At 65.3% G+C, this 115,343-nt stretch carries 99 protein-coding genes and 2 pseudogenes (2 of these 101 only partly in view); 64 read left to right on the top strand and 37 right to left on the bottom strand.

Annotation, left to right across the window (positions count from 1 at the left end; translation table 11 throughout):
* On the bottom strand, window positions 1–106 hold the beginning of the coding sequence (locus LXE91_RS38810) for a nuclear transport factor 2 family protein (protein ID WP_039343165.1). It extends 266 nt beyond the left edge of the window; 106 of the gene's 372 nt are visible here — the first part of the coding sequence; it begins with the start codon at window positions 104–106; its stop codon lies off the left edge, out of view.
* Window positions 107–198: 92 nt separating this feature from the next.
* A complete protein-coding gene (locus tag LXE91_RS38805) occupies window positions 199–798 on the bottom strand; it encodes a hypothetical protein (RefSeq protein ID WP_039343168.1) in 600 nt (199 codons plus the stop codon).
* Window positions 799–830: 32 nt separating this feature from the next.
* Between LXE91_RS38805 and LXE91_RS38800 the strand changes: the two genes are divergently transcribed.
* A complete protein-coding gene (locus LXE91_RS38800; protein WP_039343171.1) occupies window positions 831–1,097 on the top strand; it encodes a hypothetical protein in 267 nt (88 codons plus the stop codon).
* Between the two features lie 48 nt (window positions 1,098–1,145).
* Here LXE91_RS38800 and LXE91_RS38795 read toward each other — a convergent pair whose 3' ends face one another.
* Window positions 1,146–2,165, bottom strand: a complete 1,020-nt coding sequence (locus tag LXE91_RS38795; RefSeq protein ID WP_039343173.1) for an AraC family transcriptional regulator — start codon at window positions 2,163–2,165, stop codon at window positions 1,146–1,148.
* A 145-nt stretch (window positions 2,166–2,310) separates the two neighbouring features.
* Between LXE91_RS38795 and LXE91_RS38790 the strand changes: the two genes are divergently transcribed.
* From LXE91_RS38790 to LXE91_RS38780, 3 genes are read left to right on the top strand one after another with little or no spacing between them, the layout of a single operon-like run.
* Window positions 2,311–3,978, top strand: coding sequence for an acyl-CoA synthetase (locus LXE91_RS38790; protein ID WP_039343176.1), 1,668 nt, complete (start codon window positions 2,311–2,313; stop codon window positions 3,976–3,978).
* A gap of 22 nt (window positions 3,979–4,000) precedes the next feature.
* Entirely contained in the window at window positions 4,001–4,768 is a 768-nt protein-coding gene (locus LXE91_RS38785; protein ID WP_039343179.1) for a 3-hydroxyacyl-CoA dehydrogenase, read from the top strand.
* An 18-nt stretch (window positions 4,769–4,786) separates the two neighbouring features.
* Window positions 4,787–5,977: an acetyl-CoA C-acetyltransferase gene (locus LXE91_RS38780; protein WP_039343181.1), complete on the top strand. Its 1,191-nt coding sequence runs from the start codon at window positions 4,787–4,789 to the stop codon at window positions 5,975–5,977.
* A gap of 123 nt (window positions 5,978–6,100) precedes the next feature.
* On the opposite strand, the gene LXE91_RS38775 is transcribed toward LXE91_RS38780, so the two are convergent.
* Complete coding sequence (locus tag LXE91_RS38775; protein WP_039343184.1) at window positions 6,101–6,754, bottom strand: response regulator transcription factor; 654 nt, start codon at window positions 6,752–6,754, stop codon at window positions 6,101–6,103.
* A 380-nt stretch (window positions 6,755–7,134) separates the two neighbouring features.
* On the opposite strand from LXE91_RS38775, the gene LXE91_RS38770 reads away from it, so the two are divergent.
* From LXE91_RS38770 to LXE91_RS38730, 9 genes are all read left to right on the top strand, one after another.
* Window positions 7,135–7,764 carry a DUF1120 domain-containing protein gene (locus LXE91_RS38770; protein WP_157644912.1) on the top strand — a complete coding sequence of 210 codons (630 nt, stop codon included), beginning with the start codon at window positions 7,135–7,137 and terminating at the stop codon, window positions 7,762–7,764.
* A 31-nt stretch (window positions 7,765–7,795) separates the two neighbouring features.
* Entirely contained in the window at window positions 7,796–8,485 is a 690-nt protein-coding gene (locus LXE91_RS38765) for a DUF1120 domain-containing protein (protein ID WP_046543622.1), read from the top strand.
* 211 nt (window positions 8,486–8,696) lie between these two features.
* Window positions 8,697–9,323: a DUF1120 domain-containing protein gene (locus LXE91_RS38760; protein WP_039343189.1), complete on the top strand. Its 627-nt coding sequence runs from the start codon at window positions 8,697–8,699 to the stop codon at window positions 9,321–9,323.
* 200 nt (window positions 9,324–9,523) lie between these two features.
* The gene (locus LXE91_RS38755; protein WP_076841503.1) at window positions 9,524–10,129 is read left to right on the top strand and encodes a DUF1120 domain-containing protein; all 606 of its coding nucleotides are present in this window, start codon (window positions 9,524–9,526) and stop codon (window positions 10,127–10,129) included.
* A gap of 182 nt (window positions 10,130–10,311) precedes the next feature.
* A complete protein-coding gene (locus tag LXE91_RS38750) occupies window positions 10,312–10,890 on the top strand; it encodes a DUF1120 domain-containing protein (protein ID WP_158077521.1) in 579 nt (192 codons plus the stop codon).
* A gap of 152 nt (window positions 10,891–11,042) precedes the next feature.
* Window positions 11,043–11,711: a DUF1120 domain-containing protein gene (locus LXE91_RS38745; RefSeq protein ID WP_039343196.1), complete on the top strand. Its 669-nt coding sequence runs from the start codon at window positions 11,043–11,045 to the stop codon at window positions 11,709–11,711.
* Window positions 11,712–12,041: 330 nt separating this feature from the next.
* Window positions 12,042–12,755 carry a fimbria/pilus chaperone family protein gene (locus LXE91_RS38740; protein ID WP_046197035.1) on the top strand — a complete coding sequence of 238 codons (714 nt, stop codon included), beginning with the start codon at window positions 12,042–12,044 and terminating at the stop codon, window positions 12,753–12,755.
* The gene (locus LXE91_RS38735) at window positions 12,755–15,322 is read left to right on the top strand and encodes a fimbria/pilus outer membrane usher protein (RefSeq protein WP_052760078.1); all 2,568 of its coding nucleotides are present in this window, start codon (window positions 12,755–12,757) and stop codon (window positions 15,320–15,322) included. The genes LXE91_RS38740 and LXE91_RS38735 overlap by 1 nt, the downstream gene beginning before the upstream one ends.
* 22 nt (window positions 15,323–15,344) lie before the next feature.
* A complete protein-coding gene (locus LXE91_RS38730) occupies window positions 15,345–15,920 on the top strand; it encodes a DUF1120 domain-containing protein (protein ID WP_039343203.1) in 576 nt (191 codons plus the stop codon).
* 75 nt (window positions 15,921–15,995) lie between these two features.
* Here the strand turns inward: LXE91_RS38730 and LXE91_RS38725 are convergent, their stop codons facing one another.
* The gene (locus LXE91_RS38725) at window positions 15,996–16,694 is read right to left on the bottom strand and encodes a TetR/AcrR family transcriptional regulator (protein WP_039343208.1); all 699 of its coding nucleotides are present in this window, start codon (window positions 16,692–16,694) and stop codon (window positions 15,996–15,998) included.
* A 355-nt stretch (window positions 16,695–17,049) separates the two neighbouring features.
* On the opposite strand from LXE91_RS38725, the gene LXE91_RS38720 reads away from it, so the two are divergent.
* The 8 genes from LXE91_RS38720 to LXE91_RS38685 all read left to right on the top strand — a co-directional run bounded on the left by LXE91_RS38720 (window position 17,050) and on the right by LXE91_RS38685 (window position 27,751).
* Window positions 17,050–18,330, top strand: a complete 1,281-nt coding sequence (locus LXE91_RS38720) for a Zn-dependent hydrolase (protein ID WP_039343211.1) — start codon at window positions 17,050–17,052, stop codon at window positions 18,328–18,330.
* A 135-nt stretch (window positions 18,331–18,465) separates the two neighbouring features.
* The gene (locus tag LXE91_RS38715; protein ID WP_039343213.1) at window positions 18,466–19,803 is read left to right on the top strand and encodes an NAD(P)-dependent oxidoreductase; all 1,338 of its coding nucleotides are present in this window, start codon (window positions 18,466–18,468) and stop codon (window positions 19,801–19,803) included.
* Window positions 19,804–19,867: 64 nt separating this feature from the next.
* Window positions 19,868–21,184 (top strand): NAD-dependent dihydropyrimidine dehydrogenase subunit PreA, encoded by a 1,317-nt coding sequence (preA, locus tag LXE91_RS38710; protein ID WP_039343218.1) that lies wholly within the window; start codon window positions 19,868–19,870, stop codon window positions 21,182–21,184.
* A 100-nt stretch (window positions 21,185–21,284) separates the two neighbouring features.
* Window positions 21,285–22,793: an NCS1 family nucleobase:cation symporter-1 gene (locus LXE91_RS38705; protein WP_039343221.1), complete on the top strand. Its 1,509-nt coding sequence runs from the start codon at window positions 21,285–21,287 to the stop codon at window positions 22,791–22,793.
* 34 nt (window positions 22,794–22,827) lie between these two features.
* Complete coding sequence (gene hydA / locus LXE91_RS38700; protein WP_039343224.1) at window positions 22,828–24,285, top strand: dihydropyrimidinase; 1,458 nt, start codon at window positions 22,828–22,830, stop codon at window positions 24,283–24,285.
* Between the two features lie 338 nt (window positions 24,286–24,623).
* Window positions 24,624–25,898, top strand: coding sequence for a NupC/NupG family nucleoside CNT transporter (locus LXE91_RS38695; RefSeq protein WP_039343227.1), 1,275 nt, complete (start codon window positions 24,624–24,626; stop codon window positions 25,896–25,898).
* 38 nt (window positions 25,899–25,936) lie between these two features.
* The gene (gene deoA / locus LXE91_RS38690) at window positions 25,937–27,253 is read left to right on the top strand and encodes a thymidine phosphorylase (RefSeq protein WP_039343229.1); all 1,317 of its coding nucleotides are present in this window, start codon (window positions 25,937–25,939) and stop codon (window positions 27,251–27,253) included.
* Window positions 27,254–27,295: 42 nt separating this feature from the next.
* Entirely contained in the window at window positions 27,296–27,751 is a 456-nt protein-coding gene (locus tag LXE91_RS38685) for a cytidine deaminase (RefSeq protein ID WP_223274413.1), read from the top strand.
* Window positions 27,752–27,785: 34 nt separating this feature from the next.
* On the opposite strand, the gene LXE91_RS38680 is transcribed toward LXE91_RS38685, so the two are convergent.
* The 11 genes from LXE91_RS38680 to LXE91_RS38630 all read right to left on the bottom strand — a co-directional run bounded on the left by LXE91_RS38680 (window position 27,786) and on the right by LXE91_RS38630 (window position 42,113).
* Window positions 27,786–28,901, bottom strand: a complete 1,116-nt coding sequence (locus tag LXE91_RS38680) for an aromatic ring-hydroxylating oxygenase subunit alpha (protein ID WP_039343232.1) — start codon at window positions 28,899–28,901, stop codon at window positions 27,786–27,788.
* A gap of 239 nt (window positions 28,902–29,140) precedes the next feature.
* The gene (gene msrA / locus LXE91_RS38675) at window positions 29,141–29,836 is read right to left on the bottom strand and encodes a peptide-methionine (S)-S-oxide reductase MsrA (protein WP_046197036.1); all 696 of its coding nucleotides are present in this window, start codon (window positions 29,834–29,836) and stop codon (window positions 29,141–29,143) included.
* Between the two features lie 123 nt (window positions 29,837–29,959).
* Window positions 29,960–31,837 (bottom strand): cytochrome c biogenesis protein DipZ, encoded by a 1,878-nt coding sequence (locus tag LXE91_RS38670; protein ID WP_039343234.1) that lies wholly within the window; start codon window positions 31,835–31,837, stop codon window positions 29,960–29,962.
* Window positions 31,838–31,874: 37 nt separating this feature from the next.
* Entirely contained in the window at window positions 31,875–32,405 is a 531-nt protein-coding gene (msrB, locus tag LXE91_RS38665) for a peptide-methionine (R)-S-oxide reductase MsrB (protein ID WP_039343235.1), read from the bottom strand.
* A 174-nt stretch (window positions 32,406–32,579) separates the two neighbouring features.
* A complete protein-coding gene (locus LXE91_RS38660) occupies window positions 32,580–33,746 on the bottom strand; it encodes an alpha/beta fold hydrolase (RefSeq protein WP_157644913.1) in 1,167 nt (388 codons plus the stop codon).
* Between the two features lie 323 nt (window positions 33,747–34,069).
* Complete coding sequence (locus tag LXE91_RS38655) at window positions 34,070–35,251, bottom strand: porin (RefSeq protein ID WP_039343236.1); 1,182 nt, start codon at window positions 35,249–35,251, stop codon at window positions 34,070–34,072.
* A 746-nt stretch (window positions 35,252–35,997) separates the two neighbouring features.
* Entirely contained in the window at window positions 35,998–37,179 is a 1,182-nt protein-coding gene (locus LXE91_RS38650) for a CaiB/BaiF CoA transferase family protein (RefSeq protein ID WP_039343237.1), read from the bottom strand.
* Between the two features lie 18 nt (window positions 37,180–37,197).
* Window positions 37,198–39,150: an AMP-binding protein gene (locus LXE91_RS38645; RefSeq protein WP_039343238.1), complete on the bottom strand. Its 1,953-nt coding sequence runs from the start codon at window positions 39,148–39,150 to the stop codon at window positions 37,198–37,200.
* A gap of 15 nt (window positions 39,151–39,165) precedes the next feature.
* A complete protein-coding gene (locus tag LXE91_RS38640; RefSeq protein ID WP_039343239.1) occupies window positions 39,166–40,371 on the bottom strand; it encodes an acetyl-CoA C-acetyltransferase in 1,206 nt (401 codons plus the stop codon).
* A gap of 92 nt (window positions 40,372–40,463) precedes the next feature.
* Window positions 40,464–41,213, bottom strand: a complete 750-nt coding sequence (locus LXE91_RS38635; protein ID WP_039343240.1) for an SDR family NAD(P)-dependent oxidoreductase — start codon at window positions 41,211–41,213, stop codon at window positions 40,464–40,466.
* Window positions 41,214–41,237: 24 nt separating this feature from the next.
* Entirely contained in the window at window positions 41,238–42,113 is an 876-nt protein-coding gene (locus LXE91_RS38630; protein ID WP_039343241.1) for a MaoC family dehydratase, read from the bottom strand.
* 242 nt (window positions 42,114–42,355) lie between these two features.
* Between LXE91_RS38630 and LXE91_RS38625 the strand changes: the two genes are divergently transcribed.
* The 7 genes from LXE91_RS38625 (at window position 42,356) to LXE91_RS38595 (ending at window position 51,783) form a co-directional block, all read left to right on the top strand.
* Entirely contained in the window at window positions 42,356–43,507 is a 1,152-nt protein-coding gene (locus LXE91_RS38625; protein ID WP_039343242.1) for an acyl-CoA dehydrogenase family protein, read from the top strand.
* Window positions 43,508–43,527: 20 nt separating this feature from the next.
* A complete protein-coding gene (locus tag LXE91_RS38620; RefSeq protein WP_135370834.1) occupies window positions 43,528–43,707 on the top strand; it encodes a hypothetical protein in 180 nt (59 codons plus the stop codon).
* A gap of 229 nt (window positions 43,708–43,936) precedes the next feature.
* Complete coding sequence (locus LXE91_RS38615) at window positions 43,937–47,455, top strand: pyruvate carboxylase (protein ID WP_039343244.1); 3,519 nt, start codon at window positions 43,937–43,939, stop codon at window positions 47,453–47,455.
* A 91-nt stretch (window positions 47,456–47,546) separates the two neighbouring features.
* Window positions 47,547–48,479 (top strand): LysR family transcriptional regulator, encoded by a 933-nt coding sequence (locus LXE91_RS38610; RefSeq protein WP_039343245.1) that lies wholly within the window; start codon window positions 47,547–47,549, stop codon window positions 48,477–48,479.
* Between the two features lie 187 nt (window positions 48,480–48,666).
* The gene (locus tag LXE91_RS38605) at window positions 48,667–49,818 is read left to right on the top strand and encodes an NADH-dependent flavin oxidoreductase (RefSeq protein WP_039343246.1); all 1,152 of its coding nucleotides are present in this window, start codon (window positions 48,667–48,669) and stop codon (window positions 49,816–49,818) included.
* A 299-nt stretch (window positions 49,819–50,117) separates the two neighbouring features.
* Window positions 50,118–50,987: an IclR family transcriptional regulator gene (locus tag LXE91_RS38600; RefSeq protein ID WP_052760076.1), complete on the top strand. Its 870-nt coding sequence runs from the start codon at window positions 50,118–50,120 to the stop codon at window positions 50,985–50,987.
* Window positions 50,988–50,994: 7 nt separating this feature from the next.
* On the top strand, window positions 50,995–51,783 hold the full coding sequence (locus LXE91_RS38595; RefSeq protein WP_039343247.1) for an IclR family transcriptional regulator: 789 nt from the start codon (window positions 50,995–50,997) through the stop codon (window positions 51,781–51,783).
* A 54-nt stretch (window positions 51,784–51,837) separates the two neighbouring features.
* On the opposite strand, the gene LXE91_RS38590 is transcribed toward LXE91_RS38595, so the two are convergent.
* Both LXE91_RS38590 and LXE91_RS38585 read right to left on the bottom strand, forming a co-directional pair.
* The gene (locus tag LXE91_RS38590; protein ID WP_046543620.1) at window positions 51,838–52,770 is read right to left on the bottom strand and encodes an electron transfer flavoprotein subunit alpha/FixB family protein; all 933 of its coding nucleotides are present in this window, start codon (window positions 52,768–52,770) and stop codon (window positions 51,838–51,840) included.
* 16 nt (window positions 52,771–52,786) lie between these two features.
* The gene (locus LXE91_RS38585; RefSeq protein ID WP_039346716.1) at window positions 52,787–53,536 is read right to left on the bottom strand and encodes an electron transfer flavoprotein subunit beta/FixA family protein; all 750 of its coding nucleotides are present in this window, start codon (window positions 53,534–53,536) and stop codon (window positions 52,787–52,789) included.
* Between the two features lie 316 nt (window positions 53,537–53,852).
* Here LXE91_RS38585 and LXE91_RS38580 point away from each other — a divergent pair, with 316 nt between their 5' ends.
* The 4 genes and pseudogenes from LXE91_RS38580 (at window position 53,853) to LXE91_RS38565 (ending at window position 57,745) form a co-directional block, all read left to right on the top strand.
* Window positions 53,853–53,993, top strand: a complete 141-nt coding sequence (locus LXE91_RS38580; protein WP_113976530.1) for an SDR family oxidoreductase — start codon at window positions 53,853–53,855, stop codon at window positions 53,991–53,993.
* Between the two features lie 12 nt (window positions 53,994–54,005).
* Window positions 54,006–54,851, top strand: coding sequence for an enoyl-CoA hydratase/isomerase family protein (locus tag LXE91_RS38575; RefSeq protein WP_039346718.1), 846 nt, complete (start codon window positions 54,006–54,008; stop codon window positions 54,849–54,851).
* 250 nt (window positions 54,852–55,101) lie between these two features.
* Entirely contained in the window at window positions 55,102–55,929 is an 828-nt protein-coding gene (locus LXE91_RS38570) for an HpcH/HpaI aldolase/citrate lyase family protein (RefSeq protein WP_039346720.1), read from the top strand.
* A gap of 143 nt (window positions 55,930–56,072) precedes the next feature.
* Window positions 56,073–57,745: pseudogene (locus LXE91_RS38565) on the top strand (electron transfer flavoprotein-ubiquinone oxidoreductase).
* Window positions 57,746–57,849: 104 nt separating this feature from the next.
* On the opposite strand, the gene LXE91_RS38560 reads toward LXE91_RS38565, so the two are convergent.
* Complete coding sequence (locus LXE91_RS38560) at window positions 57,850–58,707, bottom strand: HTD2 family dehydratase (protein WP_039341367.1); 858 nt, start codon at window positions 58,705–58,707, stop codon at window positions 57,850–57,852.
* 79 nt (window positions 58,708–58,786) lie between these two features.
* Window positions 58,787–59,959 carry an acyl-CoA dehydrogenase family protein gene (locus tag LXE91_RS38555; RefSeq protein ID WP_039341364.1) on the bottom strand — a complete coding sequence of 391 codons (1,173 nt, stop codon included), beginning with the start codon at window positions 59,957–59,959 and terminating at the stop codon, window positions 58,787–58,789.
* A 112-nt stretch (window positions 59,960–60,071) separates the two neighbouring features.
* On the opposite strand from LXE91_RS38555, the gene LXE91_RS38550 reads away from it, so the two are divergent.
* The 3 genes from LXE91_RS38550 (at window position 60,072) to LXE91_RS38540 (ending at window position 63,520) form a co-directional block, all read left to right on the top strand.
* A complete protein-coding gene (locus LXE91_RS38550) occupies window positions 60,072–61,001 on the top strand; it encodes a LysR family transcriptional regulator (RefSeq protein WP_039341361.1) in 930 nt (309 codons plus the stop codon).
* Between the two features lie 433 nt (window positions 61,002–61,434).
* Window positions 61,435–62,727, top strand: a complete 1,293-nt coding sequence (locus LXE91_RS38545; protein ID WP_082139489.1) for an acetyl-CoA hydrolase/transferase family protein — start codon at window positions 61,435–61,437, stop codon at window positions 62,725–62,727.
* A 79-nt stretch (window positions 62,728–62,806) separates the two neighbouring features.
* On the top strand, window positions 62,807–63,520 hold the full coding sequence (locus tag LXE91_RS38540; protein ID WP_082139488.1) for a nitroreductase: 714 nt from the start codon (window positions 62,807–62,809) through the stop codon (window positions 63,518–63,520).
* An 87-nt stretch (window positions 63,521–63,607) separates the two neighbouring features.
* On the opposite strand, the gene LXE91_RS38535 is transcribed toward LXE91_RS38540, so the two are convergent.
* The 7 genes from LXE91_RS38535 to LXE91_RS38505 all read right to left on the bottom strand — a co-directional run bounded on the left by LXE91_RS38535 (window position 63,608) and on the right by LXE91_RS38505 (window position 70,509).
* Window positions 63,608–64,087, bottom strand: a complete 480-nt coding sequence (locus tag LXE91_RS38535) for an alpha/beta fold hydrolase (protein WP_223274490.1) — start codon at window positions 64,085–64,087, stop codon at window positions 63,608–63,610.
* Complete coding sequence (locus LXE91_RS38530) at window positions 64,027–64,491, bottom strand: alpha/beta fold hydrolase (protein WP_223274489.1); 465 nt, start codon at window positions 64,489–64,491, stop codon at window positions 64,027–64,029. The genes LXE91_RS38535 and LXE91_RS38530 overlap by 61 nt, the downstream gene beginning before the upstream one ends.
* 207 nt (window positions 64,492–64,698) lie before the next feature.
* Window positions 64,699–66,249: an MFS transporter gene (locus LXE91_RS38525; protein WP_046196857.1), complete on the bottom strand. Its 1,551-nt coding sequence runs from the start codon at window positions 66,247–66,249 to the stop codon at window positions 64,699–64,701.
* Between the two features lie 2 nt (window positions 66,250–66,251).
* Complete coding sequence (locus LXE91_RS38520; RefSeq protein ID WP_039341359.1) at window positions 66,252–66,761, bottom strand: MerR family transcriptional regulator; 510 nt, start codon at window positions 66,759–66,761, stop codon at window positions 66,252–66,254.
* 254 nt (window positions 66,762–67,015) lie between these two features.
* Window positions 67,016–68,476, bottom strand: a complete 1,461-nt coding sequence (locus LXE91_RS38515) for an aldehyde dehydrogenase (RefSeq protein ID WP_039341357.1) — start codon at window positions 68,474–68,476, stop codon at window positions 67,016–67,018.
* Window positions 68,477–68,541: 65 nt separating this feature from the next.
* The gene (locus LXE91_RS38510; protein WP_039341354.1) at window positions 68,542–69,597 is read right to left on the bottom strand and encodes a zinc-dependent alcohol dehydrogenase family protein; all 1,056 of its coding nucleotides are present in this window, start codon (window positions 69,595–69,597) and stop codon (window positions 68,542–68,544) included.
* A gap of 111 nt (window positions 69,598–69,708) precedes the next feature.
* Window positions 69,709–70,509: an SDR family NAD(P)-dependent oxidoreductase gene (locus LXE91_RS38505; RefSeq protein WP_172625614.1), complete on the bottom strand. Its 801-nt coding sequence runs from the start codon at window positions 70,507–70,509 to the stop codon at window positions 69,709–69,711.
* Between the two features lie 538 nt (window positions 70,510–71,047).
* Between LXE91_RS38505 and LXE91_RS38500 the strand changes: the two genes are divergently transcribed.
* From LXE91_RS38500 to LXE91_RS38490, 3 genes are all read left to right on the top strand, one after another.
* Window positions 71,048–72,208, top strand: coding sequence for a CaiB/BaiF CoA transferase family protein (locus LXE91_RS38500; RefSeq protein WP_039341351.1), 1,161 nt, complete (start codon window positions 71,048–71,050; stop codon window positions 72,206–72,208).
* Between the two features lie 42 nt (window positions 72,209–72,250).
* Window positions 72,251–73,504, top strand: coding sequence for a CaiB/BaiF CoA transferase family protein (locus LXE91_RS38495; RefSeq protein WP_039341348.1), 1,254 nt, complete (start codon window positions 72,251–72,253; stop codon window positions 73,502–73,504).
* A gap of 225 nt (window positions 73,505–73,729) precedes the next feature.
* Window positions 73,730–74,644, top strand: a complete 915-nt coding sequence (locus tag LXE91_RS38490; protein WP_039341344.1) for a LysR family transcriptional regulator — start codon at window positions 73,730–73,732, stop codon at window positions 74,642–74,644.
* Here LXE91_RS38490 and LXE91_RS38485 read toward each other — a convergent pair.
* Window positions 74,634–74,834 carry a hypothetical protein gene (locus LXE91_RS38485; protein ID WP_135370832.1) on the bottom strand — a complete coding sequence of 67 codons (201 nt, stop codon included), beginning with the start codon at window positions 74,832–74,834 and terminating at the stop codon, window positions 74,634–74,636. The genes LXE91_RS38490 and LXE91_RS38485 overlap by 11 nt on opposite strands.
* A 190-nt stretch (window positions 74,835–75,024) precedes the next feature.
* Between LXE91_RS38485 and LXE91_RS38480 the strand changes: the two genes are divergently transcribed.
* The 8 genes from LXE91_RS38480 (at window position 75,025) to LXE91_RS38445 (ending at window position 83,520) form a co-directional block, all read left to right on the top strand.
* On the top strand, window positions 75,025–76,338 hold the full coding sequence (locus tag LXE91_RS38480; RefSeq protein WP_039341342.1) for an MFS transporter: 1,314 nt from the start codon (window positions 75,025–75,027) through the stop codon (window positions 76,336–76,338).
* A gap of 370 nt (window positions 76,339–76,708) precedes the next feature.
* Window positions 76,709–77,851 carry an acyl-CoA dehydrogenase family protein gene (locus tag LXE91_RS38475; protein WP_039341340.1) on the top strand — a complete coding sequence of 381 codons (1,143 nt, stop codon included), beginning with the start codon at window positions 76,709–76,711 and terminating at the stop codon, window positions 77,849–77,851.
* A 78-nt stretch (window positions 77,852–77,929) separates the two neighbouring features.
* Window positions 77,930–78,427, top strand: a complete 498-nt coding sequence (locus LXE91_RS38470; RefSeq protein ID WP_039341337.1) for a MaoC family dehydratase — start codon at window positions 77,930–77,932, stop codon at window positions 78,425–78,427.
* An 11-nt stretch (window positions 78,428–78,438) separates the two neighbouring features.
* Window positions 78,439–79,650, top strand: coding sequence for a thiolase family protein (locus LXE91_RS38465; RefSeq protein WP_039341334.1), 1,212 nt, complete (start codon window positions 78,439–78,441; stop codon window positions 79,648–79,650).
* A 20-nt stretch (window positions 79,651–79,670) separates the two neighbouring features.
* Window positions 79,671–80,090 carry a Zn-ribbon domain-containing OB-fold protein gene (locus LXE91_RS38460; RefSeq protein WP_039341331.1) on the top strand — a complete coding sequence of 140 codons (420 nt, stop codon included), beginning with the start codon at window positions 79,671–79,673 and terminating at the stop codon, window positions 80,088–80,090.
* Between the two features lie 111 nt (window positions 80,091–80,201).
* Window positions 80,202–81,350 carry a CaiB/BaiF CoA transferase family protein gene (locus LXE91_RS38455; RefSeq protein WP_039341329.1) on the top strand — a complete coding sequence of 383 codons (1,149 nt, stop codon included), beginning with the start codon at window positions 80,202–80,204 and terminating at the stop codon, window positions 81,348–81,350.
* A gap of 289 nt (window positions 81,351–81,639) precedes the next feature.
* Window positions 81,640–82,557, top strand: coding sequence for a LysR family transcriptional regulator (locus LXE91_RS38450; protein WP_039341326.1), 918 nt, complete (start codon window positions 81,640–81,642; stop codon window positions 82,555–82,557).
* A gap of 78 nt (window positions 82,558–82,635) precedes the next feature.
* Entirely contained in the window at window positions 82,636–83,520 is an 885-nt protein-coding gene (locus LXE91_RS38445; RefSeq protein ID WP_039341321.1) for an MBL fold metallo-hydrolase, read from the top strand.
* Between the two features lie 69 nt (window positions 83,521–83,589).
* On the opposite strand, the gene LXE91_RS38440 is transcribed toward LXE91_RS38445, so the two are convergent.
* Both LXE91_RS38440 and LXE91_RS38435 read right to left on the bottom strand, forming a co-directional pair.
* A complete protein-coding gene (locus LXE91_RS38440; protein WP_039341318.1) occupies window positions 83,590–84,225 on the bottom strand; it encodes an SDR family oxidoreductase in 636 nt (211 codons plus the stop codon).
* Between the two features lie 191 nt (window positions 84,226–84,416).
* Entirely contained in the window at window positions 84,417–85,337 is a 921-nt protein-coding gene (locus LXE91_RS38435; protein WP_039341316.1) for an alpha/beta hydrolase, read from the bottom strand.
* 150 nt (window positions 85,338–85,487) lie between these two features.
* Between LXE91_RS38435 and LXE91_RS38430 the strand changes: the two genes are divergently transcribed.
* Both LXE91_RS38430 and LXE91_RS38425 read left to right on the top strand, forming a co-directional pair.
* A complete protein-coding gene (locus LXE91_RS38430; protein ID WP_039341312.1) occupies window positions 85,488–86,414 on the top strand; it encodes a LysR family transcriptional regulator in 927 nt (308 codons plus the stop codon).
* Between the two features lie 424 nt (window positions 86,415–86,838).
* Window positions 86,839–88,131, top strand: a complete 1,293-nt coding sequence (locus LXE91_RS38425) for an NRAMP family divalent metal transporter (RefSeq protein ID WP_039341382.1) — start codon at window positions 86,839–86,841, stop codon at window positions 88,129–88,131.
* 219 nt (window positions 88,132–88,350) lie between these two features.
* Here the strand turns inward: LXE91_RS38425 and LXE91_RS38420 are convergent, their stop codons facing one another.
* The 3 genes from LXE91_RS38420 to LXE91_RS38410 all read right to left on the bottom strand — a co-directional run bounded on the left by LXE91_RS38420 (window position 88,351) and on the right by LXE91_RS38410 (window position 93,306).
* Window positions 88,351–91,491: an efflux RND transporter permease subunit gene (locus LXE91_RS38420; protein WP_039341309.1), complete on the bottom strand. Its 3,141-nt coding sequence runs from the start codon at window positions 91,489–91,491 to the stop codon at window positions 88,351–88,353.
* The gene (locus LXE91_RS38415) at window positions 91,488–92,606 is read right to left on the bottom strand and encodes an efflux RND transporter periplasmic adaptor subunit (protein ID WP_039341307.1); all 1,119 of its coding nucleotides are present in this window, start codon (window positions 92,604–92,606) and stop codon (window positions 91,488–91,490) included. Before LXE91_RS38415 ends, LXE91_RS38420 begins: the two co-directional genes overlap by 4 nt.
* 82 nt (window positions 92,607–92,688) lie before the next feature.
* Window positions 92,689–93,306, bottom strand: a complete 618-nt coding sequence (locus LXE91_RS38410) for a TetR/AcrR family transcriptional regulator (RefSeq protein WP_039341302.1) — start codon at window positions 93,304–93,306, stop codon at window positions 92,689–92,691.
* Window positions 93,307–93,383: 77 nt separating this feature from the next.
* Between LXE91_RS38410 and LXE91_RS38405 the strand changes: the two genes are divergently transcribed.
* The 4 genes from LXE91_RS38405 to LXE91_RS38390 all read left to right on the top strand — a co-directional run bounded on the left by LXE91_RS38405 (window position 93,384) and on the right by LXE91_RS38390 (window position 96,972).
* A complete protein-coding gene (locus LXE91_RS38405; protein WP_039341299.1) occupies window positions 93,384–94,844 on the top strand; it encodes an efflux transporter outer membrane subunit in 1,461 nt (486 codons plus the stop codon).
* An 81-nt stretch (window positions 94,845–94,925) separates the two neighbouring features.
* Window positions 94,926–95,381, top strand: a complete 456-nt coding sequence (locus tag LXE91_RS38400) for a Rossmann-fold NAD(P)-binding domain-containing protein (RefSeq protein ID WP_200162066.1) — start codon at window positions 94,926–94,928, stop codon at window positions 95,379–95,381.
* A 32-nt stretch (window positions 95,382–95,413) separates the two neighbouring features.
* Complete coding sequence (locus LXE91_RS38395; protein WP_039341296.1) at window positions 95,414–96,619, top strand: zinc-dependent alcohol dehydrogenase; 1,206 nt, start codon at window positions 95,414–95,416, stop codon at window positions 96,617–96,619.
* 29 nt (window positions 96,620–96,648) lie between these two features.
* The gene (locus tag LXE91_RS38390) at window positions 96,649–96,972 is read left to right on the top strand and encodes a four-helix bundle copper-binding protein (protein WP_095145977.1); all 324 of its coding nucleotides are present in this window, start codon (window positions 96,649–96,651) and stop codon (window positions 96,970–96,972) included.
* 9 nt (window positions 96,973–96,981) lie between these two features.
* On the opposite strand, the gene LXE91_RS38385 is transcribed toward LXE91_RS38390, so the two are convergent.
* Entirely contained in the window at window positions 96,982–98,574 is a 1,593-nt protein-coding gene (locus LXE91_RS38385; protein WP_039341293.1) for a PAS domain-containing hybrid sensor histidine kinase/response regulator, read from the bottom strand.
* Between the two features lie 258 nt (window positions 98,575–98,832).
* Here LXE91_RS38385 and LXE91_RS38380 point away from each other — a divergent pair, with 258 nt between their 5' ends.
* From LXE91_RS38380 to LXE91_RS38335, 10 genes and pseudogenes are all read left to right on the top strand, one after another.
* Complete coding sequence (locus LXE91_RS38380) at window positions 98,833–99,201, top strand: hypothetical protein (RefSeq protein WP_039341376.1); 369 nt, start codon at window positions 98,833–98,835, stop codon at window positions 99,199–99,201.
* A gap of 187 nt (window positions 99,202–99,388) precedes the next feature.
* Window positions 99,389–100,279, top strand: a complete 891-nt coding sequence (locus LXE91_RS38375) for a BON domain-containing protein (protein ID WP_039341290.1) — start codon at window positions 99,389–99,391, stop codon at window positions 100,277–100,279.
* A gap of 345 nt (window positions 100,280–100,624) precedes the next feature.
* Entirely contained in the window at window positions 100,625–101,140 is a 516-nt protein-coding gene (locus tag LXE91_RS38370) for a hypothetical protein (protein ID WP_039341287.1), read from the top strand.
* 155 nt (window positions 101,141–101,295) lie between these two features.
* Complete coding sequence (locus LXE91_RS38365; RefSeq protein ID WP_046196858.1) at window positions 101,296–102,078, top strand: SDR family oxidoreductase; 783 nt, start codon at window positions 101,296–101,298, stop codon at window positions 102,076–102,078.
* Window positions 102,069–102,680: a D-glycero-alpha-D-manno-heptose-1,7-bisphosphate 7-phosphatase gene (locus LXE91_RS38360; protein WP_039341284.1), complete on the top strand. Its 612-nt coding sequence runs from the start codon at window positions 102,069–102,071 to the stop codon at window positions 102,678–102,680. The genes LXE91_RS38365 and LXE91_RS38360 overlap by 10 nt, the downstream gene beginning before the upstream one ends.
* Window positions 102,677–103,878: pseudogene (locus LXE91_RS38355) on the top strand (glycosyltransferase family 9 protein). The gene LXE91_RS38360 and the pseudogene LXE91_RS38355 overlap by 4 nt, the downstream one beginning before the upstream one ends.
* 3 nt (window positions 103,879–103,881) lie before the next feature.
* Window positions 103,882–105,627: a carbamoyltransferase family protein gene (locus LXE91_RS38350; protein ID WP_039341278.1), complete on the top strand. Its 1,746-nt coding sequence runs from the start codon at window positions 103,882–103,884 to the stop codon at window positions 105,625–105,627.
* On the top strand, window positions 105,624–106,625 hold the full coding sequence (locus LXE91_RS38345) for a glycosyltransferase family 2 protein (protein WP_039341272.1): 1,002 nt from the start codon (window positions 105,624–105,626) through the stop codon (window positions 106,623–106,625). Before LXE91_RS38350 ends, LXE91_RS38345 begins: the two co-directional genes overlap by 4 nt.
* A complete protein-coding gene (locus LXE91_RS38340) occupies window positions 106,622–107,707 on the top strand; it encodes a glycosyltransferase family 9 protein (RefSeq protein WP_039341269.1) in 1,086 nt (361 codons plus the stop codon). Before LXE91_RS38345 ends, LXE91_RS38340 begins: the two co-directional genes overlap by 4 nt.
* Window positions 107,697–108,647 (top strand): glycosyltransferase, encoded by a 951-nt coding sequence (locus LXE91_RS38335; protein ID WP_039341266.1) that lies wholly within the window; start codon window positions 107,697–107,699, stop codon window positions 108,645–108,647. Before LXE91_RS38340 ends, LXE91_RS38335 begins: the two co-directional genes overlap by 11 nt.
* Window positions 108,648–108,669: 22 nt before the next feature.
* Here the strand turns inward: LXE91_RS38335 and LXE91_RS38330 are convergent, their stop codons facing one another.
* On the bottom strand, window positions 108,670–109,692 hold the full coding sequence (locus tag LXE91_RS38330) for a sigma-54 interaction domain-containing protein (RefSeq protein WP_039341260.1): 1,023 nt from the start codon (window positions 109,690–109,692) through the stop codon (window positions 108,670–108,672).
* A gap of 339 nt (window positions 109,693–110,031) precedes the next feature.
* Between LXE91_RS38330 and LXE91_RS38325 the strand changes: the two genes are divergently transcribed.
* Complete coding sequence (locus LXE91_RS38325; RefSeq protein WP_046196859.1) at window positions 110,032–111,399, top strand: sigma-54-dependent transcriptional regulator; 1,368 nt, start codon at window positions 110,032–110,034, stop codon at window positions 111,397–111,399.
* 14 nt (window positions 111,400–111,413) lie between these two features.
* Here the strand turns inward: LXE91_RS38325 and LXE91_RS38320 are convergent, their stop codons facing one another.
* Window positions 111,414–112,337 (bottom strand): glycosyltransferase family 2 protein, encoded by a 924-nt coding sequence (locus LXE91_RS38320; protein ID WP_039371360.1) that lies wholly within the window; start codon window positions 112,335–112,337, stop codon window positions 111,414–111,416.
* Window positions 112,316–113,026 (bottom strand): PIG-L deacetylase family protein, encoded by a 711-nt coding sequence (locus LXE91_RS38315; RefSeq protein ID WP_039371358.1) that lies wholly within the window; start codon window positions 113,024–113,026, stop codon window positions 112,316–112,318. The genes LXE91_RS38320 and LXE91_RS38315 overlap by 22 nt, the downstream gene beginning before the upstream one ends.
* A 113-nt stretch (window positions 113,027–113,139) precedes the next feature.
* Here LXE91_RS38315 and LXE91_RS38310 point away from each other — a divergent pair, with 113 nt between their 5' ends.
* On the top strand, window positions 113,140–115,343 hold the 5' portion of the coding sequence (locus LXE91_RS38310; RefSeq protein ID WP_039371355.1) for a hybrid sensor histidine kinase/response regulator. The gene runs 112 nt beyond the window's last position; the window shows 2,204 of its 2,316 coding nt (coding positions 1–2,204); it begins with the start codon at window positions 113,140–113,142; the stop codon falls past the right edge of the window.

Below are 115,343 nucleotides of genomic sequence, written 5' to 3'. Positions count from 1 at the left end.
CCAGATCGTCATCCAGCAACGCATCGAGCGCTTCGACATCGTTGGCCAGCATCGCGGCGCGAAGCGCGATTTCACTGGATTCGATCGCTGTGCGGATTGCATCCATTTGAGGGCCTCGCATCGTCTCTGAAGATTGGTGGTTCAGCTCATACCGGCGAGCAACAGCAGCAACGAACATACCGCACCGACGGATACCGTCTACCGCGCGTTCGACAGCGATTGACGCCGAACGAGCATCACCACGCAGATACCGATCGATGCGATGACGTTGACGGCCGGATAGAACGCGACCGCGACGCTCCATGTGCTCAACGCCAGCAAGGCCAGCGCGTACTTGAGCACGCACAGCGCGAAATACGCGAGGCTCTCGCTCCACGGATCGTGGAGCGTCTTGCGGACGGTCGGGCCGAGCCCGGCCAGCTCGATCAGCGTGACCAGGCAGATCGAGAGCGTCGGGTCGTCGGTCAGCATCCACAGCGGAATGGCCGACAGGGCCGCGACCAGGAAAAACCAGTCGATGCGCGTCCAGCCGCGCTCTCCCCGAAAGATGCTCGCCACCAGCGTCAGGAAGCAGGTAACGGCAATGGCTGCCGTGCACCACGCGGATGGCCCGGCACCCGCGACGAACTGGCCGGCAGCCGCGATCGCCGTGACGACCGACCACACGAGCCATGTGAACAGATGCGGACGAACCGTGCGCCGGTAGATTGCGAGCGCATACGGAATCGCCGCCAGCAAAGACACGGCCGTTCCGATCACGCCAAAGATCGAAGCGGCGCCCTGATCGACACTCATCATCGACGCACCCTCGTTCGCGCAGGCCGACCAGTATGTGGCCGGACGGGCCGGTGCGCAACGTCGTGCCGGCCACGTGTCGCAGCGGGTGTCACGTCGCATCGCACTGGAAAGCCGATGCGATCGCACGCAAACAAACGGCAGCGGGATTGCGATGGGGCAGGACCGACCTCTATACAGGAGAACTGGCGAGCCGGCTCGGCGGCGCGGACGTGTCGTGGATCGTCGGTTTGTCGCTGACGTCGCTCGTCTACTACGCGGGGTGCAAGCTGTTCTCGCCGCCGCTGCAGCGCGTCGCGTGAGCGTTTCCGTGTCGGCCGGGCATTCGGTGTCGACGGCTGCTTGCCGCATCATCCGCTCGCCACGCCCGGCTCACCCTCCGCCGCATGCACGTCCCGCCGGAACGCACCCGGGCTCGTGCCCGTCCATTTCCGGAACGCGCGATGAAACGCGCTCGGCTCGGTGAAGCCGAGCTCGGCCGCGATCTCCGCGACGCTGAGCGCATTGCCGCGCAGCAGCGACTGGGCCAGCGCGCCGCGCAGCTCGTCCTTGATTGCCGCGAAGCTTTGCCCTTCGCTGCGCAGCCGCCGCCGCAGCGTCGCGGGCGTCGTGTCGAGGCGTACGGCCAGCGTGTCGAAGTCGGGCCACTCCGCGGCCGGTAGCGTTTTCAGCTGCGCGCGTGTCCTCGCGACCCAGCCCGTGTCGTGCCGGTAGCGGACGAGCAGGTTGCCGGGCGCGCCACGCAGGAAAGTCTTCAGCGCCTGCTCGGAGCGGATCGTCGGCAGCGCGAGGTATGCGGCATTGAATGCGAGCCGGCTGTCGGGCCGGTCGAAATGCACGGGCACGCCGAAGAACTGGTGATAGTCGCTGCGCTGGTCGGGGCTCGGGCATGCGAAGTCGATCCGCTGCAGCGGAATGCGCCGGCCGATCAGCCAGCACGCGACGCCAAGCAGGATCAGCCAGAATGTCCGGTACGCGAACGCCGGGTAGGGCGCGCCCGTCTGCGTCAGCACGATCTGCGCCTGCCCGTCGGCCACGATGAGCTCGCCACGCGGCTCGTCGAGCACCACGCGCAGGAACTGCAGCGCGCGCCGCAGCGCCTTGTCGAGCGTGCCGGCGTGCAGCACCGCATGGCACAGCAGCGTGAAGCTGCCGCGCCGCATCGGGCGTGCGGCGAGGCCGAAGAACTCGTCGTCGAGCGCACCGGCGATCGCGAGCCACAGCCGGCCGTACTGCTGCGGCGTGACGGGCTCGCGCACGGCGGCCGGCAAGCCGGCGGCGCGCAGCACGGGCTCCGTCGGAAGGCCTTGCCGGCGCAGGCACGCCAGCGCGTCGTCGACGAAATCCGGCGAAATCATCTGCGGCCCCATTTTCCAGCGTCCTCCCGACATGGCAAAAGCGATCACGATTCTAGATTCTGTTTGTCATTGATTGCAATGTGCGGGCTGTCTACTATCGATGTATCCCCCGTCGCGCCCCTGGCTCGCCGGCGGCCATAACGCACAGGAGACACGCATGTCTGATGGAGCTACCGCCCGCGCGGTGCCGGCTTACGCCGACGCCGTGGCCCGGTTCAGTATCGAGACCGCCGCGAAGCAACTGCACGGCGACCTGGAGCGCGGCCTGAACGCGTGCGTGGAATGCTGCGACCGCCACGCATCGGCGGATGCGATCGCGCTCGACTGGATCGACGCCGGCGGGCAGCACCATCGCTACACGTTTGTGCAGATGAAGGCGTTGTCGGCGCGCGTCGCGAACCTGCTGGTCGCGCAGGGCGTGAAGCCGGGTGACGTGGTGGCGGGCCTGTTGCCGCGCACGCCCGAACTCGTCGCGACGATCCTCGGCACGTGGCGCGCGGGCGCCGTCTACCAGCCGCTGTTCACCGCATTCGGCCCGAAAGCGATCGAGCACCGGCTGCGCATGAGCGACGCACGCCTGGTCGTGACCAACGTCGCGAATCGCGCGAAGCTCGACGAGATCGCCGGTTGCCCGCCCGTCGCGACGGTGCGCGAGCCGGGCGAGACGCTGCCGGAAAACGACATCGATTTCCGTGCGGCGCTCGACGCGCAGCCCGATTCGTTCGAGCCGGTGCTGCGCAAGGGCACGGACCTGTTCATGATGATGTCGACGTCGGGCACGACAGGTTTGCCGAAGGGCGTGCCGGTGCCGCTGCGCGCGCTGCTCGCGTTCGGCGCATACATGCGTGAAGCGGTGGACCTGCGTGCCGACGACCGCTTCTGGAACATCGCCGATCCGGGCTGGGCGTACGGCCTCTATTACGCGATCACGGGCCCGCTGCTGCTCGGGCACGCGACGACGCTCTACGAAGGCGGTTTCACGGTCGACAGCACGTATGACGTGATCGAACGGCTCGGGATCACGAGCCTCGCCGGCTCGCCGACGGCCTACCGGATGCTGATGGCGGCCAGGACGGAAGCGGCGGCACGGCTGAAGGGCAAGCTGCGCGTGGTCAGCAGCGCGGGCGAACCGCTGAATCCGGAAGTCGTGCGCTGGTTCGACGCGGCGCTCGGCGCGCCGATCTACGATCACTACGGCCAGACCGAACTCGGGATGGTCGTGAACAATCACCACGGCCTCGCGCATGCGGTCCACGCCGGTTCCGCCGGCCTCGCGATGCCCGGCTACCGCGTCGCGGTGCTCGACGAAGCGAGCCGCGAGCTCGGCCCGGGCGAGCCCGGCAACCTCGCGATCGACATCGCGCGCTCGCCGCTGCTGTGGTTCCACGGCTACTGGCAGCAGGACACGCCGGCGATCGCGAGCGGCTATTACCGGACCGGCGACAACGTCGAGCTGGAGCCGGACGGCACCGTGAGCTTCATCGGCCGCGCGGACGACGTGATCACGTCGTCCGGCTACCGGATCGGCCCGTTCGACGTGGAAAGCGCGCTGATCGAGCATCCGGCCGTGAGCGAGGCCGCCGTCATCGGCGTGCCGGACGCGGAGCGCACGGAGATCGTCAAGGCATTCGTCGTGCTGTCGAAAAACTACGACGGCACACCGGCGCTGGCCGAGGAACTGAGCCTGCACGTGAAGCGGCGGCTGTCCGCTCACGCCTATCCGCGCGCGATCGATTTCGTCGATGCGCTGCCGAAAACCCCGAGCGGCAAGATCCAGCGCTTCGTATTGCGCAAGATGGAAGCCGAGAAAGCCGCTCAACCCTGAATACACACTGTACGGACTGCGAATGGATATCAAGGATCGCGTTTTTCTGATTACGGGCGCCGGTTCCGGCCTCGGCGCCGCGGTGGCGCGCATGGTGGTCGCTGAAGGCGGCAAGGCGGTGCTGCTGGACGTCAACGAAGAGGCCGGTGCGGGCCTCGCGCACGAGCTTGGCACGGCTGCGCGCTTCGTGAAGACCGACGTGACGAGCGAAGCCGACGGCCAGGCGGCCGTCGCAGCCGCGCGTGACGCGTTCGGCCGCATCGACGCGCTCGTCAACTGCGCGGGCGTCGCGCCGGGCGAGAAAGTGGTGGGCCGCGACGGCCCGCATTCGCTCGACCGCTTCGCGCGCGCGGTGTCGATCAATCTGGTCGGCACGTTCAACATGATCCGGCTGGCCGCCGAAGCGATGTCGAAGCAGGAGCCCAATGCGGAAGGCGAGCGCGGCGTGATCGTCAACACCGCGTCGGTCGCGGCGTTCGACGGGCAGATCGGGCAGGCCGCGTATGCGGCGTCGAAGAGCGGCGTGGTCGGCATGACGCTGCCGATCGCGCGCGAACTCGCGCGGTTCGGCATTCGCGTGGTGACGGTCGCGCCGGGCATCTTCGCGACGCCGATGATGGCCGGCATGCCGCAGGACGTGCAGGACGCGCTCGGCAAGAGCGTGCCGTTCCCGCCGCGGCTCGGCCGCCCGGAAGAATTTGCGGCGCTGGTGCGCCACATCGCCGAGAACACGATGCTGAACGGCGAAGTCATCCGTCTCGATGGCGCGTTGCGCATGGCACCGCGCTGACACTGGAGGAAACGAATCATGACGACTCAGGATCCGATCGTAATCGTTGGTATGGCGCGTACGCCGATGGGTGGTTTTCAGGGCGACCTGGCGGCCGCCAGCGCGAGCGATCTCGGCGCGGTAGCGATTCGCGCGGCGCTCGAGCGCGCGAATGTGCCGGCCGAGCGCATCGATGAAATCGTGTTCGGCTGCGTGCTGCCGGCGGGCCAGGGCCAGGCGCCGGCGCGGCAGGCCGCGCTGAAGGCCGGGCTGCCGCTCGCGGCCGGTGCGACCACGGTCAACAAGATGTGCGGCTCGGGGATGAAGGCTGCGATGTTCGCGCACGACCTGCTGCTGGCGGGCTCGGCAGGCGTGGCCGTCGCGGGCGGGATGGAGAGCATGACGAATGCGCCGTACCTGCTGCCGAAGGCGCGCGCGGGGATGCGCATGGGTCACGGGCAGGTGCTCGATCACATGTTCCTCGACGGGCTCGAGGACGCGTACGAGAAGGGCCGCCTGATGGGCACGTTCGCCGAGGATTGCGCACAGGCGTACCAGTTCACGCGCGAGGCGCAGGATGCGTTCGCGATCGCATCGCTGACGCGCGCGCAACGAGCGATCGCCGACGGGCATTTCGTGTCGGAAATCGCGCCGGTGACGGTGAAGGCCGGCAAGGTCGAAACGGTCGTGTCGATCGACGAGCAGCCGGGCAAGGCGAAGCTCGACAAGATCCCGACGCTGAAGCCTGCGTTCCGCGACGGCGGCACGGTGACGGCCGCGAATGCGTCGTCGATCTCGGACGGCGCCGCCGCGCTCGTGATGATGCGCCGCTCGGAAGCCGAGCGCCTGGGCCTCACGCCGAAGGCCGTGATCGTCGGGCATTCGACCTACGCGGACAAGCCGGGCCTGTTCGCGACCGCGCCGATCGGCGCGCTGCGCAAGCTGTCGGAGAAGACCGGCTGGAACCTGCGCGACGTCGACTTGTTCGAGATCAACGAAGCATTCGCTGTGGTGCCGATGGCCGCGATGCGCGATCTCGACCTGCCGCACGAGAAGGTCAATGTGCACGGCGGCGCGTGTGCGCTCGGGCATCCGATCGGTGCATCGGGTGCGCGCGTGATGGTGACGCTGCTGGCCGCGCTCGAAACGTACGGGATGAAGCGCGGCGTGGCGTCGCTGTGCATCGGCGGCGGCGAGGCGACGGCGATCGCGATCGAGCGCGTCGCCTGACGCACAACGCATCGTACGCACGCTGCAACGCGGGCGACCGGTATCGCGCGGGCCTCTTCCGCGCGCTGCCCGTCGCCCGTTTCGTTTTTGCCATGCCACGCGTATCGATCGATACGCGTAAAACTAGGACGTCGCCATGCCATTGCGCTGTGCGACCTTCACCAGCTCGACCATGTTCGGGGCATTGAGCTTGCTCATCAGACGGATCTTATAAGTACTGACCGTCTTGTGGCTGAGCATCAGCGTACGTCCGATTTCCTGGTTGTTCATTCCTTTCACCAGCAGGCCGAGGATCGTGATTTCTCGGTCCGTGAGCGAAGCGAGTTCGGCACCGGCGCTCTGGCAGTCGTTCGCCGCCGCTTCCTGCTGGTTTTCGCGCAGCATGTCGGTGACGGCTCGCGGGAAGTACGAGTAGCCGGCCAGCAACGCCTTGACGGCTTTGGATATTTCATCCAGTCCGTCGTCCTTGCACACGAAGCCGGATGCGCCGGCTTGCAGGCAACGCATCGCGTAGTTGCGCGTGTCGCCGGAGGTGAGTACCAGGATGCTGGCGTCCAGTTCGGCGCCGCGCAGGCGATCCATCACCGAAAAGCCGTCGAGGTCGGGAATGACCAGGTCCAGGACGACCAGATCGGGCTTGAGCGTCCGCACGGCCTGGACGCCGTCCACCCCCGTGCGGCACTCCGCCACGACCTCATGGCCGTCACGCTCCAGGACCATACGCACTGCCATTCGAATCAGTGGATGGTCGTCCACGATCACAATACGAGGATTCACGGTCCCCTCTGGGAGATTGGTTTTTTGTCGAATACGTCATTCGAAGTGTTGCAGCTCATTCGGCTTTCGATTGAATGGGCTGCCGAGAGGATGTCGGCCGCATTTCTTCAAAGTCGCCATGCGTAGTGCAGAACGTGCGTTCGAATGACATTGCCGTTCATGTTTTCACGATACTTGAATGCGGATCGACGGCGAATGGTCTGATCGGCCCGTCAGATTTTTCCCGACGAAAACAAGAATCTTCCGAATTGATTGAACCGGCACTGGGCAGCCACACTTGTCGAAGTGGTCGCGCACGATTTTTTGCGGTGCCCATCGCGTGGTGCGCAGCCATCTATTGCCAGTTCTATTGCGAGTTCATTTGTTATTGGAGCAAGTCGATGAAGAAAAAACTAGCGGGATTCGGGTTGATTGCGGGTGTGCTGGTCGCAGGTCATGCGCAAGCACAAACCGCGGAGATCAAGGTCATTGGCAAAATCGTACCCGACGCATGCCAGTTCACGATCGGCAACGGCGGCCTCTATGATTTCGGCACCATCGGGGCGGACAAGCTCAGCCAGGATGCGGTGACGGCACTCGATGCGAAGACGCAAACCATCGCCATCTCTTGCAATGCAGCTGCCAAGGTTGCGTTGAACGTGCGGGACAACCGCGCGGGTATGGCTGTCGGTGGCAAGGGCGGCGACGACGAGTTCGGGCTGAGCAAGGAGGCGAAGGTAGGTTTTTACACGCTCACGCTAAGTAAAGCTCTCGGCGACAGCAATTCCCTGGACGTTCTGGCCGCGCCTGCTGGCTCCAGCGCATGGGCGCTCGACAGCACTGGATTGATGGCGAACGGCTCGGCGCGGAAATCGTTCTCGGACTCGGGCAGCACGGCGCCTGGGGCATACAAGTCCATCTCCGCCAATTTGACTGTCAGCCCGACGATCAACAAGCTGTCGGAGCTTGATCTTTCCAAAGGCGGGGTCGATCTCGATGGTTCGGCGACTGTCGAGCTGACCTATCTGTAAAAGAGGCGACCGAAGTCGGCCGGAGCATCGCATGGCTGCGACGGCCGACGGGCGTTCTAATGCATTTGCGCGACTCGACATCAAGGGAGAATTTGTGAATCTCAAGTCTTTGCTTTCCCTGGCCTTGGTTTGCGGTGCCATAGGCGCCGTAGCGAGTGACGCGTCCGCCGCTGACCTGAGCGTGAAAGGCCAAATCCAGCCTGCTGGTGCCTGCAGTCTGGCGTTGAGCAATGCCGGAGTCATCGACGTGGGTGAACTGTCGCGCCAGACCTTGAGCAAATGGAACGCGTATCGCGATATGTCGTTGGCGATCAACTGCGCATCTCCAACCAAGGTTGCAATCAAGGTTGTGGATAATCGAGAAGGCTCGACCTTCTTCGACGCTTGGCTCGGATTAGGCACTTTGGGGATCGGCAGTTACGTCATTCGCGGGGATGATAAGAAGGGCAATCTCGATGGAAAGCGGCCGATCACCCTTACGAGTTGGGATGGCGGTAGTAGTTGGAACGACGGTTCAGGCGGGTTATCCAACAATTCCCGCCATGGATCTCCTCTCACTTCGTGGGGCAATCCTGATCATGCGTTCCCTCGTTTTCCTGTTGCGTTTCAGACACTCACTGCAGCACTGCAAGTAGAGGTGTATATCCACACGCCCGCACTTGATTTCCAGGATGAGATCGCGCTCGATGGCTCCGCGACCCTGGAACTCGTGTACTTGTAATACACCGCGTTGCTTGATTGACGCTGTTGCAAAGGAGGCCGTGCGCCATTGCCCCCCTTACCGAGAAATTCACGACCAGAACACGGATCGTGATGCTGCGTCCGCTGGGGGGGCCGTGCGGTGGATAGTGGGAGTCAACATGTGGGGCCCCAGAGTACGTTACGTCGAGCGTGGGCTTTCGCAATGATTCTGTTCTCAAAGGGGTATTTTGATGAAATTGAAACAGTTCATGCTTCTTTCCGTGCTGACCTGCATGTTGTCGATCCCGGGGCTGACGTCGGCTGCCGACCTCAGTGTCAGTGGGCATATCGAATCAGTTAGTGCTTGCAACGTAGCGTTGGGCAACAACGGGGTTGCCGACTTGGGCAATCTATCGCGTAAGGATATCCGCACGCTTTTCGTTCGGAGCAGCTACATGTCGTTGAGGATCAACTGCCAGCACCCGACCAAGGTCGGCGTCGGCGTGATCGACAATCGCAAAGGTACGGTGCCGCCATCGGAGCAGATTTTCGGAGATCAGGTTTTCGGTCTTGGCAATCCAGCAATCGGCTCCTACGTAATTGCCAGCGATGGATTCCCCCAGGCCGACGGACGAGAGGCCTTTTGGATTTGGGGAAGTAAAGGCGATTTTCCTTGGTGGGGCGATAAAGGGAGGAACTCCGTCTGGAGCGGCAGCAAGATCCTTTCCTGGGACGTGGATGGGCCGCAGACGGAGCCAGTGGCGTTCAAGACGCTGGAGAATACATTGCTAATCCGGACCACTTTGAGGCGCGATATGCCGTTTACTGACGAATTGGAGATCGACGGTTCCGCGACCTTGGAACTCGTGTACCTATAGCGCATACGAGTCGTTGGGTTCCTCGTTTCAGAGAATCCACGACCGGAAATCGGATCGTGCTGCTGCAAGTCATTGGGGAGTCGCGTGGTAGCGGTGTGGAGTCGATCAACACATAGCGTGTCAGACAGTGTAGGAGTTCGAGCGTCGGCTTCAGCGATATGCGAGTTTCAATACTCATTTTCAACGAGTGAGGTATTCAGATGAGTTTGAAGCAGCTATGTGTTCTTTTTGTGCTGGCCTGTACGTCGTCGATTCCAGGCGTGACATCGGCTGCTGACCTCAGCGTCGGCGGTCATATCCGGATGGACGGGGCTTGCAGCATAACGCTGGGCAACGGCGGTATTTTTGACTTTGGCAATGTATCGCTAACAGAGATTGATCAGGATAGTTATAGCAATTCTCGCGACGTACCATTGACGATCAACTGCCCGAGTCAGACTAGGATCGGCGTCAAAGCGATCGATAATCGTAAGGAATCTGCTGCAGCATCTAGGGGTTTTGGGGTGGGCAATCCTGCTATCGGCGGTTACGGTATTGATCCTGAGCGAAACATCAGCGAGGCCGATGGGAGGAAGGTCTACGTGATTCATCGCAGTGGTGATTATTGGTACAGGACGGATGATCCGACACGGTGGCCGTCCACAACCATTTCGTGGACGGCTAACGGCCTCGGGCCCGTGGCGTTCAGGACAATGACGACAACGTTGGGCGTCAACGTCTATTTGCACGACATAAGAGAAAACATGGCGCACGTCGATGTGCTTGAAATCGACGGTTCCGCGACCTTGGAACTCGTGTACTTGTAGCGCATACGCATCGCTGGATTTTCAATTTCAAAGAGTCTGCGACCAGAAATCGGGTTTTGTTGCTGCTGCTCACGGGGTTGTGATGGCGTGGCGGTCGGTCCGTTACACGATATGCGTTTGTTGAAGCCGTTCCGAATGAGCGAGGTATTCCGATGAGTTTGAGGCAGTTGAGTGCTCTATCCATGCTGGCCTGTACGTTGTCGATTCCGGGCGTGACATCGGCTGCTGACCTCAGCGTCGGCGGTCAAATTCGACCGGGCGGCGCTTGCGACATAACGCTGGGCAACGGAGGCGTTGCCGACTTCGGTAATCTGTCGCGCAAAGATTTATATGGTGCCGATCATATGCGCGACGTGTCGCTGACGATTAACTGCCAGCGCCGGACCAGGGTCGGCGTCGACTTGATCGACAATCGAAAAGGGACGGCATCAGAAGATCACCCCTGGAATTTTGGTCTGGGTAATCGTGCCATTGGCTACTACCGGATCGTCAACTTTGGTCCTTCTATGGTCGATGGCGCAGCGAGCGTTTCGATCTGGCGCTGGAAAGGCGAGACGACTTGGCGCGAGAAAGGCCGCACCTACAGCTGGGGCAGCAACAAGACCATTTCGTGGGACGTGAGTGGGCCGCAGAGTGAGCCGGTGGCGTTCAAGACACTGACGGACACGTTGACGATCGAGCTCATCACCAAGCAGGACACCGCGTTCACCGACGAACTCGCGTTCGACGGCTCCGCGACCTTGGAGCTCGTATACCTGTAGCGCATACGCTTCGTGGAATTCCCCATTTCAAAGAGTCTGCGACCAGAAATCGGGTTTTGTTGCTGCTGTTCACGGGGTTGTGATGGCGTGGCGGTCGGTCCGTTACACGATATGCGTTTGTTGAAGCCGTTCCGAATGAGCGAGGTATTCCGATGAGTTTGAGGCAGTTGAGTGCTCTATCCATGCTGGCCTGTACGTTGTCGATTCCGGGCGTGACATCGGCTGCTGACCTCAGCGTCGGCGGTCATATCCGGATGGACGGGGCTTGCAGCATAGCGCTGGGCAACGGCGGTGTCGTCGACCTGGGCACTCTGACGAGCACGGAGCTTTCTCCCCCCAATGCGACGGATTACATGGTGTTCAAGGGGCGTGAGATGTCGTTGATGATCAACTGCCCGCACCCGACCAAGGTTAGCGTTACCGCGGAGGATAACCGCAGAGGTACGGTGTCAGACGGCTATTTCGATTGGAACGCTTTCGGCCTGGGAAATCCTGCCATCGGCTTCTACATCATTAAAATCGACAAGACTTCACCCAAGGCCGATGGAAGAGATGCCTTCGTGATTGGGTACAGTCCCCACGTATCCGCTTGGATCAGCGCCGGGGATCGGACCAGTCTGCACCCCGGCGAGACCATTTCGTGGGGCGTGGATGGGACGCCGCCGCCGCCGGAGAGGTGGTGGGAGAGGGAGCCGGTGGCGTTCAAGGCACTGACGAGCACGTTGGTGATCAGTATCGGCCTTACTGTCAGAAAAGACGTCGGGGTCGGTGACGGGATGGAACTCGACGGATCCATGACCTTGGAACTCGGGTACCTGTAGCGCGTGGATGTCGTTCTGACCTTCCCGACTCAGGAAGATTGAATCAGGTCCATGACGAGGCGCCTGATTGCTCCTGCAGCGCTCGCACCGATCGCAAGCATCGCTCCATCCCGCAGAGGCGCAGGATAGTCACATGAAGTCGACCGTCGGGCCGGAGCAACGTACCAATCGGCCACCTCCTCGGATTTCCTGAAATACCGATAGCAACGCGCGTGACTAGTCATCAATTTCAATAAAATCGGATTCCTAATCATGTTGAGCATCTTAGTGCGTGTCCCGTCAGAATCTGTTTCTCGGGGACAATATTTTGCGTCGCGCCGTCACGCTTTGATGAAGACCATCCTGACGACCGGACTACCGTTATGCCTCAGCGTGCCAGCCCTCGTTGCACACGCCTCCGGCGTCCTCCCCGAATCGTCCGTGGTGATCCTGAACGAAGCGGACGGCGAAACGACCATGAACGTGAAGAACACGGAGTCGATGCCGCTGCTGCTGCATACGACGATACAGAACACACCGGACGACCAGGAGTTGCTGGTCGTGGCGGTGCCGCCGGTGAGCCGGGTGGAAGGTCAGGATACGCAACTGGTGCGCTTCATGCTGCAAAGCCCGGCGCCGCTTCAGGTGCAGCGGCTCAAGCGCGTGACGTTCGAGGGCATTCCGCCCAAGGGCCCGGACGGAAAGGCGCGCATCAGCATGACGATTCGCCAGAACCTGCCGTTGATCGTGCATCCCGCCAAGCTTGAGAAGCATGCCTCGCCATGGACGCTGCTGAAGTGGTCGGTGGCGGCGGACGGCAAACTGCGCGCGCGCAACGATAGCCCTTACGTGGTGCGTCTGGGGCAAGGCGTGCAACTCATGCCGGAAAAGACCGCGGTGGATCTGGGCAAGACCTACGTGCTGCCCGGCAGTACCGTCGAAGTCCCGTTGCCTTCAGGGGCGGGGGCGCGCGCAACCAGCGTCAGGCTGTCGCCCGCGACGATTTACGGCTACGAGGTCGACACCTACGACGCACCGCTCGTCGACACCGCGAGGCAACCGTAATGCGCGTCAATCGTGCGTCGCGCAGATCACGGCGCCAGCGCGAATCGAGCGTGTACTGCGGCGGGACGGCCGCATCGCTGTTGTTGTTGCTTGCCGGCACCTATTCGCCGCGGGCACAGGCAGAGGTGGACGCGGCGCCCGACACGGCGTCCGCCGCCGCGCAGGCAACGGCCGAGCCGGCCGCCGCCGATGCGCTCTTCGATACGAGCATCCTGCAGCAGCGCGGGCTCGATCCTCAGATCGCCGACTATTTTCGCGGCTCGCCGCGTTATCGGCCGGGACACAGCCGTGTCGTCGTCTATGTCAACGACATTCGGCGGGGGAGGATCAACACGCGGTTCGACGAGAACGGCGCGCTGTGCTTCGATCGCGCGTTTCTGGATGCGGCCGGACTGGTGGTGCCCGACACGAAGTACGCGTTGCCCGGTGACCCGGAACCCGACGCATGCTACGACTTCGCGCAGGCGTTCCCCGGCACGGACGTGACGCTGAAGCCGGGGCGCGAGGAAGTGCGGCTGGTGGTGCCGACCACGGCGCTTCGTCAGGCGGTGGCGGACTTCTCCGGCTACAGCCGGGGCGGCAACGCGGCGCTGCTCAACTACGAGCTGATGACCATGCGCAGCGAGTCGAGCGGCATGGCGGGCTCGAACTTCCTGTCGCTCAACACCGAGCTTGGCGTGAATGCCGGCGACTGGATCCTGCGCAGTCGCGCTTATTCGCAACGTGAGGATCACTCAGGATTCCAGAGCCGACATCTGTACGCCTATGGCCAGCGAACCTGGCTGCGCTGGGGCGCCACGGCACAGGTAGGGCAGATCAACATCGCCAACTCGGTGCTGACCGGCGCGCCGCTGACCGGCATCCAGGTTTTTCCCGATTCGGCGCTGGGCAAGCAGGCGCGCAACATCGTCATGGTCGAGGGTGTCGCGCAATCGCAGGCGCGCGTCGAGGTGCGCCAGGCGGGGGCGTTGATCTATACCACCGTCGTGCCGGTCGGCCCCTTCGCGCTGACGGACCTGCCGCTGCTGAACAACAGCAGCGACCTGGAGGTGACCGTCATCGAATCCGACGGCGCGCGGCGCAGCTTCGTGGTGCCCGCCGCGTCGATCAGTGCGGGGGCGCTCGGGCAGCGGCCGGGCTACGCGTTCGCGCTGGGCAAGAGTCGCAATCTCGACGGCAACAAGGCCCGCAATCCGTGGGTGGCGAGCGCGAGCGGCAACTGGACGCTCGGCAAGCGCGGCAATGTCGGGATGGCCGCGCTGTTCGCGCCCGGCTATCAGGCTGGCAGCTGGGGCGTGGACATGCGCTTGTCGCGCGCGAGCAGCGTCAAGCTGCAGCAGCGCGTGTCGCTGGAGGCGGGCAAGTCGGGCACGGAGATCGAGGTCTCGGGCATTTTCAGCGGCCTGCACGAGAACCTCAGCATGAGTTTCAGCAGTGCGTATCAGAGCAACGGCTATCGCACGCTCGACGACTTCACCGTGGATACCGGCCAGGCCGGATTTGCCGCCTCGCGCTACCGGAGCCGGCATACCGCGGCGCTGGCCTGGTCCGATGCCAGGCTGGGCGGTCTGACCTTCGGCTACTCATTCGCGAGTCAACAGAACGGGGAGCGTACGCAGCGGCTGAACCTTTCGTGGGGCAAGAGTTTCGCGTTCGGTACCGTGTCATTGAACGTGGAGCGCGATCTCAGCCCGCGCCGGGAGGGCCGATATTACGGCAGCAATGCGTACGACCGGCCCGGCAACACCTATTACGCGTCGTTGAGCATTCCGTTCGGCAAGCGCACTGTCCGCTCCTATGCCAGCAACACGAGCGGCTATACGCGCTTCGGCGCCAGCTATAGCGAGCGGATCGGCGATAACCTGAATTACTCGGTCAACGTGGATCGCAACACGCGCGACCGGAGCAACGCCGTGGCAGGCCAAATGGCGGCGACGCCGCGCATTGCCCAGGTCAACCTGGGTTTCTCCGATACCGGCAAGCGCGCGCGATCGTATTACGCCGGCGCCTCGGGCGGCGTGGTGGTGCACGCCGACGGGGTGACGCTTTCGCCGTATCCCGTGCAAGACACGTTCGCCATCGTGTCGGCGTCGGGCGTATCGAGCGTGAAGATCAACACGCCGCAGGGGCCGGTGTGGACCGACCTCTGGGGACGTGCCGTGGTGCCCCGGCTCTCTCCATACAGCAGTAACCGCGTGGAGGTGATGACCAGTACCTTGCCGCGCAACGTCGATATCGGCAACGGTACCCGGCAGGTCGATCCGGGGCGCGGATCGGTGAACCGGATCGACTTCGAACTTGCCCGCGTGCGCCGCGTGCTGCTCAACGCGCGCGACGCCGACGGCAATCCGCTGCCCGCCGGCGCCTATGTGCTGGACAGCCGCCAGCGGTATGTCGGCATGGTGCTCGAGCAGGGGCAGGTGTTTCTGAACAACGGCGCCGGGAACGAGGTGTTGCAGGTGGCGTTGCCGGACGGCAAGCAGTGCCGGTTGCAATATGCATTGCCCGAACCCACGGGCTCCGGCGCGCTGTTCGAAAGCGCCGATGCCCGATGCATCCTTCAATGAGCCCCCGGCTTCGAGAGACGACATGTTGCAACAACCGAAACGTATCCGCCGGTGGGCGTTGACGATATGCGCGGGCCTGAGCCTGGGCGGCGCCGTGCAGGCCGCGGACAATTGCCAGATGCATACCGGGCTCTCACAACTCGACTATGGCGCCCAGTACCGGCAAACCATTCTGGGGCAGCCCGCATCGGCAGTCGGATACTCATTGGGAAAACGCCTCGTTTCCGTGAGCATCGTCTGCAAGGAGCCGGTGCGCATGGCGATTTTCCTGCGCGGCGATGCGCTCGACGACGGCGCGTTCCGGTTCGGTGAGCAGGGTGTGCTTTCGGTGACAGCCGGCGACGCCAATCTGGACGGGAAATCCGTTGCACTGGGCCGTGTCGAGCATGCCGGTCAGCAACCGTCGGAGCCGGCCGGCAGAGTCGGCTTGCATCCGCGCTCGGGCGTTGTCGTCCTGGCGCAAGGCGTGCCGGAGGCGGGGAGCCGGTTGAGTTTGCAACTGGAACTGGAACCCGTGATTCCGCGCAGCGCGATCGAAGTCCTCAACAGCGAGTCGAACTGGTCCAGCAGCCACGCGTTGGAGCTGGTTCCGTTCTGAAGGCAAGCGGCCGGCGAACCATTCCGTGATTGCTCAGCGATGGGCCACGCAGCAGCACGGTGCGCGCGAAAGCGCTCATGCCGATCGCTTCGCCTCCGGCGACACCGCCCCGCACGCACGAATCACAAGCTGCACGACCTGCTCGGTCTTCTCGTCGAACGCCTTTTGCGTGAACGTGCGCCTGCCGCTCAGCGCGCGGATCTGCGCATCGAAATCCGCGTAGTGCTGCGTGGTGGCCCAGATCAGGTACATCAGCGCATGCGCGTCGATGGGCGCAAGCAGCCCGCGCGCGATCCAGCTGTCGATGACCTTCACGCGCGTATCGAACCACGGCTTCACGCGTTCGGACAGGATGTCCTGCATGTGCTCCGCACCGTGGATGATCTCGTTGGCCCAGACCTTCGAGCCGAGCGGGCGCCGCCGCGACAGCGCCATCTTCGCGCGCACGTACGCACCGATCGCTTCGACGGGATCGTCGTCGGCCTCGAACGAACCGGCCGCGCGATGCCAGTCCTCGAACAGGTCGTCGAGCACGCGGCGGTACAACGCAAGCTTCGTCGGGAAGTAGTAATGCAGGTTGGCTTTCGGCAGGCCGGCGCGCTCCGCGATCATCGCGGTGCTCGCGCCGTCGAGCCCGCGCTCCGCGAACACGGCTTCCGCACAGGCGAGCAGATGCGCTTCGTTGGACTCGCGGATGTGCGCCTTGCGTCGCCGCAATGGCGCCGGCGTTTCGTCGCTGTCGGTGGCTTCGGTTGTCGCCTCGTCATGTCTCATCGTTGCCCTCGCGCGGCGGGCGTGCCGCGTTGGGCTTCATTCTAGCCGCTGATTCGCATCGAACGCACGCGCACCGATCTCGCGCATTCATCGCCATGCTGCGTTGCGGTGGCACGTTTCTCGCTCTATCCATTCACGCAAGAAAGAGATTGATTTGGTCATTTTGATCGTCTAAAACCTGTCCAATCGGACAGGATTCGACGAGCGGCGGAAACATTTCGGCCCGATTCGTCGGACGATCTTCGCGAAGACCGGGGCATGCACCGCGCTTGGGCGGCGTTGCCCCGAAACAGGCATGACGCGCACCGGCACAGACCGGGCTGACGACATCACCGACCCCACAGGAGCGATACGAATGAACGCGGTATCGGAAACAGTGAAGCGGGCAGCTTTCGACACGTCGATCAAGGTCGACGGCAAGCGGTTGTGGGACAGCCTGATGGAAGTCGCGAAGATCGGTGCGACGCCGAAGGGCGGCGTGTGTCGCCTCGCGCTGACCGATCTCGACAAGGCCGGCCGTGACCTGATCGTCGGCTGGGCGAAGGCCGCCGGCTGCACGGTGACGGTCGATACGATGGGCAACGTGTTCATGCGCCGCGAGGGCCGCGTGGCCGATGCAGCGCCGGTCGTCACGGGCTCGCACGCGGATTCGCAGCCGACGGGCGGCCGCTTCGACGGCATCTACGGCGTGCTCGGCGGCCTTGAAGTGATTCGGAGTCTCAACGATCATGGCATCGAGACCGAGCATCCGGTCGAGGTCGTGATCTGGACCAACGAGGAAGGCTCGCGCTTCGCGCCGGCGATGGTTGCGTCGGGCGTATTCGCGGGCGTGTTCCCGCTCGAATACGGGTTGTCGCGCAAGGATGTGGACGGCAAGACGATCGGCGAGGAGCTGGCGCGGATCGGCTACGCGGGCGACGTGCCGTGCGGCGGGCGCAAGCTGCACGCGGCGTTCGAACTGCATATCGAGCAGGGGCCGATTCTCGAGGCGGAGTGCAAGACGATCGGCGTCGTGACCGACGCGCAGGGGCAGCGCTGGTACGAGATCGTGTTCACCGGCCAGGAAGCGCACGCGGGGCCGACGCCGATGCCGCGGCGGCGCGACGCACTGCTCGGCGCGTCGCGCGTGGTCGATCTCGTCAACCGGATCGGCCTCGATCATGCGCCATTCGGCTGCGCGACGGTCGGCATGATGCAGGTCTACCCGAACTCGCGGAACGTGATTCCGGGCCGCGTGTTCTTCACCGTCGATTTCCGTCATCCGGACGACGCGGTGCTCGCGAAGATGGATGCTGCGTTGCGCGAAGGTGTGGCGCGCATCGCGGGCGACATCGGGCTCGAGACCGAACTCGAGCAGATTTTCTATTACAAGCCGGTGGCGTTCGATGCTGCCTGCGTGGAAGCCGTGCGCAGTGCGGCCGACCGCTTCGGTTTCTCGCATCGCGACATCGTGTCGGGTGCCGGCCACGACGCGTGCTACCTCGCACAGGTCGCACCGACGTCGATGGTGTTCGTGCCGTGTGTCGACGGCATCAGCCACAACGAGATCGAGGACGCGACGCCCGCCTGGATCGAGGCCGGCGCGAACGTGCTGCTGCACGCGATGCTGTCGCGTGCATGCGAGCCGGCGTCATGACACCAGGGCCGTAGCAGCCGGCAGGCTGATCAACGCGTGACAGCCTGACCGTAGCATTCCTAACAACGACCGCCCCGACTGTGCACTCGCAGCCGGCGGGGACGGCTTTGTCTCCACCCAGTCGAAGGAACGCGTATGACCACCAAGCCAACCGGCGATATCGCCGCGCAACGCCTGTCGTCCACGCAACTCTCGTGCGAATTCGCCGACATCGCGCCGCTGCTCGATCCGACTGCCGCGGCGGCCGCCGCCAGCCGCTGCCACTACTGCTACGACGCGCCGTGCGTGCAGGCCTGCCCGACGCAGATCGACATCCCGAGCTTCATCCGCAAGATCGGCAACGGCAACCTGAAGGGCGCCGCGACCGACATCCTGTCGGCGAACCCGCTCGGCGGGATGTGCGCCCGCGTGTGTCCGACCGAGATCCTGTGCGAGGGCGCATGCGTGCGTAACCACCAGGATGCGCAGCCCGTCGCGATCGGCGCACTGCAGCGGCATGCAACCGACTGGGCGATGGAGACCGGCGCGGTGCGCTTCACGCGCGCGCCCGACACGGGACGCCATGTCGCGGTGGTCGGCGCGGGGCCGGCCGGGCTCGCATGCGCGCATCGGCTCGCGCTCGCCGGGCATCGCGTCACGCTGTTCGACGCGCGCCCGAAGGCCGGCGGCCTCAACGAATACGGGATCGCCGCGTACAAGACCGTCGACGATTTCGCGCAGCGTGAAGTCGAGTGGCTGCTGTCGGTGGGCGGCATCACGTTGAAAACCGGCGTCGCGCTGGGCCGCGACATCACGCTCGACGCGCTGCGCGAGCAGCACGACGCGGTGTTTCTTGCGATGGGGCTCGGCGGCGTGCGTGCGCTGTCGATCGACGGCGAGCAACTGAACGGCGTGATGAACGCGGTCGATTTCATCGAGCAGGTGCGGCAGGCCGATGCGCTGGAGAACGTGGCGGTCGGGCGGCGCGTGGTCGTGATCGGCGGCGGCAATACGGCCATCGATGCGGCGGTGCAGAGCCGCAAGCTCGGCGCCGAGCGCGTGACGATGGTGTACCGGCGCGGCGTGGAGGCGATGAGCGCGACGTGGGCCGAGCGCGAGTTCGCGCAGAAGAGCGGCGTCACGCTCGTCACGCACGCGAAGCCGGTGCGCATGGCGGGGGAGAACGGGCAGGTGACGGGTGTCGAGTTCGAGGCGGCATCGGGCGAGCGCTTTACCGTCGAGGCGGACATGGTGCTGAAGGCGATCGGCCAGACGCTGGTGCCGGACGCCATCGACGCCGCGCTGCTGACGGCGGACGGCGCCCGCATCGCGGTGGACGCCGACGGGCGCACCGCATGGCCCGACGTTTGGGCCGGCGGCGACTGCGCGGCGACGGGCGGCGTCGACCTGACGGTGCAGGCCGTGCAGGACGGCAAGCGCGCGGCCGCGTCGATCGACACGACGCTCGCGCAGCGCGACGCGAAGGCCGCGTGAGCGCACGACGCGCGTCACACACCACGAGCACAACGAACACGACCCCACTCTCACGGAGCCGACCATGGCCGACCTTCGCTGCACCATCGCGGGCATCACTTCGCCGAACCCTTTCTGGCTGGCGTCCGCGCCGCCGACCGACAAGGCCTACAACGTGAACCGCGCGTTCGAGGCGGGCTGGGGCGGGGTCGTCTGGAAGACGCTCGGGCTCGATCCGCATGTCGTCAACGTCAGTTCGCGCTATGGCGCGGTGCAGTGGAACGGCCAGCGCATCGCGGGGCTGAACAACATCGAGCTGATCACCGACCGTCCGCTCGACGTGAACCTGAGAGAGATCGCGCAGGTGAAGCGCGACTGGCCGGACCGCGCGCTGATCGTGTCGCTGATGGTGCCGTGCAACGAGCGCGACTGGAAATGGATCCTGCCGCTCGTCGAGGATACGGGCGCCGACGCGGTCGAGCTGAACTTCGGTTGTCCGCACGGGATGAGCGAGCGCGGGATGGGCGCGGCGGTCGGGCAGGTGCCCGAATATGTGGAGATGGTCACGCGCTGGGTGAAGGAAGGCACGAAGCTGCCGTGCCTCGTGAAGCTCACGCCGAACATCAGCGACATCCGGATGGGGTCGCGCGCCGCGTACAAGGGCGGCGCGGACGGCGTGTCGCTGATCAACACGATCAACTCGATCGTCGCGGTCGATCTCGACCATATGGCGCCGATGCCGACGGTCGACGGCAAGGGCACGCACGGCGGCTATTGCGGCCCGGCGGTCAAGCCGATCGCATTGAACATGGTCGCGGAGATCGCACGTGACCCGGAAACGCCGAACCTGCCGATCTCGGGCATCGGCGGCATCTCGTCATGGCGCGACGCGGCGGAGTTCATGGTGCTCGGCGCCGGCAGCGTGCAGGTGTGCACCGCCGCGATGCATTACGGATTCCGGATCGTGTCGGACCTGGCCGACGGATTGTCGAACTGGATGGACGAGAAGGGCTACGCGACGCTCGACGACATTCGCGGCCGCGCGGTGCCGAACGTGACCGACTGGAAATACCTGAACCTGAAATACGACATCAAGGCGCGTATCGACCAGGACCGCTGCATCCAGTGCGGGTTGTGCCATATCGCGTGCGAGGACACGTCGCACCAGGCGATCACCGCGACGAAGGACGGCGTGCGGCATTTCGAAGTGGTCGATTCGGCGTGCGTCGGGTGCAATCTTTGCATGCATGTGTGTCCGGTCGAGCAATGCATCACGATGGAGCGTGTCGATTCGGGCGACTACGCGAACTGGACCACGCATCCGAACAATCCGGCGAGCGCGGAGGCGGGGGCGAGTGCAGGCGCGGCGGCACCCGAGAAGCACGCGAAGAAGGCTGCTTGACGGCGTCCGGCGATGCGGGCCATCCTGCATCGCCGCCTTTCGTTCCACCCGGGCCGGCATCGAGTGATGCCGGCGTTGACGTTTTCGTGGAGTGAGTCAGATGAATCACGCAGCGAATCCCGCCGATCCCGATCGCGCCGCGGCGCAGGGCGGCAGCCTGTACAACGACGATCTCGCGCCGACGACGCCGGCGCAGCGCACGTGGAAGTGGTATCACTTCGCGGCGCTGTGGGTCGGGATGGTGATGAACATCGCGTCGTACATGCTCGCGGCCGGGCTGATCCAGGAAGGCATGTCGCCGTGGCAGGCGGTGACGACGGTGCTGCTCGGCAACCTGATCGTGCTCGTGCCGATGCTGCTGATCGGCCATGCGGGCGCGAAGCACGGGATTCCGTACGCGGTGCTCGTGCGCGCGTCGTTCGGCACGCAGGGGGCGAAGCTGCCGGCGCTGCTGCGCGCGATCGTCGCGTGCGGCTGGTACGGGATCCAGACCTGGCTCGGCGGCAGCGCGATCTATACGCTGCTGAACATCCTGACCGGCAACGCGCTGCATGGCGCCGCGCTGCCGGTCATCGGCATCGGGTTCGGGCAGCTCGCATGCTTCCTCGTGTTCTGGGCGCTGCAGCTCTACTTCATCTGGCATGGCACCGATTCGATCCGCTGGCTCGAAAGCTGGTCGGCGCCGATCAAGGTCGTGATGTGCGTGGCGCTGGTGTGGTGGGCAACGTCGAAGGCGGGCGGCTTCGGCACGATGCTGTCGGCGCCGTCGCAGTTTGCCGCAGGCGGCAAGAAAGCCGGGCTGTTCTGGGCGACCTTCTGGCCGGGGCTGACCGCGATGGTCGGCTTCTGGGCGACGCTCGCGCTGAACATCCCCGACTTCACGCGCTTCGCGCATTCGCAGCGCGACCAGGTGATCGGCCAGTCGATCGGGCTGCCGTTGCCGATGGCGCTGCTGTCGGTGGTGTCGGTCGTCGTGACGTCGGCGACCGTCGTGATCTACGGCAACGCGATCTGGGATCCGATCGACCTGACGAGCCGGATGACGGGCATCGGCGTGGGCATCGCGCTCGTGATCCTCACGCTCGACACGATGTGCTGCAACCTCGCCGCGAATCTCGTCGGCCCGGCGTACGACTTCTCGAGCCTGTGGCCGAAGGCGATCTCGTACCGCACCGGCGGGATGATCACCGCGACGCTCGCGATCGTGATGATGCCGTGGAAGATCCTCGCGACGACGGACGGCTACATCTTCACCTGGCTCGTCGGCTACTCGGCGCTGCTCGGGCCCGTGGCGGGGATCCTGATGGTCGACTACTTCCTGATTCGCGGCACGCGGCTCGACACGCGCGCGCTGTTCGACGAGCGCGGCGGCTTCAGCTACGCGCGCGGCTGGAACCCGGCCGCGCTGGCCGCGCTCGCGGTCGGCGTGCTGCCGAACCTGCCCGGCTTCCTGCACACGGCGTTTCCGGCGTCGTTTCCGAACGTGCCGGCGTTCTTCAACACGCTTTACACGTACGCGTGGTTCGTCGGCCTCGTGCTGGCGTCATGCGTGTACGGCACCTGGATGAAGTGGCGCGCCGGACAGCACGCGCAGATCGCGAGCGCCTGATTCGGCACCCGACAGTCAACGAGGAGGCAACCCCATGGCAATCCTGATTCGTGGCGGCACCGTGGTCGATGCGGACCGTTCCTACCGCGCGGACGTGCTCTGCGCAGCCCCGGAGGACGGCGGCACGATCCTGCAGATCGCCGGGCAGATCGATGCGCCGGCCGGCGCGACCGTCGTCGATGCGCACGACCAGTACGTGATGCCGGGCGGCATCGATCCGCATACGCACATGGAACTGCCGTTCATGGGCACGACCGCGAGCGACGATTTCTACTCGGGTACGGCCGCCGGGCTCGCGGGCGGCACGACGAGCATCATCGACTTCGTGATCCCGAGCCCGAAGCAGCCGCTGATGGACGCGTTCCATGCCTGGCGCGGCTGGGCCGAGAAGGCGGCGGCCGACTACGGCTTCCACGTGGCCGTGACGTGGTGGGACGAGAGTGTGCACCGCGACATGGGCACGCTCGTGCGCGAACACGGCGTGTCGAGCTTCAAGCACTTCATGGCGTACAAGAACGCGATCATGGCCGACGACGAGGTGCTCGTGAACAGCTTCTCGCGTTCGCTCGAACTCGGCGCGTTGCCGACCGTGCATGCGGAGAACGGCGAGCTCGTGTTCCAGTTGCAGAAGGCGCTGCTCGCGCGCGGGATGACGGGGCCGGAGGCGCATCCGCTGTCGCGGCCGCCGGAGGTCGAGGGTGAGGCGGCGAATCGTGCGATCCGCATTGCGCAGGTGCTCGGCGTGCCGGTGTATATCGTGCATGTGTCCGCGAAGGACGCGGTCGATGCGATCACGAAGGCGCGCAGCGAAGGGCTGCGCGTGTTCGGCGAGGTGCTGCCGGGCCATCTGGTGATCGACGAGGCCGTCTATCGCGATCCGGACTGGACACGTGCGGCCGCGCACGTGATGAGCCCGCCGTTCCGCTCGGCCGAGCACCGCGAGGCGCTGTGGCGCGGGCTGCAGGCAGGGCAGCTGCATACGACGGCAACCGACCACTGCGTGTTCTGCGCGTCGCAGAAGGCGATGGGCCGCGAGGATTTCACGAAGATCCCGAACGGCTGCGGCGGTGTCGAGGATCGCATGTCGGTGCTGTGGCATCACGGCGTGAATCATGGCCGCATCACGCCGAACGAGTTCGTGCGGATCACGTCGACGAACGCCGCGCAGATCTTCAACCTGTATCCGCGCAAGGGCGCCGTGCAGGTGGGCGCCGATGCCGACCTCGTCGTGTGGGACCCGGCCGCGACCAGGACGATCTCGGTGAAGACGCATCACCAGCAGGTCGATTTCAACGTGTTCGAGGGGATGACCGTACAAGGCGTCGCAACCCACACGCTCACGCGCGGCGCGCTCGCGTGGGCCGACGGCGATCTGCGTGCCGTGCGCGGCGCGGGCCGCTATCTGAAGCGCCCGCCGGCAGCCAGCTACTACGAGGCCGCGCGGATCGCGAACCGGCTGCGCGAACCGCATCCGGTCGAGCGCGCCGGTTGAGCGTTGCGTATCGCGCGGGGCGTGTCGGTTCGAACGACACGCCCCGCGCATGTTTGAGCGTGCGTTTACGTTCGTGCCGGCACCGCTCGTGCCGCCTCTCCGCATCACGCCCATCCTCTCAATATTTGGGATGAATTGAGCGCGATCGCGCCTTGCCGATCTCCGGATACATAGAACAACTGAGCAAGTCGATGAAACACGCGATGTCGCGCAAATGCGACCATTTTGTTTGCGTTGTCGACGTGCATGCCGGCGAGTAATATCCACCGACGGCGTTGCGCAGGCGTGCCGGGCCGCCCGCCGAACAATCCAACAACATTGAGAGCAAGGAGTACGAGGTGGATATTCTGCGCAGTCTCCTGGGTATGCTGTTCCTGCTGCTGGTTGCCTATCTGCTGTCGAACAACCGGCGCGCAGTGAGCGGCCGGACCATGATCGCCGCGCTGTGCACGCAGCTGGCGATCGGCGCGCTGGTGCTGTTCGTACCGGCAGGCCGCACGGCGCTGGCGGGCGCCGCGAACGGCGTGAATCGCGTGCTCGACATGGGCAATCACGGCATCGCGTTCGTATTCGGCGGCCTCGTCGACAGCCGGATGTTCCAGCTGTTCGGCGATGGCGGGTTCGTGTTCGGCCTGCGCGTGCTGCCGATGATCATCTTCGTGACCGCGCTGATCGCGGTGCTGTACTACATCGGCGTGATGAAGTGGATCGTCGCGATCCTCGGCGCGGCGCTGGCGAAAGTGCTCGGCGTGAGCCGCATCGAGGCGTGCTCGGCGGTCGCGACGATCTTTCTCGGGCAAAGCGAGATGCCCGCGCTCGTGAAACCGTTCGTGCGGAACATGACGAGCGCCGAGATCTTCACGGTGATGGCGAGCGGCATGGCGTCGGTCGCCGGCTCGGTGCTGGTCGGTTATGCCGGCCTCGGCGTGAGGATGGAATACCTGCTCGCCGCATCGTTCATGGCGGTGCCGGGCGGGCTGCTGTTCGGCAAGCTGCTGTATCCGACGGTCGAGCCGAGCCGCGTCGTGGTCGACGGGCTCGACTTCGACGACAAGCGGGCCGCCAACGTGATCGAGGCGGCGGCGTCCGGCGCGTCGGTCGGGCTGCGGATTGCGATCAACGTCGGCGCGATGCTGATCGCGTTCGTGGGGCTCATCGCGCTGATGAACCTCATCGTCGGCGGCGTGGCCGCGTTCGTGGGCTTTCCGCAGATCACGCTGGTGGGTATCATCGGCCACCTGTTCGCGCCGCTCGCGTGGATCATCGGCGTGCCGTGGCATGACGCGGCGCTGGCCGGCAACTTCATCGGCGAGAAGCTGATCTTCAACGAGTTCGTCGCGTATGGCGACCTGTCGCCGTACCTGAAGGGCGGCGAGCACGTCGCGGCGGCCGGCCTGCAGGTGCTCGACCCGAAGACGCTCGCGATCGTGTCGTTCGCGCTGTGCGGTTTCGCGAACTTCTCGTCGATCGCGATTCTCGCCGGCGGCTTCAGCGCGGTCGCGCCCGAGCGCCGCTCCGAAGTCGCGCGGCACGGCCTGCGCGCATTGACGGCCGCGACGCTGTCGAACCTGATGAGCGCCGCGATCGCCGGCCTGTTCTTTTCCCTGCATTGAGCCCGCAGCGGCCATCGATTGATCGAGGAGAGGCAACGATGTTCTTACCGCAGGAATTCATTCGCCGAAAGCGCGACGGGCAGCCGCTCGATCGCGACGGGATCGCCGCGTTCGTGCGCGGCGTGACCGACGGCAGCGTGACCGAGGGCCAGGTGGCCGCGTTCGCGATGGCGGTGTATTTCAACGACCTGAGCACCGACGAGCGCGTCGCACTCACGCTCGCGCAGCGCGACTCGGGCGACGTGCTCGACTGGCGCGCGCTCGCGCTCGACGGGCCGGTGATCGACAAGCATTCGACCGGCGGCGTCGGGGATGTCGTATCGTTGATGCTCGGGCCGATGGTGGCCGCATGCGGCGGCTACGTGCCGATGATCTCGGGGCGCGGGCTCGGCCATACCGGCGGCACGCTCGACAAGCTGAGTGCGATTCCGGGCTACAACGTCACGCCCGATACCGACGCGTTTCGCCGCACGGTGCGCGATGTCGGCGTCGCGATCATCGGGCAGACCGCGCGGCTCGCGCCGGCCGACATGCGCATCTATGCGATTCGCGACGTGACGGCGACCGTCGAGTCGATCGCGATGATCACCGCGTCGATCCTGTCGAAGAAGCTCGCGGCCGGACTCGACGGGCTCGTGATGGACGTCAAGGTCGGCTCTGGCGCATTCATGCCGACCGCGGAGAAATCGGCGGAACTGGCCCGCAGCATCGTCGACGTCGGCAACGGCGCCGGGATGAAGACGACCGCGATCCTCACCGACATGAACCAGTCGCTCGCGCCGTGCGCGGGCAATGCGATCGAAGTGGCGTGCGCGATCAACTACCTGACGGGCAAGTCGCGTCCGGCACGCCTGCATGAGGTCACGATGGCGCTTTCCGCAGAGTTGCTCGTCACCGGCGGGCTGGCACGCGACGTCACAGCGGCGCGCGCGAAGTTGCAGCAGGCGCTCGATACGGGTGCGGCAGCGGAACGCTTCGCGAGAATGGTCACGGCGCTCGGCGGCCCCGCGGATCTGATCGACGCACCCGCACGTCATCTCGCGCGGGCGGAGGTGATCGTGCCGGTTCCGTCGCGCACGAGCGGCATGGTGCAGCGGGTCGATTGCCGCGCGCTCGGGCTGTCGGTCGTGGCGCTCGGCGGCGGCCGCACGCGCGCGGCGGATGCGATCGACTACAGTGTCGGCCTGACGGCGCTCGCGGAGATCGGGCAGCGTGTCGAGGCCGGCCAGCCGCTCGGTTACGTGCATGCCCGCGACGCCGCCGCGGCCGCGCACGCGGTGGACGCGATCCAGCGCAGCTACGTGCTGGGCGAGACGGGCGACGCGCCGCCGACCATTTATCAGCGGATCGGCTGACTGATCGCCGGTACCGACACCGGCGATCGCTGCACGTCACGGGTGTATCGCCACGGCCGGGATGCGGCCGCGCGGAAACACCCGGCACACAATCGGAGGCACGACGAGATGGAACGAAACGAACTGATCGAAGCGGCGAAGGCGGCGCGCGAACGCGCGTATGCGCCGTATTCGCGCTTCAAGGTCGGCGCGGCGCTGCAGGCGCGCGACGGGACGGTTTTTCATGGCTGCAATGTCGAGAACGCGTCCTACGGACTCTGCAATTGTGCGGAGCGCACGGCGATGTTTTCGGCCATCGCGGCCGGCTATCGTCCGGGGGATTTCACGCGGCTCGCGGTGGTGGGCGACACGGACGGCCCGATCGCGCCGTGTGGCGCGTGCCGTCAGGTGATGATCGAGATCGGCACGCCCGACATCGAAGTGATCCTGGCCAACCTGAAAGGGGCCGTCGAGGTCACGACGGCCCATGCATTGTTGCCGGGCGCGTTCCGGTTGTAACGGCGCGCGCTTTTCACGCTACGCGCCGCACGCATCACGCGCCGTCGCGCGCGTCGCGGATCGGGATCACCGTACGTGCGCCGCACTGGCGCAGCAGGTCGCGCAGCTCGTTGATGACCGGAAACACCTCGTGGTTCCAGTCGGCGCCCTGGGCATCGTGCGCTTCCTGCTCGCGCTCGACGATCCAGCGATCCTCGCGGAAGATGCGCTCGGTGAACCAGACGAGCAGCGGCCACGCGAGATCGAGCGCGAACGGGATGCCGGGCTTGTGGATCGACAGCAGTCCGAACGTGCGGTTGGTGCGCTGCTCGGCGTCGAGCGGCACGTAGACGATCCACAGGTCCATCACGAGCGTGCCTTCGCTCGAACGGATCTGCAGCGTCTGGTACGGGTAGCCGGTGCGCACCGTCATCACGCTCTTGTCGGACTGGTCGGCCGGCTTCTTGCTGGCGCCGAACACGAGCGCTTCACCCACCGGCTGCTTGCCTTCCATCCGCGCGAACGTGTAATCGACCTCGACCCAGTCGTCGCCGCGGCGCCGGCCTACCGAGCGCGCGCGCATCTGCCCCATCTGCTTGCGGTGCAGGAACTGATGGTTCATGTCCATCAGGTTCTCGTGCATGAACGAGTAGTGGCACTTGACCTCGCGGCCGAAGCGGCGCGTCTTGTATGCGCGGTTGTCCGCCGATTCGAGCGCGGGGAACGGCCGGGTATCGGCGAGCGTCGCATCGCCCGGGAACACGAAGATCAGCCCGTGCGCTTCGCGGCACGGATACGCGCGCACGCCGTTGGGCAAGCGCTCGCGGCCGAGGTACGGCACGTCGACGCAGCGGCCGCTGTCGCACGCGTAAGTCCAGCCGTGATAGCAGCAGCGCAGCGTCTCGCCGCTCACGACGCCCGCGTGCAGCGGCACCTGGCGGTGCGCGCAACGATCCTCGAGCGCATACACGGCACCGGACTCGGTGCGCACGAGCACGATTGGATCGCCGGCGAAGCGCACGCCGAGCGTCTTGCCGCGTTTCAGCTCGCGCGACCACGCGAGCGGGTACCAGTGATCGGGATGAATCGGCACGCGGCGCAGGTCGCGCACGGCCGCGCCGGAAGAGGGTTCTCCAAGGGTGCCGCTGTCAGGAATGGGCACTGCGCGCATGCGTGACGTCTCCGGGCTGAACTGGGATTCCAGGCGCCGCGTGATGCGGCGGGGATCTGGAGAAGTCTACGCGAAGTTGCCCGCCGCGGCGGAAGCGATGCGGGTTTGCCCCGGCACGGCGGCCGTGGTTTCGTTGATATAGGGCAAACCGGGTCGAAGGCGGCGCGCGCTCGCCGTGCGTGGTCGCGCGGGTCTCGGCCGCGCGTCGGGCGTCACCCCGTCACGCGGCCGCTTGCCGGTCACGAACGCGCATCGCGCCACAGTACCGCGTCGGTGCGGTACAGCGCCGGGAAGTGCTGCTTCAGCCCGGTGATCTTCGGCATGTCGTTGTACGCGATGTACGGCGCGTCGGGGTGCAGTTCGAGGTAGTTCTGGTGATAGGCCTCGGCCGGGTAGAACCCCTTGTAGTCCTCGACGCGCGTGACCACGGGCCCCGGAAACACGTGCGCGGTGCCGAGCTGCGCGATGTAAGCGGTCGCGACCGCGCGTTGCTGCGCGGTGGTCGGGAAGATCGCCGACCGGTACTGCGACCCTTCGTCGGGGCCCTGCCGGTTGAGCTCGGTCGGATCGTGCGCGACCGAGAAGAACACCTGCAGCAGCCGGCCGTACGTGATCTGCGTCGGGTCGTAGACGATGCGAACCGATTCCGCGTGCCCGGTCAGCCCGGAGCCGACGAGCGCGTAGTGCGCGGTTTCGGACGCGCCGCCCGCATAGCCGGCCGTGACCTGCTTCACGCCCTTCACGTGCTCGAACACGCCCTGCACGCCCCAGAAGCAGCCGCCGGCGAGCACGGCCGTCTCGTCGTGCGATGCGCCGGGCGTTTCGTCGAGCGTCGGGGCGGGCACGGTGCGCATCGGCTCGGCGGAATTGACGATGCGCTGGTAGCCGAACACGGCGGCGGCCGCGACGGCGATGGCGCCGATGCGGCGCAGCATCGCCGTGCGCCGTTGCGGCGCGGGACCGCGGGGGGAGAGGGTGTTCACGGTGTGCTCCTTCGAAAGGCGGTAGGGGAAGCGGGGGGCCCGGATGCGGCACCCATGCGCCGCGTCCTGCCGGGATCAGCCGAACGTGAACGCATACGCATTCACGCCGGGATCGAGAAACTCGATCGAGAACGTGCGGTCGGCGATCGCGCCGGGCTGCCGGACCAGCTGGTACAGGCGCTGCCCGGTCACGGTGCCGTAGCCTTGTGCATCGACGTCGCTGCCGTGCGCGGCACCGGGCGCCGCGCCGTCGAGCGTCACGCGAAAGCGCACCGGCTTGCCGTCCTCGCCGGGGCCGAGCACCAGGTGCAGGTCGCGTGCATGGAAGCGGTAGACGATGCGGCCGGCCGGCGCCGTGAGCGTCGCGCGTTCGGCACCGACCTGCCACGTGCCGGCGAGGCCCCAGTCGTTGAGATCGGGTCCCGCCGGCTCGGCGTAGCGGTACGCCGCGTCGCGCACGACACCGCCCGGCGACATGAAGTCCTCGGCGCGTGCGTAGCCGACGTAGGTCTCGGGCGAGCGGACGTCCGCATTGTCGGCCGCCGCGAGCGCACCCTTCGCGGGCGCGCCGGCGAGCCCGATCGGCACGTTCAGCGCTTCCGGATGACCGGCCTCGGCGAGCAGCGACTGGATCGCGCGCTCCGATTCCGCGTATTCGCCTTCGCCGAAGTGGTGGCGGCGCACGCGGCCCTGCGCGTCGACGAAGTAGTGTGCGGGCCAGTATTCGTTGCTGAACGCGCGCCAGATCGTGAAGCGGTTGTCGATCGCGACCGGGAAGTCGATGCCGAGGTCGTGCACGGCCTTCTTCACGTTGCCGATGTCGCGCTCGAACGCGAACTCGGGTGCGTGCACACCGATCACGACGAGCCCGTACGGCGCGTACTTGCGTGCCCATGCGGTCGTGTACGGCAGCGTGCGCAGGCAGTTGATGCACGAGTACGTCCAGAAATCGACCAGCACGACCTTGCCGCGCAGGCCGGCCGCCGTCAGCGGCGGCGAGTTCAGCCACTGCACCGCGCCGTCGAGCGACGGCAGCGTCCCTTCGACGGGCAGCGCGGCCGTCGCATGCGTCGTATCCACCGCGCGCATCATTGCGCCGCCGGCGATCGGCCCGCCGTTGACCTGCGCGCTATCGACAGCCGCGGCCATCATCGCGCCGCCATTCGTGTCGACGGCGGTGTTGGCGGTGGCGGCCATCGCCGCCGGTGCGCTCGGTGCGCCGTTCGAACGCCCGCCGAGCCGGTCGACGAGCTTCGTCTCGAGCCCGCCCGTCGTGACGGTCGACAACTGCGCGAGCGCACCCGTATCGAGGCCGAGTGCGATCGCGCCGACGCCGGCCAGCAGCGCCACGCCGATTCCGCGCTTGATCCATTCGCCGGCGCCGAGCGAGCGCTTCATCGCGGCGAACACCTTCCCGCCGATCACGAGCGCGACACCGAGCGACGTCGCCGCGCCGGCCGCATACGCGACCAGCAGCAGCGTCGTGCCGACGCTGGCGCCGCGCAGCGCGGCGCCGGTCAGCACGAGCCCGAGGATCGGGCCCGCGCACGGCGCCCACAGCAGGCCGGTCGCGACGCCGAGCAGCAGCGACGACGCGGGGCCGGCCGGGCGGCCGTCGCGTTGCGCGAAGCCGGTGAGCCGGTTGCCGGCGGCGACGAGCGGGCGCGTCAGGTGTTCCGCGAGGCGCGGCATCAACAGGGTCAGGCCGAATACCGCGAGCAGCACGATGGCGACCCAGCGGCCGGCCTGGTTGGCCTGCGCGACCCAGCCGCCGCCGACGGCCGCGAGTGTCGCGACGACGGCGAACGTGAGCGCCATGCCGACGAGCAGCGGCAGGCCGCTGCGTACGAACGGCTGGTCGGCGCGCGCGAACACGAACGGCAGCACGGGCAGGATGCACGGGCTCAGGATCGTGAGCACGCCGCCGAGGTAGGCAAGGACGATGAGCAGCATGGTGCGTTCTCCAGTCGGTCGGGAGTTCGGGGCCGGATCAGGCGGCGGCGGGGTGGAAGGTGAGCGCGAGGCCGTTCATGCAGTAGCGCAGGCCGGTCGGTTGCGGGCCGTCGTCGAACACATGGCCGAGATGGCCGCCGCAGCGGCGGCAGTGCACTTCGGTGCGGATCATCCCGAACGACGCGTCGGTGTTCGTTGCGACCGCGTGGTCGAGCGGCTTCCAGAAGCTCGGCCAGCCCGTATGGCTGTCGAACTTGGCGGCCGACGAGAACAGCGCGAGGTTGCAGCCGGCGCACGCGAACGTGCCTTGCCGGTGCTCGTCGTTCAGCGGGCTGGTGTACGGCCGCTCGGTGCCGGCTTCGCGCAGGACCGAGTACTGGGCGGGCGTGAGCCGGCGATGCCATTCGGCGTCGCTGAGGGTGACTTCAAACGGGGCGGCCGTCTGCGGGGTGGCCGGCGATGCGGCGAACGCACGGCCGACCAGCGCGCGGCGGCCGACGGACGACAGGGTCGCGAGCACGGCGAGGCCGGTGGCGCCGGCGAACAGCAGATGTCTGCGGGTGGGCATGATGGGCTCCTGGCAGCAGGTCCTGAAAATATGCGCCCATCGTAGTCAGCGGCCGGTGTCGAAGTCCTCACGGAAAGTTAAATGAATTGTGATATCCGGGCGATGCATGCGGCTTTTCGGTGACTCGAATATCTGAACGTAAATCATCGACGCGGTGACGCATGCATGCGTCAATTACTGGAATCGACTGGACAGAAACGCGATAACTTCGGGTGCAGCAACGGTCATGACCGTTGCGTGATCCATGCCCGGGTAGGTCTTGTACGCCAGCGACGGAGGAGGTGTCGTTGCTTGCAGACGTGAGACAAGTTCGTTAGTAAGCGTTGGCTGTACGAACACGTCTGCCGTCCCCTGAAGGATCAGCGTGGGCGCCGTCAATCGGAAGTTGGGCTCAACCGCCGGATCATTTGCGGCAAGATAGGCTTGCATTTCCGGCACGCTACTCCACTGAGGATTGAAGCCGGCGTATCCGGCAGTTGTCTTGGTCGCGATCAACTGACCGATCTGACCGAAGGCCGCGAACACGCATTTTGTCTTCAGGTCCGTCAACTGGGACGCCAGATCGGCTCCCATCAGCTTCGAAACGTCCACATTGGGCGAGCCGACTTGCACTGCGACAGTCAGCATGCCGACGAACAAATTCTGGATTGCGGTATAGAGAGCGGCATTCGCGGCATCGCCAGCGGCCATGTCGTTGAGCCCGTTGATTGACGCGGCGACAGACGTGAAGGGCGCGATCGCGACCGTGCCACGAAAATCGAGGGTGGAGGCTTCACCGACAAAACGCTGGAGTTCGAGGACACCCCGCCCACCTTCCGAATGTCCGACGGCCGCCCAACGGGTGGAAAGCGGCGTGTCGCTCTCACGCGCCGCGACTACCGCCGCAATGATCGATCGCGCCTCGCTTGCTGAACTGTAGTATCGGTACGGAGTGTTCTCGGCCGGCCCCAGGCCTTCGAAATCGGGAGCGACCACCGCATAACCTGCATGGACCAGCGATTCGATGAAGTCGCTGTAATGGCTCGGGAAACCTTGCGCGGTCAGTCCTCCGTCGAGCGTGTCCAGCGTCAGGCTCGGTGCGCATGTGGCTTGCCCCGCGGTCGTGGTACCGTGCGCCCACGCGACGATCGGCCATCCGCCCGCAGGTGCATTGCCCTTCGGAACAAACAACAGCGAAGTCGCGGGCGTAGTGCCGCCTGCCGTTGCCGGCATCGTATAGGTGAGAAGCGTTGCGTGCGCGTCCGGTACCGACGTGACGGCCTGAGGTACTGCAGACATCAGTCTGGCATACCCGGAGTTGACGTCGTCGCCCCCGCCGCAGGCTCCGAGCGTCAATGTCATCGCCATCATCCATGCAGTAAGCGCTCTCCGCCCTCGTGATTCACATGAACGTCGCGCAACGGATGCTGTCTTGGGATGCTTTCCACGAACGTTGATCGAGCGAGATGAACTTGCTCGCTTTACCTCTGTCGACGAGGTCCGACAGGTTTTTTTGTGTTCATTCATGATGAGCGTGGCCGGTCAACCGTTGAAGGGAAGGATGGCGATCCCGGTGGAAGCATGCCGAAAACCATTTGCGCCGCGCGCCCCCCGCGAACCCGATACTCCAACGGAATCGCTTCAGCGCGGCGCGTCGACACATGAGTTGACGGGATCGCCGCGGATCAGAACCGATGTCGAATGGCGACGCGAATCGCGGTTTGGTGATTGGAGGTCGACGGCGTCAACTGATTGATGGACGCGACGGCGACTCGACCGGTCGAGTCGGTCCCGCTGGCACGCTGATAGGTGCCGACGAGGTAGACGTCGGTGCGCTTCGAGAGGAAGTAATCGGCTCCGACGGAAGCCTGATTGTAATGAGCTCCACCTTTTGAATCGGCGCCACTATTCCGCGTGTAGACATACGCGGCACCGATGAGGAATGACGGCGTGAACTGGTATTTCACGCTCGCTTCGACGTTGTCGAACTTTGCGGTTCCTGCGATGCCGCCAGCGGGCACCGGCCCGCTCGATGTGTCGCCAAGGTGACGGAACTGCGTATTGGAGTAGGTCGTTCCCAACGTCAGCGCGCCGATCGTATACGCGGCACCGGCGCCGATAACTTGCAGCGAATGCGCCGACGCATAGCCCGAGATCACCGGTGATGCGCCGAAGTTCGAGCCCGGCACTTCATTGACCGTGGCGGCGACCGTTCCGCCGGAGCCGTAGAACGACGTGTTCGGGTTTCGGACGTTGAGATAGCCGGCGCCCAAAGAAAGGGGACCATTCGCGTAACTGACACCGGCCGACCAGATCTGATTGCGGCCCGTATGTCCCGCGACACCGCCGAGCGAGTAGAGCGCGGTTGCCGTCACGCCATGAAAGACCGGGCTGGTGTACTTGATCGCGTTGTTGACGCGGTTCGTATTGTTGAAGTTGTCATTGTCGGACGGGTGAGCGGCCATGGAGCCGCCCCATTGATCACCCACCTCGAATAGGCCGAGCGTATCGACGACGGAATCGTATTGTCGGCCGAGCGTTACCGTGCCATACGGGCTGGACAGGCCAACGTACGCCTGCCGACCGAATCCGAGACCGCCTTGGCCGAGCTTGCCGGTATTGACGTCAAACCCGTTCTCCATCACGGCGATCACACCATAGCCACTGCCGAGATCCTCCCGTACACGCAGCCCCCAGCGGCTGCCATTCAGGACGCCGCTCGAGAGATTGTAAAGGTGATGGCCAGCCGCATTGCTGACGTAGTTGGCACCTTCATCCAGAATCCCGTAGAGCAGTACGGTGCTTTGCGCACTTGCTGTACCGCTGACGAAGCCTGCCGCTGCGCAAAGCGCAATTGCCTTTCTCATTGAACGTCTCCAAAGTCTCTTCTGAATTTATTCGCCGTGACGTGGTGATTCATGGATCAAAAGTTGATTCGGAAACCTTAATAAATTGAACCGATGAGTTTCCTTGGGAAAAGGCTTCAGATCGGTACAACAGAATCTACTTGGTCCAGATATCGCTACGTTCGATGATTAGATTCGCCACCACCACCATCGTCAATCGGTTGGCCCCTCTGATTCCGTGCATTGGAATGCGCATGATCCGAGGCCGTGCGGATGGGGTAGAGACCCTTACGGGTAAACCGCGTCAAGTTGGAAAGAACGAAGCGAGGTAAGAGTCCTGTGTTGATTCGTCCTGCCAGAGACAATGTGAAGCGCGCTCAGATCGTCACGAGTGACGGAGATCCTTTCGGGTTGATTGCCTCGTTGTTCTATGCACACAGTCCGAAGCGGGTTTTCGTCGCAGAGCAGGGGGGGCTTGCGAATGAGCGGCCGGGTTCTGTGACCCATGGATGAGGAGGAGGCTCGGGAGCGTTCAGGCAGGTGATCGCGGTTCGTCGCGAGCATCGCGAAGCACCAGCTCGAGATCACGTGCGGCACGGTTAAGTGCCGGCACGACGGGTTATCCGAGCGCGCCGGCATTCGGCCGACGTGATTGAATTCCAGTGCGGCATATGTCTCGGCACGTTCCTTTTCGTACGTTGTTTGATTTGGAACGGTCATGCACCGGCCGTCGAATCGATGGCCGGTGCGCGATTTGGCAGGGTAGATCAGACGATCTTGCGTGATCGCAAATCGGCAACCTCGCGTGCATCCAGTCCGATGCCGGCGAGAATTTCATCGGTATGCTCGCCGGTCAGCGGTGGTCGCGTATGGATCTCCGGCGGCGTACGCGACAACGACACCGGCGTGGCGAAGATGGGCACCTTTTTCGGCGCACCGGGATAGTCCATCCATCGGATCACGTCGGCCGCCTTGATGGTTTCGTCTTCCAGTGCCTGGCGTGGCGAATTGACAGGGCTGGCCGGGATGCGCGCCTGCTCCAGTTCGGCCAGCGCATCGGCGAGCGTCTTGTCTGCGCACCATGCGCTCATCAGTTCGCTCAGGAACGCGCCGTTCTCGCCGCGCAGCCTGTCGTCGGCGAAGCGCGGATCGTCGAGCAGTTCAGGTCGGCCCACGAGTTGCGTCCACCGCTTGAACATCGGACGGCCGATGACCTGGGTGATGAACCAGCCGTCCGTCGCCTTGAAGATGTCGGACGGCGCATAGCCGGACGCACGGTTCAGCGTGGCCTGGCGATCCAGGCCGAGCAACGCTTCCTCGATCAGCGCGCCGCTGGCCATGTTCAGGCCCGTGCATAGCAGCGACGCGCTGACTTCCTGTCCCATGCCGCTGCGCTGGCGTTCGTAGAGCGCCAGCATGACGCCGAGCGCACACGAGAATGCCGTGGCGAAGTCCACCACCGGAACCATGGCCTTTTGCGGCCGATCGGGCGTACCGGCGATGTACACCGCGCCGCTCAGTGCCTGGCCGACACCATCGAAGCCCACGCGGTCGCGCACGGCCTCGCTGTTGCCGAATGCATTGGACGCAACGAGGATGATGTCGGGCTTGATCGCGCACAGGCTGTCGTAGTCGAGCCCGAGGCTCTTGAGCGTGCGGGGCGGCATGTTCGCGATCACCACGTCGGCATCGACAACCAGCTTGCGCACGATATCGCGCCCCTCGGGGCTGTCGAGATCGAGCGTCATCGAGCGCTTGTTGCGGTTGACCTGCAAGAACAGCGCGCCTTCACCGTGTTCGGTCACGGGTACGATATATCGATCCTCGCCGCCGCCGACGCGATCGATGCGGATGACGTCCGCACCGTAGTCGGCCAGCAGTGCCGAGCAGAACGGCCCGGCGATGAAGCGTCCGAAATCGAGGACCTTGATGCCTTCGAGTACTTTCATGTTTCGTTTGCAGTTGAGTCAGGCGGAGGTCGCCGCAGCGCGCACTTCGTCCAGCGCGCCGGGGTTGTCGAGTGACGACAGGTCGCCCGGAGGTTGACCGCAGTACACGCTACGGATCACGCGCCGCATGATCTTGGAGCTGCGCGTCTTCGGCAGTTGCGCGACCACATGTACACGGCCCGGCCGGAACGGGCGACCGAGACGCTTGTCGACGTGGCCGGACACGATGGCCTCCAGATCCGCACCCGTGCCATCGGCGTCGGGCTTGGGCACGACGAACACGACGAGTTTCTGCCCCTTGTCCGCATCGGCGACGCCGATCGCGGCCGCCTCGGCCACGTCCGGCAGTTCCAGCACAACTTCCTCGACCTCGGCCGGCCCCAGGCGCTTGCCCGCGACTTTGAGCGTGTCGTCGGAGCGGCCCATCATGAAGTAGTTACCCGTGGACGTGCGCAGCGCCAGGTCGCCGTGGACCCAGATGCCCGGAATGGTCTGCCAGTAGGTTTCCAGGTAGCGTTCGTCGTCGTGCCAGAACGACTGCGTCATACCGACGAACGGAGCGCGAATCGCGAGCTCGCCGATTTCGCCGGTCACGCTCTGACCGTCGGCATTCACCACGTCTGCGGCCACGCCGGGCGAGACGGTATTGAAGCCGCTCGGCGGAATCGGCCGGATCGGGACGCTCGCGAGCAGCGCGCCCGATGCCTCGGTGCCGCCCGTGTAGTTGATGACGGGCGCCGTGCCGTCGCCGAAGCGCTGCAGGAACCAGTTGAAATGCTCGGGCGCGATGCCTTCGCCCGCCGTGATCAGCAACCGGACGGTGGAGCGATCGCCCGCGAGTGCGAGCGCCTCGTGGCTGGCCATCCCGCGGATCAGCGTGGGCGCCGATCCGAAGTGCGTGACGCGGTGACGTTCCACCACGCGCGACATGCGCGACCAGTCGGGGTAGTCCGGCGCGCCGTCGTAGCACACCAGCGTCGCGCCCCGCAGCAGCGCGCAGCCGAGCACCAGCGTGCCCGCGATCCAGCCCATGTCGGCGGGCCAGCAGTAGACGTCGCCGGGATGCACGTCGAAGTGAACCAGCGAATCGTGCGCGATCTTGATCGGGAAGCTCCCGTGCGTATGCACCACGCCTTTCGGCTTGCCCGTGGTGCCCGACGTATAGATCACCATGAACGGCGTATCGGGCGTGACGGACACCGGCGGGACGCCCTGGCCCTGTCCGGCGCTTGCCGTTTCCTGCCAGTCGAGGTCGCGTGTATCTTGAGCGGTGTCGCCTTCGCCGCGCTTCCAGATCACGTGTTCGAGCAACGGCAGCTGGCGCCATGCGTCGCGCAGCGCGCCCTGTACATCCACCCGCTTGGTTCGGCGCGAGAAGCCGGTGGATGCGATCACGATGCGTGCCTCGGCAGCCGACAGGCGAGCCACGATCGCATCGACCCCGAAGCCGCTGAACAACGGCACGACCAGCGCGCCGAGATGCACGATGGCCAGCAGCGAGACGGTCGCCTCGACGCCGTTTTCCATCAGCAGGCCGACGCGGTCGCCCTGTCTGACACCGTGCCGTACGAGTCCTGCGGCGAAATCGCTGACGCGCTGCTCCAGCTCCGCGTAGGTCAGCTCGCTGACGCTGCCGTCTTCCCGCTCGGCGACAACGGCCTTTTGTTGCGCAGTGGCGGGGTTGCGCGCCCAGCCATAGATGGTGTTGACCCAGTTGAGTTTGCCGCCGGGGAACCAGCTCGGAAACTGCGGGCCGCGCGACAGGTCAGCGTAGCCTGTCGGCAGTGCGTCCCATGCGATTGCGCATTCGTCCATCACCGTCGTCCAGTAGCGCTCCGGCTCAGCGATCGACACACGCATCAGTTCTTCGTACGACGGCACGCCCAATGCGTGCATCAGTTTCACGATGCCGGCGTGCTGCAGCTCGCGCTGGCCGGGTTTCCACACCTGGCCGGATTCATGGTTGCTCATGATCGGTCTCCTGCCTTATGCGCGCTCGACAATCATCGCGATGCCCTGGCCGCCGCCGATGCACATCGTCTCAAGCCCATAGCGGACCTTGCGGCGCTGCATTTCGTGCAGCAGCGTGCTCATGATGCGGACACCCGTCGCGCCCACGGGGTGGCCCAGCGAGATGCCGGAGCCGTTCACGTTGAGCTTGTCTTCCAGCGTCGCCATCGAGCTGCCCCAGCCCTTCACGCAGGCCAGCGCCTGGCACGCGAACGCTTCGTTCAGCTCGATCAGGTCCATCTGGTCGAACGTGAGGCCGGTGCGTGCCAGCACCTTCTGCACGGCAGGCACAGGGCCGATGCCCATGCGGGCCGGGTCGCAGCCGGCGGCGGCCCAGCCGACCAGCCAGCCGATCGGCGTCAGTCCGAGCTCGTCGAGCTTGTCCTCGGCCACGATCAGGCAGGCGGCGGCCGCGTCGTTCTGCTGGCACGCATTGCCGGCCGTGACGACGCCGTCCTTCATGATCGTACGCAGCTTCGCGAGGCTTTCGATAGACGTTTCGCCGCGTACACCCTCGTCCTGAGAGACGATCAACGCGTCGCCCTTGCGCTGAGGCACCGATACAGGAACGATCTCGGTATTGAAATATCCGGCCTGCTGTGCGGCGGCGGCGCGCTGGTGGCTTCGCGCGGCGAAGCGGTCGGACGCGTCGCGCGTGATGTCGTATTCGCGTGCCAGCGTCTCGGCGGTTTCGATCATGCCGCTGATACGGCCGAAGCGGCTTTCCGGTTGCGAGCGTTCACGGCCACGGTCGAGCCGATCGTGCATCGTGACCGAGCCCGCACGCTTGCCCCAGCGCATGTCGGTGGTATAGAACTCGACGTTGCTCATGCTTTCGACGCCGCCGGCCATCACCACATCGGCCGCGCCGGTCTGCACCATCATGGCCGCCGTGGCGAGCGCCTGGACGCCGCCGCCACAACGCCGGTCCAACTGCATGCCGGCCACTTCGATCGGAAAACCCGCCTGCAGCGCGACCCAGCGCCCGGTGCACGGCGTTTCGCCGCTCGCATAGCTTTGTGCGAACACGACGTCGTCGATGCGTGCCGGATCGAGCCCGGTACGCGCGACGACGGCGCGTGCGACGGTTGCGCCGAGTTCCTCCACGGGAACGCTCTTCAACGCTCCGCCAAACGCGCCCACGGGGGTGCGCAGCGGGGAGACGATGGCTGCTCGTTTCATTTCGAATGCCTCTTGAATGTCATCAATATTCAGCCACCCTTGTTCGCGTGTCACGCGCCGGCAGCCATGTTCGTTGCGATGCCGTCTCCGGATCAGCCGTAGCGACCGCCCGTGACGTGCAGCACTTCGCCGCTGATGAAACCGGCGCGCTCACTGGCGAGGAAAGCCACCGCGTCGGCGATGTCGTCCGGACGCCCGACGCGCTTGATCGGCTGCGCGGCCACGGCGCGTTCCTTGATCGTTTCGTAGGTCGGCAGCGCTTGCACCATTTCCGTTTCCATGAAACCCGGCGCCACGCAGTTTGCCGTGATCCCGTAGCGGCCTTCTTCCATCGACAGCGCCTTGGCCATGCCGATCAGGCCGGCCTTCGCAGCCGAGTAGTTGGCCTGCGTGGGATTGCCCAGATAGGCGCGCGAGCTGATGTTGATCAGCCGGCCCCAGCCCTGCTCGATGAAATGCGGCATCACGGCCCGCGCGGCCAGGAAGGCGCCCTTGAGCATGACGTTCATGACGAAATCCCAGTCGTCTTCGCTCATCTTGACCAGGTACTTGTCGCGCGGTGCACCGGCGTTGTTCACCAGGATATGCACGCCACCGAAGTGCTCGATCGTTTGGTCGACGAGGCGCTGGACGTCTGCTTCCCGCGTGATGTCACCTACGATGCAGTGTGCGGCCAGACCGTCGTCCTGCAGCGCCTTGGCCGTGGCTTGCGCCAGTTCGGCGGCGATGTCGGTGATGACGACGCTCGCCCCTTCCTGTGCGAGCCGGCGCGCGGTGGCGGCGCCCAGGCCGCGAGCCGAGCCCGTGACGATGGCAACTTTGCCGGTCAAACCCAGATCCATGTGTGTCTCCTGAAGAATTGCGTTTCAGCGCAGATCGACCCGCGCGTTGGTCAAAACCACCACTTTGCGCTCCACGGCCGTGACGCGCAGTGAAACCGTGTTGCCGCGTATCCACATCTCGGTGCGCAGCGTATCGCCGGGCCAGGCCGGCGCGGTGAAGCGCACGCGCATGCCTGCAAAGCGTGTGTCGTCGTAGGCCAGCACCGTACGCAGCACCGCATGCGCTGCGACGCCCATCAAGGCCATGCCGTGCAAAATGGGGCGGGGAAACCCTGCCGCGGAGGCCACGGCCGGATCGGCGTGCAACGGATTCAGGTCGCCGCTTAATCGGTAGATCAGTGCCAGTTGCGTCGGGGTGGTCAACTCGCATACACAGTCCGGCGCGCCGTCAGGCATCGCGTGCGGTGTCGGCAAGGCGTCGGTGCTACCGCCTTCGCCGAACCCGCCATCGCCGCGCAACAGGCTCAGCTGAACGACGGTGGCGAGCAGGTTTCCCGTCTCGGCATCCGCGATGTCGCGCGTCTGCTGGAGAAACGCGCCCTTGTTTTCCCCTTTGTCCCACAGGCCGGTGATGCGGGTCGTGCCCGTGACGCGGCCGCTCGCCGGTAGGGGCGCGTGAATCCTGATTTCCTGCTCCGCGTGCAGGATCTTTTGCCAGGTGATGCCCGTGTCCGGTTCGCGTGCCCAGAAGCCCGGGTACGCGAGCACGTTCGCCATGGTCGGCAGCGCACGTAGCGACGCGCCGTCCTTGCCTTCGTAGACGTAACGCAATTGCCCCGCATCGAGCGGATCGGCGCCGAGGCCCAGCCCGAGCGCGTAGAGCTGGGTGTCGCGCAGCGAGTACGCATGCTCGATGGACGGGAACGGGCGGGACAGCAAGTGATTCGGCTGGAGCGGCATGGTGGACGTAACGGCAGTTGACTCGAGCTCCTACGATGGAACCGGCTCGAACGGCGGTCAACGGATCGCCGAACGTTGTTCCGTACCTTGGCAGGAGCTGCCATCCCTGTCGTGGCCGATCGCCAATGCCAGCCTCGTCGTGGCACTTTCATTCTGCGGAACGTTTTCGGCGGATCGGTTGTATCGCGTTGGCGGCCGGCGCAGCATCGGAGCATGTTCATCCCTTCATCTGGCGTACCGACATGATTCGCGATCAAGAAACGCTCAACGGCCTGCTCGAATCCATCGCCCGCTTCGTCCGCGAGCGGCTCATGCCCAATGAGGAACTCGTTGCCGAAACCGACGAGATTCCCGACGACATCGTCGCCGACATGAAGGCGATGGGCCTGTTCGGCCTCACCATTCCGGAACGCTTCGGCGGTCTGGAGCTGACCATGGAAGAGGAGGTGCTGGCGGTGTTCGAACTGTGCCACGCGTCACCGGTATTTCGATCGTTGCTGGGCACCACCGTGGGCATCGGCTCGCAGGGCATCCTGTTCGACGGCACGCCCGAGCAGCAGGAGAAGTATCTGCCGCGCCTCGCGACTGGCGAGCTGATCGCGTCGTTCGCACTGACCGAACCGGAAGCGGGCTCCGACGCGGCATCGCTTCGCACCACGGCGATCCGGGATGGAGACGACTACGTGGTCAACGGCACCAAGCGCTTCATCACGAACGCGCCTCATGCGGGCATCTTCACGCTGATGGCCCGCACCAATCCGGACGACAAAGGCTCGGGCGGCATTTCGGCGTTCATCGTCGATGCGAAAACGCCTGGCATCAGCTTCGGCAAGCGCGATAAGAAAATGGGGCAGAAAGGTGCTCATACGTGCGATGTGATCTTCGACGGTGTGCGCGTGCCGGCGGCGAACCTGATCGGCGGGAAGGAAGGGCAGGGTTTCAAGACGGCGATGAAGGTGCTGGACAAGGGGCGCATCCATATCGCCGCGGTATGCGTTGCCGTGGCCGAGCGAATGCTGTCGATGGCGTTGTCCTATGCGATGGAGCGCAAGCAGTTCGGCAAGCCGATCGCCGATTTCCAGCTCGTGCAAGCGATGCTGGCTGACAGCAAGGCCGAGATCTATGCGGCTCGCTGCATGGTGGTGGATGCCGCGCGCCGGCGCGACGACAAGCTGCCGGTCAGCACCGAGGCCTCGTGCGCGAAGCTGTTCGCCTCCGAGATGTGCGGCCGTGTGGCCGATCGCGCCGTGCAGATTTTCGGCGGCGCCGGCTACATGGCCGAATACGCGATCGAGCGCTTCTATCGCGATGTGCGCCTGTTCCGCATCTATGAGGGCACGACCCAGATCCAGCAGGTGGTGATCGCCCGCAACATGGTCCGTGACGCGCAATGAAGCGCGATGCGAAGGATGCGATGACGGGTTTCGACGAACATGCCGAAGCACGGCGCGACAGGGCAACGGAGGCCGAACGATCGTTCGCACGCCTGAGCCCGGACGGGGCGCGGCGCGATGCCGCGAACTGGGCGTGGGTGGGCGGCAGCGCTCACTATGACTGGATGGATCACACATCGTTGTTCATGCACCGCGACTAACGCTGGTTTCGGGCATCTGCACGCCGCACCGATGCCGTCAGCAGGTCGGCTGAGTGCTGTTCGTCGTCGCGATGCCGATAGCGACCCCCGGCAGAACTCGTGAGAATGCAGATGCCCGGAAGCAGTCCGATGCATCGCGAACGACGCCGCAGATCTCGCGCATCCCCGGGAAATCGGTTCGGCGGCGGATGGATCGCGTCGACAGGATCTCTTTAACCCTTAACGATTCATAGCTGCCGTGACTTCTACCCCCATCCAGTCCATCCTGATCGCGAACCGCTCGGAAATCTCGATCCGCGTGATGCGTGCCGCCGCTGAGCTGAACATTCGCACGGTGGCGGTCTATTCGAAGGAAGACCGGCTTGCGCTGCATCGCTTCAAGGCGGACGAGAGCTACCTGATCGGCGAGGGCAAGAAGCCGCTCGCCGCGTATCTGGACATCGACGACATCCTGCGCGTCGCGCGGCAGGCGAAGGTCGACGCGATCCATCCCGGCTACGGCTTCCTGTCCGAGAACCCGGATTTCGCGCAGGCCGTGATCGATGCAGGCATCCGCTGGATCGGCCCGTCGCCGGACGTGATGCGTACGCTCGGCAACAAGGTGGCCGCGCGCAACGCGGCGATCGCCGCAGGCGTGCCGGTGATGCCCGCGACCGCGCCGTTGCCGGACGATCTCGATGCGTGCAAGGCACTGGCCGCGGAAGTTGGCTATCCGCTGATGCTGAAGGCGAGCTGGGGCGGCGGCGGGCGCGGGATGCGCGTGCTCGAGAACGAACGCGACCTCGAGACGCTGCTGCCCGTCGCGCGCCGCGAGGCGCTGGCCGCGTTCGGCAACGACGAGGTGTACGTCGAGAAACTCGTGCGCAATGCGCGGCACGTCGAGGTGCAGGTGCTCGGCGACCTGCACGGCACGGTCGTGCATCTGTACGAGCGCGACTGCACGGTGCAGCGACGCAACCAGAAGGTCGTCGAACGCGCGCCGGCGCCGTATCTCGATCACGACGGCCGGCAAGCACTGTGCGAATCGGCGCTGCGCCTGATGCGTGCCGTGGGCTACACGCACGCGGGCACCGTCGAATTCCTGATGGACGCCGACACCGGCCAGTTCTACTTCATCGAGGTGAACCCGCGCATCCAGGTCGAGCACACGGTGACCGAGATGATCACCGGGATCGACATCGTGAAGGCACAGATCCGCATCACGGAAGGTGGGCAGATCGGGCTGACGGAGGATGCGACGGACGGCGACGGCTCGCTCATCGCGCGCGCAGCCGGCGTGCCGGAGCAGCACGCGATCCCGCTGAACGGCAACGCGCTGCAATGCCGGATCACGACCGAGGATCCGGAGAACGACTTCCTGCCCGACTACGGGCGGCTCACGGCCTATCGCAGCGCGGCGGGCTTCGGCGTGCGGCTCGATGCCGGCACCGCCTATGGCGGCGCGGTGATCACGCCGTACTACGACTCGCTGCTCGTGAAGGTGACGACCTGGGCGCCGACGGCGGCCGAATCGATTCACCGGATGGATCGCGCGCTGCGCGAGTTCCGGATTCGTGGCGTCACGTCGAACCTGCAGTTCCTCGAGAACGTGATCAACCATCCGGCCTTCATCGCGGGTGACGTGACGACGCGCTTCATCGACAAGACGCCGGAACTGCTCGAATTCGCGAAACGCGGCGACCGCGCGACGAAGCTGCTGCGCTATCTAGGCGAGCTGAACGTCAACGGCAACGCCGAGATGAACGGCCGCACGCTGCCGGCGCTGCCGCTGCAGAAACCGGTGCTGCCGAAGATCGATACGGCCGTGGCGATCCCGGCCGGCACGCGCGATCGCTTGCGCGAGCTCGGCCCCGAGAAGTTCGCGCGCTGGATGCTCGACCAGAAGCAGGTGCTGCTGACCGACACGACGATGCGCGACGCGCACCAGTCGCTGTTCGCGACGCGCATGCGCACGGCCGACATGCTGCCGATCGCGCCGTTCTATGCGCGCGAGCTGTCGCAGCTGTTCTCGCTCGAATGCTGGGGTGGCGCGACCTTCGACGTCGCGCTGCGCTTCCTGAAGGAAGACCCGTGGGAGCGGCTCGCACTGCTGCGCGAACGCGTGCCGAACATCCTGTTCCAGATGCTGCTGCGCGGCTCGAACGCGGTCGGCTATACGAACTACGCGGACAACGTCGTGCGCTTCTTCGTGCAGCAGGCTGCGAGCGCTGGCGTCGACGTGTTCCGCGTGTTCGACTCGCTGAACTGGGTGCGCAACATGCGCGTGGCGATCGACGCGGTCGGCGAGAGCGGGATGCTGTGCGAAGGCGCGATCTGCTACACCGGCGACCTGTTCGACACGTCGCGCTCGAAGTACGACCTCAAGTATTACGTCGGCATCGCGCGCGAGCTCCAGCAGGCCGGCGTGCACGTGCTCGGCATCAAGGACATGGCCGGCATCTGCCGTCCGCAAGCGGTCGCGACGCTCGTGAAGGCGCTCAAGGAGGAAACCGGGCTGCCCGTGCATTTCCACACGCACGACACGAGCGGCATCGCTGCGGCGTCGGTGCTCGCGGCGATCGGTGCGGGCTGCGACGCGGTGGACGGCGCGCTCGATGCAATGAGCGGGCTCACGTCGCAACCGAACCTGTCGAGCATCGCGGCCGCGCTGGCCGGCAGCGAGCGTGATCCGGGGCTTGACCAGGATCGCCTGCACGAAGCATCGATGTACTGGGAAGGCGTGCGCCGTTATTACGCGCCGTTCGAATCGGAGATCCGCGCGGGCACGGCCGACGTCTACCGTCACGAGATGCCCGGCGGCCAGTACACGAACCTGCGCGAGCAGGCGCGCTCGCTCGGCATCGATCATCGCTGGACCGAGGTGTCGCGTGCGTATGCAGACGTGAACCGACTGTTTGGCGACATCGTGAAGGTCACGCCGACGTCGAAGGTGGTCGGCGACATGGCGCTGATGATGGTCGCGAACGACCTGAGCGTAGACGACGTGCGCAGCCCGGACAAGGACATCGCGTTTCCGGAATCGGTCGTGTCGCTGTTCAAGGGTGAGCTGGGTTTTCCACCCGACGGCTTCCCGGCCGAGCTGTCGCGCAAGGTGCTCAAGAGCGAGCCGCCGGCGCCGTATCGCCCGGGCGACCAGATTCCGCCGGTCGATCTCGACGCGGCACGCAAGCAGGCCGAGGCCGCGTGCGAGCAGCCGCTCGACGATCGGCAACTGGCGTCGTACCTGATGTATCCGAAGCAGACGGTCGACTACTATGCGCACGTTCGCTCCTACAGCGACACGTCGGTCGTGCCGACGTCGGCGTTCCTGTACGGGCTGCAGCCGCAGGAGGAGGTGGCGATCGACATCGAGCCGGGCAAGACGCTGCTCGTGTCGCTGCAGGGCCAGCACGCCGATGCGGAGGACGGCATCGTGAAGGTGCTGTTCGAGCTGAACGGCCAGTCGCGCTCCGCGCTGGTCGAGCAGAAGACGGTCGTGCACGCGGGCAAGGAGCGCCATGGGTTGCAGCGCGCCGATCCGGGCAATCCGCTGCACATCGCCGCGCCGATGCCGGGCTCGGTGGTGACGGTCGCCGTGCAGCCGGGGCAGCGCGTGACGGCCGGTACGACGCTGATCGCGCTCGAGGCGATGAAGATGGAAACACACATCGCGGCGGAGCGCGACTGCGAGATCGCGGCCGTGCACGTGAAGCCGGGCGAGCGGGTGGCGGCGAAGGATCTGCTGATCGAGATGAAGGGAGCCGTGTAATGCTGGCTCGCTTGTCGGACCACGATTCCAGATGCGCGTTGCCGTCTGTCGCGTCCCTTTGATCGGATCGATTTGATTAGGAAGTGATCGGTTGGACAAGCTTCAAGCAATGAAATTCTTCGTGCGCGTTGCCGAAGAGGGCAGCTTTACCGGCGCGGCAGAGCGTATGGACGTTACAACCGCGCTCGTGTCGCGTGCGGTTGGTGCGCTCGAGACGCATCTGAGGACGCGGTTGATCAACCGAACGACGCGGCGGATCGCACTGACGGAAGCGGGTGAACGCTATCTCGGTCGGTGCGAGCAGATTCTCGCCGGCATCGACCTGGCCGAGGCGGAGGCGGCCGACGCGCATGCGAGGCCGGCGGGGCGCCTGCGCGTACACGCGACACCGGGTTTCGGCCAGAGCTATGTATTGCCGGCCGTGTTGGCATATCGGCAATCCTATCCGAACGTGTTGGTCGAACTGACGCTGTCTCAGCATGTGCCGGACTTGATCGATGACGGCTATGACGTCTCGCTGCAGCTGAGTGCGGCTGACCTGCCGGATTCGGGGCTCGTGTCGAAGCGTCTCGGTAGGCTCAGCAGTGTGCTGTGTGCATCACAGGCCTATCTCGACACGCATGGCGTACCGCTCGATACGCAAATGCTTGCTGAACACGCTTGCCTGCAAATCGTCTCGTCCGTGTTCCCGAACAACCACTGGCAGTTGACCGGGCCGCATGGTGCCGAGCGTTTCGAACTGCCACCGGCCCAGCTCCGGGTCAATACGGCAGAGGCGCTGGCCGTTGCCTTGCGCGCTGGCGCCGGAATCGGCGCATTGCCCATGTCGACTGCAGTGCCGACCCTGCGAGGTGGCGGATTGGTACGGGTGCTGCCCGATTACACGCTGCAGTCGCTGACGGCTTACGCACTCTATCCATCACGCCAGTATCTCGATGCGAAGATCCGGACCTTCGTCGAGTCGCTGCAAGCATCGATTCCGACGGCCCTCGAAGCGGATATGGCCGCGCTCAACGTGACCTGACATTTCGAGCGTGCTATCGCTCGATCGCCGGCAATTCGTCGAAATGATTCGGTCTCGGCGGCCCTCGTTGTCAATCTCGAATTAACACTGATGTCGTCTCGTGTGTCTTGATGGCGATGCATCCCGCCCGCATCATCGTTACTCCTGTATTCACGGGCTGCGCGACGAGCGATGGCCTTGCATTCAAATGACGAATGAGCATGCTTCCCTTTTCCGATCTCTTGTTTTTCGTAATGGCCTGACACTGCGCAATCGCGTTGTGATGGCACCGATGACGACCTGGTCCGCCGACCCCGATGGCGCCATTTCAGACGCCGAACTCGACTACTACCGGCGCCGTGTTCAAGGCGTCGGCATGGTCGTGACCGGTTGTACGCATGTGACGGAGAACGGCATCGGCTTTACCGACGAGTTCGCCGCTTACGACGACCGTTTCATTCCCAGCCTGAGAAGACTGGCCGAAGCGGCCAAGAGCGGTGGCGCGCTTGCCGTCCTGCAAATTTTCCATGCTGGCAACAAAGCCGTTGTCGAGGCCGTCCCGAATGGCGAACTCGTGAGCGCATCCGCCGTCGCCGCACTGGCGGGACCGTTCAACCGCGGTGACGTAACGCCGCGACCGCTGGCGTCCAACGAGATCGAAGACATGGTGCGGGCTTTTGGCGACACCGTTCGCCGGGCGATCGAAGCGGGATTCGATGGCGTGGAACTGCACGGCGCGCATGGCTTCCTGCTGCAAAATTTCTTTTCTCCGCGCTACAACCGGCGCTGTGACGAATGGGGTGGGTCGCTGGAGAACCGCATGCGCTTTCCGCTGGCGGTCGTCAGCGAGGCGCGACGTGTGATTGCCGCGTACGCGAAGCGCCCGTTCCTGTTGGGGTACCGGATATCTCCGGAGGAGCGCGAGGAGGGCGGATATCGTGTGCCGGATGTTTGCGCACTGGTAGACAAGGTCATCGAGGGCGGGGTCGACTACGTGCACGCGTCTCTCAATGACGTTCGAGGTGCACGGCCGTTGGGCGCGGATACCGGCCTCACGGTGAAAGCGATCGTCGACCATGTCGGCGGCCGCGTGCCGGTGATGTCTGCCGGGATGCTTCGCACCCCGCGCGAAGCCGCGGACGCCCTCGATCTCGGGCTGTCGCTGGTAGCGGTTGGAAAAGGGCTCGTGATGAATCCGGATTGGGTGGCGATCGCCGAAACAGGTTGCGACGCACAAATTCGCCACGCAATCGATATGGGCGAGCAGTCGCAATTGTCGATTCCGGAGGGCTTGTGGGCGGCGATTGAAATGGCGCCTGGCTGGATTCCCGTGCATCGGCCAGAGGCGGTTGTCGACTGATCTGGATCGATTGCGGATTTGTTCCGTACTATGATTGGTCGCATGGCAGGCGTTCCGACGCGTCAGCTACGGAAAACCGCCGATTCACCGTATCCGTGTGCAGTGTGCGTTCTGTTCCGTCTTTCAAAGTACGGAATGAGTCGGCGATCCAATTGACTTGATGCCTCCCGGGTCCTGTAATGAATGCCATCGGATGCAACCACGGACCGCGCGCCGTTGATGCCGCGCGCGGTCCGTGGTTGCAGAACAGATAGTTCATGGCCGTTTTCAGAGCCAGATAGAGACAAACGGAGCAATCGATGTCGCCTCACGCACGCCAGGCAGAGACACCCGCGTCCGGACAGGAGAAGGCAACCTGGGGCGATCCATCGCTCGACGACGGCCGGAATCTGGACAGCGGATCCGCATCCCAATCGATGGTCGTTCCATTGGCACGGAGTCTCGCGATACTGGCTGCGTTTTCCCCGCACGAGCCGTGGCTCGGCAACCAGGAACTCGTGGCCGAGACGGGTATTCCTGCACCGACGGTTTCCCGGATGGCGCGTTCTCTGGTCGCGCTCGGTTACCTTCACTATTCGCCGCAGCGTCGAAAATACCGGCTTGCCGCGCCCGTGCTGTCGCTCGGCTATGCGGCAATCGCTCATTCCAACGTTCAACTGCTAGCGCGACTTGAAATGCAGGCATTCGCGAATGCGAGCGAAACCTATGTGGTACTCGGCACACGGGATCGTCTCGATGTGATCGTGCTGGAAACGTGCGCGAGCAAGCCGGCGTCAGTCGATCTGAAGCTCTATGCGGGCACTCGCCTACGTATCGCATCATCGCCGATGGGCTGGGCCATGCTCGCGGCACTCCCGGAACTTGAACGCTTTTACTTGCTGGGCAACATCGAACGCAAGACAGGGCGTGATTGGCCCAACCTGCGTCGCCGTATCAGCGAGGGCATTTCACAGGTGCACAACGTCGGCTATTGCGTGTCGCTGGGCGAGTGGGAGCCGGATCTCACGATTCTCGCGGTGCCGCTGGTGGTCCAGGACCATACCCCGCTCGTGCTCGCCTGCATTGGCCGCAGCGCCCGGCTGGGACGTGCCCGGGTCGAGCGTGAACTCGGGCCGCGTCTCGTTGCAGCCGCCCGGCATTTGCAGGAGCAGGCGATCGTCGCCGGCTGACACGAATATGGAAAAGACCGACAGCCAAACAGGTGTGACGTTGACCGTCGAGCGAGGGCTCGAGGTGCTGCATGCGTTTCGGGCGGTACGTGCGCCCTTGTCGAATGCGGAACTGGTACGGCGTACCGGTCTCCCGAAGGCGACAGTGTCTCGACTGACGTCGACACTGATTTCGACGGGTTATCTGCGCCGCGTGGGCGGCGGCCGGCAGTTCGAACTCAGTGCCGGCGCATTGAGCATCGGCCACGCGTACCTGGAGGCAAATCCGGTCACGCGTCTGGTTACGCCCGTGATGCAGAAACTTGCCGACAAGCTGGATCTGTCGGTAGCGCTTGCGGTCCCGCATCGGCTCGACATGGTGTATATCGCGTGGCGAGCAAGCCCCAAGATCGCGACCTTGCGGCTTGGCGTCGGCTCCTTGCTGCCGATGGAGTCGACTGCTGTCGGCCGTGCTTACCTCTACGGACTACCTGAGGATGCGCGCGATGCATTGATCGCGGAGTTGCTCGAAGCGGCAGGAGACGACGCGGATGTCGTCCAAAAGAACCTTGATGCGGCGTTTGCCGACCTGGAGCAGTCGGGCGTGTGCATGTCGGTTGGCGAATATCAGCGGAATGCATACGGCATAGCAGTGCCTATTGTGGTCGGTCGTACCCACACGCTGATGGCGCTGAACTGCGGTGCGGTCGAGCTGGAGCCGGATATGACTGCAATCCGTCGGCGCGTAGTGTCCGAATTGAAGGCCGCGGCGGAAACGCTGTCGTTTATTTTGAGTGATGTCGACTGCGAGCCCTGACGTCCGGCAGTTCCATGATCCGACGGACGTCAGGGCATCGCAGGGGCGATGGTTTTACAGTTCGCTCACGAGCTCCGGCACGAGCGAGAACAGATCGCCGACGAGGCCATAGTCGGCCACGCTGAAGATCGGCGCTTCCGGATCCTTGTTGATCGCGACGATCACCTTCGAATCCTTCATGCCGGCCAGGTGCTGGATCGCACCCGAGATGCCTACCGCGATGTACAGCTGCGGTGCGACGATCTTGCCGGTCTGGCCGACCTGATAGTCGTTCGGCACGTAGCCTGCGTCGACTGCCGCGCGCGAAGCGCCGAGTGCTGCTGACAGCTTGTCCGCCAGCGGCTCCAGCACCTTCGTGTAATTCTCGCCGCTGCCCAGACCGCGGCCGCCCGACACGATGATCTTCGCGCTCGTCAGTTCCGGACGGTCCAGCTTCGTCACTTCACGGCTCACGAACTGCGACTTGCCTACGTCGGCCGCCGCCTCGATCTTCTCGACTGCTGCGCTGCCACCTTCGGCCGCTACTGGATCGAAACCCGTCGCACGCACCGTGATGACCTTGATCGGGTCGCTCGACTGCACCGTCGCGATCGCGTTGCCCGCGTAGATCGGGCGCTCGAACGTGTCCGCGCTGTCAACTGCCGTGATGTCCGAGATCTGCGCGACGTCCAGCTTCGCGGCGATACGCGGGGCGATGTTCTTGCCGTAGGCCGTCGCCGGCGCGAGGATGTGCGAGTAGTCCTTCGCGATGTTCAGCGCGGTCGCCTCGACGTTTTCCGCCAGGCCCGCTTCGAGTTGCGGCGCGTCGGCCAGGAGGACCTTCGACACACCTGCGATCTTCGCTGCTGCGTCAGCAGCCGCTTGCGCATTGTGGCCCGCGACCAGCACGTGAATGTCGCCGCCAATCTTCGCCGCCGCCGCCACCGTGTTCAACGTCGCGGCCTTGATCGACGCGTTGTCGTGTTCTGCAATCACCAGAATCGTCATTTCTTTCCGCTCCCTCTTACAGCACCTTGGCTTCGGTCTTCAGCTTCTCGACCAGCGTCTTCACGTCCGGTACCTTCACGCCGGCTGTGCGCTTCGGCGGTTCGGCCACCTTGAGCACTTTCAGGCGTGGCTTCACATCGACACCGAGATCTTCCGGCTTCACCGTGTCGAGCGGCTTCTTCTTCGCCTTCATGATGTTCGGCAGCGTCACGTAGCGCGGTTCGTTCAGGCGCAGATCCGTGGTGATGACGGCGGGCAGTTGAAGCGACAGCGTTTCCGCGCCGCCGTCGACTTCGCGTGCGACGGTCGCGCGGCCGTCGGCGATCGTCACCTTCGATGCGAAAGTCGCTTGCGGCAGGCCTGCCAGCGCCGCCAGCATCTGGCCAGTCTGGTTCGAATCGTCGTCGATCGCCTGCTTGCCGAGGATCACCAACTGCGGCTGCTCTTTGTCGACCAGCGCCTTCAGGATCTTCGCGACGCCCAGCGGCTCGACGCCATCGTTCGATTCGACGAGGATCGCGCGATCCGCGCCGATTGCCAGCGCCGTACGCAGCGTTTCCTGCGCCTGCGCGACGCCTACCGATACGGCGATCACTTCGGTCGCCACGCCCGCTTCCTTCAGGCGCACCGCTTCTTCCACCGCGATTTCGTCGAACGGGTTCATCGACATCTTCACGTTCCCAATGTCGACGCCCGATTGGTCGGATTTCACGCCGACCTTCACGTTCGCGTCGACGACGCGCTTGACCGGGACCAATACCTTCACTTTGCGTCTCCTTTTCCAATCAACAATCCAGCACTCACTGCACGGAATAATCTGCCGCACTGGCGTAGCGTCAACAGTGTCGGTTCTGCCATGGTCAGGTCAACACCGGCGGTTCAATGATTCCGTACTTCGGAAACCGCGAGGAGCTCGTGGAATTGACAATACGTGCCGGATGGCGCGGCACAGACGAAAATCTGCGTTGTGGTTATTCCGACGTACGGAACAACACCTGGTCGTGCGTTGACGCTTCCAGACGCCGCGCACACGATTGGGATCAAAGCCCAGCGCATGCGGAAACCGCGTCGGCTTCGTTCGGATGGATGGTCGCGCTGGGACTGTCGACGAGATCGCGGAGCTGTTCGTATTCCTTGCATCCGACAAGTCCGGCTATACGTCCGAAACGACTGTCACGGTGGACTGCGGGACCACGTCGCGCGGCTCGGTCAGTCAAACATAGAAAGGAAGAATCATGTCAGAGAGCGATCAGGAGACATCCGTATACGCGTCGTATTCGAGTCTTGCGTTCGATCGACCCGCGAAGGGGGTCTTACGCATTACGCTCAACCGTCCTGAGCGGCTCAACGCGCTCGACGCGCGCGGTCACGATGAATTGGCGCGAGTGTGGAGAGACGTCGACGAGGATCCGAGTGTCGCCGCCGTGATTCTGTGCGGTGCAGGCAAGGCATTCTCGGCAGGTGGCGACTTCGACATGGTCGAGGAAATGATCGATTCGTTCGACGCGCGGGTGCGCGTTTGGCGCGAATCCAAGGATCTCGTCTACAACATCATCAACTGTTCGAAGCCGATCGTCTCCGCGATCCATGGCTCGGCGGTAGGCGCGGGGCTCGTGGCGGCGCTGCTCGCGGATATTTCGGTGGCCGGCCGATCGGCACGCCTGGTGGACGGTCATACGCGGCTCGGCGTCGCAGCCGGCGATCACGCAGCGATCATCTGGCCGCTGCTTTGCGGCATGGCCAAGGCCAAATATCACCTGATGCTGTGCGAACCCGTGAATGGCGAGAAGGCCGAGCAAATCGGGCTGGTATCCGTCGCGGTAGACGATGCCGACGTTCAGGAGACGGCATTGTCGATCGCAGTGCGGCTCGTGAACGGTGCGCCGTCGGCGACACGCTGGACCAAATATGCGCTCAACAACTGGCTGCGCCAGGCTGGGCCGACTTTCGACGCGTCGCTGGCACTGGAGATGCTCGGGTTCGGCGGGGCCGAAGTACGCGAAGGCGTGAAGTCGTTCCGCGAGAAGCGCGCGCCGGAATTCCCCCTCGAAACGCCGGTGTCTCCGACGCGGAGCGTGTAAGCCGAAAGATCGGCGAATGGAAACGGGCCTTGCAAACCTCGGTATCTCACATGCGAATGCCGCGCGCCGGCTCGTTCCGTTCGGCATCACTCGGTAGAACAGCGCTGGTGTCATGTGTGAGGTTTGGTGAAGTCTGATCGGCGAGATACCGATCACCGGGATCGTACCGATCGCGGACGCGAACCAGCCATTGCACAAGCGTTTTCTGCGTACGTGACCCGTGATCTATTCTCTGCTTCAGGAAACTGAAATGGCGTTCAATATTTCCTTTTCGGCACAGTCGTATCTGTTCGTACCCGGCAACCGCCCGGAGCGCTTCCAGAACGCGTTGTCGAGCGGTGCCGATGCCGTCATCGTCGATCTCGAAGACGCGGTCGAGCCAAGGGCCAAGGAGGATGCGCGTGCAACTCTGACGGCCTGGCTGTCGCGCACTCATCCCGTTCTGGTACGGATCAACGGTCGTGGGACGCCGTGGTTTGAAGAGGACGCGAAGCTTGCAGCGCTCGATGGTGTTGCCGGCGTCGTAGTGCCAAAGGTAGAAAGTGCTTCCGACGTGATCGAAGTCGCGTCGCGCGCACGCCGCAAGGTTCCGATATTTCCACTCGTTGAAACGGCTGCCGGCATGTTCTCGGCTCTCGAGATCGCGAAGGCGCCGAACGTGAAACGATTGATGTTCGGGACGCTGGATTTCATCGCGGAAATGGGGATGCAGGACGACCGCGACGCATTGAATCCGTATCGTGCACAGCTTGCGCTCATTTCGCGCGTCGTGGGACTTGAACAGCCGATCGATGGCGTCACTCCCGATGTCAACGATGTCGAGCGGCTGACGGCTGACGCGTTGAACGGCAAGCGCCAGGGTTTTGGCGCAAAGCTGTGTATCCATCCGAAGCAGATTGCGGCCGTTCATGCTTGTTATCGACCTGATGCGCAGGAGCTGGCGTGGGCAACACGTATTGTCGACGCGATGGCGCAGTCGGACGGTGGCGTGATCACGGTAGACGGCAAGATGGTCGATCGTCCTGTTCTGCTGCGCGCGCAGCGTGTGCTCGCGATTGCAGCCGCGAAGCAGTCGTGATCACCGACTCCGCTTACCGATCGACCGGGTGTAGGAACGCGGTCGCGCAGTGAGCGAATGAAAAAGGTCGGCTGGTCGTGACGACGAAGCCGAGTTCAACCTGCGATGGGAATCCGTCGCTTCTACCTGATTTTAATCAGCACATGTCCCAAACCAGTCTCATCGAGCAGTACGGCCCGCGCGAATCGATGGAATACGACGTCGTGATCGTCGGCGGCGGCCCCGCCGGGCTGTCGGCGGCGATCCGGCTCAAGCAGCTGGCCGCCGAAAAAGGCACCGAGATCGGCGTGTGCGTGCTCGAGAAGGGTTCCGAGATCGGCGCGCACATCCTGTCGGGCGCGGTGATGGACCCGCGCGCGATCAACGAGCTGTTCCCCGACTGGAAGGAACGCGGCGCACCGCTCGACGTCGAGGTGACGGAAGACCGCTTCCTGTTCCTGTCCGAGAAGAGCGCGGTCACCACGCCCAACTGGGCGCTGCCCGCCAACTTCCAGAATCACGGCAACTACGTGATTTCGCTGGGCAACGTCACGCGCTGGCTTGGACAGCAGGCCGAGGCGCTCGGTGTGGAGATCTTCCCCGGCTTCCCGGCTGCCGAGATTCTCTATAACGACGACGGCTCGGTGAAGGGTGTCGCGACCGGCAACATGGGCGTGGGCAAGGACGGCGAGCCGACCGAGAACTTCCAGCTCGGCATGGAGCTGCACGCGAAGTACACGCTGTTCGCCGAAGGCTGCCGCGGCCACCTCGGCCGCCAGCTGATCTCGAAATTCAAGCTGGACGCGAACGCCGATCCGCAGGCGTACGGGATCGGCATCAGGAACTAGGGAAATCGACCCGGCCAAGCTACAAGCCGGGCCTCGTGATCCACACGGCCGGCTGGCCGCTGAAGTCGGATACGTACGGCGGCTCGTTCCTGTATCACATGGACAACAACCAGGTCGTGGTCGGCTTCGTGGTGGGCCTCGGCTACACGAACCCGTACCTGTCGCCGTTCGAGGAATTCCAGCGCTACAAGACGCATCCGTCGATCCGCGCATTCCTGGAAGGCGGCAAGCGCGTGTCGTACGGCGCGCGTGCGATCACGGCCGGCGGCCTGCTGTCGCTGCCGAAGACGGTGTTCCCGGGCGGCGCGCTGATCGGCGACGACGCAGGCTTCCTGAACGCATCGCGGATCAAGGGCAGCCACGCGGCGATCAAGACCGGCATGCTGGCGGCCGACGCCGCGTTCGACGCGGTGCAGGCCGGCCGCCAGTCGGACGAGCTCAACGCGTACCCGGACGCCTTCAAGCAGTCGTGGCTGTACACGGAGCTGTACCGCGCGCGCAACTTCAAGCAGTGGATGGCCAAGGGGCTGTACCTCGGCACGCTGATGGTCGGGCTCGAGCAGAAGGTGATGGGCGGCAACGTGCCGTGGACGCTGCACCACAAGCATGCGGACCACGAGATGCTGAAGCCGGCGTCGCAATGCCAGCCGATCGAGTATCCGAAGCCGGACGGCAAGCTGACGTTCGACCGCCTCTCGTCGGTGTTCATCTCGAACACGAACCACGAGGAGAACCAGCCGGCGCACCTGACGCTGAAGGACGCGAGCGTGCCGGTGAACGTGAACCTGCGCACGTACGCGGGGCCGGAGGGGCGCTTCTGCCCGGCAGCCGTGTACGAATTCGTGAAGAACGACGACGGCAGCGACCGCCTGGTGATCAACGCGCAGAACTGCGTGCACTGCAAGACCTGCGACATCAAGGACCCGACGCAGAACATCGTGTGGGTCACGCCGGAAGGCGGCGGCGGGCCGAACTACCCGAACATGTAATGGCCGGAGCGCGCCGCCACGAGCGCGCTTTTTTGTTTGATCAAAGCGAGTGTGACGACGGCCATCTCGCTCACGGGCCTGTTCGAGCTTGCACGATTGGATCGTTATTCCAGTTCGGCGCTGGCCTGCATCGCCAGTTGCCCGTGCGGGCCCCGCGCCCACAGGCGGGCGGCATGTCCTTCGAGCTTGCCGTTCAACGTGAACGGCGCGGTGTCGAACAGCGGGCTCACAGCCTTGAACTCGAAGCGGCGAACGGTCTTGCCTGGGTGCGTGCGGCGCAGTTCCTCCAGCAGCAGCATCGCGATCAGCGGACCGTGTACCACGAGGCCCGGATAGCCTTCTTCCTGCATCGCGTAGGGCCGGTCGTAGTGGATCCGGTGGCCGTTGAAGGTGAGCGAGGAAAAGCGCATCAGCAGCACCGGATCGGGCGTGACGACGCGCGAATACTCTTCGTCGGTCGGCGCCGGTGCCGGTTGAGGCGCCGGTTCGCCGGCTGCGGTGGGGGGCGGCGCATCGCGATACACGATGTCCTGTTCTTCGCGGATGGCCACGCCCTCGGCGTCGCTCGTTTCGTGCAGCACGGTGACGAACACCAGCCGGCCGCTGCGGCCGGATTTACTCTGCACGCTGAGGATCGTGGAGCGGCGCTGCACGGGTGCATCGACGGCCAGCGGGCGCAGGAACTGCAGCCGTCCGCCGGCCCACATGCGGCGCGGCAGCGTGACGGGCGGCAGGAAGCCGCCGCGCTGCGGGTGACCGTCGACGCCGATGTTCGACTGTCGCTCGCCCGGCAGGAAGTACAGCCAGTGCCAAAGCGGCGGCAGCGTCGCGGGTAATTCGGAGGGGTTCGCGTAGTCCAGTGTCGCCCGCAGCAGACGGACGGGGGCCTGGGTAATCCGGTCCGTATGGTCTTCGCTGCGGCCGACCCACGCGTCGAAGGATTCGAGAGACTCGAGACTCATGTCGTTTCGTGTTCGAAGATGGAAGCGTCGCAAAAGCTACCGGCCCCGTAGGTCAGCCCCAACACAACCGCATCGGGAATCAGTAGGAACGGGGAAGCTGCAGCACGTGCTCGGCCACATGCCCGAGGATCATGTTGGTGGAAATCGGCGCGACCTGGTACAGGCGCGTTTCGCGGAACTTGCGCTCCACGTCGTATTCGCAGGCGAAACCGAAGCCGCCGTGCGTCTGCAGGCAAGCATTGGCCGCTTCCCAGCTGGCTTTCGCGGCCAGGTACTTGGCCATGTTGGCCTCGACGCCGGCATTCTGGCGCGCGTCGATCTTCTCGCAGGCGCGCCAGCGCATCAGGTTCGCGGCCTCCAGCTCGATGAACGATTCGGCGAGCGGGAACTGGATACCCTGGTTCTGCCCGATCGGGCGGCCGAACACCTTGCGCTCGCTTGCGTAGTCGCGCGCTTTCTCGAGAAACCAGTAGCCGTCGCCGATGCACTCGGCCGCGATCAGCGTGCGCTCGGCGTTCAGGCCGTCGAAGATCACCTTCAGCCCCTTGCCTTCGGTGCCGAGTAGCGCGTCTTCCGGCAGCTCCAGGTTGTCGAAGAACAGCTCGTTGGTCTCGTGGTTGACCATGTTGAGGATGGGGCGCACCGTGAGGCCGTTGCCGATCGCCTTGTCCAGCTCGACGATGAAGCACGACAGCCCGTCGCTCTTCTTCTGCACCTGGTCGAGCGGCGTGGTGCGCGCGAGCAGGATCAGCAGGTCGCTGTGCTGAACCCGCGAGATCCACACCTTCTGGCCGTTGACGACCCAGCGGCCGTCCTTCTTCACGGCCGTGGTCTTGAGCTTGGTGGTGTCGCTGCCGGTGGTGGGCTCGGTCACGCCCATCGACTGCACGCGCAGTTCGCCCGCCGCGATGCGTGGCAGGTAGCGCTGCTTCTGCGCTTCGGTGCCGCTGAACACGATGGTGTTCATCACGTACATCTGGCCGTGGCACGCGCCCGAATTGCCGCCGGAGCGGTTGATCTCTTCCATGATGACCGACGCCTCGGCCATCGACAGCCCCGGGCCGCCGTATTCCTGCGGAATCAGCGCGGCCAGCCAGCCGGCCTGCGTGAGGGCCGTGACGAACGCTTCGGGGTAGCCGCGCGCCTCGTCGATCTTGCGGTGGTAGTCGGCCGGAAACTGATTGCACAGGCCGCGTACCGCGTCGCGGATTTCCTGGTACTGGTCGGGGGCGGAGAAAACGGAGGCGCTCATGAATCGTGTCTCGTCATTGGCATGGGTTGAGTCCATAATAAGTTTTGATGGATCTCTTAAACAATAGAATTTCCTGATCGTCGAATCAGTTTTTGGTATCGAGGTATCCGCGATGGATCTCAAGCAATTGCGTGCGTTCGTCACCGTGGCCGAAACGGGCAACGTCACCCGGGCATCGAGCCTGTTGAATCTCGTGCAGCCGGCGGTGTCGCGGCAGCTGCGCCTGCTCGAGGAGGACATGGGGACGGAACTGTTCGACCGTAGCCGCCACGGCATGCAGCTCACGCCGTCGGGCAAGACGATGCTCGAATACGCGCGCCGCATCCTCAACGAGGTGGCGCGGGCCAAGGCCGAGATCCAGCCGACCGAGGGGCCGGTGGCGGGCATCGTGAGCATCGGGCTGCTGGCCAGCACGTCGGACCTGCTGGCCACGCGGCTGGTGGGCGAGGTGGCACGGCGCTACCCGCACATCCGCCTGCGGCTCACGATCGGCTACGCGGGCCACCTGCAGGACTGGCTCGAAGCAGGGGATGTCGATGCGGCGCTGCTGTACGGGCAGAAGGGGACGCCCGCGCTGCACGTCAAGGCGTTGATCGACGAAAGTCTGTGGGCCGTCGCGGCGCCGTCGGCCAAGCTGTCGCGCAAGCGGCCGGTGTCGCTCGAGCGGGTCGCGCGCGAGCCGTTCATCCTGCCTGCCGCGCCGCAGGGCCTGCGGGCGGCGATCGAGCACGCGGCGGCCGAGGCAGGCGTGACGTTGCAGGTGTTCGCCGAAACCAATGCGCTGAGCGTGCAGAAGGAACTGGTCGCGCAAGGCCACGGCTGGACGATCCTGCCGGCCGTCGGCGTGACACAGGAGGTCGAGCGCGGCACCCTGAGCGCGGCGCCGCTCGCGTCGCCGGGCGTCCGGCGCACGATCGTGCTCGCGGCGCCCAGCAGCCGGCAGGCCACGGCGCCGGTGCGCTGCGTGGTCGGTGTGCTGCTCGATTGCGTGAAGGCGACGTTCGACCAGGGCGACTGGCCCGATGCGCGCTGGCTAGGCTAAGAGGTCAGTTCAAAATGACGGCGACGTTGGCGATGCGGCGGATCATCAGCCGAACTGATCACGAAGTTGGTCGAGCGTGGAGTCTGGACGGGTATTGTGTTGCTTGCGACTGCGCACGATCCTCACTGAAACGGCAGCAGCAGTGGCGGCGGTCGCCTCGCGCGCTCGATACAACGCACACCAAAGTACGGAACGTGGGCCGAGATCGCGTTGACGCGTCCCGATGGCAGTGCTGCAATCGATACAGAACACCTTTGCCGCCACAGCCTGCTCTCGAGTCCTGCTGTAGCGGACCCGACGGCCCCATTTACCTGCTCGTAGAAGCAGCTTGCATGTCGCGGTGGCGTGCCGACTACCCCATTCCACATAGACCGTTCCGAACGCAGTGAGCAGCGTCGGATCCGGGCCTTCGTGACTTTCGATTTCGTCGCGTATGAATCACGCTGAACCCTCGATTTCGGCGTCTTCGCACGATGCCGGCAAGGCTGGCCGTTGCGAAGCGCTTTCCGCCATCGTTCGACCTGGTGACACCGTGATGTGGGGCCAGTCACACGCTGAGCCGGTCACGCTGATGCGCGCGCTCGTTGCCCAGCGTGAGCATCTGAAGCGGATCCGTATCTTCCTCGGTATCGGCCTCGCCGACGTACTTGCCCCCGAGCATGCCGACGCGTTCGACTTTCTCGCGTACTGCGGGAGCGGATCGAACCGAAAGCTGGCCCGCGCGGGCGTGCTCGACATTCTTCCTGTCCATTACTCCCAGCTGCCGGGGTTGATCCGTTCTGGCGGGTTGCGGATAGATGTCGTGATGCTTCAGGTCCCGCCGCCGGACGACCTGGGACGCTACAGCCTCGGACTTGCGCGCGAGTATCTGGTCGAGGCGGTGAAGCACGCGCGCGCGATCGTCGCCGAGGTGCATCCGGACGTTCCGTGGACTCATGGTGGACCGTATCTTCGGGCTGACGATATCGATTTGTTGGTGGCATCCGACGCGGTGTTCCCCGAGGCGCCCGTCACGGAACCCGGGCCGGTCGAGCAGGCAATCGGTCGGCATGTCGCATCGCTCGTCGAGGACGGCGCGACGCTGCAGACAGGTATCGGCTCGATTCCCGATGCAGTGATGGCGGAATTGCGGGGCAAGCGCGACCTCGGCGTGCATTCGGGAAGTATCGGCGATGGTGTTGCAATGCTCTGCGAGGCCGGTGTCGTCACGAACGCGAAGAAGTCGATCGACACGGGGGTCACGATCGGTGGGGTCATCATCGGTTCCGCGCGGGTACGTCGCTTCGCGCATCGGAATCCCGCGCTCGAGTTGCGCGGTACTGAATATACGCATAACCCGGAGGTGCTCCGTGGGATCGACCGATTCGTCGCGATCAATTCGGCAGTGGAGGTGGACCTGACCGGGCAGATCAACGCCGAGATGGTTGGCGACACGTACGTCGGCGCCGTCGGCGGTGTCGGCGACTTCCTGCGCGCGGCACAGCTCAGCCATGGAGGCGTTCCTATCGTCGCGCTGCCGTCAACCGCCGGGCGGCATAGCCGGATCGTGACACGATTGTCGGGGCCGGTCACGATACCGAGAAGCGACGGATGCGTGATCGTGACCGAATACGGGATTGCCGATCTGCGTGGCCTGTCTCTCGCCCAGCGCATTCCGAAGATGATTGCAGTCGCACACCCCGATCATCGCGAACGACTCGCACGCGAAGCCCATCCGGGCAGCTGAATGACGCGACCACGGGCGACGTGCCGGATTGAGTCGAGGCGCGCCGTCGATAGCGGAGCAATGGAAGGAGAAACACATCATGCAGAAGCGCGCCAATCGCTCGCTGTTGAATGAACGGACCATGGCAGACGTGGAAACGATCCATCGTTTGTCATCGTCACGATTTACTTGTCGCGCCTATTTGCCGGACGCCGTTCCGGCGAGTGTGATCGGCAGCATCGTCGACATCGCTAAACGTTCTGCGTCGTGGTGCAATGTGCAGCCATGGCACGTGGTGGTGACATCCCGCGAGACGACTGATCGGTTCCGTGCTGCACTGGTCGACCATGCCGCGCGGCATACCGAGATCGATTCCGATATACCGTTTCCGGCCGAGTACCCCGGTGTCTATGGCGAACGTCGCCGCGAAATCGGATATGCCCTTTACGAGGCGCTCGGTATCGACCGCGAAGACCGCGTCGCTCGTGCCAGGCAGGCTGCGGAGAACTTCCGGCTGTTTGGTGCGCCTCACGTGGCGATCCTGACGATGCCCGCCGAACTCGGACAGTACGCAGCCGTCGACAGCGGGGCATTCGTCGCGTCGTTCCTGCTGGCGGCTCGCGCCTATGACGTTGCCACGACGCCCCAGGCGGCACTCGCAAACCATGCGGGCTTCATTCGAAAATATTTCGGGATCGGAGACGAGCGGAAGTTCGTTTGCGGCATCGGATTCGGTTACGCCGATCTGGCGCATCCCGCCAACGGATTTCGCTCCACCCGGGCAGCGACGAAGGACGTGATGCGGATGGTCTGAGCAGTGACGCGTTCGCCTGCCTCGATTTTGGCCGCATGTGACGGCTCGACCTGCTGAGCCGATTCGATGACAACCCGACAGCGCTAGCTAGACGGGGTGGATGTGGCGACCGAGGAACTGCGCTGCAACCTCTCCGAAGACGTCGTTGCGATCGCCAGCCACCATGTGCCCGGCGGCAGCAACGTTGACGTACTCGGCATGGGGGCAGAGTTTGAGGAATTCGTGCACGCCCGCTTCGCTGACGATGTCGGAATTGCCGCCGCGCACCAGCAACGTCGGCAGCTTGAGCCTTCGCGCACACGCGGAATAGCGTGCGTGGCGTCGATCCAGGTCGCGGGGCCACGCGAGAAAATGCGGATCCCAGTTCCAGCGATATCTTCCGTCTCCGTCGTGACGCAGGCTGCGGCTCACGTTGCTTGAAACGAACCCATTTTTTGGATTCCGGCGATACCGCCTGATCGCGTCGACGGCTTCGTCGGGAGATTCGAACCCGTCCGGCCGACGCATCAGCGACTGCAGACGGACGACACCGTGCGGCTCGACACACGGCGCAATGTTGACGAGCACCAGTACGCTGCATCAAGAAAGCCTTCCCCGACTGCGAGCAAGCTCGTGCCACCTCCCAGGCCGGCGCCGACAAGCATCGGTCGTCGGCCGTCGAAGAGCGTCGCGACGCGTTCGAGATCGCGGACCATCGCGATCTGACTGTAGTTGCCGGTCGGCGACCAATCCGATTCACCATGGCCTCTTGCGTCGAAAGCAACGGCATGAAAGCCGGCCGCGCCGAGCGCGTGGCCGATTCCGCTCCACGCATGACGCGTTTGCCCGCTGCTGTGCAGCAGGATGACGGGTGCGCCGAGCGGGTCGCCCCACGATTCGCCGGCGAGCCTCAGGCCGTCAGCACTTGTCCAGGTGTGAGTCCTGCCCTTCGAGCACGAAGGGCAGGTTTCCTCTTTCATCGAAATCGTCATGATTGCACCGCTTCAGCATTACGTAACCATTCGCCACCGATCAGGCATCGTGAGCTATCGAGGCGCCCGGATCCCGCGTTCTCGGCCCGGGATCCGGATCGACTGCTATTGCCCATCGTGATCGCCGAGCACTCTGTAAGTTTGACGCCGTGGAAAGTTGCGTCAATCTTGGCGCGCGGAACGTTCCGTACTGCGGTCACGCCTGCGTCACTTTATCTGACGCTGAACGAGTGCAATGACGGCGCCGGCCAGGGAAATGATTGCAATCACGTAGAAGCAGTCCAGTACGCTCATGAAGCTCGCCTGATGCGCTGCCATGCGCGCGAATTCTCCGAGGGCCGCACCTTCGGCCTGCGCGGTATTCATGCCGCGCTCGGCGAACGCATGAGCCATCGACTGCAGCGCGTTCTCGAAGACCGGGTTGTAAGGGGTTGCAAACTCCGCCAGGCGGGTTTGATGGAGCGCGAGGCGGTGCTGATCCAGGATGATGATGGACGCGGTCGATAGCGAGTATGCAAGCTGCTTGACGATATTCTTCAGTCGGTAGCCGTGCGTAAATTCGTGATCCGGGAAAATCTGGAACGCGACGTTTCCGTTCGGCAGAGCGATGAACATCAACAGGAAGCCGCGCACGATCAGCGGTGCCAGGAGCCACGACACACTCACATCGGGCGGGAGGTGGATAAACCACACGGCGATGAACGTAGCCATCAGGAATCCCGGAACGATCAACAGCTTCTTGCGCGTCACGAACTTCGCGTATCGGAAATACAAGAACGCCACGACGATCGACGACAGCGACGTGAATCCGACGATTCGGCCCGCATTCTCCACCGGGTAGCCGAGCCCGCCTTCGAGCAATCTCGATATCAGATAGCCGATTGCATTCGTGATGTAGTAGTAGAACGCATAGAGCACGATGGCGACTCTGAAGGGGCCTTCTCGCAATGCGCTCAACCGAATAAGCGGTTTGGGGTGGTTCCATTGCTGCCAGGCCACCCAACCGAGCGCGAGCAGGCCCGCTGCGGTAAGGAGCAACAGTATCGGCGACGTGCTGAACAGCTCGAAGCGGACCTGCTGAGCGACGATCTGCAGCGCACCGAGCGCGAGCGCGAAAATCAGGTAGGGCCAGAGATGCGTGTCGCTGCGCAGTGCCGGTTGGCGTTTGCCGATATGCGGGACGACCAGGAACGCGAATACGGCCAGTGCGAGCCCGGCGACCGTCGTGCAGAGAAAGAGCGCATGCCAGCCAAAGTTCGCAATGAGCACGCCACCGACTAGCGGCGCAAGGGCGCTCGCCAACAGGATGATTGTCAGGAACAGGCGCGTCGCCGGCGGGCGATTCTTGGGCGAGAAGCCGGTCTGCAAGAGAATCCGGCACGTACCGAGCATCGGCCCGATGAAATAGGCCTGAAAGCCTCGTGCCGTCGCTAGTTGAAATGATGTAACGCTGAGCGATGCCGCCAGTGAGCCGATCGCGAACATCAGCAGGCAGCCGCTGAGGTATCGGCGGAACCCGATTCGCTCGATCAACCATTGCTGTTGAAGAATGCCCAGTACCGAGGCGACTGCATATGCAGACGAGGACCACACCAGTTCGTCCGGAGGTACGTTGATCCCGCCGGCCACGTAGCTGCTGAAAAACGAGAAAGCGGTATTGTCGAAGTAGTCGAGTCCGACCGACAACGCGATGGCCCATGGAAAAAGGTCGTGACGAAGATGACGGTACGTCAGCGACCGTGCGCGGGAGAACGCCATGATCACGATTCTCCGTTGCCAGACCCGGACGAGGCCGAACGACGCTCGCGAGCGGCGAGACGTTCACCTTCGAGCACTTCCGCAGGGGTACCGGCGAGTCGTCGCCGCAAGTACTCGAGGTCATCGTTCAGCTCGTTGCGCAGTGTCTCTGCGTCTTTCAATTCACGTCGGACCTGCACGATCCGGGCGTTCAGGCGGGTGATCTGCTCGGCAAGACCTGACGAGATCTCGTGCAACGACTCGGCGGAATACTGCCTGCGGCCGTCGGCCTCGATCGCCAGTGGCTGCTTGAGCATTTCGGTGATGCCGTGGAGCGAGAACCCGAGGGAGCGCAGTCGCAGGATCCGTCCGAGCTTGTCCAGATCGGCGACGCTGTAGAGCCGGTACCTTCCGTTGCTCCTGGCTGGAATCACCAGGCCGAGTTCCTCGTAATACTTCAGGGTGCGGGGCGTCACGGCCAGCTGCCGGGCGGCCTCGCGTATCGCGACGAGTGGTGAATTCCTGGCTTGCATCGAATGAAAGAGGGGGAGGGCAGTTGCCCGCGCATACGGATTCACGCGGCGCGTGTGGGCGCTGCATGGAACGTCAACGTATGCGTACAGGTTGGGCGAAAATGAAGCGCCGACATTCCGTCGGCGCTTCGCTGAGTCGAACTGGCGTGTCGAGAGGAGCGCGGTCGATCCGCCACGCGGAATCCGGGAGCCGCGCTACCCATCGATTCTGTTACCCGTATAGATGTGCGATCCGAGCGGGAACGGCCGGTCCGTCAAGCCATGACGATGGTCTTCGATTCCATGAACGCGGTCAGCCCTTCGACGCCGCCTTCACGCCCGATGCCGGACTGCTTGAATCCGCCGAAGCCGATCGAAAAATCGGTGCGCGGGCCATTGTGGCCGACCGTCCCCGAGCGGATCTGGCGTGCCACGTGCAACGCACGGGCGCTATCGTTCGTGAACACCGCGGCATTCAGGCCAAACGGGGTGTCGTTCGCCATCCGGATCGCGCTGGCTTCGTCGTCGGCGGGAATGACGCTCAATACCGGGCCGAAGATCTCGTCCTGAGCGATCGTCGAACGGTTGTCCACGTTGCCGAATACCGTCGGCTCGAAGAAGAACCCGCGCTGCAGCCCAGCCGGCCGTTTGCCGCCGGCTGCCAACGTTGCACCTTCTGCGATACCCTTTGCAACGAATCGCTCGACGGTTTCGCGTTGCCGTGCGCTCGCAAGCGGGCCGGAGGTCGTCTCCGGCGCAAAAGGATCGCCGACGACGATCTGTTTGGCGATGTTCGACAATGCCTCGACCATCGCATCGTGCTTCGCACGAGGCACGATCACTCGCGTCAGGCTGTGGCAGATCTGCCCGGTGTTGTAGCCGAAATAGGACGGCCCGAGGATGTTTGCCGCAGCTTCGACATCGAAATCATCGAGGATGACGGCGGGCGATTTGCCGCCGAGTTCGAGCGTGACGCGCGCGACGCGATCGCCGGCAATGGAAGCGATCCGGCGGCCGGCGCCTGTCGATCCCGTGAACGTGATCTTGTCGACGCCGGGATGGCGAACCAGCTCCTCGGATACGTCCCGATCGGCCGTCACGACATTGATCACGCCGGGCGGCAAACCGATTTCTTCGCAGATCTCGGCGAACAGGTAGGCCGAGCAGGGCGCTTCGGGCGACGACTTGATCACCAGTGTGCAACCTGCGAGTAGCGCCGGCGCGGTCTTGTACGCCATCAACCCGGCAGGACCGTTCCACGGAATGATTTCCCCGACGACGCCGACCGGCTCGTAGACGCGATAGCCGAGATTGCCGGTAACCGACCGGTGCTCCTCGACGAACGGGAAGGTCGACGCCATTGCTGCGTACTGGCGAAATGCGCCGCTGATGAACAGCCCGATACGCGGCTGGGCGATCTTGTACACGATCCCGGTCTCGATCGACCAGATGCGCGCGAAATCGTCGTTCAGCGCTTCCAGCCGTTCCGCGAACTTCTCGAGATAGACCGCGCGTTCCTGCGGCGTCATGCGGGGCCACGGGCCGTTGTCGAATGCGTCACGCGCCGCGGTGATTGCACGCTGCATGTCGGCCGACGCGGCTTTTGCCACGGTCGCCACGACTTCTTCCGTCGCGCAGTCGAGCACATCGAACGTTTCGGCGGTGGACGGTGCCACCCATTGCCCGCCGATGTAGAACTCTCGGGGATGCTTGAGGTCGATCGTTCTCTTGGTCATCTAATTCTCCATGGCCGTCTTCGACGGCGCTTTCCAAATTCCGGACGGCACGGGTGTGCGTGCCGTCAAAATACGATGACGCCCTTGCCACTCGTTTGTTGGTTGAAGTGTGCGTAGGCTTCACCGGCTTGCTCGAGACGCCACTCTTCGGTAAAGAGCTTGTCTACCTCGACACCGTGATCGGCGATGAAGTGGGCACAGTCCTTCATGCCGACTTCGGAGAAGGTGAAGGAGCCGATCAGCGTTCTTTGCTTGCCGATCAGGTCTTTCATTGCATCGATGGTCAGGTTCCCGCCGACCGCGACGAGAACGACACGCCCCCATACTTTCGTGCTGCGAATCGCCTGCGCGCGCGGCAGTTCACCACCGGCACATTCGACTGCACAGGACACGCCTTTTCCGCCCGTCAGCTTGTGGATCTCCTCGACCGGGTCGACCTTGCTGGCGTCGATGCCATGCGTGACGCCGAATGCCTTCGAGCGCTCGACGCGACTCGGGTTGATGTCGATGCCGATCACCTCGATACCCATTGCGGCGGCGAGTTGAGCGGTGGAGAGGCCGACAGGGCCGAGGCCATAGACGGCAAGCGTGTCACGCGCGCTGATATCCAGACGCAGCAGCGCGCCGTATGCCGTGCCGGTGCCGCACGAGATGGCCGCACCGCCCTTGAACGACACTTCCTGCGGCAGATGGACCAGGGACGATACCGGTACCTTCATGTAGTTCGCATGCCCGCCGTGACTCAGCACGCCGTAGATGCGCGCGCCGCGATCGCACAGTTGGGTCCAGCCTGTCCGGCAGTGGTCGCAGCAGCTGCAACCCGCGTAATGAAAGACCATGACCCGGTCGCCGACCCGGAACGTTGCGGGATCGACGCCCGGGCCGACCGCGGCCACGACGCCGCACGGTTCATGACCGCCGATGACCTGGTCGGATTCCATCCGGTCGCGCATGCCTAGCATGCTCAACGATTCCGCCATCCCGTGGCGGTAATAGTGAAGGTCGGTCCCGCACATGCCGGACGCCTTCATTTCGATGACTGCTTCGCCGTATCCCGGAACGGGATCGTCGAAGTTGAGGAGGTCGACCTTGCAATTTCCCTGAAAGACCATGCCGCGCATGATAGTTCTCCAAATCTGGTGCGTAGGCTCGGTGCGAGCGGTGCAGCGCTTGCGCGAGGCGTCAATGTTCCGATGCCGGCGCTGTGAGCTCACGCACGACCCGTGGCGCGATCAATGAATGGTCAGGCCGCCCGTCGGACTCAGCGTTGCACCTGTCAGGTAGGCTGATTCGTCCGATGCCAGGAACGCGACGACCTGGCCGATATCCGTCGGCGCCGCAACACCGAGCGGGCAGCCGGCGACGACCTTTTCGTATTGTTTGCGGTGTTGTTCCGATACCTTGCTGTCGGCACCGAACACGGCGTCCCACGATGGGCTGTCGCGCACCACCGTCACGCAAACGCAGTTGACCCGGATCTTGTCGCGCGCCAGTTCCTTGGCGATGACTTTGCTGGCGCGAATCAGGCCGCCGGCAAATGTCGAAACGGCCGTTTGGCCCGGGGTGGGGACCCGGCCGCCTTCCGACGTCACGAAGATCACGCTGCCGCCGCCACGAGGGCGCATGTACGGCAACGCAGCCTGCACCGGAAAGAGCTTGGCGGCCGTATTCTCGGCAACCAGCGCCGCAACGCGTGCGAGGTCGATATTGGCGAATGCGCCTCGAACCTGGGGAGACCGCGCCTCGTCGTCATTGCCGCCGGCATTGGCGACGACAATGTCGATGCCGCCATGGCGGCGGGCGGTCTCCGCGGCTAACGCGTCCATATCGTCTTTCGATCGCACGTCTCCCGACAGGAAATCCGCAATGCCGCCAGCCTGCCGGAGCTCGGCGAGGACCGACTCTGCCTTCGCTGCATTTCGCCCGCTGATCACGACTGTGGCGCCGCGCGCTGCGAGCTGCAACGCGATGCCTTTGCCGATCCCACCGGTGCCGCCGGTGACGATGGCTACTTTCCCTTCAAGACTGCTCATCGAAATTGCCTTCAAATCATGGAGAAGTTCGTTCGAGCTCGCCTGTCGGTCGGATTCGCACGACATTGCAATTCGTGCGAATCCGGCTGGCGGATCGAGAAGTCTGGCGGCGAAAGGTCAATAACCTCCGCGGCGCGCCGTATATCTGCCTGGGCAATAGTAGGTACGGAGCGGCGGTAATTCGAGTGACGTTTTTCGAATGCGGAGTTGCTTATTTTCGAATCCGGCTTTCGTCGAGCCCCGGCATGGCAGACGAATGGCTGTCTGACTCGTCGATCGACGCGTGAAACTCGAGTTGCTCTCAACTGGCAGTGCGGCACCGCGTTCGCGAAACCGCAACGCCGCTTTCGCGAATCTGCATTTGTACGAGGCGGTGGGCGCCCCTAGGATTGACCGAGCTGGCGGGCTTCGTTCGGCAACGAGTAGCCCCGGCAAATTGCCGACGCGCATGGTGCGTCGCTTTCCGAGGCAGGCAGTGGCTCGGATACAAGAGGCGGGGTAGCGATACTCGATCCCGCAAAAAAAATCGGAGACAAATTTGCAACGCTGCAAAGGCCAAGGCCCGTTGGCGGGTCTCAAGGTGGTCGAGATCGGCGGCATCGGACCGTTGCCGTTCTGCGCCATGCTGCTAGCCGATCTCGGCGCCGACGTATTGCGAATCGACCGTATCGTGCCGTCGGACAGCGGTGTTTTGCTGGAAAGCCGGTTCGACCTGTTGCGTCGTAGCCGCCGCTCGATCGCGATGGATCTGAAGAATGGCGCGGCAGTCGAGGTGATCTTGCGCCTTGTCGAGGGCGCAGACGCCGTCATCGAGGGTTTTCGTCCCGGTGTGGCCGAACGGCTTGGCGTTGGCCCGGACGACTGTCTCGCGGTCAATCCGAAGGTCGTCTACGGCCGCATGACGGGCTGGGGGCAGGACGGCCCGCTCGCAGACGCGCCCGGCCATGACCTCAACTACATCGGATTGACCGGCGCGCTCCATTCCATCGGCTCCGAAAACGGCCCGCCGGTGCCACCGCTCAATCTCGTCGGAGATTTTGGCGGCGGCTCGCTTTATCTTGCGCTGGGGGTCGTCAGTGCGATGCTCGAGGCCCGGAGCTCCGGACAGGGGCAGGTGGTCGACGCGGCTATGGTCGACGGCTCCGCGTCGCTGATGACCCTGATATACGGGATGCATGCCGGCAACGCATGGATCGACCGGCGAGGCTCGAATCGGCTGGATTCAGGCGCGCCCTGGTATCAGGTCTATGAAACGAGCGACGGCCGCTACGTATCGCTCGCATCCAACGAGCCGCGCTTTTATCGCGAGACGCTGACCCTGCTCGGCGTGGCCGACGAAGCGCTTCCGAAGCAGCACGACACGGACGGATGGCCGCTGCTGCGCGCACGCTTTGCCGAGATATTCAGGCAGAAGACCCGGGACGAGTGGTGCAACCTCGCAGCCGGAACCAACGTGTGCATTGCGCCGGTGCTCTCATTGACGGAAGCACCGAAGCATCCGCACAACGTCGCACGAGCAACGTTTCAGGAAGTGGCCGGCGTGGTACAGCCCGGCCCGGCACCGCGCTTCAGCCGCACGCCAGGTGCGATCCAGCGGCCCCCCGCCCGGATCGGCGAGCATACGGACGAAGCGTTGCTCGACTGGGGGTTTGCCCAACATGAGATTGATGCGCTGCGCAATCGAGAGGCGATTCGGTGAGCGCGCGTGGACGATTCCAAAGATGAATGAAAAGGAGATGTGATGGAGGAGACAATTCATGATTCGCGTGTCGGAACGAAGATAGGTGCCGATCGGCCGTTGGCCGGCATTCGGGTACTCACCGTCGAAAACTTCATCGCGGCGCCGTTTGCTTCGATGTGGTTGGCGGATGCCGGCGCGGAAGTCGTCAAGATCGAGACGCGCGAGGGCGGCGATTTTTCCCGTAGCACGAATCCTGTCAAAAAGGACGCGGACGGCAAGCCGAGCGGCCTCGCCTTTTTACGGGCGAATCGAAACAAGAAGAGTGTCACGCTCGATCTCAAGCACCCGGAAGGCCGGCGCATCTTCACCGAACTCGCCGCGCAAGCCGATGTCGTGATCGAGAATCTGCGGCCGAACGTGATGGACCGGATGGGGCTCGGGTATGCGGACCTGAGCAAGATCAATCCACGCTTGATCTACGGCGCCATTTCCGGGTTCGGACACGACGACATACTGCCCAGTCCGTACGGTGACTTCCCGGCGTTCGATATCGTTGGACAGGCGATGAGCGGGCTGATGTATCGTCCCGAGCGGAGCGACGACCGACCGACCTATCTGGGCTTCTCGCTCGCCGATATCGAGTGCGGGATCCTGGCGCTCTATGGCGTCGTGCTTGCGCTCCTGCATCGGCATACGACGGGCAAGGGCAAAAAAATCGACATCTCGATGGTCGATGCGTCGTTGATCCTGAACGAAATCTCCGTCGCGATGTATTCGGCAACGAAGCGGACATCGCCCCCCGGTGTGCACGCAGTCACCGCGCCGTTCGGAACCTATCGTGCGAAAGACGGGTATATCGTCATCGCGGTACTGGGCGAACACATCTGGAAACGGTTCGCGGAAGTCATCGGCCGCCCGAACCTGCCGGACGATCCGAGATTTGCCGATGGCATGTTGCGCAAGCAGCATCTGGACGACCTGAATGTCGAGATCGACGCATGGCTCGCGGATCGATCACGCGAAACGGCACTGGCCGAGCTGCGCGCGGGCGGCGTGCCTTGCGCCAACGTGAACGACGTGCCAGACCTGTTCGAATGTCCGCACGTTGCTGCACGCAAGATGCTCATGACGCTCGACGACCCGGTATGGGGCCCCATTCAGGTGGCCGGCAACCCGGTCAAGATGTCGGATGTTCCGGAACCGGAAGCCAAGACGCCGCCGCGTCTGGGCGAGCACAACGCGAACGTCCTGCACGAGTGGTTGGGTATGGACGACGGTGAAATCGGAAAATTGCGGGAAATGAACGTGATCTGAATCCGGTAAACCGATGGCGCGTGCCCGCTTCGCACGGATCGTCTCATGCGCCGCACAATGTCGGGGCGACCTCTGCTTCTCGACTCCCCTGGGGATATGACCGATATCGCCGAGGCTGTCCCGGTCGCCTCTTCTTCGACTCCCAATTGACGCCCGATCCCCCCCGGCTTAGTCTCTATGGCTCATTTCAGCAATCCAGCCGAGCGAGAAGACCAAGGAGAGGACATGGCCGGGCTCAGTCTCCACAATCTGACGAGACGCGTCGACCTTTTCACGTTGCGGTTGTTTCTCACCGTCGTGGAGGAGCAGCAGATGCGACGCGCGGCGGTGAGGGAGAACATCACGCCGTCAGCTGCGACGAGGCGGATCCAGGATCTCGAAGAGATTGCGGGCATCGACCTGTTCGAGCGATTGCCGACCGGCATGGTCCCGAGCGCTGCCGGCGAGGTGCTGGCCCGTCACGTGCGTTTGCTGTTCGAGAATCTCGACGTGATGCGGCGCGAGGTGGCCGAGTTCACCGAAGGCGTACGCGGTCATATCCGCATCGGCTCCACCAGCACGATCATCGTCCAGTTTCTGGCGCGCGAGATCGCCGAGTTCACGCGGGACTTTCCCTTCGTCGACATCGAGTTGCAAGAGGACGCAAATACCAACGTGGTCGGTGCCGTCGTGGCCGGCAAGGCCGACGTGGCGATGTTCTATGCCACCGACGACATCGACCGGAATGCGCTGGAGATCATCGAGTATCGTACCGACCGTCTCGTTGCCGTCGTGCCGAAAGGGCATGGCCTCGGGGAGCGCGCCAGCGTCACGACGAAGGATCTCCTCGAGCAGAACGTGATCGGCATCTCGGCGACGACTTCGATGATGACCCAGCTGCGAAATGCAGCCGCCGCGCTGGGACGCGAACTGGATGTGAAGTATCGGGTCAGCACGATCGAGGCGGCACGCAGCCTGGTCAAGGCGGGGCTGGGCGTGATGATCCAGCCCGAGAGCATGCTGCCGGTCGAGGATCTCAACAAGGTAACGCTCGTGGCGCTGGACGAACCATGGGCATTGCGCCGGCTCTGCATCGGGACGAGGCGTGGCGATTCACTGACGGCAGCAACGAGGGCGTTCGTTGCCCGGTTCACTGACTGATAGCGGCGGTTCCAATGACACGCAGCACCGACACTCGCGCGGTGCGGCGTGCTGTGCCGTTCGTGCGATGTCCCCTCACGATTTGCCCGGCAATATCCCCCACACCGCTGAATAAAGCATTCCCTTCAATAAGCCGTGTCGTCTGGGCGGCATCGTCGCGACCGTCGACAAGATCGATGAATTCGTCCATCGGCACGTTGCCTTATACCTGTCGCGCCTCGCGCGCACGGCGCTTTTGATCACACGAAAGTTGATTCGAATCCGCCGAATTGCCGCTTCGAAATCCGTCACTTGGTCGATAAATTTCGCATCCCTATAGTGGGCGAGAAGATAAAAAAACCCGGTCGTGAACGGGAATTCGTGAGTAAAAAGGAGACAACGTGAACGCATCATCCATTCGGACTCGCAGCAGCCTGTTCGTAGTCGTCTTGTGCTTTCTAACGATCGCCGTCGACGGTTACGATCTCATCGTCTACGGCGCAACGGTGTCGTCCCTGTTCGCGGAGCCCGGATGGGGGTTGAGCGCATCCGGTGCGGGAATGATCGGGAGCTGGACACTGGCCGGGCTGATGCTGGGCCTGTTCGGCGCCGGCTCCCTGTCCGATCGCATCGGCCGCCGGAAACTGATCATGGCCGGCGTGCTCTGGTTTTCCATCGGTTCGCTGCTATGCGCAGTGGCTCATTCCCCGACGCAACTGGGTTTTGCCCGTTTCCTCACGGGCATCGGGTTGGGGAGTGTGGTGCCTTCGTCGGTGGCACTGAGTATCGAGTACGCGCCTCGCAATCGCCGCCAGCTGTATAGCGCACTCGCGCTGACGGGCTATGCGATCGGCGGCGTCGTGTGTGCGCTGCTGGCGATGTCGTTGCTGCAGAGTCACGGATGGCGGGTGCTCTATGCCGCCGGCGCGGTGTACGTCGTCATCCTGCCGGTCATGTATTTTTTCCTGCCGGAGTCGGTCAATTTTCTGGTCGACAGCAATCGAATGGACGAAGCGCGAGAACTGGCGACCCGCTATTCGATCGACTTCGAGCGTGTCCTGGCTGACAGCGCCAGCCAGCGTCAGCTTCAATCCGCATCCAGCGAACTGCGCGGCTTCAAGCTCGCGATGTCGTCGGACTGGCGGTCCGCGGTGCTGCTGTTCGCGGTCGTGTGTTTCTGTGGCCAGATCGTCGTCTATGGAATGAATGTCTGGCTTCCGACGCTGATGCGCAAGGCCGGGTATCCGCTCGGATCGTCGCTGCAGTTTCTTCTGGTGATGCAATTCGGCGCCGCCGTGGGCAATCTGTGTGGCGCGTGGCTGGCCGATCGTTTCGGATCCCGCAAGATACTGATTTCCCTTTTTGCCATTTGCGCAATTTCGTTGCTGGTCATGAGCCAGAAGCCGGATTACATCTGGTTGATGCTCGCCGTGTTCGGTTCAGGTCTGGGTTCGATCGGATCGACAACGCTCGGCTACGGCTACATTGCCGCGTACTTCCCCGCATCCTGCCGCGGCTCAGCCATCGGCACAGCCCAAGGTCTGGGGCGGATCGGCTCGGTGCTGGGGCCGATGATCGGTGGGTGGGTTGTCGGGTCGACCCTGGGACATCAGTGGAATTTCTACGTGTTCGCGATTCCGTCCGTGATTGCCGCCATCATGGTGACCCAAATACCGAAAAAGACGCGTGTGGACGTGTCGTTGGCGAAGGCCTGATCCGACGTTGCCGTCTCGACGCGCGGCCACGCACGGCGGCGTATGCGCGCCCCGTCGACTGCATGCTCGGCGACAGGTGCATGCTCGGTAGCGCACCGACGCCGGAATGATCGCGACCGTGCCCGACGATTCCAAAACAGGAACGTCGGGCACGTTTCATTTGGAGCGCGCGGCGGCCTCACGCGATCGAACATGACCGTCCCTCGAAGCAGATCGCCCGACGCGAAGGTGTCGCTTACCGTCTTCGCCATTTTCGAATTGCCGCTTCGAAAATGACCAGTTGGATCGCTTCCGACGTGGCCCTAACCTGAAGGTCATGACGAACAAGGCCGATGCGCGAGCAGACGCCACACAACTGGAGCGAAGACAAATGGCAAACTTTCTCGACGAATCGCAAACGATGTGGCTCGACACCGTGAACAAGTTCATGGACAACGAGATCACCGTCGAATACGTGCGCAAGTGCGACATGAATCGCGACTACCCGTACGAGGCGTACGAAAAGATCGCGAAGCAAGGGTGGCTTGGCATCCTGATTCCGGAAGCCGAGGGCGGCTCGGGCGGCGACATTTTCGACTACTCGCTGATGGCCGAAGGCCTCGGCAAGTTCGGCTTCGACTTCGCGTGCTCGGTGCTCGTGCCGACGTTCACCGCGATGAACATCATCAAGTTCGGCACGCCCGAACAGAAGAAAAAATACGTGCAGCCGTTCATCGACGGCAAGATCCGCTTCTCCGTGTCGATTTCCGAGCCCGATGCCGGTTCCGATGCGGCGAACACGAAGACGCGCGCCCGCCGCGACACCAACGGCGACTGGATCGTCAGCGGCCAGAAGCTGTGGTGCAGCGGCGCGGCGGCGAAGGACACCGTGATCGCGATGCTGGTGCGCACGAGTACCGACGACAAGCACAAGGGCCTGTCGGTGCTGCTGATCCCGAACAACACGCCGGGGATGGTGATCAACAAGCTGCCGACGCTCTCGCGTCACGCGACCGGTACGACCGAGATCTTCCTCGACGAGGTGCGTGTGCCGGGCGACGCGCTGCTGGGCGAGGAAGGGCAGGGCTGGAAGATCATCACCGAACACCTCGAGCTCGAGCGCTGCGCGGTGGCCGCCGCTTATACGGGTAACGCCCAGCAGGCAGTGACGACGGCAACGCGCTACGCGCACGACCGTATCCAGTTCGACCATCAACTGTACGACTTCCAGGTGATTCGCCACCTGCTCGCCGACTGCCAGACGAAGGTCGACGCGGCGCGCCTGCTCTGCTATCGCGCGGCGCGGATGGCGGCGGACCATGTGCCGTGCAGCCGCGAGGTGTCGATGGCGAAGCTGTATGGGTCCGAGACGCTGAAGGAGTGCGCGCTCGCCGGCATGCAGATCCTGGGTGGCTACGCCAACCTGCCGGAAGCCGACATGGAGCGCTACCTGCGCGAAAGCATTCAATCGACGATCGGCGGTGGCACGTCGCAGATCCAGCGCACGATCATCGCGAAATCGATGCGCCAGTAACGTCGTATCGCTTCATCCGAACGGAGCGCGCGGGCAGGACCGCGCGCCGTTACCCCGAATTCAACAGGAGACACCGTAATGAGCGTTATCAACAACAGCATCAACATTCCGCTCGACGAGCTGGAGGTGGGCACCAAGTTTCGTTCGCCTGGCCGTACCGTGACCGAGAGCGATGTCGTGATGTTCTGCATGTTCACGGGCAACTGGATCGAGATCCACTCGAACAAGGAATACGCGGAGAGAACGCGCTGGGGCGAGCGCATCGTGCAGGGCATGCTGACGTTCTCGCTGATCTCCGGCCTGCTGCAGTTCGGCCCGGCGATCCAGGCGAACTACGGCGTCGACAAGATGCGCTTCCTGAATCCGGTGAAGATCGGCGATACGGTCTACGCGAGCGCCGAAGTCATCGCCAAGAAGGAGAAGGACGACAAGTTCGGCGTCGGCACAATGCTGATCCAGGCATACAACCAGCGCGGCGAAGTCGTGCAGCGCAGCGAATGGAGCCTGCTGATGCTGCGCAAGCGCGCGGATCTCGAGGCGCTGATCGCTGAAGCGCAGCCCGAGTTCAAGGTCTGAGGAGCGCGGTCATGACTCCTCGTCCGGTTGCGGCGATCGTCGGCATGGGTGACGCCTATGCGTCACGTGCGAATCGCAAGGACCCGCTGCAGTTGGCCGCCGAGGCAACGCTCAATGCGCTTGCCGACGCGGGCATCCGCAAGGACCAGGTCGATGCGGTATTCACGGGACGCTCGCCGTGGGCCGACAAGCGTTCGCAGTGGAGCAATATCTTCATCTCGCACATGCAGATGCCGGTGACGCTCACGAGCGAGCTGACGATGCATGGCGCCGGCCTGACGTCGACGCTCGCGATCGCATCGCAGATGATCGCGGCCGGCCGCGCGGAATACGTGCTGTGCCTGCAAAGCGATGCGACCGAGCTGTTCGTCGACGCGGTGGCGATGGGCGCGGAAGCCGACGCGGACCCGCAGTTCGAAATCCCGTACGGCCCGACGATTCCGGCGTTGTATGCGCAGGCGGCGCAGCGCTACTTTCATGAGTTCGGCATCACCGAGGACGATCTCGCCGATGTCGCGATCGCGAATCAGCGCTGGGGACGTCATCATCCGCACGCGGCGAAGGCGAAGTTCGGCGAGATCGATCGCGCGGCCGTGCTGTCGTCGCCGTATGTGGCGACGCCGCTGCGGCGCTGGATGTGTTCGACGTGGGGCGGCGGCACGGGTGGCGCGCTGGTCGTGACCTCGCCGGAAAACGCGCGCAACGCACGTGATCCGGTGTACCTGCTCGGTTACGGATCGGCCACGACGCACGAATACCTGACCGACCGCATGAACATGCGTCGATGCAGGTTCGACAGTCTCGGCGCATTTCCGAACCTGACGACCACTGCAACGGCCGAGGCGGCGCGACAAGCGTATGCGATGTCGGGGCTGACGCCTGCCGACATCGACATGGCGCAGATCTCGGTGAACTTCGCGCACATGGGGCCGATCGTGATGGAGGATCTCGGTTTCGCGAAGAAGGGACACGGCATCGACCTCTATCGAGAAGGTCGTACGAGCGTCGACGGCGACCTGCCGACCGACACGAACGGCGGCTGGCTGTCGTTTGGTCAGCCCGGCATTTCTTGCAACATGGACAGCATCGTCGAGGCCGTTCGCCAGTTGCGCGGTGAGCCGCTTGGACTGGCGCCAACGCGCCGGCCGAAGACCGCGCTCGTGCAGGGCGCCGGAGGGATGCTTGCCGCGGGTGCGGTTCTGCTCCTGTCGTCCGAGACCTGATACCCGACCGAGAGGATCCCATGACGGAAACCCATTTGCCGAACAGCTGGCCGCAACCGTACCGGTTGCTCGATGCGCAGCCTTACTGGGACGCGCTGGCCGACGAAAAACTGACGTTCCAGCGCTGTAGCGCATGCCGAGAATCGGTATGGCCGGCGCACTCTTTCTGCACGCACTGCGGTGCGAAGTCGCTGGACTGGACGCAGTCGTCCGGCCGCGGCGAGATCTATTCATTCAGCACGATCACGCGCGGGCCGACGCCGGTCTGGGCCGGCATCGTTCCGTACACCGTCGGCTTCATTCGCATGGACGAGGGCTATTTCCTGTTCTCGCAGATCGACGAAGCACCGGAGGCGATACGGATCGGTCAGCGTGTCGAGGTCCGGTTCGTGCAGCGTGGCGAACAGAAGTTGCCGGTTTTCGTGTTGTCGAAACAATAACGCTGACTGCGTGATCAGGCATCGCGCGTCGGCTCGCGGCCGAGTCCGTATCGATGCGGCGCCGGCCGATGCTGCGATGACCTGATCGAGACATTGAAGTGGAGGAGCGACATGTTACGAGATCTACCGCTTTCGAACGTGGTGGTGGTTGAATTGAGCGACAGCGCGTCCGCGCCGTTCAGCGGGAAAATACTCGCATCGCTCGGAGCAGAAGTATGGAAGGTCGAACGGGCGACGGGTGATTCCGCGCGCGGGTGGGGGCCAAGCATGTGGAAGGGCAGCGGCGCGGCCTATCATGCATTGAATCGCGGCAAGCGCAATATCTGCATCGACATCAAGGACAAGGAGCAGCTGGCGACCTTGCATCGGCTGATCGCCGAGCGTGCCGACGTATTCATTCACAACCTGCGGCCGGGGGCGGCTGCGGATTATGGGCTCGACGCAAACAGCCTGCGAATTACGAAGCCGGAGTTGATCTGCTGCGAGATCGGTGCATTCGGCCATGTCGGACCGATGAATACGCTTCCCGGTTACGACCCGCTGATGCAGGCATTTTCCGGGATCATGAGCATCACGGGCGAAGAAGGTCAGGCACCGGTGCGAGCAGGGGTGTCGATCGTCGATTTCGGCGCGGGCATGTGGGCTGCCATGGGCATTCTGGCAGCGCTGTACCGGCGCCAGATGAAGCACTGCGGGGCGACCGTCAATGCCTCCCTGCTGGAGACCGCACTGGCGTGGATGTCAGTCGGCATCGCGAACTACAACGCCGACGGCGAACCGGGTGGCCGGCATGGGTCGGGCGTCGCGTTTATCGTGCCGCACCGTGCGTTCGCGACCGCGGATGGCTTCCTCATCGTGAGTTGCGCGAACGATCCGCTCTTCGCGCGGTTGTGTGCCGCGCTCGACCATCCGGAATGGGCGACGGACGAGCGGTTCGCGACGAACGCGGGGCGCCTGAAGAACCGCGCCGAGATCGACCGCCTGATCGGCGACCGGTTGTCGACGGGAACGCGGGAGTTCTGGACGGAACGGTTGCAGGCCGCCGGAATTCCGGTTGCGCCGATTCAGACGACCGCGGAGGTGCTGGCGCACGAGCAGACGCAGGCGCTCGGCATCATCGAGAAGCCGTCGGACGACGAGATCGGTATCGTCGGCCTGCCGCTTTCGTTCGACGGCAAGCGTTCCCCGCCGCTGCATCTGGCGAAGGATACCGGCGCTGACAATTCTCTCCTCGACAGTCTTCTGAAGGTCAGTCATTAGCCGCTTTTTCCGAAGCAGACGACGATGCGGCATGGCGGATACAGTGCCGTTCGAGTCGTCAAGCGCCACTTGGTGATCCCGCCAGCCGCGCAATTTGGGTCGGTTGGCGGGTCATTTATTGGCGTACCGGACAGATGACGTTGGTGTACGATCAGGGTCGACGTCAGTCGACGAGGAAGCACATTTCGCTGCCATCGATGCGTTATCGTGGTGAGGCGTTTGAGAGTGGAAGTGCACGCCGTGTGACATGACGCCTGACAACGTCATGAAGACGTGCACGTGAGGAGACATGAGTACATTCAACCGATTGCACCTGATTCGTCAGGTGGATTTGTTTACGCTGAAGCTGTTCGTGTCGGCGGTTGAGGAGCAGCAGATCGGCCTGGCCGCGATCCGGGAGAACATCGCCGCATCCACTGCAACCAAGCGTATTCAGGATCTCGAAGATATTGCCGGCGTAAAACTTCTCGAACGAGGCCCGAAAGGCGTCTCGCCCAGCCCGGCCGGTGCAGTACTCCTGCGCTATATCCGCAAGATTTTCGACGATCTGGACGATATGCGATCCGAGATCGCGTCGTTCACCGACGGCATGCAGGGCGAGCTGACGATCGCATCCGCACGGTCGATCATCGTTCCGTTTCTATCGCGCGAAGTAGGCGAGTTCAGTCGGGAATACCCGCTTGTCGAACTTGTGATGCAGGAGCTCGAAAACGCTGAAATCGTGCAGGCCGTTGTTCGGGGCGAAGCCGATGTCGGGGTGTTCGCCGCGACACACGAGCTGGATCTCGGCGGTGTCGATGTCACGCCGTACCGGGAAGACAGGCTGATTGCCGTCGTCCCGAAGGGGCATCGCCTGAGCGAGCAGGCCAGCGTGACCTTCAAGGATCTCCTGCCCGAGAATGTCATCGCCGTCACGGCGATGCTGGGGGCGGTACGTGCGGCCACGCGGCGGCTGGGCGAAGAGTACAAGCCGCGCTACAGCGTCCGGAGCGCGGGTGTCGCAGTCAGCCTGGTGCAGGCCGGGTTAGGCGTCACCATTCAACCGGAATGCCTCGTCAGTCATGAACTGTTCAGCCGGGTTGCCGTGCTGGAATTGGCCGAACCATGGGCGTTGCGACGCATTCATATCGCCACGGCGCGCGGCCGAGACCAGAATCCGATTGTGCGTGCACTGATCAAGCAACTGCTGGACCGGCCTCGCGACTGAGTGGCCGCGTCGGCGCTGGATGGCCACGTTCCCGCACTTTCGACATCGAAATCACAACGACAGACAAGGAGAGGCCAGATGCAGCCCATTGTGCTTGGCAGGTTGGAGATTCAGAAGGTTGTCGAGATGGAAACGAGCCTTCCGATCGAAGTGCTGTTTCCGGGCGTCACTGCAGGCGACCTTTCCCAGCTGAAGGGCTGGTACTGGGACGATGTGCTTTCGCTCGATCCGGCTCAAGCGGGGTGCGGCCTGAGCATGCACAGTTACCTCGTACGTTTCAGCGGAAAGACGATCCTGATCGACAGCTGCAACGGGAACGACAAGGATCGCTCGACCGAAGCCTTTCATCGGCTGAATACGCCATGGCTCGACAGGCTGCGGAAACTCGGCATTGCGCCGGAAGATGTCGACATGGTCATGTGCACGCACCTGCACGTGGATCATGTCGGCTGGAACACGCGCCTCGACAACGGGCGCTGGGTACCGACTTTCCCGAATGCGCGCTATGTCATGAACAGGCGCGATGTCGACCATATCAGTTCGCCGAGCACCCATGCGATGATTCGCGAGCCGTGGCTCGATTCCATCTCGCCGGTGATCGATGCCGGGCAGGCCGATCTCGTCGACGGAGACGAGGTCATTCTCGGGAAGGTGGGTGACGGCATGTGGCTGCGGCCGGCGTATGGCCACTCGCCCGGCAGCTGCATGATCCACGCTTGCTGCGGTGGTTCGCCGGCGGTATTTTCTGGCGACGTGGTGCACCATCCAGTTCAGCTGATCCGCCCGGATCTTCATTTCGTGTACGACTGGAACGGCGATCTGGCGGAACAGGTGCGCATCGCGCTGCTCGAGGAAATTGCCGGAACCGATACGATGCTGTTTCCGGCCCATTTCAGATATGGATCGGGCGGGCATGTCGAGCGGGACGGCGACAAGTATCGCTTTCGCTTCACCCAGGTCTGACGAGTCGGTCCCGTACGCCGATTCATCGAGTGGTGCCAATGCCCCCTCGATTCGTATCGGTATACCGCGTCAGACGAACGCTGGTTTGACGCCGTCGGTTCCCGGTTTGTTGACCCCCACGTTGCCGCGCATCAGCTTGTCGGGATGTTCGACGAGCTCGGTGACCAATGCAGCGACGCTTTTGCGCGAAACCTCGGTTCCCTTGAACGGTTCGTTCCGTGCCGTGACCTCATAGGCCACTTCATCGTTGTCCTGAAGCCAGGCCGCGCGGAGGATCGTGTATTCCGAGTCGGACGCTTCGATCAGATCGGCAGACTTGCGATAGGGCGGCAGATACTGCCCGATCTCCCGACGGTTCCACTCGCCGAATTCGCCCGGTACTTCATCGTAGATGCCGAGCGAGTTGATGAAGATCAGCCGTTTGACGTTCTTGGCCTTCATGGCGGCCAGGATATGTTCGGTCTGGGTGTCCACGTCGCCGGCCAGGTTGGCATAGACGATATCTTGCCCTTCCATGATCCGTGGCAGGAGTTTCTTGTCCAGTACGTCGCCGATTACGACGCTCGCGTTGGCGGGCTCGTTGCCGGCCAGTTTTTTGGGATCGCGGATGAGGAGAGTCTGTTTGACGTCCTTTTTCTCGCCCAGCATCCGTACGACCCAGCGCGCGATCTGTCCGCTGGCGCCGAGGATCAATACCTTGGTCATGGTGTTTATTCCGGATTTGGAAAGTAGGCTTCGCGCAAGAGCGCAGGAGCATGGTCGATGAGCGTGGCGAGACCTGCGCAAGAGCGGCCACGAGGCCGCAGGTGCATCCCCGCATGGAGCGTTGGGCAACGACGCCAGGAAGACTCGTGTCGGCTCCCTGGCGTGAGACGCGGCGATCGCGGCGATGGGTACTACAGGTTTTCCTTGTAGAAGGGAATCAGCTTGGCCAGCGCCTGGCCGACCGGCTCAGGCTTGTCGTAGAGGTCGTAATGCGACCAGCCTTCGACGACCACCAGTTCCTTCTTCTTCGAGGCGGCACGGCCGATGATTTCACAGCCGTCGCGGTAGGCTCCGAACGCACCGACCTGATCGCCAACCACCACCATCAGCGGCTGCGTCAGCAAGGTTTCGCAGAGGTGGAAGGCATCCCAGCCGATGGCGACGGCCTGATGCGAGAACAGCGCGCGGTTGAGGCCGTTGGGTGCGCGGCCGCGGTCGCTGCGGTAGTACTCGGTGGCGCCCAGCACGTCGATTTCCTTGATCCCGGCTTCCTTGGCCGCCTCGGGCGAAGGCGGCAGCAAGTCGTCCACGCGCAGCGCGGCACCGCGGGCCTCTGCCGTGCGCTGCTTGGCCATGGCCTCCAGCGCACCGATCGGATCAAAGCCGCTGAAGCCTTCGCGCATCAGGCGGCCATAGTTGGCGCCAGTGACCGTACCAACCGCCTTGATGCGGCGCTCGGTCATCGCTGCATTGATCGAGTAGCCACCGCCGCCGCAAATGCCCAGCACGCCAATGCGTTCTTCATCCACATAGGGGAGCGTTACGAGGTAGTCGCAGACCACGCGGAAATCCTCGACGCGCAGTGTCGGGTCTTCGGTAAAACGTGGTTCGCCGCCGCTGGCACCCTGGAAGCTGGCGTCGAAGGCGATGACGACGAAACCTTCCTTGGCCAGCGCCTCGCCATACACGTTCCCCGATGTTTGCTCCTTGCAGCTGCCGATCGGATGCGCGCTGATGATGGCGGGATATTTCTTGCCTTCGTCGAAGTTCGGCGGGAAGTGGATGTCGGCTGCGATATCCCAATACACATTCTTGATCTTGACGCTTTTCATGACAGCTCCGTTCAGGGGGAGGGGGTAAGTTCGCCAGGCCGAATCGTTGGTAGCCAAGCGGCAACGACTCGAATATAGAGAGCCGATTGGAATTCCGTAAGATCGCAATCTGGACTACAGTGGTATCTTCAAATTGACAATGGCACCTACATGGATCCCTCACTGCTTCCGTCTCTCGCGTGGTTCGCCCACGTCGCACATCATCGTAGCTTCACGAAAGCGGCTGCGGAAATGGGCGTTTCTCGAGCAAACCTGTCGCAGAACGTGAAGGCGCTCGAACGCCGGTTGAACGTCAAGCTGCTGTATCGAACGACTCGCGACATGTCGCTGACCGAGGAGGGGCAGCGGCTCTACGAGGTGTGGTATCCCGCGCTGGTCGCGGTCGAGCGGACGGTCGACGCGCTGCACGAGGAGCGCGACGAGCCGTCGGGGTTGATTCGTATGAATACTTCGCGTGTCGCGGCGAAGACGCTGATCGAGCCACACTTCGAGGAGTTCAGCACCCGCTTTCCGAGACTGGGTCTCGAGTTGGTGATGGATGACGGTCTAGCCAACATCGTCGCCGACGGGTGCGACGTTGGAATCCGAATCGGTGAGAGCCTCGCTCAACACATGGTTGCCGTGCCGATAACGCCGAATCTGGAGATGGCAGTGGTCGGCACGCCGGCCTACTTCAAGCGCTACGGCAAGCCGGTGACGCCGACCGATCTGGCGCAGCACAATTGCTTGCGCTTCCGGCAAGTGAGTGGGGCAATTCATCCCTGGGAATTTACGTCGCCGGAAGAGTCGGGCCACAGTTTCATGGTGGAGCCGCGGGGCAGCATCACGACCAACGATGACGACGGCATGATCCGTGCGGCGTTACAGGGCGTCGGGCTCATCCAGCACATCGACATTGCCGTGCAGCAGCATTTGGACTCGGGGGCGCTGGTGCGTGTGTTGCACTCGTGGTGCAAGCCTTTTGCGGGCTTCTATGTGTACGCACCGACCCGCGCACAGATGCCGGCCAAGGTAAGGGCGCTCATCGATTTCCTGGTGGAGAAGCGCGAGGCGATTGTTGCCTCCCTCGCCAGATAGGCTGAGCGGCGTTCGATGCCGACGATCTTTCATGTTTGACGTATTGCATCCATGGGCCTCACCCGCCCGTTGACGCACGGGGTATACGGCAGCTATTTTTCGGCCCTGCACCTGTCGACCTGTTCCGTGGCATGACCAAGGCAAGCGTTTCTGCACTGCAGTGCATACACGCTGTAGTGGCTTTTGCCTGCCAATCGGTTCGGCTGCGCCGGTGCTCTCCCATCTGCCGCGCAAATCCTCCACGAGCCGCAGCTTTCGGGTGTGTTTCCATCGTTTGCGACGTGCGTGCCGGCCTGGTTCGAGCGAACAGGGCAGCCCGAGGCGCCAGCCGCATCCAGCGTTTCAGCCGGCCGCGACACAATCGCCGGCATCGCCTCCAGCGGGAATGCGGCTTGCGACAGCGCACCCCGGGAGGCCGATGACCATGGGCGAGAAACAGGTGTTGGAACAACAGGACGCGGACGATGCGCAGCCCGGTAAAAGCTGGCTACGCCGCCTCGGTCCGGGGTTGACGACCGGGGCGGCTGATGACGACCCATCCGGCATCGGAACGTATTCGCAGGCGGGCGCCCAGTTCGGCTTCAATCTGCTCTGGACCCTGCTGCTGACCTACCCGCTCATGACGGCGATCCAGCTGGTGAGTGCACGTATCGGGCGCGTCACCGGGAAGGGCCTGGCGTCGAACATTCGAGCCTGCTATCCGATCTGGCTGCTTTATGGCGCCGTCGCGCTCCTTGCGATCGCCAACGTGATCAATATCGCGGCGGACCTTTCAGCGATGGGGGCAGCGGTCGACCTGCTCTTGCCCGGACCGCAACAACTCTATGTGGTGGTACTCGGCGTCTTTTCGGTCGTGCTTCAGGTATTGGTTCCGTACGAACGATACGCCCGGCTGCTCAAATGGACCGCGATGGTCCTGTTCGCTTATGTGATAGTGGCGCTGATTCTCCCTATCCCCTGGTCCGAAGTTGCTCGCGCGACGATTTGGCCGCATATCCAGTTGAGCCCGACCTATCTGACCACCGTGGTCGCCGTGCTCGGCACGACTATCAGCCCGTATCTGTTTTTCTGGCAGGCCTCCCAGGAAGTCGAGGAGTTGCACGCGGCGCCGCGTGATCATCCATTGCGCCGCGCCCCCTTTCAGGCGCCAGTTCAACTACGCCGGATCAGTTTCGATACCTGGTTCGGCATGGGCGTATCGAACGTAATCGCGTTCTTCATCGTGCTGACCGCTGCCGCGACCCTCCATGCGCATCACATCGTCGTCAAGACATCGGCCGACGCGGCGCGTGCACTCGAACCGTTGGCGGGCCACTTCGCCTACGTCCTGTTCGCACTCGGCATCATCGGCACCGGCTTGCTGGCGCTTCCGGTGCTGGCCGGCTCGACCGCCTATGCGATGGCGGGGACCTTCAAATGGAGAAACAGTCTCGCGTTACGCGCGACGGTCGCGGGAGAGTTCTATGCGGTCATCGCTGCCGCGGTCGCGATTGGACTGGTCATGACGTTCGTTCATTTCGACCCGATTCGAGCGCTCTACTGGAGCGCCGTCATCAATGGGATCACGGCAGTGCCCATCATGGTGGTGATGATGCTGATGGCGCAGAGCCGGCGCGTGATGGGCGAGTTCGCAATCAGAGGACCGCTTGCGTGGGGAGGGTGGCTCGCGACGCTCGCCATGGCGCTCGCGGCGGCCGGAATGCTGCTGCCGGGATGAGCCGGCAATCCGGATGGAGAATGCGCATGCCCGCGACGCACCGGCGACGCCTCGCCGGACGGCGGGCGTCGCATTCGCCATTCGCCATTCGCCATTCGCCATTCGCCATTCGCCATTCGCCATTCGCCATTCGCCGAGCGCTCCATCGACGACGGTGGCGGCCACGCCCCGGAATTCGACATGCCTGCATCCTCCGATACGGCGAACCGGCGGGCGTCATCAATCGCGCGCATCCAGCGCGGGCTGAAGCGCGGGCTCGGCCGGCGCTGCCGGTTCATGGCCGCCGTGGCGCGCGGCGGTGGAATGGCCGGGCCGGATCCTGAACCAGATCGCATACATCGCGGGCAGGAACACGAGCGTGAGGACCGTCCCGGCGAACGTGCCGCCGATCAGCGTGTACGCGAGCGTGCCCCAGAACACCGAATGCGTGAGCGGAATGAACGCGAGCACGGCCGCCATCGCGGTAAGAATCACCGGGCGCGCCCGCTGCACGGTCGCTTCGACGACCGCGTGGAACGGATCGAGTCCCGCGTGTTCGTTCTGGTGGATCTGGCCGATCAGGATCAGCGTGTTGCGCATCAGGATCCCCGACAGCGCGATGAGGCCGACCAGCGCATTGATGCCGAACGGCTGCCCGAACAGGATCAGCGTCGGCACCACGCCGATCAAGCCGAGCGGGCTCGTCATGAACACCATCACCATCGCGGAGATCGAGCGCACCTGGAAGATGATGATCACGAGCGTGACCGCCAGCATGATCGGGAAGAGCGGCAGCATCGCCTTCGTGGCCTTGCCGGATTCCTCGATGGAGCCGGCTTCCTCGATTCGATAGCCGCTCGGCAGCGCGGCGACGATCGGCTGAAGCTGCTTCGTGATCGCGGCCGACACGTCCGGCGGCTGCAGGCCGTCGGCGATGTCGCCGCGCACCGTGAGCGTCGGCACGCGATCGCGCCAGCGCATGATCGGCTCTTCCATCCGCACGTCGACCTTGCCGACCTGCGACAGCGGGATGCGCTGCCCGTTCGCGCCGGCGAGCGTGAAGTCGTCGAGCCGCGCCGGGTCGAGCCGCGTATCGCCGCCCGAGCGCGCGATCACCTGTACGGTCCGGATATCCTCGCGTACCGCGGTGACGGGCACCCCGGTCAGCAGGAACTGCAGTTGCTGCGCGACCGCGCTGGACGTCAACCCGACTGCCTGCAGGCGGTCCTGCTGCAACGTAAAGTGCAGCGTCGGCGCGCGCGTGCCCCAGTCGGCATTGACCGTGCGCATCATCGGGCTGCCGTGCATCACACGCTCGACGTCGGTTGCGATACCGCGCAGCTTGTCCGGATCGGGGCCCGTGATCCGGTAGGCCACCGGGAACGGCGAATAAGGGCCGAACACGAGCTGCGTCACGCGCACTTGCGCTTCGGGCGCGAGGCCGTCGGCGATGGCGCGCCGCAGCCGCGCCTTCAGCGCTTCGCGCTCGTCCTGGCTGTCCGTGCGGATCACGATCTTCGCGAACGACGGATCGGGCAGCTCCGGCCCCATCGCGAGATAGAAGCGCGGCGCGCCCTGGCCGACGTACGCGGTGACGATCCTCGCTTCCTTCTGCTTCGCGAGCCACGCCTCGACCTTCTGCGTGGCGGCGCTCGTTTGCGTAATCGACGTGCCGTACGGCATCTGCACCTCGATCAGTACCTCGGGGCGATCGGAGATCGGGAAAAACTGCTTCTTCACGATCGCCATGCCGAGAATCGCGAGCACGAAGAGGGCGACGACCGAACCGGCGACGAGCCATTTGCGGGCGATCACGCGCGTCAGCAGTTGCCGGAAGCGGTTGTAGCGGGGCGTGTCGTAGATCGCATCGTGGCCGCCTTCGAATTTCCTGAGGTTCGGCAGCATCTTCACGCCGAGGTACGGCGTGAACGCGACGGCGACGACCCACGATGCGATCAGCGCGATTCCGACGATCCAGAACATGTTGCTCGTGTATTCGCCGGCGGTGGAGCGCGCGAAGCCGTTCGGCATGAAGCCGACCGCGGTGACCAGCGTGCCGGCCAGCATCGGCGCGGCCGTATGGCTCCACGCGTAGGCTGAAGCAGCCACGCGGTCGTAGCCTTCCTCCATCTTCACGACCATCATCTCGATCGCGATGATCGCGTCGTCGACCAGCAGCCCGAGCGCGAGGATCAGCGAGCCGAGCGTGATGCGGTCGAAGTTCTTGCCGGTCGCGGCCATCACGACGAACACGATCGCCAGCGTCAGCGGCACGGCCGCGGCGACGACGAGCCCCACGCGCCAGCCCATGCTGACGAAGCTCACGAGCATCACGACGAGCAGCGCGGCGAAGAACTTCACCATGAACTCGTCGACGGCCGAGCTGATGTTCACCGACTGGTCGGTGACCTTGGTCAGGCTCATGCCGAGCGGCAGCGCCGCGTTGATCGCGCCGACTTCGCGGTCCAGCGCGCGGCCGAGCTCGAGCCCGTTCCAGCCGTCGCGCATCACGACCCCGAGCAGCAGCGCGGGTTCGCCGTTGTTGTGGATCAGGAACGTGGACGGATCTTCGTAGCCGCGCTCGACGGTCGCGATGTCGGACAGTTTCAGCGTGCGGCCCTGCGAGACGATCGGCGTGTCGCGAATCTTCTGCAGCGTGTCGAACGCGCCGTCCACACGAATGAAGATCTCCGGCCCGCGCGTCTCGACGGAGCCGGCCGGCGTCAGCAGGTTCTGGCCGTTGAGCGCGGCGAACACGTCCTGCGGGCTCACGCCGAGCGTCGCGAGCCGGTCGTGCGACAGCTGCACGTAGATGCGCTCCGCCTGCTCGCCGATGATGTCGACCTTCTTCACGCCCGGCACGTGCAGCAGCCGCTGGCGCTGTGCCTCCGCATCGCGCACCAGCAGGCGCTGCGGTTCGCCCTTGGCCTTCAGCGCGAACAGCGCGAACGTGACGTCCGCGTATTCGTCGTTGACCAGCGGGCCGATCACGCCGGCCGGCAGATCGTTCGATACGTCGCCGATCTTCTTGCGCGCCTGATAGAACTGCTCCTGCACTTCGGACGGCGGCGTGCTGTCGAGCAGCGTCAGCGTCGTGAACGCGAGGCCGGGGCGCGTGTAGGTTTCGCTGCGGTCGTACCAGCGCAACTCCTGCATGCGCTTCTCGATCTTTTCGGTCACCTGATCGTGCATTTCCTGCGCAGTCGCGCCCGGCCATGCGGTGACGATGGTCATCACCTTGACGGTGAAGGCCGGATCCTCCGCGCGGCCGAGCTTGAAGAACGACACGAGCCCCGCGAGCGAAATCAGGCAGATCAGGAACAGCGTGATCGCACGCTCGCGCACCGCGAGCGCCGACAGGTTGAAGCGGCGTTCGCTCACGGCCGTCCTCCTTCGCTCGCGAGCGTAGCGGCCGGTGCCGACACGCGGACCGCTTCGCCGTCATGCAGCAACTGCGCGCCGAGCGCGACGACCCGGTCGCCCTGCTTGAGCGCGCCGGACACGCGTGCACTGTCGTCGTCCAGATGCTCGACCGTGACCGCCCGCCACCCCACCTTGGCGGGCTCGCCTGCGACGACCCATACGCCGGGCCCTTTGCCCCCGTCCAGCAGCGCGCCGATCGGCACCTGCAGGCCGGCTTGCGGCGCCGCGCGTGCGTCGTCCGGTATGCGGATCGTGACGGTCGCGCCCAGCGGCGCGGCGGCCAGCGGGCCTTGCAGCACGTAGCGCGCTTCGAACGTGCGCGTTCGCGCATCGGCGGTATCGGAGAGCTGGCGCAGCGTGGCGGGGACACTCGAGCCCGGCTTGCCGAACAGCTCGGCCTGCGCGACGGACCCGACCGCCGGGCGCAGCGTTTCCGGCAACTGGATCACGGCTTCCCGGCTCCCGGCGTGCGCGAGCCGCACCACCGGCTGGCCGGCGCTGACGACCTGACCGGGCTCGGCGAGCGTTTCCATTACGACGCCGTCGCCGTCCGCGACGAGTTCCGCATAGCCGGTCGCATTGCGCGCGACGCCGGCGTCGGCCTCGGCCGCGCTCAACTGGGCTTTCGCGGCATCGGCCGCCGCCTTGACCTGGTCATAGGCCGATGCCGATATCGCGCCGGTGCCGCGCAGATCGCGGTAGCGCGCTTCGTCCTCGGCGGTCTGCAGTGCGCGGGCCCGTGCCGCGGCCACGGCTTCGTCGCGTGCGCGCGCCGCGAGCTTCAGGTCGACGGGATCGATCCGCATCAGCGGCTGGCCGCGCCGGACGGTTTGCCCGGTATCGACGAGCCGCGCCAGCACCTTGCCGGACACGCGGAAGCCGAGGTCGCTCTGCACGCGGGCGGCGACGGTGCCGGTAAACGAACGGGACGCGGGCGCGGCTGCCTGGACGATGGCGGTACGCACGAGCGGTGCCTCCGTGCGCGGATCGGACGGCGCTTTTCCGCTGCAGGCGGCTAGCGCGAGGGGCAGTGCGGAAGCGACTGCGAGGAGAGCGAGGCGACGCCGGACCATGAAAGACCCACTGACGAAGTGAACGGGGCTTTCATTCTGTATCTAGTGACTAAAATAGTCAATGGTCACAAATGGTGTCGGGTCACGGGGCGAGGCTGCGGAGCACCAGGCTGGACAACTGCGCGGGCGCGGCGTCAGTCGTGTCGAGGTTGTACTGCAGCAGCAGCGGATTCAGGTACGGCCGCATCACGAGGTAGATCGCCGACGCGGTTTCGTCCAGCGGCGTCTTGCGCTCGAACTCGCCGCTTTGCCGGCCCGCCTGCAGCACGTCCTGCAGCAGCTTCTGCACGCGCGCCTCGTAGGCCTGCACCGACTGCCAGTTGCCGGTGGCGGCCGACGCGGCGATGTCGTACAGCTTGCGGTCGCGGAAGAACAGCCGCAGGCTCGCCTCGGTAAAGACCTTGAACATGCGCCGCAGCTTTTCGGTCGGCAGTTCCGCTTCGGCGACGGCGGTGCGCACGTCGGTTTCGATTTCGTGCAGGCAGTTCGCGCAGATCATCTCGCCGATTGCCTGTTTCGACTCGAAGAACTTGTAGATATAGGCCTTCGAGAAGCCGATGGACTTCGCGAGGTCGGACACGGTCGTCTTCTCGTAGCCATACCGGCTGAAGTGCTCGGTGGCGGCGGCCACGATCTGATCGCGCACGTCATGATCGGCCGGACCGCGCGCGGGCACGGGGGAAGCGGAGGTTTCTTTCATGGATTGCGGCTGGCAGGGATGGACAACGAGTGACTATTTGGTATTATAGTCACTACCTGGTCTTTGCTGAAACCGTCATGCTACCGAAACCCATCGTTGCCGCGGTGCTTGCCGCGCTCCTGTCGGCGGGATGCGCCGTCGGTCCCGACTACGTGCGGCCGGATGTCGCGATGCCGCAGCGCTTCCTGGGCCAGCGCGCCGTGGAGCAGCGGCACGCGGCGGCTGACGCGGAGCTCGCGACGTGGTGGACGGGCTTCGGCGATCCGCAGTTGACCCGGTTCGTCACGCTCGCGCTCGCGCAGAACCTCGATCTCGCGCAGGCCGCGGCACGCGTGACGCAAGCGCGTGCCGGGCTCGGTGCGGCCAATGCGGCGCTGCTGCCGTCGGGCAACGTGACGGGTCAGGCCGCGCGCGTCTACCAGTCGGTCGAAACGCCGTTGGGGCGCGTGCTGAATTCGACGCCCGGTTTCGACCGTCACGGCAACGACTACGAGGCCGATTTCAACGCGAGCTGGGAGGTGGATGTGTTCGGCGGGTTGCGCCGCGGGCGGGAAGCCGCGCTCGCCGACTATCAGGCATCCGAAGCGGCGGCGGTCGCCACGCGCCTGGCCGTCGCCGCGCAGACGGCGGACATCTACATCACGATTCGCGGGCTGCAGGGCCGGCTGGAGGTCGCGCGGCATCAGGTGCAGACCGAGCAGGACCTGTTGTCGACCATCAACCTGCTGTATGGAAAGGGGCTCGCGGCGGAGCTTCAGGTCAGGCAGGCCGAAGGCGCGCTCGCCCAGGTTCGCGCAACGGTGCCGGTACTCGAAGCGGCGCTGGACGCGGCGATGAATGCGCTCGACGTGATGCTCGGCTCGCAACCCGGTACGTATCGCGCGGAATTGCTCGACGGCGGCGACGTGCCGGTTGCACCGCGGCTCGCCGCGACGGGCACGCCGGGCGAACTCCTCAGGCGGCGGCCCGACCTGATCGTCGCCGAGCGGCGCCTGGCGGCATCGAACGCGCGCATCGGCGTGGCCATTGCCGAGTATTACCCGAAGTTCTCGCTGAGCGGGTTGATCGGCAGCGCGACGACGATGGGCGCGGGCAACCTGTTTGCCGGCGGCGCGAACCAGGCTGCCGGTGTGCTCGGCTTGCGCTGGCGTTTGTTCGACTTCGGGCGGATCAATGCGCAGATTGCCGACGCCAAAGGGAAGGATGCCGAAATGCTGGCCGCGTATCGGCTCGCGGCGCTGCATGCCACGGAGGACGTCGAGAACGCGTTCTCGGCACTCGTCAAACGCGACGAACAGGCGGCCGTTCTCGCCGGCGGCGTGGATTCGCTCGGCCGCGCGAGGGCCGCATCGTTCGCGGCGTACCAGAAGGGCGTCGTCAGCCTGATCGAAGTGTTGCAGGCCGATGAAAGCCTGCTGCGCGCTTCGGACGAGCGCGTGCAGGCGAAAACCGAAGCGGCTCGGGCGTCGGTGGCTGCGTTCAAGGCGCTCGGCGGAGGATGGCAAGGGGCGGCGCCTGAGGCTGTTGCCGGTCGGTAACGGCCGTACGTAGCGATGCCGTGGCGGGGTGTGGCGATTGTCGAGCCGGGCGCGTTTCGCACCGGCTGGGCGGGGCGTTCGATGGTCGAATCCCCGATCCGGATCGACGACTACGTGGAAACGGCGGGAAAGCGCCGCGCGGCGACCCGCGCGGTTGCGGGCAAGCAGCCCGGCGGCCCGGCGCGCGCGGCGCTCGCGATCATCGCCGCGTACGAAGCCGCCGCGCCGCCGCTGCGCCTGCTCCTCGGCGGTGCCGCGTTGAAGGTCGCGCCGGCGCGGCTTGATGCGCTGCGCGACTTTCAACGCGTGGGCGGAAACGACGAGGCGCGCAGACGTTCCGGACCAGAGGTAATTGGCCGCAGCCGGCACGTTGCGATCGGCGTGGCATCAACAAAGGCCGGGCTGAAGCTCGAGCGCGTCCCCCACACTCTCAACGACGCACTTGGCGCCGTAACGGATGAATGCTCCCCGCACCGCGGCGCGCATTCAGATGATGCGCATCAGGGCTCATTCCTTGCTCGATTGCGTTCTCGGTAGTTCCGAGAACGTTCGAACAAGGAGAGCCTGACATGAAAGCAGTCGTATTTCACGGTATCGGCGACATTCGCATCGACACGGTGCCCGATCCCGAAATCACCGAGGCGACCGACGCGATCGTGCGCCTGACGGCCAGCGCGATCTGCGGCACCGACCTGCACATGGTGCGCGGCACCCTCGGCGGGATGAAGCCGGGCACGATCCTCGGCCACGAGGGTGTCGGCATCGTCGAGACGGTCGGGCGCGACGTGCGCAACCTGCGGCGCGGCGACCGTGTGCTGATTCCATCGACGATCGCATGCGGCAGTTGCGCGTACTGCCGCGCGGGCTACACCGCGCAATGCGATGTGGCGAACCCGGGCGGCCCGCGTGCGGGTACCGCATTCTTCGGCGGCCCGGCCGACAGCGGCGCGTTCAACGGGTTGCAGGCCGAATACGCGCGCACGCCGCTTGCGCACGCGAGCCTGATCCGGCTGCCGGATGCGATCGATGACGATCGCGCGATCCTGATGTCGGACATTTTTCCGACCGGCTATTTCGGCGCGCAGCTCGCGGAAGTGCGCCCGGGCGATACGGTCGCCGTGTTCGGCGCAGGGCCGGTCGGCCAATTCGCGATCGCGAGCGCGAAGCTGATGGGCGCCGGGCGCGTGATCGCGGTCGACCGCATTGCGTCGCGTCTCGAGATGGCGTGCGCGCAAGGCGCGGAAATCGTCGATTTTGCGGAGGACGATCCGGTCGAGACGGTACTGCGGCTGACGGGCGGAATCGGCGTCGATCGCGTGATCGACGCGGTGGGCGTCGACGCGATGCGCGCGACGCACGGGCCGGCCGCGGCCGATCGCGACGCGGCGCAGGCATTCGATGCGGAAGTCGATGCGATCGCGCCGCACCGCAAGCCGGACGGCCGCAACTGGGTGCCGGGGGACGGACCGTCGCAGGTGCTGCAATGGGCGGTGCGCGCGGTCGCGAAAGCCGGCACAGTGGCGGTGATCGGCGTGTATCCGCCGGCGTCGCGCGTGTTTCCGATCGGCGATGCGATGAACCGCAACCTGACGATCAAGATGGGCAACTGCAATCACCGCACGGTGACGCCGCCGCTCGTCGAACTCGTGCGCAGCGGCGCATTCGACCCGCTGTCGGTGCTCACGCGCTGCGAGCCGCTGACGAATGCGATCGATGCGTATCGCGCGTTCGACACGCGCGAGCCGGGCTGGATGAAGGTGAAGCTGACGCCATGACGATGCCGACCGAAACAGTGAGGACTGCGATGAACGATCAGTACGACACCTGCATGGCCGCTTGCGACGCGTGCGCACACGCATGCGATACGTGCGTGGCCGCGTGCCTCGCCGAACGCGATACGCATGCGCTGGCCGACTGCATCGCGCTCGACATCGAATGCGCGCAGCTGTGCCGCTTCGCGTCGGGTGCGATGGCGCGCCGCAGCGTGCTCACGCCCGGCGTCTGCGCGCTGTGCGCACAAGCATGCGACTTGTGTGCGGCCGAATGCCTGCGGCATGCGCACGATCATTGCCGCCGCTGCGCGCTCGCGTGTGAAGCATGCGCGGCGATGTGTCGCGTGGTGGCTTGAGCACGGCGGTCACGGGGTGTCGCGAACGCCGCGCGCGACGCGCTGCAGCAGCGCGTCGAGCACGGTTATTTCGACGGGCTTCACGAGGTGCTCGTCGAAGCCGGCGCGTTCGGTGCGCTCGAGGTCCGCCGCGCTGGCGTGTCCCGACAGCGCAACGCAGGTCGCGTCGCGCAGCGCGTCGATCGCGCGCAGTTCGTGCAGCAGCGTGAAGCCGTCGACGTCGGGCATCGTGAGGTCGAGGATCATCAGCTGCGGCGCGTAGTCGCGGGCGAGCGCCAGAGCGTCGTGTGCGTTGTAGGCGACGCGCGGCGCGTGTCCTTTCACCTGCAGCAGCACGGCGAGCGTGTCGGCCGAATCGCGATTGTCGTCGACGATGAGGATACGGAGCGGCGTCGTGCCCGTCCGCGCGGGCTTGACCGGCTCGCGCACGTCACCGTGTGTCGCGCGGGCCACGCGGTCGACTGGCAACCGCACCGTAAACGTCGCACCGTGGCCGGGGCCGTCGCTTTCGGCCGAGATGCGCCCGCCGTGCAGTTCGACGAACGTCCGGCAGATCGCGAGACCCAGCCCGAAGCCGTCGGTCGGCCGCCGGCCCGCTCCGCTTTCCTGCTCGAACAGGTCGAAGATGGTTTCGAGCGCGTCGCGCGCGATGCCGACGCCCCGATCGGTCACGCGGATCGCGACGACCGGCCCCTCGATCCGGGCGCCGACGTCGATGCGTCCGCCGAACGGCGAGAACTTCGACGCATTGTCGAGCAGGTTGTGCAGCACCTGGACGAGCCGCGCATCGTCGCCGTGCAGCGGCACGGCATCGGACGGCAGATCGACGTGGATCTGCTGCCCGCGCGCGGCCAGCTTCGGCTGGATGCTTTCGACGCCGCGGCACACGATGTCGCGCACGTTAATGGGGCGGTCGTCCAGCTCGAGCTTGCCGGCGGTGATGCGCCCGACGTCAAGCAGATCGTCGACGAGCCGCGTCAGTTGCGTGACCTGACGATGCACGGCATCGCGGCACTGCGCGAGCGCGGGTGCCGGGTTGGCCAGGCTCTGCAGTACGCCGACCGAATGGCGCAAGGGCGAGAGATGGTTGCGCAGCTCGTGCGCGAGCATCGCGATGAACACGCTGAGCCGGTGCGTCGACGCTTCGAGCTCCTCGAGCCGCTTGCGCTCGGTCATGTCGCGCGTGATCTTGATGAAGCCGCAAAGCTGGCTCGAGTGATCGTGCACCGGCGTGATCGTCACGCTCGCCCAGAATTGCGAGCCGTCCTTGCGCACGCGCCACCCTTCATCCGCGAAGTGGCCGTTGGCGGCCGCTTCGGCGAGCCCGAGCGACGGCCGGCCGGCCGCGATCGCGTCGGGTGGATAGAAGCGCGAGAAGTGGTGGCCGACGATCTCGGCGGCGCGATAGCCCTTGATGCGCGCGGCCCCCGCGTTCCAGGTCGCGACGTTGCCGTGCGGATCGAGCATGAACACCGCGTAGTCGGTGATCGACTCGACCACCGTCTGGAACCGGAACTCGGCGAAGCGGTGCAACAGGTCGCGCGCGTCGGATTGCCCGAGCGGCGGGGGAGGCGAGAGAGGATCGATGTCGTCTTTCATCATCGGAGCAGCTTGGCGAAGATGGGTGGGCAAGCGCCGACCGGCCGCCGTCGGGCGGGCCGGCGGCGGCAGTACGAATCGGATTGGCACCCCGAAAGCATAAGGGAACTCAATTCGGCTGATCAATGGGTGCGCATCGGTCGTGCCGATCGTCGTGCGCGCCGCGCGCAATCGGTTCCGGGTTGCGGTGCGGCATGCCGATTGCACGCGCATCCGTTCCGCAAGCCGCGCCGCGGCCGCGAGCCTCGCAAGGAGAACGACATGAACAGCACGCTGAACCCCGACAACGAACCGTCCGCCCCGGACGACGACAATGCCGGCCGCGGCCGCGACGGCCGCGCACTGGGGCCGAGCGATTCGTCCGACAGCGGCAGCGACACGGCCGGCGCGCGGCGTCATCCGTTCGACGTCGATTCGCCGCTCGACGATCACGCGCTCGAACGCGGCGATGCATCGCTCGACAGCGATACGGACCGTGCGGGCACTGGCGAGCGCGCGTCGGCGGACGGCGATTCGACGCTCGACGAAGGGATGGACATCAAGCCGGACCGCACCGAGCGGCTGAGCGAGCCCGGTCGCACGACGGAACCGGATGACGGGGACGAAGCGGGCGATGACGGCACGCCGTGACGCCCGGCACGCAAAAACTGCAATCGCATTGCAGAATCTCGCGTCCGGCAGCGGATCGACGTCGCGATGCGCGTCCGTCTTCCGTCGGCCACGACATCGGCACGCGACTTGCGTTCGACCTGACCGACGTGCGCCGTGACGCGGCATGGGGCCGGGCGCGGCGCAGGCGCGATCAAGGAGGGACACGATGCAACGACGATATCCCGGACGGCACGGCGAACGCGGTGGCCCGCCCGACTGGCAGGAGCGCGACGAACGCGCATACCGAGGCGCCGGCGAGCGCGGAATCCCGGGCGATCCCGCGCGATGGCCCGAAGCGGGCGACGAGTCGGCGTACGGCCGCTTCGCCAGCGAGGACGTCGGTCCGGAAGACTGGGGCAGCGAATGGACCGAACGCTCGGCGCGGCCGGTCGGTCAGCGGCGCGGCGGGGCCGATGCGGGCTGGCAGGGCGACTTCCAGCGCGAACCGGCGCGCGAGCCCGAACCCGGCTACGGCGAGCGCGACCGTCGCGCGCAGGGCCGCGACTGGCGGGAGAGCCCGTACAGGGAAAGCCAGTACCGCGGCGTTCCGCCGGAATTTCGCGGGCAGCACCGGATGGGCGGGTACGACAGCGAACGCGCCCAGGGTGATCCGCGCGACTATCCGCGCTACGGCGGCGAAGCCCGTGACCGGTCGCGGTTCGGCAGCGAAGCCGAACGCGACGCGCTGCGCAATCGTCGCGGGCCGAAAGGCTATACGCGGTCGGACGAGCGGATCCGCGAAGATGTTTGCGAGCGGCTCGCGCATGCACTCGACATCGACGTGAGCGACGTCACGGTGCAGGTGCAGGACGGCCGCGTCGAACTGGACGGCACGGTGCCGGCGCGATGGATGAAGCACGGCATCGAGGATCTGGCCGACGGCTGCATGTGCGTGCGCGACGTCGAGAACCGCGTGCGGGTTCGTCGTGAGGGCGAGCACGATTCGGGCATGGTGCTGCATCCCAACCAGCGGACCGTGACGCCGACGCAGCCGGCCGTGCTCGATCCCGAGCCGGGCACCGTCGGCCAAGACCGCGAGCGCAAGCCGCACCACTGAGCGCTCGTGCACGAAACGGTGCGCGCTGAATCGCCTCCCGCGCGCATGACGACGGGGATCGACGAGACGCCGCCCGGGCGGTGCTCGTCATCGTCGTCGGCCAGTGCGGCGGCGGCTTCGTCACGTTCGCTATCGACGCGGGATGCACGGCCCCGTGTTCACGCGCCGGCGGATGCGCGGCCGGCGGCGCGTGACGACACGGGCACTACACGGGCACTACACGGGAGGCCGAGTCGACCGCGCGCGCCGTCGCGGCCGGTTTCCCTGCCGACCCGACCCAGCCCGCCGCAACGGCCGACCTGATCGCGGCGTTGCGCGCACGCGCGCTTTCCTCTGGAGAATCCCATGCCGAACCCGACACCCGAAGCGCTGACCGGCCGCCGCGGCGGTAGCGCGTTTGTGGACCGCGCCGTCGCCGTCGCCGCGGTCGAACTGCTCCTGCCGAGCCTGTCGGCCGCGCTGCAGAGCGACTTCGTCGGCGACAGCGGCTGCCTGCACATCGTGATCATGGATCCCGCGCTCGGGCCGCACGACGCGCCGTTCGAGGACGCGATTCTGTACGAGTTCTCGTTGCCCGACCCGAAGGACTGGGATGCCGACTACCGGGCGTATGCGCGCGCGAAGGCGCGGCTGTCGTGGGAAACGGGCCGCGACGGCCACGTCGTGCAGGCGCTGGAGCCGTACCGGCTGCGCGCGGGCGATACGAACCTGTGGGGCGGCGTCGCGCTCGGCGGGATCGTGGTCGGCGTGTCGGGCGCGCAACCGTGGTTCGACGAGGCATTCGCGGGCTGCATCGCGCATTGCCTGCGTGCGCTCGCGAAGCGCCGCGCGCAGGCGACGCCGGACGCGCTGGCGATCTGAGCGCGGCCGGCCTGGGCGGTTTTTACAGCAGCTTATAAAAAAGCCGGCGCGCGCGTGCCGGCGCGCGAGGCGGCACGGGCACAGGCATGCCGGCACGGTTCTCGCTGTATCTCCTGCATCGACGCTTGTCGCGACAAGCGTCACAGCCAGTCCGGATGCGTCCGGACGATCGCAAGGAGGTGCAGGTGAACGACGTCAAACACGAATCCGCCGGAGCGCCGCTCGCCGGCCGCGTCGCGCTGGTGACCGGCGGCGGCCGTGGGCTCGGCGAGGCCATTTGCGAAGACCTGGCGCGGCACGGTGCGCACGTGATCGTCGCCGATCTCGACGGCGACCGCGCGGCCGCCGTCGCGCAGCGGCTCGAACGGCACGGCGGGCAGGCGGTCGGCCGGCCGCTCGACGTGCGCGACGAGGCGTCCGTGCTGCAGGTCGTGCACGACGCGCGGGAAGCGCTCGGCGATCTCGACGTGATCGTCAACAACGCGGCGATCGACGTGACCGCGCCGATCGACGACGTGAGCGTCGACGCGTGGCGGCAGGTGCTGATGACGAACCTGCTCGGCCCCTACCTGATGTGCCACGCCGCCGTGCCGATGATGAAGGCGCGCGGCACCGGGCATATCGTCAACATCGCGTCGACCGCGTCGAAGCGCGCCTGGCCGAATGCGTCCGCCTATCACGCGACGAAGTGGGGGCTGCTCGGCCTGTCGCATGCGCTGCATGCCGAACTGCGGCCGGCCGGCGTGAGCGTGTCGGCGATCGTCGCGGGCGGGATGCGCACGCCGTTCCTGCTCGACCGCTTCCCGGACATCGACGCGGACACGCTGCAGCCGGCCGAGAACGTCGCGGCCGCCGTGCGCTTCGTGCTGACGCAGCCCCCCGGCACCGTGGTGCCGGAAGTGATGGTGCTGCCGATGAAGGAGACGTCATGGCCGTGAAGCGCGAACGGCGGCTGCCGGGCGCCGTGCTGATCGACAAGGACGGCACGTTGCTCGACGACGTGCCCTACAACGTCGATCCGGCGCGGATGCGGCTCGCGCCGGGCGCGGCGCGCGCACTGCGCACGCTCGGTGCGACCGGCATGCCGATCGTGGTCGTTTCGAACCAGCCTGGCGTCGCGCTCGGCCGCTTTACCGAAAACGAGCTTGGCGCGGTCCGCCGGCGTCTCGCCGAACTGTTCGAAGCGAACGGCGCGACGCTGGCGGATTTTTTTTACTGCCCGCATCATCCGCGCGGCAGCGTGCCGGCTTATACGGTCGACTGCGTCTGCCGCAAGCCGCGCCCCGGCATGTTGCATCGTGCGCTGGCCATGCTGGGCGCCGTGCCCGAATGGAGCTGGATGATCGGCGACATCCTCGACGACGTCGCGGCCGGGCGCGCCGCGCATTGCCGCACGATCCTCGTCGACTGTGGGCACGAGACCGAATGGCGCACCGACGCCGCGCGCACGCCGCACCATGTCGTCGATCGCGTCGACCTCGCAGCCGACATCGTCGTGCGCGAAGCCGTGCGGCGGCACGGCACGTGGGTGAGGCGATGAACGCCGCGTGGCGCCGTGCGCGGCGCATCCTCTGCGTGCGGCTCGACAGTGTGGGCGACGTGCTGATGACGACGCCCGCGTTGCGCGCGCTGAAGGAAAGCGGCGAGGGTCGCCGGCTCACGCTGCTGACGTCGCGCACGGGCGCCGCGCTGGCGGCGCACCTGCCGATGGTCGACGACGTGTGGACCTACGATGCGCCATGGGTCAAGCACCCCGACGCGCGCGGCGACCCGGTCGCCGATCTCGACATGATCGACCGGCTGCTGGCCGGCCGTTTCGACGCGGCCGTGATCTTCACCGTCTATAGCCAGAACCCGCTGCCCGCCGCCATGATGTGCTGGCTCGCGGGCATTCCTTTGCGGCTCGCGCATTGCCGCGAGAAGCCGTATGAACTCCTCACCGACCGCGTGCCGGAAAGCGAACCGGAGTCGCACGTGCGGCACGAGGTGGCGCGCCAGCTTGCGCTCGTGCGCGCGGTCGGCGCCACGACGTCGAACTGGCGGATGGCGTTCGAGCCGGGCGATGCGGCGCGGCATGCGGTCACTGCGCGGTTGGGGGCCACGTTGCAGCGCATCGGCGGCCTGCGCCGGCCGGGCGCGCCATCGGCGCGCTGGCTCGTCGTTCATCCGGGGCGAGCGCGGCGTCGCGCCGCTGGCCGGCCGAGCGCTTCGGCGAGGTGGCCGCGAGCGTCGCGCCGCTGTTCGACGGCATCGCGGTGACGGGTAGCGACAGCGAGCGCGGGCTGGTCGACGCGGTGTGCGCCCGCGCGGGCCCGCGCGCGGTGCCGTTGGCGGGCGCGCTGTCGCTCGGCGAACTCGGCGCGCTGATCGAGACGGCCGACCTGCTGCTGTCGAACAATTCCGGCCCGGTGCATCTCGCGGCCGCGCTCGGCACGCCGGTGGTCGATCTCTATGCGCTGACCAATCCGCAGCACACGCCCTGGCGGGTGCCGCACCGGGTGCTGAACGTCGACGTGCCATGCCGCAACTGCTATCGCAGCGTGTGCGATCAACCCGGCCATCCGTGCCTGCGCGAGGTGAGCGTCGACGATGCCGTCGCAGCCGTGCACGCGCTGCTGCGCGGCCGCATGCGCCATGCGCGGCGGGCGGCCGTGCGGGCCGCCATGCAGTGCGACGGACCGGTCGAGGCAAGCACCTCGAACGTGATTCCGTTCGCACCCGCCATCACGAGGAGCTGACGCATGACCGAACCGATCCATACGCTCGGCATCAACGCCGCCTTTCACGACAGCGCCGCGTGCCTCGTGCGCGACGGCGTCGTGATCGCGGCCGCCGAGGACGAGCGCTTCACGCACGTGAAGCACGCGAAGCGCCCGGTACCGTTCTCGACGTGGGAGCTGCCCTACCATGCGATCGACTACTGTCTCGCGGAAGCCGGCATCGTGCTCGCGGACGTCGACCACGTCGCGTATTCATACGATCCATGGTTCGAGCTCGATCGCGAAGCGGCCGAGCCGTCGCTGACCTTGCCGCTTGCGCCGTCGGCCCACGCGCCGCGCAACGGCGGCGCGTCGCCATGGCATCCGCTGTTCCTGTCGTCGATCGTGAATGCGCCGCGCCAGCTCGCGGGCGGTGCGCCGCACCACCTGCAGCGGCGTTTTCGCGGCGTCACGCACGACGGCCCGTTCCGCTGGCATTTCGTCGAGCACCATCTCGCGCACGAGGCGAGCGCATTTCTGGCGGCGCCTTTCGAGCGGTGCGCGGTGATGACGATGGACGGGCGCGGCGAGCGTGCGACGACCAGCTACGGCGCGTTCGACGGCCGCTCGTACCGGCGGCTCGGCCAGGTGAACCTGCCGCATTCGCTCGGGTTGCTGTACGAACGCGTGACGCGCTACCTCGGCTTCCTGCACTCGTCCGACGAATACAAGGTGATGGCGCTCGCGTCGTACGGCAAGCCGGTGTTCGCCGACGCGATGCGCGAGCTGGTGCGCTACGACGGCGCCGGGCGCTACGCGATCCTCGACGGCGACCTCGTCGCGCTGTTCGGCCCGCCGCGCGAACGCGGCGGCCCGATCGAGCCGCATCACTGCGATATCGCGCATGCGTTGCAGCTCGTGCTGGAGGAAACGACGTTGCAGGCCGTCGACTGGCTGGCCGCCGCCACCGGCGAGCGGCAGCTCGCCATGGCGGGCGGCGTCGCGCTGAATTGCGTGATGAACGCGAAGATCCGCGATCGCGGCCCGTTCGACGACGTGTGGGTGCAGCCCGCCGCCGGCGACGCCGGCACCGCGCTCGGCGCGGCGCTGTGGACCGACTTCCGGATGCGCGGCGAGCGCGGCGCATGGCGGATGGACCATGCGTATCTCGGGCCGTCCTACGGCGACGACGCGATCGAGGCGTTCCTGAAGGACGCCCAGCTGCCGTACCGGCGGCTGGCCGACGTCGCCGCGCAAACGGCCGCGCTGCTCGCGGCGAACCGCGTGATCGGCTGGTTCCAGGGGCGCATGGAGTTCGGCCCGCGCGCGCTCGGCGCACGCTCGATCCTTGCGTCGCCCACCGACCCGGACATGCAGCACAAGCTCAACAAGATCAAGGATCGGGAAGACTTTCGCCCGGTCGCGCCGGTCGTGCTCGAAAGCAAGGCGCATCACTGGTTCCGCGGCGGACGGCGCACGCCGCTGCGCGCGCCGTTCATGCTGTTCGTGTACGACGTCGCGCCCGGCGCCGAAGCGACGATTCCGGCCGTGCGCCATATCGACGGCACCGCGCGCGTGCAGACCGTCGACGAAGCGCAGCATCCGCTGCTGCACGCGTTGCTGACGGAGTTCGACGCGCTCACCGGCGTACCGGTGCTCGTCAACACGTCGTTCAATACCCGCGGCGAACCGATCGTCTGCACGCCGCGCGACGCGCTCGAATGCTTCTGGACCTCGCCGCTCGACGCGCTCGTGATCGGTTCGTTCCTGCTGGAGAAACCGAGATGAACGCGCGCGACACGCAACGGCCGCCGGTCGTGTCGGTCGTCGTGCCGACCTACCGGCGGCCCGACCTGCTCGAGCGCTGCCTCGACGCGCTGTGCGCGCAGGTGTTCGACCCCACCGCCTACGAGATCGTCGTGGTCGACGACGACGCCGCCGGCAGCGCGCGGCCCGTCGTCGAGCGGTGCCGTGCGCGCGTGACCGACGTGCCGGCGATCCGCTACATGACCGCGCCCGCCACGCAGGGGCCGGCCGGTGCGCGCAACGTCGGCTGGCGCAGCGCGTGCGGCGCGTTGATCGCGTTCACCGACGACGACACGATTCCCGATCCGGCGTGGCTGCGCCACGGTACGGCCGCGTTGCTGGCCGAACCGGCCGCGTCCGCTGCCGCGGGCCGCATCGACGTGCCGTTGCGGCCGCTGCCGACCGACTACGAACGCGACGCGGCCGGCCTCGCGCATGCGGAATTCGCGACCGCGAACTGCTTCGTGCGGCGCGCGGCGCTCGAACGTGTCGGCGGCTTCGACGAACGCTTCACGCGCGCATGGCGCGAGGACGCGGACCTGATGTTCGCGTTGCGCGAACACTTCGGGCCGATCGTCGACGCCGACGCGGCGCGCATCGTGCATCCGGTACGCCCCGCACGTTGGGGCGCGAGCATCGGCCAGCAGTCGAAGGTCTATTTCGACGCGCTGCTGTACAAGAAGCACCGCGCGACCTACCGCCGCCATATCCGGCCGGCGCCGCCGTGGCACTACTACGCGGCGGTGCTCGCCGCGGTCGGCGCGATCGTGTGCTTCGCGGCCGGGTGGCCGGCGCCGGGCGCGGCATGCGTGGCGGTCTGGGGCGTGATTACCGCGGCGTTCTGCGTGAAGCGCTTGCGCGGCACGCAGCTCACGCCGTCGCACGTTGCCGAGATGATCGTCACGTCCATCGCGATTCCGCCCGTGTCGCTGTACTGGCGCATGCGCGGCGCGCTTCATTTCAGGGTCCTGTTCCTATGACGACCGAACCTGCCGATTTCGAGCGCGTGCCGCGCCCGGCGCGCATCGCGGTGTTCCGTGCACTGCAGCTCGGCGACATGCTGTGCGCGGTGCCTGCGTTGCGTGCGCTGCGGCGCGGCGAACCCGACGCGCGGATCACGCTGATCGGGCTGCCGTGGGCGCGTGAGTTTGCTTCGCGCTTCTCGGACTACATCGACGGTTTCATCGCGTTTCCCGGTGCGCCGGGGCTCGGCGAACAACCGGTGCCCGATGCAGCCGCCCGTGAAGCGTTCGTCGCCGAGTGCCGTGCGCGGGATTTCGATCTTGCAATCCAGCTGCACGGCAGCGGCACGTGCACCAACGCGATCGTCGCATCGCTCGGGGCGACGCGCACGGCCGGTTTCGTGCCGGTCGACGGTGGCGCGACCCGGCTCGACCATACGCTCGTGTGGCGGGACGACGAGCCGGAAGTCACGCGTTACCTGGCGCTGATGCGCGCGCTCGGCTATGCGGATTGCGGCGACTACCTCGAATTTCCGCTTGGCGGCCTGGATTATGCGCTGTGGCACGTGCTGTGCGACGAGCATGCGCTCGATCCGGAGCGCTACGTGATCGTGCATCCCGGTGCGCGGATGGCGTCGCGTCGCTGGCCGGTCGATCGCTTCGCGCTCGCCGCCCGGCAGCTCGCCGACGACGGCTGGCAGATCGTGTTGACCGGCACGCGCGCGGAACTGGCGCTGGCCGATGCGTTTGCCGAGCATCTCGCGCGGCCCTGCGTGAACCTGTGCGGCCGCACGCCGCTCGGCGCGCTTGCCGCGCTGATCGGACGCGCACGGCTGCTGCTGTGCAACGACACGGGCGTGTCGCACGTCGCGGCGGCGCTCGGCACGCCGAGCGTGGTCGTCGCGTGCGGCAGCGACACGGCCCGCTGGGCGCCGCTCGACGGCGCGCGCCATCGTGTACTCGCGAACTATCCGGCGTGCCGGCCGTGCATGTTCGACACGTGCCCGTACGGGCACGAATGCGCGATGGCGATCGGCGTCGGCGACGTGATCGAGCGGGCGGGCGAACTGCTTGCGGAGGAGAGGCGTCATGTCACGTAAGCGGCTGCGCGTGCTGACCTGGCACGTGCATGGCAACTACCTGTATTACCTGTCGCAGGCGCCGCACGATTTTTTCATCGTGACGAAGCCGCACGATCCGCCCGGTTATGCGGGCCGCGTCGGGCACCTGCCTTGGGGCGACAACGTGCACGAGGTGCCGGCGGAGTGCGTGCGCGACACTGCATTCGACTGCGTGCTGTACCAGCATCAGCGCCATTACGAGCACGACCGCATGTTCCTGCTGAGCGATGACCAGCGTGCGTTGCCGACCCTGTTCGTCGAGCACGATCCGCCGCGCGGGCATCCGACCGATACGCTGCATCCGGTGCAGGATCCGAACGTCCTGCTGGTGCACGTGACGCCGTTCAACGCGCTGATGTGGGACAACGGCGTGACGCCGACGCGTGTGATCGAGCATGGCGTGCTGATGCCCGACAACGTCGAATATCGCGGGACGTTGCCGAAAGGCGTGACGGTCGTGAACAACCTGGCGCGCCGGGGCCGTCGCCTGGGCGCCGACCTGTTCGAGGCGGTGCGTCACAGCGTGCCGCTGGAGCTCGTCGGGATGGGCTCGACCGAGCTGGGCGGGATCGGCGAGGTGCCGAACCCGGCATTGCCGCACTTCCTGTCGCACTACCGGTTCTTCTTCAATCCGATCCGCTATACGAGCCTCGGGCTCGCGGTGATCGAGGCGATGATGATCGGGATGCCGATCGTCGCGCTCGCGACGACCGAGATGGCGCTGCTCGTCAGGAGCGGCCGCAACGGCATGGCCGATACGCGGCCGGCCGTGCTGGTCGATGCAATGCGCATGCTGATCCGCGATCCCGAGCTCGCACGCGAGTGGGGCGCCGCCGCGCGGCGCGACGCGTGCGAGCGCTTCGGCATCGAGCGGTTCGTGCGCGACTGGGACGCCGCGTTGCACGACGTCGCGACGTGAGTCGCACGCGTGGCGCGCGGGCTCAGGGAGCCGGAGCGTCGGGCGGGTTCGGCACGTTCGGCACGTTCGACGTGCCGGTTCCGCGAAACGCATCCCGTTCATGCTCGGGCAGGAGCGCGAGCCGGTTGTACAGCGTCTTCAGGCTGATGCCGAGCGCTTTTGCGGTGCGCGGCTTGTCGCCGTTGAAATGCCGCAGCGATGCGACGATGAAGCGCTGCTGCGTGTGCGCGAGCGTCGTGCCGATATGCAGCGTGATCGCGTTGTGACGATATTCGTCGCGCGGTGGCGCACGGCGCGGCAACTGCAGTTCGATCTGCTCGTCGGCAAGGATGAACGCGCGCTCGAGCGTATTGCGCAGCTCACGCACGTTGCCGGGCCACGTATAGGCGCGCAACGCCTTCATCGCCTGCGTGGACAGCCGCTTTCTCGTGCGGTGCCGCGCATTCAGCCGTTCGACGATCTGCAGCGCGATATCGTCGACGTCGTCCTCGCGCTGCCGGAGCGCGGGCACGTGCAGCGCGACCGTCGCGATCCGGTAGAACAGGTCTTCGCGCAGCCTCCCGCTGCGCACGGCCTCGACCGGGTCGTGATGGGTGGCGGCGACGATACGCACGTCGAGCGGGATCGATTCGTGGCCGCCGACCCGCACGATCGTGTTCGATTCGAGCGTGCGCAGCAGCTTGACCTGCAGCTCGGCCGGCATCTCGGCGATCTCGTCGAGAAACAGCGTGCCGCCGCGCGCGGCCTCGAACATGCCGACATGCTGGGCAACGGCACCGGTGAAACTGCCTTTCTCGTGGCCGAACAGATGCGATTCCGCAATGTCGTGAGGAATCGCGCCGCAATTGACGGGAACGAACGGCCCGCGGCGGCGTGGGCTCATGTCGTGCAGGAGCCGCGCGACGATGTCCTTGCCCGCGCCGCTTTCGCCGACGATCAGCACGCCGACGCGCGTCGCGGCCACGCGCGACACCTTCAACAACAAGGTCTGGATCGTACGCGAGCGGCCGAAGAGCCGCGCGCCGTCATCGACGGATTTCGACATGGTATGTGATCGAACGGGAAGATTGACCGAATGCGTCGAGACCAGGTGAAAAAATGACGTGGCATGCGTCACGTTTTTCGGTATCGAGCATACCTTTTATACCGACGGTGAGACATTGAATCTGGCAATGCGGGCCGCGCGGCCGGATAGATTTATTCGATCGACGGAAAATGAGCGACACCCTTCTTCTATACTGCTAAGCGTTGCATCCCGGGCAGGAACGCTTGTCCATCCGATCATGCGCAGCGCGTGCCGCCTCGAAGCAGGCGAATACATTGCGCTGCGCGTCCGTCGCGGTTCCGGCCATGCAGGTGTCGGGCCGCTTCACGAGGAGCTTCGATGCCCTATGTCCTGATCGTCGAAGACGATGCCGATACACGCACCATGCTCGCGACGCTCGCACGCACGCAGCAGCTGTCGTGCGATACGGCCGCGACGCTCGAAGAAGCGCGCACGCTCGTCTCGACGCATACCCCCGATCTCGTGCTGTGCGATCTCGTGCTGCCGGACGGCAACGGGATGGATCTCTTCGATGCGTTGCCGAAGCGCGCGCACTGCGAAATGGTGCTGACCACCGGCCACGCGAGCCTCGAAACCGCGATCGACGCGTTGCGGCGCGGCGCGACCGACTACCTGGTGAAGCCGCTGAACATGCAGCGGTTGAACAGCATCTTCGCGCGCGTGCCGCGCACCACCGCGCTGCATGAAGAGATCGCCGAACTGCGCTCGGAGCTGAAGCGCCTCGGCCGCTTTGGCCGCATGCTCGGCAGCTCGCCTGCGATGCAGACCGTCTACGACGCGATCGGCCGGGTCGCCCGCACCGAGGCGTCGGTATTGCTGACGGGCGAATCGGGCACCGGCAAGGAGCTGGCCGCGCAGACGGTGCACGACCTGAGCCTGCGCCGGCGCGGCCCGTTCCTCGCGGTGAACTGCGGCGCGATCGCCGCGAACCTCGTCGAGAGCGAGATGTTCGGCCACGACCGCGGCAGCTTCACGGGTGCGGAGCGCCAGCACAAGGGCTTCTTCGAACGCGCGGACGGCGGCACGCTGTTCCTCGACGAAATCACCGAGATGCCGCTCGAGTCGCAGGTCAAGCTGCTGCGCGTGCTCGAGACGGGGCGCCTCACGCGGCTCGGCTCGACGCGCGAGATCGACGTCGACGTGCGCATCGTCGCGGCAACGAACCGCGATCCGGAAGCCGCGATGGCCGACGGCAAGCTCCGGCCCGACCTGTTCCACCGGATCAACGTGTTCCCGATCCCGCTGCCGTCGCTGCGCGAGCGCGGCGACGACATCCCGATGCTCGCCGAAGCGTTCCTGCAGCGCTACAACGAGGAAAGCGGCCGCACATTGCGTTTCTCGGCGGCCGCGCGCGACGCGCTGAAGACTTATGCATGGCCCGGCAACGTGCGCGAGCTGCGCAATTTCGTGCAGCGCGCGAGCATCTTCAGCGACACCGACGTGATCGATACGCTGCCGCCGCCGATCATGGACGAACTGTCGAGCATGGTCGATTCGCATGATGATCGCGTCACGGTGCCGTTCGGCACGCCGCTCGAGGAAGTCGACCGCAAGCTGATCCTCGGCACGATCGCGCAATGCGGCGGCGTGAAGTCGCAGGCGGCGGAGGTGCTCGACGTCAGCCTGAAAACGATCTACAACCGGCTCGCGCAACTGGATGACGACGCAGGAAAACCGGATTCCTGATGATGCCGCCGCGCTCATGCTCCGTCGCACGCATCCCGACGCGCATCGCGCTCGAGCTGGCGGCGCATGCGTTCCACGTGCGGCGGGATCGCACGGCGCTCCCGCAGGATCCACGCCAGGCCCGCGAACGTGCGCGCCAGCGTGCGGTCGCGCCACAGGCGCGGCAGCAGCCGCACGGTCTGCCGCAGCGCGGCCGGGGCCGGCCACCTGAGCCAGGCCGTCCATACCGCGTTGCGGGCGGTGACGCGGCCCCGTGTGAGCGAGTCGCGCTGCGTCGACGGGTGATGATGGACCGTCAGGCACGGCGCATAGACGAGCCACTCGCCGGCGCGGTACAGGTCGAGCGCGAGCAGCGCTTCCTCGCCACCGAGAAAGTAGCGCGGATGGTAGCCGCCTGCGTTCACGAACGCATCGCGCCGGAACGCCGTCGCGCCGGCCAGCAAGCCGAGGATCGGGCGGCCGGGCAGCGTGACGGGCGCATCGAGCGGGCTGTCGGCCATCAGGCGGCAGGTCGGGTCTTCGCGCTGGTCGGCGCCGACGAGCACGCGTGCGGTGACGGCCGCGACGTGCGGATACGCGTCGAGCAGGTTCGCAGCTTGCTCGATGGAACCGGGTGCCCACCAGGTGTCGTCGTCGCAGAACGCGACGTGGCGCGTGCGGGCGACGGCGACGCCGAGGTTGCGGCCGGCCGCGCCGAGATTGGCGGGCGCATGCACGAGTATGACGTGTGGAAAGCGGTGGCGGATCAGGGCGGCGGTGTCGGCTTGCGCCGCATTGTCGACGACGACGATGGCGGGCCGGTCGGGCAGCGACGAAAGCCGCGCCAGCGTGTGCGCGAGACCGGTCGGTCGTCTGTACGTCAGCACGATGGCGGTCACGCGCGGTTCGGCCGGCGGCAGAACGGTGCGCGCGGGTGTTACGCGAACGTAACGTCGCATTCGAGCCGCCAGTATGTTTCGGGTTCACGGAGGTCGGCGCGCATATGAGGCTCGAGCAACGCAACCTGACTCGCGTAGGTGTCCACCGCGGCGTTTTTGGCGGCAATGCCTGGCGCGTGGTCGCAGGCCGGCGCGCCGTCCGGATGGGCGATCCAGCCGCGCTCGCGCCAGCCCATCACGCGAGCGGCCATCAACCCCGCGATCCGGCGGTACGGGACGTCCTCGTAGAACCGCCACTGGCGCGCCGCGTCGTGCGATGCGCGTGCGCGATCCAGCAGCGACAGCGCGGCTTGCTGCACTTGCAGATGGTCGCGGTGGAACAGGCCCGCCGGCGCGAGGACGCCGAACCCGGCATGAGCGTCGATCTCCGTCGCCACGCGCGCGGCAATCGCGGCCGATGCGGCGGGCCTGCCGTATTGATCGTCGAGAAAGTCGAGCCAGACCGGCCGCGCGTCGAGCCGGGCGAGTGCGCGACGGTCCTCGTCGCGGCGCGCGTGCATGGCTTCGTCGGCGCGATCGAAGCCCGCGCGCCGATCCCACGGCGGTGCGGGCGTATCGCGCGGCGGAATGCCGGCGAATACGGTGACGACGATCGAACCGGGTGCTGCAGCGAGCAGGCGCCCGCAACTGAAGACGGCGTCGTCCAGATGCGGCGAGATGACGAGCCAGCGTGTCGGCGCATGCGTCATGAGGTGATCTCCGTGGGTGAGTGGCCAGCCGGGCGGCGTCATGGGCCAGCAGGCATCGTGCCCGGCCGGCGTTTGCCGAGCGCGCCCGGACGCTCGACGCAGGAGCGTGCCCGATGATTGAAATGGCCCGACCGCGCGCCGGCAATTACGTCATGGCCACGATGCTGGTCGCGATCGCGACCGTGCTGCAGGCGCTCGCGATCCGCTTCGGCGGCGTGAACCTGCCGTTCGTGCTGTACTACCCGTTGCTCGCGGCCGCGGCCTGGGCGACGTCGTTCCTGTTCGGCATCGTGTCGACCGTGGTCAGCGGCGTCCTCGTGTGGACGTTGTTCCTGTCCGATCCGGCGGCCTATACGGCGCCGCTCTCGGGCCGGCTCGTCCAGCTCGGCACGTTCATGCTGGTCGGCGGGCTGGTGTGCGCGCTCGCGGCGATGCTGCGCGATACGCGGATCACGAACGATCGTGCGCGCCGGCGCGAGGCGGCCGCGCGGCAGCGGCTCGAAGCCGTGTTGCACGCACTGCCGCACGGTGTGATCGCGGCCGACGCGAACGGCCGGCTCACCTACCTCAACGCGGCCGCGGCCGAGCTCGTCGGCTGCCGGCCGGAAGACGCGGCGGGGCGACCCGCGCGCGACGTGCTGCGGATCGTCGACCACGAGGGCCGCCGCGTGCCGACGACCCCGCTCGAACGCGCGCTCGGCGGCGCCCATGCGACGTCCGACCGGCACTGGCTGCAGACGGTGGAGGGCGGCGATCCGGTACCGGTCGTCGAGGTCGCGTCGCCGCTTGGCGATACGCACGGCATCATCGACGGCGCGGTGCTGATCGTGCGCGACGCCAGCGCGGACCGCGCGCGGGTCGATGCGTCGCGTCTTCAGCAAGCGGTCGTCGACGCCTCGCCCGACGCGATCGTCGGCGTCGACGGCGAGGGCCGCATCGTCAGCTGGAACCCGGCCGCGCAGCGGATTTTCGGCTACGACGAAGACGACGCACACGGCCGTTCGCTCGAAACACTGGTCGCGATGCGCTGGCTGCGGCGCAGCCCATTCGCCGAATCTCTCGACAACCTGAGCGACGCGGTCGGGCCGTTCGAACTGCTGTGCGTGCGGCGCGACGGCCGGCGGTTTCGTGCGACCGTGTCGGCGCGCCGGTTGCGCGGCGACGCGCGCGCGACCCTCGCACTGTCGCTGACGCTGCACGAGACCGGTGCGCGGCGCCGGCATGATCTGCGCGCGAAGCGGTCGCTGCAGGGGGCGTGCGATGCGCGCGACCAGGCCGATACGTCGAACCGGTTGAAGGACGAGTTGCTGGCGACGGTGTCGCACGAACTGCGCACGCCGCTGAACGTGATCTACGGTTGGGTCGAGGTGCTGCGCAATTCGGTCGACCACGCGCTGCAGCGTCAGGCGATCGACGCGATCGACCGCAGCGCGCGCTCGCTCACGCGGATGGTCGGCGACATTCTCGATGCGTCGTCGCTCGCGACCGGCAAGCTGCGGCTCGACGCGGCGCCGGTCGACATCGCGCGACTGTTCTCCGACTCGGTCGGCACGTTCCAGACGGCTGCGTCGTCGGCCGGCGTCATGCTCGAATTCGCTTGCGGGCCCAGCACGTTCGTCGTGTCCGGCGACGCCGAGCGGTTGCGGCAGATGCTGTCGAACCTCGTGTCGAACGCGCTCAAGTTCACGCCGGGCGGCGGCAGCGTGCATGTCGGGCTGGCGCGCAGCGACACGCACGCGGTGTTGACCGTGGCCGATACGGGGCAGGGGGTCGCGCCCGAGTTCGTGCCGTACGTTTTCGACATGTTCCGTCGCGCGGACGATTCGCCCGCGTCGTCGCAGCGCGGGCTCGGCCTGGGGCTGTCGATCGTGCGGCATATCGCGGAGCTGCACGGCGGCACCGTGACGGCCGAAAGCGCGGGCCGCAATCTCGGCTCGACGTTCACGGTGCGGCTGCCGGCCGACTGGCAGCCGGCCGGCGCGATGGCGTGGGGGTTTGCGCAGGCGGGCGATCGTCCCGCGTCACTCGGGCTCGCGATGCAGCGGATCCTGATCGTCGACGACGATGCGACGACGCGCGCGAGCCTGACGGCCGCGCTGACGACGTTCGGCGCGGCCGTCACGGTCGCGTCGTCGGGCCGCGAAGCGCTCGCGATGGCCGCCGCCCTGCAGCCCACCGTCGTGCTGTCCGATCTCGCGATGCCGGATGGAGACGGCTTCTGGTTGCTCGATGCGCTCCGGCACGGCGCCGGCGACGGCGACGGCCACGGCGACACGCGGAACCTGCGCGTGCTTGCCGTCACCGCGCACGCGGGGCT

The sequence above is a fragment of the Burkholderia contaminans genome (assembly GCF_029633825.1).
Classification (GTDB): Bacteria; Pseudomonadota; Gammaproteobacteria; order Burkholderiales; family Burkholderiaceae; genus Burkholderia; species Burkholderia contaminans.
The sequence above is the reverse complement of the archived record's forward strand: the minus strand, read 5'-3'. Positions and strand labels throughout refer to the sequence as shown.

Coding starts and splice junctions, on each gene's coding strand:
- LXE91_RS38765 (WP_046543622.1), top strand. CDS start 7,796: ATGGCTGCGACGGCCGACGGGCGTTCTAATGCATTTGCGCGACTCGAC.
- LXE91_RS38470 (WP_039341337.1), top strand. CDS start 77,930: ATGAGCGTTATCAACAACAGCATCAACATTCCGCTCGACGAGCTGGAG.
- LXE91_RS38785 (WP_039343179.1), top strand. CDS start 4,001: ATGGATATCAAGGATCGCGTTTTTCTGATTACGGGCGCCGGTTCCGGC.
- LXE91_RS38630 (WP_039343241.1), bottom strand. CDS start 42,113: ATGCCGCTCCAGCCGAATCACTTGCTGTCCCGCCCGTTCCCGTCCATC.
- LXE91_RS38360 (WP_039341284.1), top strand. CDS start 102,069: ATGGCCGTGAAGCGCGAACGGCGGCTGCCGGGCGCCGTGCTGATCGAC.
- LXE91_RS38525 (WP_046196857.1), bottom strand. CDS start 66,249: ATGGCGTTCTCCCGCGCACGGTCGCTGACGTACCGTCATCTTCGTCAC.
- LXE91_RS38575 (WP_039346718.1), top strand. CDS start 54,006: ATGTCAGAGAGCGATCAGGAGACATCCGTATACGCGTCGTATTCGAGT.
- LXE91_RS38455 (WP_039341329.1), top strand. CDS start 80,202: ATGTTACGAGATCTACCGCTTTCGAACGTGGTGGTGGTTGAATTGAGC.
- LXE91_RS38460 (WP_039341331.1), top strand. CDS start 79,671: ATGACGGAAACCCATTTGCCGAACAGCTGGCCGCAACCGTACCGGTTG.
- hydA (WP_039343224.1), top strand. CDS start 22,828: ATGGCAATCCTGATTCGTGGCGGCACCGTGGTCGATGCGGACCGTTCC.
- LXE91_RS38395 (WP_039341296.1), top strand. CDS start 95,414: ATGAAAGCAGTCGTATTTCACGGTATCGGCGACATTCGCATCGACACG.
- LXE91_RS38800 (WP_039343171.1), top strand. CDS start 831: ATGTGGCCGGACGGGCCGGTGCGCAACGTCGTGCCGGCCACGTGTCGC.
- LXE91_RS38735 (WP_052760078.1), top strand. CDS start 12,755: ATGCGCGTCAATCGTGCGTCGCGCAGATCACGGCGCCAGCGCGAATCG.
- LXE91_RS38330 (WP_039341260.1), bottom strand. CDS start 109,692: ATGTCGAAATCCGTCGATGACGGCGCGCGGCTCTTCGGCCGCTCGCGT.
- LXE91_RS38740 (WP_046197035.1), top strand. CDS start 12,042: ATGAAGACCATCCTGACGACCGGACTACCGTTATGCCTCAGCGTGCCA.
- LXE91_RS38590 (WP_046543620.1), bottom strand. CDS start 52,770: ATGACGATTCTGGTGATTGCAGAACACGACAACGCGTCGATCAAGGCC.
- LXE91_RS38640 (WP_039343239.1), bottom strand. CDS start 40,371: ATGAAACGAGCAGCCATCGTCTCCCCGCTGCGCACCCCCGTGGGCGCG.
- LXE91_RS38505 (WP_172625614.1), bottom strand. CDS start 70,509: ATGAGCAGTCTTGAAGGGAAAGTAGCCATCGTCACCGGCGGCACCGGT.
- LXE91_RS38340 (WP_039341269.1), top strand. CDS start 106,622: ATGACGACCGAACCTGCCGATTTCGAGCGCGTGCCGCGCCCGGCGCGC.
- LXE91_RS38530 (WP_223274489.1), bottom strand. CDS start 64,491: ATGACGATTTCGATGAAAGAGGAAACCTGCCCTTCGTGCTCGAAGGGC.
- LXE91_RS38570 (WP_039346720.1), top strand. CDS start 55,102: ATGGCGTTCAATATTTCCTTTTCGGCACAGTCGTATCTGTTCGTACCC.
- LXE91_RS38385 (WP_039341293.1), bottom strand. CDS start 98,574: ATGATGAAAGACGACATCGATCCTCTCTCGCCTCCCCCGCCGCTCGGG.
- LXE91_RS38400 (WP_200162066.1), top strand. CDS start 94,926: ATGGTCGAATCCCCGATCCGGATCGACGACTACGTGGAAACGGCGGGA.
- LXE91_RS38750 (WP_158077521.1), top strand. CDS start 10,312: ATGCTGGCCTGTACGTTGTCGATTCCGGGCGTGACATCGGCTGCTGAC.
- LXE91_RS38645 (WP_039343238.1), bottom strand. CDS start 39,150: ATGAGCAACCATGAATCCGGCCAGGTGTGGAAACCCGGCCAGCGCGAG.
- LXE91_RS38795 (WP_039343173.1), bottom strand. CDS start 2,165: ATGGGGCCGCAGATGATTTCGCCGGATTTCGTCGACGACGCGCTGGCG.
- LXE91_RS38720 (WP_039343211.1), top strand. CDS start 17,050: ATGAACGCGGTATCGGAAACAGTGAAGCGGGCAGCTTTCGACACGTCG.
- LXE91_RS38550 (WP_039341361.1), top strand. CDS start 60,072: ATGGATCTCAAGCAATTGCGTGCGTTCGTCACCGTGGCCGAAACGGGC.
- LXE91_RS38320 (WP_039371360.1), bottom strand. CDS start 112,337: ATGCGACGTTACGTTCGCGTAACACCCGCGCGCACCGTTCTGCCGCCG.
- LXE91_RS38475 (WP_039341340.1), top strand. CDS start 76,709: ATGGCAAACTTTCTCGACGAATCGCAAACGATGTGGCTCGACACCGTG.
- LXE91_RS38450 (WP_039341326.1), top strand. CDS start 81,640: ATGAGTACATTCAACCGATTGCACCTGATTCGTCAGGTGGATTTGTTT.
- LXE91_RS38540 (WP_082139488.1), top strand. CDS start 62,807: ATGCAGAAGCGCGCCAATCGCTCGCTGTTGAATGAACGGACCATGGCA.
- LXE91_RS38770 (WP_157644912.1), top strand. CDS start 7,135: ATGAAGAAAAAACTAGCGGGATTCGGGTTGATTGCGGGTGTGCTGGTC.
- LXE91_RS38435 (WP_039341316.1), bottom strand. CDS start 85,337: ATGAAAAGCGTCAAGATCAAGAATGTGTATTGGGATATCGCAGCCGAC.
- LXE91_RS38730 (WP_039343203.1), top strand. CDS start 15,345: ATGTTGCAACAACCGAAACGTATCCGCCGGTGGGCGTTGACGATATGC.
- LXE91_RS38745 (WP_039343196.1), top strand. CDS start 11,043: ATGAGTTTGAGGCAGTTGAGTGCTCTATCCATGCTGGCCTGTACGTTG.
- msrB (WP_039343235.1), bottom strand. CDS start 32,405: ATGCCCACCCGCAGACATCTGCTGTTCGCCGGCGCCACCGGCCTCGCC.
- LXE91_RS38415 (WP_039341307.1), bottom strand. CDS start 92,606: ATGGTCCGGCGTCGCCTCGCTCTCCTCGCAGTCGCTTCCGCACTGCCC.
- preA (WP_039343218.1), top strand. CDS start 19,868: ATGGCCGACCTTCGCTGCACCATCGCGGGCATCACTTCGCCGAACCCT.
- LXE91_RS38510 (WP_039341354.1), bottom strand. CDS start 69,597: ATGCGCGGCATGGTCTTTCAGGGAAATTGCAAGGTCGACCTCCTCAAC.
- LXE91_RS38635 (WP_039343240.1), bottom strand. CDS start 41,213: ATGGATCTGGGTTTGACCGGCAAAGTTGCCATCGTCACGGGCTCGGCT.
- LXE91_RS38715 (WP_039343213.1), top strand. CDS start 18,466: ATGACCACCAAGCCAACCGGCGATATCGCCGCGCAACGCCTGTCGTCC.
- LXE91_RS38790 (WP_039343176.1), top strand. CDS start 2,311: ATGTCTGATGGAGCTACCGCCCGCGCGGTGCCGGCTTACGCCGACGCC.
- LXE91_RS38335 (WP_039341266.1), top strand. CDS start 107,697: ATGTCACGTAAGCGGCTGCGCGTGCTGACCTGGCACGTGCATGGCAAC.
- LXE91_RS38520 (WP_039341359.1), bottom strand. CDS start 66,761: ATGCAAGCCAGGAATTCACCACTCGTCGCGATACGCGAGGCCGCCCGG.
- LXE91_RS38620 (WP_135370834.1), top strand. CDS start 43,528: ATGACGGGTTTCGACGAACATGCCGAAGCACGGCGCGACAGGGCAACG.
- LXE91_RS38325 (WP_046196859.1), top strand. CDS start 110,032: ATGCCCTATGTCCTGATCGTCGAAGACGATGCCGATACACGCACCATG.
- LXE91_RS38780 (WP_039343181.1), top strand. CDS start 4,787: ATGACGACTCAGGATCCGATCGTAATCGTTGGTATGGCGCGTACGCCG.
- LXE91_RS38670 (WP_039343234.1), bottom strand. CDS start 31,837: ATGCTGCTCATCGTCCTTGCCTACCTCGGCGGCGTGCTCACGATCCTG.
- LXE91_RS38650 (WP_039343237.1), bottom strand. CDS start 37,179: ATGAAAGTACTCGAAGGCATCAAGGTCCTCGATTTCGGACGCTTCATC.
- deoA (WP_039343229.1), top strand. CDS start 25,937: ATGTTCTTACCGCAGGAATTCATTCGCCGAAAGCGCGACGGGCAGCCG.
- LXE91_RS38350 (WP_039341278.1), top strand. CDS start 103,882: ATGACCGAACCGATCCATACGCTCGGCATCAACGCCGCCTTTCACGAC.
- LXE91_RS38445 (WP_039341321.1), top strand. CDS start 82,636: ATGCAGCCCATTGTGCTTGGCAGGTTGGAGATTCAGAAGGTTGTCGAG.
- LXE91_RS38560 (WP_039341367.1), bottom strand. CDS start 58,707: ATGAGTCTCGAGTCTCTCGAATCCTTCGACGCGTGGGTCGGCCGCAGC.
- LXE91_RS38805 (WP_039343168.1), bottom strand. CDS start 798: ATGATGAGTGTCGATCAGGGCGCCGCTTCGATCTTTGGCGTGATCGGA.
- LXE91_RS38425 (WP_039341382.1), top strand. CDS start 86,839: ATGGGCGAGAAACAGGTGTTGGAACAACAGGACGCGGACGATGCGCAG.
- LXE91_RS38370 (WP_039341287.1), top strand. CDS start 100,625: ATGCCGAACCCGACACCCGAAGCGCTGACCGGCCGCCGCGGCGGTAGC.
- LXE91_RS38345 (WP_039341272.1), top strand. CDS start 105,624: ATGAACGCGCGCGACACGCAACGGCCGCCGGTCGTGTCGGTCGTCGTG.
- msrA (WP_046197036.1), bottom strand. CDS start 29,836: ATGCTGCGCCGCATCGGCGCCATCGCCGTCGCGGCCGCCGCCGTGTTC.
- LXE91_RS38580 (WP_113976530.1), top strand. CDS start 53,853: ATGGATGGTCGCGCTGGGACTGTCGACGAGATCGCGGAGCTGTTCGTA.
- LXE91_RS38760 (WP_039343189.1), top strand. CDS start 8,697: ATGAAATTGAAACAGTTCATGCTTCTTTCCGTGCTGACCTGCATGTTG.
- LXE91_RS38555 (WP_039341364.1), bottom strand. CDS start 59,959: ATGAGCGCCTCCGTTTTCTCCGCCCCCGACCAGTACCAGGAAATCCGC.
- LXE91_RS38595 (WP_039343247.1), top strand. CDS start 50,995: ATGGAAAAGACCGACAGCCAAACAGGTGTGACGTTGACCGTCGAGCGA.
- LXE91_RS38365 (WP_046196858.1), top strand. CDS start 101,296: ATGCGTCCGGACGATCGCAAGGAGGTGCAGGTGAACGACGTCAAACAC.
- LXE91_RS38410 (WP_039341302.1), bottom strand. CDS start 93,306: ATGAAAGAAACCTCCGCTTCCCCCGTGCCCGCGCGCGGTCCGGCCGAT.
- LXE91_RS38625 (WP_039343242.1), top strand. CDS start 42,356: ATGATTCGCGATCAAGAAACGCTCAACGGCCTGCTCGAATCCATCGCC.
- LXE91_RS38600 (WP_052760076.1), top strand. CDS start 50,118: ATGTCGCCTCACGCACGCCAGGCAGAGACACCCGCGTCCGGACAGGAG.
- LXE91_RS38405 (WP_039341299.1), top strand. CDS start 93,384: ATGCTACCGAAACCCATCGTTGCCGCGGTGCTTGCCGCGCTCCTGTCG.
- LXE91_RS38375 (WP_039341290.1), top strand. CDS start 99,389: ATGCAACGACGATATCCCGGACGGCACGGCGAACGCGGTGGCCCGCCC.
- LXE91_RS38380 (WP_039341376.1), top strand. CDS start 98,833: ATGAACAGCACGCTGAACCCCGACAACGAACCGTCCGCCCCGGACGAC.
- LXE91_RS38490 (WP_039341344.1), top strand. CDS start 73,730: ATGGCCGGGCTCAGTCTCCACAATCTGACGAGACGCGTCGACCTTTTC.
- LXE91_RS38495 (WP_039341348.1), top strand. CDS start 72,251: ATGGAGGAGACAATTCATGATTCGCGTGTCGGAACGAAGATAGGTGCC.
- LXE91_RS38755 (WP_076841503.1), top strand. CDS start 9,524: ATGAGTTTGAAGCAGCTATGTGTTCTTTTTGTGCTGGCCTGTACGTCG.
- LXE91_RS38655 (WP_039343236.1), bottom strand. CDS start 35,251: ATGAGAAAGGCAATTGCGCTTTGCGCAGCGGCAGGCTTCGTCAGCGGT.
- LXE91_RS38725 (WP_039343208.1), bottom strand. CDS start 16,694: ATGAGACATGACGAGGCGACAACCGAAGCCACCGACAGCGACGAAACG.
- LXE91_RS38390 (WP_095145977.1), top strand. CDS start 96,649: ATGAACGATCAGTACGACACCTGCATGGCCGCTTGCGACGCGTGCGCA.
- LXE91_RS38430 (WP_039341312.1), top strand. CDS start 85,488: ATGGATCCCTCACTGCTTCCGTCTCTCGCGTGGTTCGCCCACGTCGCA.
- LXE91_RS38660 (WP_157644913.1), bottom strand. CDS start 33,746: ATGACATTGACGCTCGGAGCCTGCGGCGGGGGCGACGACGTCAACTCC.
- LXE91_RS38465 (WP_039341334.1), top strand. CDS start 78,439: ATGACTCCTCGTCCGGTTGCGGCGATCGTCGGCATGGGTGACGCCTAT.
- LXE91_RS38605 (WP_039343246.1), top strand. CDS start 48,667: ATGACGAATGAGCATGCTTCCCTTTTCCGATCTCTTGTTTTTCGTAAT.
- LXE91_RS38545 (WP_082139489.1), top strand. CDS start 61,435: ATGAATCACGCTGAACCCTCGATTTCGGCGTCTTCGCACGATGCCGGC.
- LXE91_RS38440 (WP_039341318.1), bottom strand. CDS start 84,225: ATGACCAAGGTATTGATCCTCGGCGCCAGCGGACAGATCGCGCGCTGG.
- LXE91_RS38705 (WP_039343221.1), top strand. CDS start 21,285: ATGAATCACGCAGCGAATCCCGCCGATCCCGATCGCGCCGCGGCGCAG.
- LXE91_RS38315 (WP_039371358.1), bottom strand. CDS start 113,026: ATGACGCATGCGCCGACACGCTGGCTCGTCATCTCGCCGCATCTGGAC.
- LXE91_RS38515 (WP_039341357.1), bottom strand. CDS start 68,476: ATGACCAAGAGAACGATCGACCTCAAGCATCCCCGAGAGTTCTACATC.
- LXE91_RS38680 (WP_039343232.1), bottom strand. CDS start 28,901: ATGCGCGCAGTGCCCATTCCTGACAGCGGCACCCTTGGAGAACCCTCT.
- LXE91_RS38485 (WP_135370832.1), bottom strand. CDS start 74,834: ATGGACGAATTCATCGATCTTGTCGACGGTCGCGACGATGCCGCCCAG.